This window comes from Ornatilinea apprima (assembly GCF_001306115.1).
Taxonomy (GTDB): Bacteria; Chloroflexota; Anaerolineae; order Anaerolineales; family Anaerolineaceae; genus Ornatilinea; species Ornatilinea apprima.
This window is the reverse complement of record NZ_LGCL01000025.1, coordinates 1-114,167: the sequence shown is the minus strand read 5'-3', so window position 1 is coordinate 114,167 and position 114,167 is coordinate 1. Positions and strand designations below refer to the sequence as shown.

The window sequence follows — 114,167 nt, the reverse complement described above, 5'->3', positions numbered from 1 at the left end:
CGGCGAGTTTTTTACCCTGTTGGGCCCCAGCGGGTGCGGCAAGACGACCACGTTGCGGATCATTGCCGGGTTTGAAACCCCGACCAGTGGGGACGTATTCATCAAGGGCAAGCAGATGAATGACTGCCCGCCGCATCACCGGCCGGTCAACACTGTTTTTCAGAATTACGCCCTGTTTCCGCATCTGAATGTGGCGCAGAATATTGCCTTTGGCCTGGAGATGAAACACACCAGCAAAGCGGAAATCGCTGAACGCACGCAGCGTGTGCTCAAGCTGGTGCAGCTGCCCGATTTGGGCGCGCGCAAGCCCAACCAGCTCTCAGGCGGGCAGCAGCAGCGCGTGGCGCTGGCGCGCGCGCTGGTGAACGAACCAGCGGTTCTGCTGCTGGATGAGCCGCTGGGCGCGCTGGATTTGAAGCTGCGCAAGGAAATGCAGATTGAGCTGAAACATTTACAGACCAAGCTGAACATAACCTTTATTTATGTAACACACGACCAGGAAGAAGCCCTGACCATGTCGGACCGCATCGCGGTGATGAATAATGGCCAGGTGCTGCAGGTCGATTCGCCGATCAATATCTACGAGCGCCCCACCAGCCGCTTTGTGGCCGAGTTTATTGGCAAAACCAACTTTCTCAGCGGCCGGGTGCTGGCGGGCAGCAGCCGGGAGACCAGTATGGTGCTGGCGGGCGAGACGGTTGACGTGCCCCTGCAAGAGAGCCAATGGATGGGCGGTGATTCAGTTACCCTGGCGGTGCGCCCGGAGAAGCTGCAGCTGCATCACGACGTTCCGGCGCCCAACGGCTACCGCAAAATTGCCCTGCACGGGCAGGTGCGCGAGGCGGTGTACGCCGGAACCGATACGCATTATGTGGTGGTGCTGCAATCGGGGGAAGAGGTTACTGTGCACATGCGCAATACCTTTAACCATAACCTGGGCGAATTTGCGCCTGGAGAAGCGGTGGTGGTTACCTGCCCAACCGAGGCGCTGCGCCCGCTGGCAGGATAAAAAAGAAAGGCCGGAGCCCTGCTGTGAAGAAGGTTCCGGCCTTTGTTATTCTGGGATCAATTGGCAACGGTGGCTGTCGCAGACTCCAGGAAGATCACCCCATCACCATCATCATAAGCGAGAATTTCGGCGTAGCGTCCCCAATCAACGGCAATGTCCAACTGCCGCTCGGCTTCATCTGGCGGGAACTCCAATTCCAGGGCGGCCTGAACCACATCCCATTTGATGCGCTGGCGGTCTGACGCTCGCAGCATGGTGAGCAGCCATTGGAAGAATGGAATGCGGCGAATGCGGGTGGCAAAAATCTCTTTGCGGGCCAAAATTCGCGCTTCGGCAAAGGTTTCACCCAGCGGGGTGAGTTCCACATCGCCTTTGGTTACTTTCGCAAAACCTAAAAGCTCTGCCGCGTCTGCCAGGCGCAGGATATAGTCTGAGTCCATGTTCGAGCCTTCCGCCAGGCGGAAAAGATCGGTCTTTTGTTCGGGAATGTCATTCAGCATTTCCAAGAAACCAGAAAGATCGCTGATGGCCATTTGCGGCAGGCGCCGGGTTGGGCCTGGCTCACCAGGCGCGCTGCCCAGTTCCAACGCGTCGGGCTGGGTTTGCCCGGCCAGCAACGCGTAAACCTGGTCGACAATGTGTTGAAATTCCGGCGATTTGCGCGCGCGCGGGTGAGCAAGGTCAATCTTTATATCGGCAATGATTCTGCCTGGATTCTTGTCCATGACGACAATGCGGTCCGACATCAACACCGCTTCTTCAATATTGTGGCTGACCATCAGAATAGCGAGGGTGGGAATGCTGCCGCTTAACCAAAGCTCCAACAGTTCGCCGCGCAGGGTCTCGGCGCTGAGAACATCCAGCGCGGAGAAGGGTTCATCCAGACAGAGCAGTTCCGGTTCCACTGCCATGGCGCGGGCAAAACCCACTTTCTGCCGCATGCCGCCGGAAAGTTCGCGCGGGAAGGCGTTTTCAAAACCGTCCAGACCGACCCTGTCCAGCAACTCCACTGAATGCTTCGTGCGCTGCTCGGAAGGAATTCCTTTCACTTTCAAGGCCAGCTCCACGTTTTCCTGAACATTTAACCAGGGAAACAGGGCAAAGGTTTGGAAGACAATCGATGCGTGAGGATTGACTCCTTGCAGCTGCATTCCACGGTAAAGCACCTGCCCCTCAGTAGGCTTTTGCAGGCCGGTAATGATTCTCAAGAGGGTACTTTTTCCACAACCAGAAGGACCCAACAAGGATACAAACACACCTTCCTGCAGGGTCAGGTTGATATTTTCGATCGCGGTGAATTTGCGCGTGCCAGATCCATAAATCTGGCTTACATTCTTGACTTCCAGGAGGAGTTTTTCGTTCTTCATGTTTACTCCATTCGATATTGATCTTCGGCGGTTTGATACAACGGCCGCCAGATGAAGCGGTTTAAGACGACAACAACCAGCACCATAAACAGCGTGGCAGCCAGCAATAGCGGGTAATTTCCAGTAGCGGTGGCCTGGGCTATCGTCGCGCCAATACCTTTGGCAGAGTAGGTGCTGCCGCTAAATTGGACGTATTCAGCAACAATACTGGCGTTCCACGCGCCACCGCTGGCAGTAATGGCGCCGGTGATGAGGTAAGGAAATAGAGAGGGCAGAATGAGGGTCGTCCAGCGCTTCCATCCGTTGAGGCCCATTAATTTGGCCGTGTATTTGAGGTCTTGCGGAATGGCGCTGGCCCCGGCAATGACATTGAACAACAGGTACCATTGGGTGCCCATCAGCATTAATCCGACGGCTGCAATGTTTAGGCCGCCGGGGAGGGTGAGCAAAAAAAGCAGCAGCATGGGGAACAGAGCTGTTGCTGGCACAGAGGCGGCAATTTGTACCACCGGCTGCAGCACGGTAGCCAGGCGTGGATTGGTTCCAATCGCCACTCCTACAGGGATGGTCCATAAAAGCGCCAGCAATAATGCGGCCAGCACGCGCAAAAAGGTTGCCAGAACGCCCAGCCCAATAGTTAGCCAGTCGGCGAGGCTGAGCATTTCCAAGAGCTCCACAGCGCGAAACGCGCCATAAGCGATCACGCCAATAAGGATCAGGCGCAGTAGAGAGACCAGAAAAGTCGGTTTTTTCTCTTCGCTGGAGCTGCCGGCGACAGGCAGCGGTTGTTTTTGCAGGCGCGTGTCGATGCGCTTGCGCAAAGGCTGCAAGATGTGTTTTGAGAGCTGTAAAGAAAACCACGAGGAGTGCAGCCATTCATAAAACCAGGATTGCGGCGGATTGTCGTTTTCGATCATTTCCACTTTGAACCGGTCTGACCAGGCCAGCAAGGGCCGCCACACAAATTGATCAAGGAGCACGATGATCAGCACCAACACGCCTAAACCCCAGCCAATGGCGCTGAGATCGCCCTGGTTGGCGGCTTCGTGCAGGTATGCCCCCAGCCCGGGAAGGCGGAAGTCGCGCTCGCCAACAGTGAATATCTCGGCAGCCATCAAGAAGAACCAGCCGCCAGCCCAACTCATCATACTGTTCCAAATAAGGCTGATCATGCCAAACGGCAGCTCCAGAGAAATGAACTGCATCCACGTGTTGAGGCGAAAAATGGTGCTGGCTTCTTTCAGCTCTTTGGGAATGGTGGTCAGCGATTGGTACCAGGCAAAGGTCATATTCCAGGCCTGGCTGGTAAAGATCAGCACCACCGCCGCCAATTCGCTGGCAATGCCTTCGGGTAAGATGGCGTTCAGGCTCAGTAGAACGACTGGTAAAAAGGATAAAATGGGAATGCTTTGTAAAATATCCAGAAGAGGGAGTAATACCTTTTCTGCGCGGCGGTGATAGGCGGCTGCCCGCCCATATAAAAGGGTAAACACCAGCGAAAGCAAGTATGCGGCAGCCATGCGCGCAACCGAGAAGAGCGCGTATACCGGTAAAACGCTGGGAGATAGGGAAATATTGGGCCCTTCAATCGACGCGGGGCTGTTAAGCGCAATCCAGGCGCCGATGGAGACCAGGGCAATCACCACCAGCAGAGCCAGCGCGTCTGCCGGGGTGAATGATTTTGTCCCGCTGGACTGGGTTTTGAAAATCCTGTCTTGAGGTCTAATCATGGGCGGGCATCCTTTCTGAGGTTAAAGAAAACACCTCACGCTGATCTCGCGTGAGGTGTAAGAATGCCGTTTAGCTAACAGCCTACATCACTCCCCGCTGGAGGTCAGCCATTCAATAATAAAACTTTCGTCCGACTACGTTGATATGGTTCCATTTTTTCTCTAATTATAAAGCACAATGAAAAAATCTTACTGGCAAATCAGCCGACTGTCAAGGAGGCTTTAAGTGATCGTTAAGCTGCGACATCTTCGCATTCAAATGATGTGTGAGAAAAGTGGTGGTAGAAGAAGTTGCCACAAAGCGTAGAATTGTCGATAATAGGGATGCAGGGGTACGCGATGAATTCTCAATCCACATCATCTACTTCTAGGCAACCGCCGCCGGTCGGTCTCTTTCTTTCGGGTCGGGAGGTGATCGCGCGGCTCTCGGCGCTGCGGCTGCTGGTAGGGCACCCCGGCATGCTGGCGATTCTGCGGCGGGCCGGGCTGACCGATTCACTGGCCGGGTTGCTGGTTAACAATTGGGAGAAGACGTTTCCATACGCGGCGTATCAGAAGATCATCGCGGCGGTGCGGGAGATCTACGGCGAGCGCGGCTATCGCGCCCTGGCCTACCGCGCCGGAAAGAACAGCTTCGCGGAGACGTTTGGCGGCCTGCCAGCGGTGAAAACGGCCAAAGAGCAGCTCGCGCAGATGGGTGATGAGCGTCTGCGTCTGCACCTGGCTATGCAGACCCTGGCGGAGGCTATGGAAGGTACCAGCATCCAACGGGTGGAGGTGAGCCTGCGTGGATTGAGCGCCAGCCTGCGAGTGGATTTTTGTTTTGAATGTTGGGACAGCCCGCTGACCCATGAGCCCATTTGTTACGGTTTGGTGGGCAGCGCGCGCGGGGCACTGGCTTACCTGTTGGGGAGGGATGATTATCTGGTGCGCGAGGTGCACTGCACGGCAGCCGGAGATGATTTCTGCGAGCTGGAGATAAAACCGCCGCCAGAGGCTATGCGCGGGCGAGGCCTGGGGCAGACGGGTTTCTTGACCCTGCCGCCAGACCTGCGCGCGGGTGTGGATGAAGACACCCAGGAACAATGAACCGGCCGGGGAAACCCGGCCGGATATGTTTTATTGCGGAATGGCTGCGAGCAGCGCGCTCACCTGCCCGGCGTCCAGTGCCGGGTCTGCCGCCAGTGCTTCCAGTTGGGCGCGCAGGGCGGGGCGCAGCTCTGTGATTTCTGCGGCGCGTTCCGCCAGCAGCCGGGCAGTGCTCCAATCGCCATCCTGGGCCAGAACGGCGATGAGCGGCAGATATTCGGAACGGTCGCGGGCGGTCAGTCCTTCTTCTACGGTCTGGCGGGCCTGGCTGGCGGCGAGGACGATGTTGCCCGTCTGGCGGGCAAGTTCAATCTGCTGGAAGGCGCCGCACCAGGCATCTTGCGGGGGGCGGCCAAAAACATGCGGCAGGCGCGCCGGTTGGGCAGGGGCGGTCTGGATCAGTTCCAGACGGGCGCTGGCGCTCAGGTCACTCAGCCAGTCGGGTGTGGCCGGTGAGGGAATATCGCCGGGACCCAACACGCGCAGACAGCCGTTGGGGTTTAAGTACACCACCAGATAGTCTTTGGGATCGCCCTCGAAGGTTAAGGTGCGATAGTTGTGCTCAAGGGGCTTGGATGGGTCGAGACCAACCCACAGGCTGTTCATGCGCACATTCAGGTCAAACATGCGGTAGAGCAGGGTGGTACCTTGCAGATCGGGGGCGTAGGCCCAGTTGATGGCGGGGGTGAGGGATGAGTCGCCGTAATAATCGAGACCAATATCATGGGTGAGCAGAATCGCGCCTGGTTCCAGGCCGGGGGCGCGGATGGTGAGCTGCTGCAGGTAAGAGCTGGCCTGCTGCCAGCGCTGGATATAGCTGCGCGCGTTGACGAAGTTGGTTACCAGCGCCGATGCAAAGAGCAGGGCGGCGGCGAACTTCCACACGCGCGGGCGGAAAAGGACTTCCAGCAGGGCCGCCAGAAAGATCGCCACTCCGGGCAAGAAGGAAAGCAGCGGGCGGTCCCAGGGGAATTCCAGCCAGATGGGGATATAGGTGAGCCAATAGGGCCAGCCGGCGGCAAACATGCCCAGCAGGCCGGTTAGCAGGGCTTCCCAGGGCAGGGAGTCCGGTTCGGAAGAAGCGGGGCGGGCGCGCTCTGCGCGGGCAAGCAGCCAGGCGGCAGCCGCGAAGCCGGTCAGGGCAACCGCGGCGCGCAGCATCAGCTCGGGCAGTCCCTGCTGGGTGCTGAGCGGCAGCGGCCAGGACTGAAAAGCGGCTTTCCACAGGCTTTCCACCACGCTCCAGGCGAGCATCACCAGGGTTTTGGGGGCGTCTGTGCGCAGGCCGTTCAAAAACTGCGGCTGGTAGAACTGGAAGGAATAGATGAAGACACGCCAGTATAGAAAACCGGCCAGCACGCCCAGGTAAGGCAGCCACAGCCAGGCAATTTTGCGCAGGCGCTGGCGCGGGTTGGGGACGCTCTCGCGCAGCACGAACCACAGCAGCAGCGGGCGTAGAATCTCCAGGCCGATGAAGTATTCAACGGAGAACAGGCTCAACGCGCTGACCGCCCCGGCGGCGTTCCACAGCCAGGCGCGCTTCTGTGCGCTGGCAGCCTGCAGCATCAGCCACAGCGAAAGGAAAAACAGACACAAGACGGTGAAATGGAGAATAAACTCCAGCGGCAGGGGCTGCTGTTTAAAGCCGGGATAAATGCACAGAATGGCCGCGGCGGCGAAAGCCAGGCGGCGCTGCCCGGGCCATATTCTGAGCAAAATTCGCCAGAAAAGGTAAGCAGCCAGCCAGCGCAGACCCAGCAGCAGCAGGTGATACCCCGCCACCCACTCGCCAAACAGGGGGGTGAAGAGCATATACACCCAGGCCGAGAAGGGCCGGTCGGCAGAGACAAAGGCCGGGTAGGCGCCCGCGCCGGCGGCATGGTACAGGTAGAGGTACGACCAATCATCGCCGTACAATCCGAGCCAGGGGATGTAGACGCCAAAATTAGCCAGCAGCAGGGCCAAAAAAAGAAGCGGTTGGGGGTTTTGTTTGATGAAGGTAACTTTTGAGGGCATATTTTCATCCAATTGAAATTGGAACCATTATATCAGGTCTGGCGGGCGCGCAGCACGCGGCAGCCGGCTGGCCGGTGAATACAGGTGAAACATGAAGAAAACAAGCAAACCAAAGAAACAGCAAGGCTCCATCTGGTTATGGGGCGGGGTCGTTTTGGCGCTGGGGTTGGCGGCCGCCTTCTTGTTTGGCAGCATGAATCAGAGCCCGTCCGCGGTTGTGGACGCGGCAGCCGGAGACCTGCCGCTGGAAGTCAGCGTGGCGCAGGCCGCCGACCTGCGCGAGCAAGGCGTGTTGATGCTGGATGTGCGCGAGCCGGAGGAATGGCGCGAGGCGCATATCCCCGGGGCAACACTGATTCCGCTGGGGCAACTGGCCGGGCGGGTGGATGAATTGCCCAAAGATCAGTCGATTGTGGTGGTTTGCCGCTCTGGCAACCGCAGCGCGGTGGGGCGCGATATTCTGCTGGAAGCCGGGTTTGAGCAGGTAACCAGCATGGCCGGCGGCATGAACGACTGGAAAGCGGCGGGCTACGAAACCGCCAGCGGCGACTGACGATCGTTTTCACATATGTGAATGTTTTGCAATTCTGTCCAAAAAAGACTGGAAATTGCGAAAAGATTTCTGTACAATACAGGTACACAGATGTACATAATCTGATGCGCTCTGGAGGTCTGGATGGCGAAAATTCAAGAGGTTCGAAACATTGAAGGCAAGTCGGCCAACGATTGTTACAACGCCGGCCTGAAGGCGTACCCGGCAGCTGGCTTCACGGTCTGGAAGGAACGCTCGCTGGCCTGGCTGCTGATGGCCAAAAAGAAGGATAAAGGCGTGGATGTAGACAGCAACCTTTCCGCGCGGCCCACCAGTCCGGCTCAGGTTACGTTAGGGCTCAGCTCTGACGCGCACAGTGAAGAAGAACTTTCTGCCATGGCAGAGCAAATTTTTGCAGCCCTCCAGCAGGCGCTGGGATAATATTAGAAATTATTGGCTTCTCTCCAACTTTATTGGTATCTGATCCATCGCTCCTAGCAGTAAAACACCCACTGAAAAGCCGCCCGGTTGGGCGGCTTTTCAGTTAACCCGCGCCTGGCTTGACAGGTAGAAACATCCCGATTATTATATGACTATAAAAATATTCTGGTCATAAGTACACAGGAGAAAACGTGCCCCGAGGATTCAGCGACGAAGAAAAGACCCGCATCCGCGCCCGCCTGTTGGAGAAGGGCCGCGGTTTGTTTGAGCAATACGGCCTGAAAAAAACCAATGTGGAAGATCTGACGCGCGCGGCGGGAATCTCCAAAGGGGCTTTTTACCACTTTTACGAGTCCAAAGAGGAACTGTTCTTTGAGATTCTGGACCGGGTGGAGGAAGAGTTTCACCAGAGGGTGTTTACCGCCGCGGTGGACGAAACCCTCCCGGCGCGTGAAGGCCTCATCCGTTTTTTGCGAACGGTGTTTGAGCAATTGGCACACTATCCGCTGCTGTACTCGGTGGGCAAGGATGAGTATGAGTCTCTGCTGCGCAAACTGCCGCGCGAGAAAGCCGAGGCGCACGTCCGCGGTGACGCGCTGGCCCTGGAGCAGGTGATGAGCCGCTTCCGGCAGACCGGCCGGCTACGCGAGATTGACCCGCAGTTGTTCGCCAACCTGGGCGTGTCGCTTTACCTGCTGTGGATGCACCGCGATGACATGGTCTTCAGCCGCTTTGAGGAAACCCTGGATGCCTGGATCGAGATGCTGGCCGGTTACCTGGTGCTTGACGATTAAACCGGGCGGCCTGAAGAAGAGAAAGGTGTTGGTTATGAAGTGAATACCCGGCGCTGACGCGCTTACCCAAGATTTTTTGTGTCGCCGGTTGCGGCGGCTTTTTTCTTGCCATTTGACGATACGGAGAACAACGACATGATTCGCGTTGAAAATTTGAGCTATTCTTATGCTTCCACCAACCATCCGGCGCTGGAGGGATTGTCTTTCACGGTGAAAGAAGGGGAGATTTTTGGGTTTTTAGGCCCCAGCGGAGCGGGGAAATCGACCACGCAAAAAGTGCTGATCGGTCTGCTGCGCGATTATCAGGGCAGCACGCAGGTGATGGGCCGCGAGTTGAGCGCCTGGGGGGCAGATTATTACGAGCAGATTGGGGTGTCTTTTGAGTTCCCCAATCACTTTCTCAAGTTGACGGCAGTGGAAAATCTGACCTACTTCAGCCGCCTGTACCAGACCGTGCGCTACACGCCGCGCGAGCTGCTGGCGCTGGTGGGCCTGGAGCCGGATGGAGAGCTGCTGGTTTCGCAGTATTCCAAGGGGATGAAGAACCGCCTGAGTGTGGCGCGCGCCCTGCTGCATAATCCGCGCATCCTCTTTCTGGATGAGCCAACCTCGGGGTTGGACCCGCTCAACGCGCGCGGGATTAAAGATTTAATCCTGGCGCAGAAATCGCAGGGGAAGACCATTTTTCTGACCACGCATGATATGACCATCGCGGATGAGCTGTGCGACCGGGTGGCGCTGATTGTGGACGGCCGGATCCGCATGGTTGGCGCGCCGCGCGACCTGAAACTGCAGCACGGCCGCGCCAGCGTGCGGGTGGGCTATGTGAATGGGGGCGGGCAGGCGCAGCGCGAGTTTGAGCTGGCGGGTTTGGCAGAGAACGAGGATTTTTTGAAGCTGCTGCGCAGCGAAAATGTGCAAACCCTGCACAGTCAGGAAGCCAGCCTGGAAGACGTGTTTATTGAAGTTACCGGTAGGAGGCTGCAATGAAACGCCTGCTGGCCACGCTGCGTGCGGACGTGATTCTGCAGTACCGCAACGGTTTTTATTACGCGGTTTTGTTTGTGGCTGCGCTGTGGGTGGGGCTGCTCAGCCAGGTGCGCGGGCTCGATTTTGGGGTGATTCTGCCCTTGATGGTGCTGATGAATTTGATACTGGGCACGTTTTATTTTATGGCGGCCATGCTGCTGCTGGAGAAAGGTGAAGGCACGCTGGAAGCGCAGGTGGTCTCTCCGCTGCGGGCGGGCGAATACCTGGGGTCGAAGGTCATTAGCCTGGCGGCGCTGTCGCTGGCTGAGAATCTGGCGATTGTCGTGGTGCTGCGCGGTCTGCGCTTTCATCCGCTGCCGCTGGTGCTGGGGTTGCTGCTGGCCGCGGCCATGTATACCCTGTTGGGTTTTCTTACCGCGGCGCGTTACGACTCAATTAACAGCTATTTCATCCCCAGCATTGGCTGGCTGCTGCTGCTCTGCCTGCCGGTTCTCCGCCCGCTGGGTATTTTCGATCACTGGCTGATGTATTTGCACCCGCTGCAGGCCCCGCTGACGTTGATGCAAGCGGCGTTGGAGCCGCTGGCGGCGTGGCAGTGGCTGTATGGGGCCGGGTACGCGCTGCTCTGGCTGGGGCTGGTTGTCTGGTGGAGCCGCAAAGCGTTTGTCCGCTTTGTGGTGATCAAAGAAGGAGTGAAGGCATGAACAGCGCGCAGATTTTTCGCACGTTTGGGCCGGTGGACGCGCGCATGGTGTGGCGCGATTCGCTGCTGCGCAGTTCCTTATTCTTGCCCGTGGTGATGGGCCTGGCGATGCGGGTGGTGGTCCCGCCTTTTGTGGAAACCATCAGCCGGTTGATCAGCTTTGACTTGCAGCCGTACGCTCCAATGACTCTGACCTATCTGATGCTGATGATGATGCCCAGTTTTGCCGGAATGCTGGTGGGTATGCTGTTGCTCGATCAGCGCGATGACCGCACTTTGACGGCGCTGCAGGTAACGCCCCTGTCGTTGAAAGGCTACCTGATGTACCGGCTGGCCGTCCCCACGCTGCTGGGGTTTGTGATGACCCTGATTGCCGTGCCGCTCTCTGGCCTGATGACCTTCTCGGTGAGCGCGCTGCTGGCGGCAGCGCTGCTGGCCGCTCCGCTGGCGCCAGTTTTCGCGCTGGTTTTCGCGGGGCTGGCGGCCAATAAAGTGCAAGGGCTGGCGGTGATGAAGACGGTGGGGGGAATTGTCGAATTGCCGATCATTGGCTTCTTTCTGCCGGAGCGATGGCAGCCGCTGTTTGGGGTGATTCCGACCTACTGGCCGGCCAAGGTGTTCACCCTGCTACAAAACGGAGAGGCAGGCGCCTGGCTGTACGCGCTGGTGGGTGTGGCTTACCAGATTTTGCTGATCTGGCTGCTGGCGCGGCGCTTTCATCATCAGATGACGCATTGATCCAGTGGCGCGGAGAGATTTTTTACTCTCCGCGCCGCTATTCGCTTTAATCTTACCCGCGAGTCTATAATCATAGAAGAAACGATCATGGCAGGAGGAACGCGATGGCATGGCTGCTGGCATTGTGCGGACTCAGCGCGGGATTGAACTGGTGGGCAGTAGACCGGCGGCAGCGCCGCTGGGTGCTGGTCACCAAACCGGCGATGATGTTGTTTTTAATTGCCTGGACGGGCGGGTTCGCGCTGGAGCGCGGTGTGGCGGGCGAGTTGGCCTGGCTGCTGGCCGGGTTGGGGTTGTCTCTGGCCGGGGATGTGCTGCTGATGGGCAATGGCCTGGGATTTTTTAAGGCGGGCCTGCTGGCTTTTTTGCTGGCGCATATCGCCTATATCGCTCATTTCTGGCCGTTGGTGCCGGCGATGGCCTGGCCGGCGGCACTGGTGCTGGTTGGGCTGCTGGCGGTATTCGGTTGGCGCTTTGGCGCGCGCGTGCACCGCGGCCTGCTGGAAACCGGGCGGCTGCGCCTGTTCCGCGCGGTGGCGGCCTACACGCTGGTGATTTCGGTGATGGTGCTGTCTGCGGCGCTGCGCTGGCTGGACGCGCAGTGGCCGCCGCTGGCAGCTGGCGGCGCGCTGCTGGGCGCGCTGTTGTTCTTCACCTCAGATGTGCTCAACGCGCGGCGGCGGTTTATTGCTCATTTCGCGCATGAAGAACTGTGGGTGATGAGCACGTATCACCTGGGGCAGATTCTGCTGGCGGTCTCGGCGGTGATCAAAATTTCTCAGGGCGGGGTTGGTTAACGTGGGTGATGCCCGCGAAGGATTTGATGTGTAGAATAGAGAAAAGAAATTTTCTAATCATGGAGGATAGGAGGCAATGATGGTTCCGATTCTGCTGGTTCTGGCCCTCATCATCGCGATTTTTGCGGTGATTTTCGCGCTGCAAAATACCGCAATGGTAACGGTTACTTTTCTGTTATGGACGTTTGAGCAGTCGCTGGCGCTGGTGTTGCTGCTTTCGCTGGCGGCAGGGGTGGTGGTGGGGTTGTTTACCCTGCTGCCGACCACCTTCCGCCAGAAATTCAGTCTCTCTAGCCAGCGCAAAAAGCTGGACGCGCTGGAAAAAACCCTGGCAGAAATGAAGGCCAAAGAAGAGGCGCGCCTGGCAGCCGAAGCGGAAAAGGCAAAGGCAGCCTCCCAGCCTTCCACGCTGCCTGCCGGCGCGGTTACCACCGCGAGCGGGAACGGCGGCCCGGCAGTGCCCCCGGCCGGGGTGTGAGGCCGTATGGCAGAAGAGGCGATATCCGAGGTCATCAACGCGGCGCTGTTGGAACGGCTGCGGCAGGCTTACCCCCTCAACTGGGATGGGACGCATGGGTTTTCGCATTGGCGGCGAGTGCGGGAGATTGGCCTGCGGCTGGCCGAAGAAACTCGCGCCAACCCGAAGGTGGTGGAACTTTTCGCCTTTACGCATGATATTCAGCGTTTGAATGACCATCGCGATCCGCAGCACGGGCCGCGCGCCAGCCAGTTTATTCGCGAGCATTTAGTGGAGATGCTGGATCTTAACTCACAGGAGGTGGCGCTGCTTTGCCAGGCCTGTGAGCAGCACACCCAGGGGCTGACCGAGGCCGACCCCACCGTACAGACCTGCTGGGACGCTGACCGCCTGGACTTAATGCGGGTGGGAATTTACCCCGACCCGAACCTGCTCTGTACAGCGGCGGCGCGCCAGCCAGAGATGATTGCGTGGGCGGTAAGCCTCAGTATGGAAAGCCAGGGGTATGGCGAAGGCTGCCCGGACAGGCGGCTGGAGAACTGAAACCGGGATGGAGAAAGAGAACAGCCAGGCGCACCGCCTGGCTGTTTTTGGGTTTGGGTATGTTCGATTACGGCAGGAAATTCCAGGGGTTGACGTAGCCGCCGTTGTAGCGGATTTCAAAGTGCAGGTGCGGACCGGAGGAATTGCCGGTGCTGCCTAACCCGCCAATCACGTCTCCCTGGTACACGCTTTGCGCGCAAGCCACTCCAACCGTGTTGAGGTGGGCGTACAGCGTCTGGAAGCCGTTACCATGATCGATGACCACCATATTGCCGTAGCCATAATCGTTCCAACCGGCGTAGACCACCACGCCCGCGTCCACGGCGTAGATGGCGTTGCCCAGGCTGCCGCCAAAGTCCAATGCGTTGTGATTGGTCTCGGGGCTGTATTCAAAGCCGCTCACTTCGTGACTGACGGTGGGGTAGATAAAGGTGCCGTTGCCCACCGCGCCGGTCATCACCTCGCCGCAGAAACCGGGACCGAGATGGCGGGCCACGGCCGGGTTGGTGCGCGAGATTTCGGGCGCGCTCCAAGAGATCAGCTCGCGCTCGCCGCCAGGCACAAACAGTTCGGTGCCGGGAGCAATGTTGGGGTTGGCATAATCGCCGATGGTTTCCATGGAAAGGCCGTTGCCAGGGTAGTTGATGATGTCTTCAGGGGTTACTTTGTAGTACTTGGCCACCCCATTCAGACCTTCGCCTTCCGTCCAGCGGTGCAGCACGCCGTCTTCGGGCATGATGTTGATTTCAATGCCGGGAGACAAGGCGTGGACGTTATCGCCAAGGATGTACAGGTTGCCCCAAAAGATCGTCTCTGGGCGCAGTCCGAACTTTTCGGCGATGCCAAAAACGGTGTCGCCTTGTTGAACCACATATTTGCGAATCTGGTCGCGTGGGGCTTGCGGCAGGTCGGTATGCAGCCGGATTTCGCGGCTCAAATCGGCATTGATCTGGCTTTCGGAAGGCAGATTATAGTAAGGAATCGGATACTCTTGCGCGGGGAGCGGAGTGGGCAAGGGGGCGCTTTCGATGGGACTGGCCGAAGCCGAGCGGTAGGTGTCAAAACCAATCACCCCGATAAGCAGCAGACTGGTTACTGCCAGTACGTTGAGAACGGTTTGCGTTACTTTTTCAATTTTCATAATCAGATGATTCACCGGCAGGCCGGTGAGGAATATGTGTTGGTCAATCAGCCGATTCGGCTTAATCTTTAACTGGATTTGCCGATATACCCAATGTGTCGAAAGTATACCAGATTTCTCAAGTCTGTGCCCGACGATCCCTATACGCCGGGCCGCATCGATTCCAAACAAAAAGGAGAATTAAAAAATGCCAATTATGAAGTGGATGGATGAGTATTCTGTTCAGGTGGCTGAGTTGGATCAGCAGCACCAGAAGCTGATCGAGCTGATCAATCTTTTGCACGATGAAATGCGCCAGGGAAAGGGACGCGAGAGCCTGGGTAGAATTCTGGATCAATTGATTGAGTATACCCGTGTCCACTTTACGACCGAAGAAGACTGGATGGCCAGGGCAGGTTACGCCGGGCTGGCTGCTCACCGCGAAGAGCACCGCGCGTTAACGCGTCAGGTGGAAGAGCTGCAAGACCAGCACCGCGCGGGCAGCCGCACATTAAGCCTGGAAGTGATGGTGTTTTTGAAAGACTGGTTGGTAAATCACATCCAGAAAACCGATCAAAAATATTCAGACGTGCTGAAGGAGTACCAGCGAAGGTAAGCAGGAGGGTGTGTTGGTGGAAAGGCAATCCGTAAAGACTGCTGTGTTTTCTGCAACTTTGTGACTCGCGTGAACAAATTCTAGCTTTTATGGGCTTTTTGTGCTAAATTCTAATTGACGCCAGAAAAAACGAGAAAAATCAATGGACACGCAACGGATTGAGTTATTAGCCCGAATCGCTGATCTTTACTATAACCAGAACCTGCGCCAGGAAGAAGTTGCCCGCCGCACCGGCTATTCGCGTTCAATGGTCTCGCGCTTGCTCACCGAGGCGCGCGAAGAGGGCGTGGTTGAGATCCGGGTGAATTTTCCGCTGGACCGCTGCGCTGACCTGGAGAAAGAACTGCGCGACCGCTTTCACCTGCAAGAAGCGCGGGTGCTGGCGCGCGGTTCTTTGAGTTATGAAGAAATGCTGCGGCAGGTGGGCGTTTTAGCCGCGCGCCTGGTAGAGAGTATGCTCAATGAAACGATCCACACGGTGGGCGTCTCGTGGGGAACGGCACTGTGGGAAACGGCCAACGCCATGCGCCCCACCGCTTACGCGGGGGTGCAGGTGGTGCAGGTGATTGGCGCTCTGGACGCGCCCAATGCCGAAATTGATGGGCCGGACCTGGCGCGCAAGTACGCGCGTCTGTTTGGCGGCCACTACCTCACCCTGCCGGTGCCGCTGGCGGTGCATAACCCCGAGGCGCGTGACGCGCTGCTGGCAGACGCGCGCGTGCGGCGCACATTGGATATGGCGAAAAACATGGATATGCTGCTGGCTGGGATGGGCTCGATGGAACCGGAAGCGTGCTCGATTTTGCGGGCGGGCTACCTGAGCCGCGAAGAGGTGTTAGGCCTGACGCAGTACGGGGTGGCCGGAGATGTGTGTGGGATTTTGTTTGACCGCTCAGGCAATTTGCTGGCCACCGACTTTGGCTTGCGGCGCGTGGGCCTTTCGGCTGAGGATATTATGCGCACGCCGATTAAGATTGGAATTGGGGGCGGCAAACCCAAGGCGCTGCCGCTGATGGGGGCCTGCCAGGCGGGGCTGATTAATGTTGCGGTGACAGATGAAGTGGCTGCCCTGGGCGCGCTGCGCGCAATGTCACAGGGCTAAAACAAAAGCGCGAGACGTTTGCGAATCGGGCGCGCCGGCCGGCGCGCCCTTAATATTTATTCAGACAATTCACGTATGTGAAAGTTGTTCACAAATGATGCAATTTAGATTAAATTATGCTAAAAATATTATGGACTGTGAACAAATGATTAAGAAGTAGACTCCAAATTTTCGATGTAACCGTCTTTACCGTGGAGTCATTCATCTTGCAGGAGGCAGAATGAAGTCTGACAAGAACGCCCCGTTGAAGTTGAGCGATTACCTGACCAAAGAGCAGGGTCTGGAATTGCTCAAGAAAATGCTGCTGACGCGAGCTTTCGAAGAAAACGCTGAAGAACAGTATGCCTTAGGAAAATTACATGGCACCATGCACCTGTCCATTGGGCAGGAGGCCATTGCCGCCGGTGTGGCCAGTGCCACAAAAAAAGGTGATTATCTGTTGAACACGCACCGTGGACACGGCCATTTTTTACAGTGGGGCGGTGACTTAAACGCCATGATGGCCGAGTTTATGGGCAAGGCCAACGGCATTTGCCGCGGGCGGGGTGGTTCCATGCACATCGCGGATGTTTCCATGAACAACCTGGGCGCGCAGGGAATTGTGGGCGGCAATATGCCCATTTCGGTAGGCGTTGGGTTGAGCATTCAACTGCGTGAAACCGACCAGGTGGTGGTGGCGCTGTTTGGCGATGGAGCGGCCAACGAAGGAGCGTTCCACGAATCTTTGAACCTGGCCGCGCTTTGGAAGCTGCCGGTGATTTATTTGTGTGAAAACAATCGCTACGCCATGTCCATGGCGTTTGACCGCGCGTTTACGATTGAAAAAATCTCAGACCGGGCCTGCGCCTACAATATCCCCGGCCACACGTTTGACGGCAACGATGTGCTGTCGGTGCACGCCGCGGTGAAAGAAGCCGCGCGCCGCGCGCGCGCCGGTGAAGGCCCCACGCTGCTGGAAGCAATTACCTACCGCTGGCGCGGCCATTCCAAGAGCGACCGCCAGGCCTATCGCACGCGCGATGAAGTAAAGGAATGGATGGAGAAGGATCCCATTCCGCGCTTTGCCAGTGTGCTGGGTGTGAGTGCGGAAGAACTGAAAGCGTTAGACCAGGAAGCCCGCGAGCGCATTCGCGCCGCGACAGAATACGCGGACAATAGCCCGGAACCCGACGTCAATACCATCATGGAGGGTGTGTATGCGTGAGATTACTTATGCCGAAGCCCTGCGCGAGGCCATGCGCCAGGCAATGCAAAAGGACCAGCGTGTCTTTTTGATGGGCGAAGATATTGGTGTGTACGGCGGCGCGTTTGGCGTGACTGCCGGTTTGGTGGAAGAATTTGGCGAGAAACGCGTGCGCGACACCCCCATTTCTGAGGCGGCCATTACCGGTGCTTGTGTGGGCGCGGCGCTGACCGGCATGCGGCCAATTGGTGAGATGCAGTTCAGCGATTTTGTGGTGCTGGCCATGGAGCAGTTGGTAATGCAGGCGGCCAAAATCCGCTTTATGTTTGGCGGTAAGGCCAGCGTGCCGATGATTATGCGCCTGGCCAGCGGTTCGGGCACGGGCGCGGCGGCGCAGCATTCGGAAAGCCTGGAGAACTGGTTTGTGCATACCCCCGGTCTGAAGGTGGTCATGCCTTCCACGCCGTACGACGCGAAAGGTTTGCTGCTGGCCGCGCTGGACGATGAGAACCCGGTGATTTTCATGGAGCATAAAGTGCTCTATCGCACGAAAGGGCCGGTGCCCGAAGAGATGTACCAGATTCCGCTGGGAAAATCTCATGTGGTGCGCGAGGGCAAGCACCTGACGGTAGTGGCGATGTCGATTATGGTCTCGCGCGCGCTGGAAGCGGCCGAGATTTTGGCCAAAGAGGGCATTGAGCTGGAAATTATCGATCCGCGGACGCTGAGTCCACTGGACGACGAGCCGATCATTCAGTCGGTGATGAAAACCGGCAAGGCGTTGGTGGTGCATGAAGCCGTTAAGACCGGCGGCTTTGGCGGCGAGGTGGTCTCACGCATTGTGGAAAGCAAGGCGTTTGGCTACCTGGACGCGCCGGTGCGCCGGCTGGCCGGACTGGATATTCCCATTCCGTATAACCGCACTCTTGAGCGCGCGGCGGTTCCGCAGGTGGAGAACATCGTCGCAGAAGCGCGCAAACTGGTGGAGTGGAAATACTAGGAGGCTGGCCGTGGCAAAAGAAGTGATCATGCCCAAATTCGGCTTTACCCAGGAAGACTCGCAAATTCTGGCCTGGTTGAAAAATGAAGGCGACCCGGTTGAAAAAGGCGATCCGATTGCCGAAGTATCCACCGACAAGGTCAGCATGGAAATTGAAGCCCCCGAAGATGGCATTCTCTCCGGCATTCTTTACCCGGTGGGGGCAGTGGTGCCGGTGACCCAGGTGGTCGCGTATATATTGCAACCGGGTGAGAACCTGCCCGCTGCAGCCAGCGCGCCCGTGGGGAAACCCGCGCCGGCAGCGGTGGTGCAAAAAGAAGAAAAACTGAGCGGCGCATCGCCGGTGGCGGCGCGCATGGCCAAAGAAGCAGGGGTAGACCTGAGCGGGGTGGAAGGCAGCGGCCCTGGCGGGCGCATCCTGAAACAGGATGTCGAATTCCTGTTAAGCCACCCGCAAGCGTCGGCTGGCAAAGTGAATGCCACACCCGCGGCGCGAAGCCTGGCGGCCCAGGCGAAGCTGGAATTGAACCAGGTGAGTGGCAGTGGTCCCGAAGGTCGCATTCAGGCAGCCGATGTGCGGCGCGCCAGCCAGGCGGGCCCCGCGGCGACTGCGCCAGCCGTTCCAGCGGCCGCACGGCGCACCATCCCCTTTACTGGTATGCGCCGGGCGATTGGGCTGAATTTGCAGGCCAGCTACCAGCAGATTCCGCATATTACCTTGCAGGTGGATGTGGATATGTCGGCCAGTGAGGCGCTGCGCGTCCAGGCCAACCAGATGCTGCCAGCCGGCAGCAAGGATAAGGTATCGCTCACGGCAGTCATCGCGCGCGCGGTGGTCTGGTCGCTGGCGCGCAACCCCATCCTGAACAGCCGCCTGGAAGAAGAGGAAATTGTGCTGCTGCCCGATGTGAACCTGGGTATTGCCGTGGCGTTGGATGAGGGTCTGCTGGTACCCGTGATTCAACAGGCGCAGGGGAAAGGCACCCTGCAACTGGCGGCCGAGCTGCGTGAGGTGACAGAACGAGCGCGAGGAGGCAAGCTGCGCCAGACCGATCTGCAAGACGGCACGTTCACTATTTCGAACCTGGGCATGTTTGGGATTGATCGGTTCGCGGCGATTATCAACCCGCCGCAGACTGCTATTCTGGCGGTTGGGCAGGTGCGCAAGCAGTTTGTGCCCGACGAGCATGGCCAGCCGGTTCTCCATTCTGTAATGACCGCGACACTCTCTGCCGATCACCGCGTGATTGATGGGGCAGACGCCGCGCGTTTTCTGGCCGATTTGCGCCAGGCACTTGAAAAACCAGAGGTAATGACATTATGAGTGAGACCATTGTACGTTTTTTGGAGCCGGAAGCCGTTGTTCTGGGACTGAAGGCAACCACAGCCCGTGAAGTAATTGATACCCTGGGCGGGAAGTTGATGCAAGCCGGGTATGTGCGGGAGAGCTTTGTGGAAGCCGCGCTGACGCGCGAGAACAGCCTGCCCACCGGTTTGCCGTTAGCTGGGGAGGTGAATGCGGCCATTCCGCACACAGATGTGGAACATGTGCTAAAACCGGGACTGGCATTAGCAACTTTAGCAGCCCCTGTGGTGTTTAAGAACATGATTAATCCTGAGGAAGATGTTCCGGTGAGCCTGGTTTTTGTGATGGCGCTGGACCAACCGAAGGCCCAGGTGGAAATGCTGCAAGAGATTGCCGGTCTTTTACAAAACGATGCGTTGGTGAGCCTTTTGATGCAGGCCAAGACCTACGAAGAAGTGAAGCAGGCGCTGTTGGGTTGAGTACCTGCGCTGGAGCGGCAGGCGTTTATTGGTTGACTTGAGACAAATAAAAATTAGAATTAAAGTAGCATTCAATTTCATTTGGGTTCGCGTTGGATCAAAAAACTAGACAAATCAGGAGAAAAGAAAAGCATGGCCGGAAAGAAACGAATTTTAGTATCTTGTGGAACCGCGATTGCCACATCGACCGTTGTCGCGAAGGCAATCGAAGAAGCGTTGAAATCGCGCGGGATCGCCGTGGATATTCGCCAGTGCAAAGCAGCAGAAGTTCCCAGCCTGGCGGATGGTATGGATCTCATTGTTACCACCACCCCGGTTCCTAATAATTTGGGCATTCCCGTGATTCAAACCCTGGCGTTTTTAACGGGTATTGGAAAGGAGGCGGTTATCGAAGATATTGTGAAAGCGTTGAAGGACTAAAGTCCAACAAAAAAACATTGAACTCGATTTTTTCTATATTCAGTTTTATTTAGGAGGAAGTCTAAATGGATGCCTTTCTTACCGCATTAAAAGGCGTAATTGACAGCCTTGGTGCGACCGTAATGCTGCCCGTGATCATCTTCATCATCGCTGTCGCAATGGGTGCAAAGGTCGGTAAAGCGTTCCGCGCTGGCGTTACCATTGGTATCGCCTTCATTGGTATCAACCTGGTGGTCGGCCTCATGTGGGGCAGCCTTTCGGAAGTTGGCCAGGCGATGGTGACCAACCTCAATATCCAGCGCGACGTTGTGGATGTGGGTTGGCCTTCGGCGGCTGCGATTGCTTTCGGTACCCGTGTTGGTCTGTGGGTTATCCCGATCGCGATTCTGGTGAATGTGGTGCTGCTGGCCCTGCGCCTCACCCGCACGCTGAACGTTGACATTTGGAACTTCTGGCACTTCGCTTTCGTGGGTTCGCTGGTTTCCATCGCCTCTGGCAGCCTGGCCCTGGGCCTGGTAGCTGCCGCGTTGGCTGCCGGACTGGCGCTGCTGCTGGCTGACTGGACGGCGAAAGCGGTTCAGAGCTTCTACAACCTGCCGGGCATCTCCATCCCGCACCTCACCACCGCCCCTGGCGTTCCGTTCGCGATTGTGACCAACTGGATCATTGATCGCATTCCTGGCTTGCGCGACATCGAAATTGATCCCGAAGGGATCCAGAAGCGCCTGGGCGTGATGGGCGAGCCCGTCATCCTTGGTTTGATCATCGGCCTTGTGCTGGGTCTGCTGGCCTTCTCGAACCTGGGCGATTTCCAGACCGTGTTGGTTAAAGTTCTCCAGACTGGTATGAACCTGGCCGCGGTTATGCTGCTGCTGCCCCGCATGGTCCAAATCCTGATGGAAGGCTTGATCCCGGTTTCGGAAGCTGCGCGCGAGTTCATGCAGAAACGCGCCAGCGGCCGCGAAATCTACATCGGCCTCGATTCCGCCATCCTGATTGGCCACCCGGCTGCCCTGTCCACCTCGCTGCTGCTGGTGCCGGTTGCCATTCTGTTGTCGATCATCCTGCCCGGTAACCGTGTGATCCTGTTCGCCGACCTGGCGATCATCCCCTTCGTTGTGGCGTTGTTCGCCCCGCTGATGCGCGGCAACATCTTCCGCATGGTTATCGCCGGTACGCTGGAATTGCTGGCTGGCTTCTATATCGCCACCGGCATGGCCCCGCTGTTCACCAGCGCCGCCACCGAAGCTGGCTTCGCTATGCCCGAGAACGCGCTGCAGATCACCTCGATCGGCGACGGCTTCCTGTGGCCGGCGTGGCTCTTCACCACCCTCGGTAAACTGGGCGTGATTGGCGTCGCGATTGCCGCGGTTTTGATTGTGGTCGCCTGGTTCTTCTACATGAAAAACCAGAAGGCCTGGGAAGTTATGGCCGGCGCTCCCCAAGAGTAATTCGCCGTTGTTTTGAAGTGTTTTGACCAGATGCTGGGGTGGGTGGTTGACCGCCCCAGCATCTCTTGAAAGAGAAAAGTATGATTGATACCATCGTTCGTTCCTTTTTAGGAAAATGGGGCAGCGCCGCGCTCGATTTTTATCTTGCCAATAGTGCCTGGATTAACCTGATTATTTTGTTTTACGCTCTGGCCCTGATCTGGTCGCAACGCACTTATAAACAAATTCTTACGCAAATTATCCTTGATCTGGTTAAAGACTTTGGTCCCGAAGTGGCAGATAAAAAGCCCGAGGCGTTGGCAAAAATCCTCAAGAAAAGAAAATTCAGCTGGGAATCGTTGGCAGCGTTAAACCGGTTCCCGCTGGTCGCGCCCCCGCGCAGTTATTGGTTTCACACCAAGAATGAGAAGAGCCTGCAAAGCCTGTTCTCGCCCGAAAAGCTGGCTAAGGCGGTTGCGGAACAACTACAATCAGCCAAAGGAAAATGAAAGGAGCGGCAATGTCGAGCATCCATCGTTTTAATGGTGAAGGAACTCAATTTGAATGGGAAGGCGTGCCGGTAAGAGATTACGGTGCTTCTGGTTTTGAAGGGGTGGTGAAGCACGTGTTGATCGGTGAAGATGACGGCGCGCCGAATTTTGTGGTGCGCTATTTTCAGGTTGCGCCCGGCAAAGCCAGCCGTTTGGAACAGCACCCACATGAGCATGGTGTGGTAATATTACAGGGTCGCGCTCGCGTTCAGATTAATGACGATTTTTATGAGCTGGGCGAAAAAGACGCGATTTTCATCTCTGGCAACGATTTGCACCAATTGACCGCGCTGGGGGATGAACCGCTGGGATTTATTTGTGTGATTCCGCGTAAAGACCGCTGAGAAGGCTCTCTGCGCGCGGTGAGTCTTTGAGGGATGAGAGGAACAGGAAAGATGCCGGAAATTACCTTAACGATTAATAATAAAGTGGGGCTGCACGCCCGACCAGCGTCGATTTTTGTGCGCGAAGCGTCAAAATTTAAGTCAACCATCAAGGTTCGCAACGGCGCGCGCGAAGCCAACGCCAAAAGCATTTTGAACGTGCTGACGTTAGGGGCAGATATGGGCAGCGTGATCACCATCAGCGCCGAGGGTGAGGATGCCGAGCAGGCCCTGCAGGCTTTACAGGCTTTGCACGCCAGCAATTTTGGCGAAGCCGAGTAATTCGTTAGTATTGTGATGTTAATGGTCAGGGTTTGCCCAACGCGCCCTGATCTTGCAGCGTGAGAATCAACGTAGTGTGTGGAAGCAATCCCCGCCCGCGATTCTGAGGCGGGGAAGTCGCTTTAAGGTGATTGTTCCCATGCCATTTGGCCGGCATGCCCGGCAGATGGGCGGGTAAATTTTTATTATTGGATGGTAAGGTTGTATGGAAGATGTACCTGTAATTAGTTTTGATCTGGATGGAACGCTGATCGACTCGGAAGAGCGCATCCATCCCAAAGATATCGCGTGGCTCAAGAACCCCCCGGAAGGCTGCCTGTTTCTGCCCACTACCGGCCGGCCGTTGTTCTCGGCCAGGCCGATATTCGAAAACAATGGGCTGGTCAACGGCCAGGCGCTGCCCTGGCCGCTGGTGATGAATAATGGCGCAGCCATTTACCAGGCGGGCGAAAACCTGCTGGAGTATTCTCCGTTTCCAGTTGACGTGCAGAACTGGCTGATTGATTATGCCCAGCAGCATCCGCGGCTTACATTTCTCTTCATGGATTTGAAAGGCTCGTACACGCTGTGGATGACGGATTACGCCGAGAAGTTAAGCGCCAAGCATGCAATGAACCTGCACGTGTTCGTGGATGACCCCCGAACGCATACTTTCAGCAAGGCTTTAATTCTGGCAAAAAATTGTGAGGAAGAAGTCCCTCCGTTTTTAGAAGCGGTTCGCGATTTTCCTCTGAATGTGGAATGCAGTATGCCCGGCTTTTATGAGGTGCTGCCTGTGCATGTGAGCAAAGGGGCGGGGCTGGTGCGGCTGCTGGAAAAGCTGGGCCGCGCGGGCGCGCCCGTGTATTCCGCGGGGGACGGTGAAAACGACCTTTCGACGTTTGGAGTGGCTACATTCCGCCTGGCGCCGCAAAACGCGCTGGAAGTCATTCGCCAGCAGGCAGACCTGGTGGTAGACCGCACGGTGGAAGGGGTGCTTACACCGCTGCTGCGGCAGGCCGGCGTGCTGGACCAATAAAAAAAAGAAAACCGCCAGGCTGTTGTTTGAAATGCCCGGCGGTTTTGATTCGAGGTGGAATTATCGCTCCAGGCTGTAACTGGCCAGGGCTTTCCAGAAGGCGGTGTTGGCGCTGCTGCCCCAGGCGTTGTTAAGCAGGGCAACATCCGCGAGGATGATGACTTCACCTTTTTCTCCGGCGGGCGTCAGACCGATCACCGCGCCGGATGGGCCGCCCGCCAGCACAGACCCGGACTGCATCTCAAAAACCATGCCATTGCTGCCGGCCATCTGCAGGCCGCTGACGCCCTCCAGCAGGGGATGGCCCTGGCTGGGGGAGACGCTGCCATCGGTGTGCGCCTCTCCGGTGAAGGTCACGCCAAAGCGCCCCGCCAGGTCATTCATCGCCAGGGCGTCTTCGTTGGGGGCCATGACGGTGTTACCGTATTTGAGCTGGTGGGCGCTGTTGGTGATCAGCAGCAGGCCGCCAGACTCCGCGTAGTCTTGCAGGGCTTGCAGGGATTCGGCGGAGAGAGTCGCGGCGGAGGGCGTGGCGTTGGTGTAGGCGTAATCCACGCAGGGCAGGGCGACCACCAGGCTGGCGCCTTGCAGGTCTTGCGCGGTAACCGCCTGTCCGTAGGGAATCAGGTCCACGTCCAGGCCGGCCAGCGAAAGCGCCATGCCCATCTCCAGAAAGGTGCCGGGGGTCATGTGGGCGGCTTCGGTGCAAGAGGCGACAAAGACGGCGCGCTGGCGGGCGGGAGGTGTAACGCGGTAGCTGGCCGGGTCTGGGCCGGGCCGCGTGACGGCAAGCAGCGCCACCTGCCCCATCTGCTGGAGCACATCGCGCATCTCCTGGGCGCGTTCGAGGGTGTCATACGGGCTGTGGATGGTACCAGCCACCCACACACCGCCCAGGCTTTCCATTTCTGGCGACATGTAAATGAGATTGAGGTTGGGGACGTTGTAGCCGCCAAAGCTGTTGTTGTCGGAATAGATGCTGTGTTCGTCTACAACTTTGAGGGGAATGCCCGCCTCCGCTCCCAGGCCGCTGAGGGCTTGCGGCCAGGGTATCTGCGGTTTGCCCAGCGCTGAGGCCGACCAGGTTACCAGATACAGATCGGCGGGCACGCCGTCCAGGGGGCGGGTGAGGTCGTCGATTTGCAGCATGGCGATGGTGCGGTCGAGCAGCTCCTGGTGCGTAGCGGTGAAATGGGCGGAGCCATACAGCCCCAGCTCTTCGCTGCCGAACCAGACTAACACCACGTCCACGGGCGGCTGGAGCGCGGCGGCGTTAAACACACGCGCCACCTCGAGCAGAACGGCAGACCCGCTGCCGTCGTCCATGGCACCGGGCGCGTTGGGGCTGTCGATGTGCGCGCCGAGAATGACGGCTTTGGACGCGTCTTGGCCGGGGATGCGGGCGATGAGGTTGCCAGAGGCGGCCGGGGCGGAGATGTCGGCGTCCCACACCAGGCGCGCGCCGTCCACAGCGGCCAGATCGTCCAGGCTGTGAATGCCGGCCGCGGACAGGTCTTCCAGGCGGGTGTAGAGGATGGGCGGGGTGTGCGGCGACTCGGCGGTGGTGAAGCCGCTGCCGTCGCCCGCAAACGCGCCGTTGCTTTCGCCAGGGCGGGTGGAATATTGGGTTACCATCACGATGCCGGCCGGGTCTTTGCTCAAGAGGCGCGCGCTGACCGCCGTTGCCCCCGAAACGCCCAAGCGGCCGCGGTCCAGCATGGCATACGGAACGAGGAAGATCTTTCCGCGCAGCTCCGCGGCGGGGGCGGCGTTGAGCGCTTCTTCGCTGGCGATGTACACGGCGGCATTTTCCACTTCAACAGGGTCGGGCTGGCTGTCGTTGAGGCGGCCATCAGAGTCAAAGCGCAGCGCCAGATTGGGGTCATCGCGGTGTCCGCGCAGGCCGTCGGCGGGGACCTCGACGATTTTGCCGCCGATGTCCAGGTACAGGCTGGATTCGCGCAGCTCAGCGCCGATCTGCACGTTGAAGGTCTGCCGTTCGGTGGTGAGTCCCATGGCCTGCAGGTTGGAAAAGGCTCGCAGGCGTTCTTCCATGTAGTCCAGCGCCTGGGCTTCACCGGAGGAAGCAGAGTTGCGCCAGCCCGAGAAAACTTCGATTTCCGTCAGGTCGCGAATGGTGGCAAGCATTTCATCCGCGGAGACGGTTTCCAGCAGGCTGCCGGATGGTGGTGCAGGCGGCTGAGGGGCGGGCGGCGGAGTGATGGGCGGTGCGGCGCAGCCGGCCAGCAAGGCAGCGGCCAGGCAGGCTTGAAAAAAGAAGGAAGTCTTTTTCATAGGGCATCCTTGGATTAAAGCCGGGAGACAGCCGTAACCAGACCAGCAGAGACCGGCTTGATCGCGGTAATTCTATTATGGGGTTTTTGGGGCGGTTTTCAATTGGCCGACAGGCTGGAAAAATCTCTACTGTTGTCCAGGTAGGCCATTTGCTGGGGATCATAAAAGGTCAGCCGGTCGCGGCCCGCGTTTTTGGACTGGTAAAGGGCCAGGTCGGCGGCGCGGACAACTTGTTGAGGGGTAAGCCCGTGGTTGGGGTAGAGTGCCGCTCCGGCTGAAACCGTGATGGTGCCCAGCTCGCGGTTGTGATGGTGAATGCGAATCTGGCGCAGATCGTTGATCATGTGTTCAACCCGTTTTTGCAGCGCGTTCTGTGAAATTTCCGGGAAGATCAGCAAAAACTCTTCTCCACCCAAGCGGCAGGCAACATCATCTTTGCGCAGATTGGTTTTGAAATAAGCGCCAATTTGTTTGAGAATCTCGTCGCCAACGTCGTGGCCGAACTGGTCGTTGTATTGTTTGAAATGGTCGATATCCAGAATGGCCACCCCAACATTGTGATTTTTGCGCTGCGCGCGGTTGATTTCGCGGTTGAGGGCGTCTGCCATGAAGCGGCGGTTATACAGGCCGGTCAATTCGTCCTGAATGGCCATGTTTTGCAATTCCATGTGCAAGTGCAGGTGCCCCAGGGCAATGGCAATCTGGTGAGAAATCGTTGTGGTCAGTCGGCGGAAGTCGGCAAGCTGGCTGTCGAGGCCGGGTTCTTGCCACCCGAACATGGGCTTCAGATGGCAGAGCTGCAGCAATCCCAGGGTCGTGTTGGATGTTCTGATCGGCATGCAAACGGAAGATTGGATTCGCCCAGGCAAGTCCTGAAAACAGTGCGTTTCATCCAGGGGGGAAAAGTGGAAGGTGGATTGGTTTTTCTGGAGAGCCGCGCAGGTGGCTTTGGGTGGGCATTTAATCGCCGGCAGCTGGCTTCCCCAATGCAACGCCGCGGTGAAGGTGTTTGTTTTTTCATCCAGCAGCCACAGGCGGCCTTCGAAGCCGGGGAACAGCTCCATCAGGCTGGACTGCAGGACGGGGTAGGCATCTTCGAGGGTAAGGCAGGAATGCAACTGCTGCACCATGCCGCCAATCAGTTCGATCTCGCGCGTGCGCTGCGACACGCGCAGTTCCAGATTTTGGTTGGCGAGCATGAGCTGCTGGCTTTTTTCTTCCAGCACGGTTTGCATTGCTTTCAGGCGCTGGTTGAGCTCTCTTTGAATCTCGGCGTTGGCCTGGGTGCGCTTGATGGACTGGTCGAGGATGCGGTTATAGGTGTACATCAGAATGACCATGAAACCGGTGGTGATCAGCAAACCCACCAGGGTGGAGATGGGTTTGGCGGGGGGAAGATGGTTATTGAGTGAAACCGTTTGTTCAAACCACAACAGGCCAATGGCCGAAAGCGTGCTTAAACCGCTAAAGATCAATCCGCCTTTGATGCCCAGAATGAGACCGGCGATAAGGGGAACGGCCATATACGCGCCCATATTGGGGCCAATCACGCCGCCAAAAAAGATGGAGCCGGTATTGACCATCACCAGCAGGATGGCGCAAAAAGCGTAGCTGGCGGATTCAAGGTAGCCTCTCTTGAGGAACTGCTTAATAACCAGGATAATGGGAAACCAGGCGGCCATGAAGCTGAGGCCGGGCCAGGGAGAGGGGTCAATGAAGATGACAGCCAGCGCCGAGGGTATTAAAATATGCATGATCCCGACCAGGATCACTTTGAGAAACTGCGCTTTTTGATTGCGCACTTCGCTGCCGAAATCGGGCAAGACGGTGCGCAAGGGTAGAGTCATCTTCATATACTTATCTTGCTAACTTTAATATTACCGAACACAAATATACATTAAATCATGATAATTATATCCAAAAACGTCCGTTTACTGGTTAAAAGAGAATAAGGATTGCATAAAAATTTTGTGAAATAATTCACAATTATCAACGCCACCTGTTCTTGTGGGCTATTTCATATGGAATGGAACTTTTTTGGCCGGATGGCGTCTGAAAAGAATGGTTACCATTGCACGCGCTGGCTTTCTATTTTAAAATCGAGGTCAGGCTGTGTGTAATGAATTTAGAAATGATGAGGTGAAAAGAATGAATAAGCTGCGCGCTTATCTGTTAATGGTCATCGCGGGGAGCATGCTGCTGGCCGGCTGCAATCTGCCCACCCGGAACCAGACGGAGACTCCTGCGGGCTCAGAGGCGGTGCAAACCGCGGCCGCGCTGACGGTGGCGGCTTATGCCACCCAGGTGGCGGGTACGCCGGTGGCAGCCACCCCCACGGTTGCTCCGGCTGCGACCCAGCAGCCCACCACGCCGCCCCCCACCCAGGCGCCCACGGTGCCGCCCTTGCCCACCAGCAAGCCGAGTGAAGTGGTCCCCTGCGACCGGGGTGACTTTGGCGCGGACGTAACCATTCCCGATGACACTGTGATGGACCCAGGCGAGAAGTTCACCAAGACCTGGCGGATCAAAAACACCGGAAGCTGCACCTGGAGCACCAGTTACGAAGCGGTGTTTGTGGATGGGAATGCCATGAACGCGCCAGTGTCGGTGAAACTGCCCAAGAGCGTGGCGCCCGGCGAAACGGTGGATATTTCAGTCGAGATGACTGCCCCGATGGAACCCAAAACATACCGTGGCAATTGGAAGCTGCGCAACGCCTCTTCGGCGGTGTTTGGATTGGGCAGCAAGGGCGACCAGACGTTTTATGTGCAGATTGTGGTCAAAAGCCCCGGTTTTGCGGTAACATCGGCAACGGCCAAGGTAGACAGCGCTAAATTTGAAGGCGCCTGCCCGCATACCTTCAAGCTCAGTGCGGACATTAAGGCCAGCGCGGCGGGAACGGTTACCTATTTCTGGGAGTTCAGCGATGGCTCCAAGTCGGATGTTGTTTCGCTCAAATTTGATGAAGCCGGAACCAAGGCTGTCTCTTTCGACAAAGAGTTTAACGCCAGTGGTACGTACAGCGGGAAGATTTATGTGGATAACCCCAATCACCAATACTTCCCGGCGGCGTCGTTTGAATTAGTTTGCCAATAATTTTCTAGAAAACCGCGCGCGGGACAATCTCTCGCGCGCCTTTTCGTTTAATCTGTAATGTTGTGATGCCTGGCGGTCGGTACATCCAAGAGCCGGCTTGACGTGCCTGATTACCGGACGTATAGTAAGGACTATGAACACATCCGCTGGAGAAGCTCTTACATTCCAAGAAGCCCGCCGCCAGTATGACCGGCTGCGCGCGGCTTATCTGGCCGAGAAAATCAGTGCTGCCGAGTTTCAAGCGGCAGCGGACCGCATTCTGGTGGTGGATGAGAACGGTCAGATGTGGCAGATTGGTGTTTCCAGCGGCAAGTGGTACCGTTATGACACCGGCCAGTGGGTGGAAGCCGCGCCGGAAGCCCTGCCGCCGCGCCCGCCGGAGACGCTGGACGAGGAGCAGCTCAAGCAGCAGCCGCCCGCCCCAGAAATGCTGGCCGATTTGGCGCTGGCGCGCCCAACCTTCAAGTTCCGCAAGGTCTATTTATGGATCCTGGTTCCGCTGGCGCTGCTGGTGGGGTTCGCCTGCTGGCTGCTGGCGTTAGGCGCGGCCGGGACGGCTGGCATGGTGGCGTACATCTGGCGCGACGCCCCGACGGTTACCTTTACCCCCACCAACACGATTACACCTTCGGTGTCGCCCACGCCCACGCGCACTCACACACCCACACGCCTGCCCAGTCTTACGGCGACCATTACCCTCACCCCCACGCAAACAAAAACCCCGCGCCCCACGCCGCTCCCTTCACAAGAACCCACCACCGCCCCCAATCTGATGCTGCGCGCCCCAGAAGGCCCCTGGCTTTTGATGAAGACTTCCCGCGGGCTGTACGTGCTGGCCCCCGACGGCACCGAATTGACACTGATCACGGATGAGACGATCATATCTCCCGATTCGATCCAAAGCGCCATCGCGCCGAAGGGCGGGCGCATCGCGTATATCACCGAGGATGAAGATTCGCGGGTGTATGGGCTGACTTTGCATATTGTGCGCCTGCCAGACCTTGTAGAAGAGCAGAGCATCGCTTTGATTGCAAGGGAAGCAGAAGGCAATACCAGCCGGCGCAGCTCCGAAGCGGTGCGCGCGATCAGCGAACAGAACAGCCTGGCCTGGTCGCCAGACGGCAAGAGCCTGGCCTTTATCGCCTTGATGGACGCGCCATCCGCGGATGTGTACGTCTACTCGCTGGAGACCGGCGAAACCACGCGCATCTCTGAAGACACGAACCAAGAGTTTAACCCGCAGTGGTCGCCGGACGGCAGCCATGTGGTGTACTTCACCGCTTCGGCGTTTGGCGATGGCGAGTCGCTGACCATGCGCGGTGCGTATGCCGCCCCGCCGTTTGAAAACAGCGGGCGGGTAACACTGTACAGCGCGGCGACCCAAGGGGAAGAATTAGCCGGGTGGGCCGCGCCGCGCGAGGCGCTGTTCTACAGCCGCGACCCCGACTGCGGTGGGTACAATTTGCGGCGCATTAACGTGGAAACCGCGCTCTCGACCAGCCTGACGGGCGGTTGTTTTAATGACATCGCCGTGGATCCCGGCAGCGGCAATGTGATGCTGACCGTGGATGAAGATTTGAAAGAGGACTGTTCATGTGCCTCTCAGCCGCTCAACGCGGGCATGTATTTTATTCCGGGCAGCATGGGCCTGCCGCGCAGCCTGTCTACGGAAGAGACGGTGGGCGTGTATTGGCAGCCTGAAGCGCGTCTGTTTTACGTTACCACCTACGACGATGAGCTGCTGGCGATTACCCCCGAGCAGGTCAGCTTTGACATTCCCGCCAGTGTGGCCGGGATGCTGCCGGAGATCTCGCCGGTAAGCGGGGTATGGGCCTGGTCTTCTTCGGAGGCGGGTTCGCAAGCGGGGATTTGGGTGGGCACGCGCTCAAGCACACCGCGCCAGATCTTTGACCGCCCGGCCAGCTTCCCGCGCTGGGGCGCGCAGGGACGGCGTCTGCTGTTTACCAGCGGTCTTTCGCTGTACGTGGCCGATGAGCCTGAGTTTGTGCCCTTCCCGCTGACAACCCTCCCCGGAACCCTGTTAGAGGCAGCCTGGGTTGTAAAATGAAATCGCCGCGTCACTGGTGGTTGGTGGGCCTGGCGGTCAGCCTGATGCTGCTGGTGGTTGTGGCGCTGGCGCTGGCAGTAGCGATAATTCTGGGAATCAACCTGGTGTGGTGGCTGCCAGAACTGAGGGGATCTGCCGCGCTCACGCAGACCGTTCCGTCGGCGGTGACGGCTACCCGAGAACCCGGTTCGCCTACGGCCACGCAGCCCGCTCGTCCAACCCTTATGCCTTCCTTGACCAGCACAGTCCTCCCCGCCACCCGCACACCCACGCCCGTTCCCACAGCCGGGCAGGCAGAGCCTTCCACGCTGGGAACGCCCAACCCGTGGCAGTTGATCTTTGAAGCGCGGTTTTCGGACGCGGCGAGCCTGGTGGGGGGCTGGGAGGGCATAATGGCAGCCGCGAACCAAAGTGAATTTTTGCTGTACCGCAGCCGGCCGGCCCTGCGCCTTGTGTTTCAGGAGCCGGTTTTGGTGCTGAGCGAAAATATCTACACGGAAGACGCGCCAGACCGGCCGGATGTGCAGTTGGAAACCAGCCTGGCCCTGGAAGACAACGCGGCCGCCCAGGTGGAACTGCGCTGCCGGGTGAGCGGAGACGCTGAAGGGTACGCGCTGAGCCTGACGCGCCAGGAATGGCGTCTGGTGCGGCTGGGTCCGCAAGAAGAGACGGTGCTTGGCCGGGGTGAACCCGCGGAGGGCTTTGCCGCGGGCGGCTGGGGAACTTTCCGGCTGGGCTGCGCCGGAACCACATTGTTTGTGTGGGATGACCGCGGCTTGATCGCCGAAGTAGAGGATGATACTTATTCCGATGGCGCCAGTTTGCTGGCCTTTCTGCCGCAGGAGCAGGCGGCGCGCAGCCAGGTGTTGATTGCCTGGCAGCGGGTGTTTATTCGCTGATTAAAACGGCCTGGCTATTCTCCGGCAGGATGGAATGTTTGATGCCCGGCTGGGAGAACCAACGCAGGAGGTTTTTATGAGAAGGAAGATGAATCTCTGGCTTGTACTGGTTATGCTGCTGGCGGCGGGCTGCACGCTGCCCGGCGCGGGCGCAACCCCTTCCGCGGCCCCGTCCGCGCTGCCGACGAGCGCCCCCCCAACGCCAACGCCGCTGCCCGCGCCGCCCTTGCCGACCGCGGCGCCAACCGAAGCAGCCTCACCAGCGCCAACTCTTGCGCCGAAAAACCCGAGCGTGATCACTCTTCAGAATGCCGCTAGTCTCACCCAAACGGCCCTGGTGGAGGCGGCTTCACCGTACCGGTTGGCCTGGTCGGCAGACTCGGCGCGCCTGGGGGTCTTGACCCTTTCCGGGTTGGAACTGCTGGACGGAAAAACGCTGCAAACGCTGGCCAACGTGCAAATTCAAGACCCGTATTTTCTGCTCAGTTTTTCGCCGCAGGCCAATTTGATGGCCGTTACAGCGGATATGCTGACGATTGAACTGCGCGATGTTTACAGCGGTGAAGTGCTGAAAACAATCGAACGGGCTACCCCGGCCTATTTTACCGAATTTTCACCGGATGGCACCAGGCTGGCGGTGGGGTCTACCGACCAATTCGCGGTGGAAATGTGGAGCGTGGATACGGCTGTGTTGGAGAAAACCCTGAGCGGGTTCACAACCGCCGCGCCGGTCTACGCGGCGACCTTTTCGGCCGATGGCAAGTTCCTCATCTGGTACGCGCGCGCCAGCGTGCAGGTGATGCATATCGCCAGCGGGCAGTTAGGGCCGGCGCTTTCGCACGAAGACTTTGTGAGCGGCCTGGCCCTGGCCCCGGATGACCGCCTGCTGGCAGCCGGTGTGGCGGCGCAAATTGGCGAGGATTACACACCCATCATCCAGCTCTGGGATTCCAACGCGGGGCAGGCGGTGGGGCGGCTGGTTTCATCCCAGGGCGTGCCGGTGAGCCTTTCGTTTTCGCCGGATGGCAGCCTTTTAGCCGCGGGCGCGGCCAGAGAAGTGGTGTTGTGGGATGTGCAAAACCAGCGCGAGGTAACCCGTCTGCGCGGATTCAATGACGCCCTGAACGCAGTTGTGTTCTCACCCGATGGCAAAACCCTGGCAACTTCCGCCTCGGACGGAACGGTACGCCTGTGGCAGGTGCTGGAGTAGCAGCGGGAATCATTAAAAATGAGGGGGCGGGCGCAGCCTGTTTAAGATATGATTAGATTATGCGAAAAGACGAGTTTCCTTTCCTGGTCGATTGGGCCGCCGCTTCCATCCGCTGGCTGCTATTGATGGGGGTTGTTTCCACCCTCACGCTGGCGGGGCAGTTGAGTTTGTTTGAACTGCTGGTGATCATTCTGGCAGTGGCCTGGAACACCTTCATCACCGTCATCTCGATCTTGAACCGGCGGCTGGCGTTTCACCGGGTGATCAATGTGGCTGTGGATGTGCTGGTGAGCCTGATGTTTTTTGGGCTGGGGGGCGGCATTTCGGGCAATCTGGTGTGGTCGGGCTTGCTGGCGCTGTTTTCTGCCGGGCTTTATTTTGAATGGCGCGGCGCGTTGATTGTGGGGGTGATCATTTCGCTGCTGGAAAGCGGCTGGGTTTATCTATCGGAACACAATTTGGCTTTGTTATCCACCGGTCTGCTGGCGGCTTCCAATCTCGCGGCAGCGGGTGTGGTGGGCTTTTTGTGCGTGCAGCTGGTGAAGCTGCTGCGCAAGAACTATTTTGGCCAGGTGCGCGAGCGAAAAAACGCTGAAAAGCTGGCCAAACGCGGCGAGCGCTCGCGCCTGCAGAATATTTATTCGATGATTGAGGCCATCAGCGCCACCCTGAACTACCAGGAGGTGGTGGAAAGCGTGGTGGATTTAAGCGTGAAGGTCTTGAAGGACGAGGGCGATCTGGCCGACCAACTGGTGTGCGCCGTTCTGTTTTTCAATCAGGATGACCGCCTGACGGTGGGCGCTTCGCGGCGGCTGCCCCCACGCGACCAGAAAGCGGCCCTGCCCGCCAAGGAAGGCGCGCTGGCCCATGCGCTGAGCAGCGGAGAGCCACAGCATCTGGACAACCCCTCGGCGGACGCGGAATTGGATTATTTTGTGGCCCTGCACGAGTGCCGCAGCGCGCTGCTGCTGCCCCTGCTGCGCGGCTTGAATGCCTATGGGGTGATGCTGTTTGCTCACCCCGAAGCGGATTATTTCGACGAGGACAAACAGGAACTGCTGGAGATGATCAGTCACCAGGCGGTGGTGGCGATTCAGAACGCGCGCTTGTTTCAAGACGTGCAAGAAGAGAAAGAACGGATAGTTGAATCGCAGGAGGAGGCGCGCAAGAAACTGGCGCGCGACCTGCACGACGGTCCCACCCAAACCGTGGCGGCAATCGCGATGCGCGTGAATGTGGTGCGAAAAATGATGGAACTCAACACGGGCGACCCGGATGCGGAACTGGAAAAGATTGAAGAACTGGCGCGGCGCAGCACGCAGGAAATTCGCCACATGCTCTTTACCCTGCGCCCGCTCACCCTGGAAGCGGAAGGGCTGTTGAAGGGCCTGGAAACGATGGCCGAGAAGATGAAAGCCACCTACGATCAGAATGTGTTTTTGGACATCGACGAAAGCCTGCTGCCCGGCCTGGACGCGACCCGCCAGACCACCATTTTTTATCTGGTTGAAGAAGCGGTGAACAACGCCCGCAAGCATGCCCGCGCCGAAAAAATTCTGGTTCGGCTGCGCGCTCACGCCAGCGACAGGGAGATTGCCTCGCTGGAGGTGATGGACAATGGAGTGGGCTTTGACTTGAAAGAAGTCAACCAGTCGTATGAAAACCGGGGCAGCCTGGGAATGATCAACCTGCGCGAGCGCACCGACTTAATCAATGGACTGCTGACGATTGACTCGGTGCAGGGGAAAGGCACGCGTGTGCGCGTGCTGGTACCGATGACGGAGGCAGCCGCCGAGCGCTTGCAGCGCGGGATCACCGCTTAAAACCAATTCGACTTCATCGCAGCCGTCGTTTCGGTGCCAGGGGGAACAGAGGTTTTGCTTCTGTCTCTCCGAAATGCAACGCTGGAAGTCTGATGGATACTTATCAATCAGGACTTTGCAGCCCATGCCGCTTTCCAATGGAATCTATTACGCCTGTTCTCATTCCGGCCCAACTGGCCTGCCGCCGCTGATTTTCATCCACGGGGCGGGCAGCGATCACCTGTGCTGGCCGGCGCAGCTGCGCCGCCTGCGCGGCTGGACGGTGCTGGCCGTTGATTTGCCCGGACACGGCCGTTCGGAGGGGGCGGCTGTTCAATCCGTAGAAGGTTACGCGGCCAGCCTGCTGGCATTTCTGGATGGTTTGCAGTTGTACCAGGTGGTGCTGGTGGGTCATTCGATGGGTGGTGCGGTGGCGCAGCATCTGGCGCGCTGCTGCCCTGAGCGTGTGGCTGGGCTGGCGCTGCTTTCGTGTGGCAGCAACTTAAAAGGGGCGAATGACCTGGCAGAGCTGCTATGCAACCCGGTTACCCGCGCGGGCGGGTTGCACAAGCTGGAAGATTTACTCTTTGCGCGCGGCGCGGAGGCGGCTCTGGTGAACCGCACCATGCAGTCGCTGCGCGCGGCGCGGCCGGGGGTGATCTTTGCGGATTGGCTGGCCTGCGCGCATTTTGAATCTTCTGGCTGGTTGGGGCAGATCAGCGTGCCAACCTGGGTGGCGGTGGGGGCGCAAGACCGCCTGACCCCGCTGGGGGCGTCCATTTACCTGACCAACCAGATCCCGCACGCGCAGCTGCGGGTGGTGGAACGTGCCGGTCATATGTTGATGCTGGAACAGCCGCAGAAGACGGCTGAAGGGCTGATCGCCTGGCTGGAGGGGTTGAATTTGGGCCTGGCGCAAACGTAGGGATCAGGGGGCAAAGAGAACGTATTCACGCAAGAAGCGTTCAACACGCTGGAACAGGTCCGCGCGGGTTTCCGCTTTGCGGAATCCGTGGCCCTCGCCCGCGTAGACTTGAAATTCCACAGGCGCACCGCCAGAGCGGACTGCCTGCACCAGTTCCTGAGTGTATTGGAGGGGAACCACCGGGTCTTGATCGCCCTGGAATACGGCCAGCGGCCGGCGAATGCGCGCAGCGTGAAAAACAGGCGACCACTGGCGGTAGCGCCCGGCGGCTTCGGGGAGCGCGCCCAGCAGCCAGTCGTTGTAGCGCAGCTCAAATTTGTGAACGTCAAAGGCCGAGGCAAACAGGTTGCTCACCGGGTAAGAACAAATGCCGGCGCAAAACAGCTCTGTATGGTGGATCAGGGCGTTCAGGACGGCAAATCCTCCCGAACTACTGCCGGCGATCACCAGGCGGGTCTCGTCTGCCAGGCGGTTATCTATCAGCGCTTTGGCGGCTCCGACGGCGTCTTGCACATCCACTTCACCCCAGCGGCCTTGCTGGGCGTCCAGATAGGCACGGCCAAATCCGGTGCTGCCGCGAAAATTCACTTCCAGAAAGCCAAATCCGCGCGATGTGTACCAGGCGCGCTCGCCCGAAAAGCTGACGTTGGCGCAGGCGCTGGGGCCGCCGTGCATGTGGACGATGGCCGGGGGGCGCTGACTGCCGCAGGTGTAACGGGCGTTGTTGGGTGGGTAGTAATTGGCATACACGCTTTCGCCCTCTGGAGAAGACCAGGAGAGCGGCAGAACGGTTGGGTAATCGGCTTCGGTGAGCATTTCGGGGTCGCTGCGCGCAATAACGTTCATGTTCTGCCCGTCCCAGCGCACAATCCGCTCGGGGTGGGCGGGCGAAGAAGCGCGGAAGGCCGCCTGGGGCGCGCGGGGCGAAACGCTGATCTGGCTGAGCCAGGTATAGGGGCTGGTGTTGATCTGGCGCGATTCGCCGCTTTGCAGATCCACCTGCCAGAGTGAGGCAAATCCAGCCGAATTGCGCAGGTAGAAAATACTGCGGCTGTCGGCGCTCCAGCCGTAGAAGCGCAGGCCCTGCACCCAGGCGGGGGTGGAAAGCAGCAGGCCTTCCTCCTCCAGCAGCACCTGTTCGTCTCCGTTTTCCAAATCGTGCAAAACCAGGGTTTCCCAGTTGCCGCTTTGGGTTATGTAGCTCAGCCAGCGTCCGTCGGGAGAAAAGGCCGGCTGCGAGACCGGCTGGTTGGGGCCGCCCGCCGGGTACGAAAGCCCGAACAGACGCGGCGACTCTCCGTTAGAGAGGCGCGCCAGCGCAAGGCGCGAGCCGGTCCAGGGCATATTGGGAAAGTCCCATTCCACCCAGGCCAGCCAGTCGCCGCCGGGGTGGAAGGCGGGCTGCATGTAGAAATCGGCCCCTTCCGCCAGCTTTTGAGGCCACCGTTGGCCATGAAGATCCACGTAGGCCAGGCAGTCACGGCTGCCGTCAGAGAAAACGTATACCACCCACTCGCCGTTGGGCGAGAGCACCGGCGCGGCGACACTACCATAAGCGGGGGTGATAGGGTGGGGCACCTGGGCCGACAGCGAGCGGTGGTAAAGGCGGCCGTCTTTTCCGGCAAAAATGACCTGACCGGAGCCAACATAGAAATCACCGCCGCCATACAAGACGCGCCCCGCCACAGAGGGGGCTGTGGTTAAGGCGCGGGGGGCATCGCCGCGGGTTTGGGCCACCAGAATGGTGTGCCCAGAGCGGCTTTCGCTCCATACCAGGGTTTCGCCGTCCGAATCCCACTGCACATCATCAAAACGAACCTGCTGGGCGAGCATTTGCGCCGAGATGGGGCTGGGCCACAAGCCAAAAGACATTTCTTGTTTGTCTGTGGTGGAAGACATGGAAAACCTCCGCATAAAGGAGCGGGAAAGGAATCAGGAAAGGTAGGGTTCTACCTTTTCGACCAGTTTTTCGCGGTTCTGCAGACCGGTGAAGCGTTCCACTTCCTGCCCATCGACAATCAACACCATGGTGGGCACGCTCATCACTTGGAACTGCATGGTCAGGTTGGTGCTTTCATCCACGTCAACTTTGAAAAATTGACATTGGTCAGACCAGGTTTTGGATAGTTCAACCAGGATGGGTTCCTGGCGCTTGCAGGGCGCGCACCAGACCGCGCCAAATTCGATTAAGGCGGGTTGCGCAGATTGGAGGACGGTTTTTTCAAAGGTGGAGTCGTTCAGTGAAAGAAGTTCGCTCATTCCATTTCCTATCAATATGATGGTGACAAGGCCTAAACAGGCAAGAAAAAAGCTCTATCCTGGTTTGAGGCAAACCAGTCTAAAGCTGATGGCTGACCCAGGCGGCTGGCAGCCAGACGATACCCCGCGGGCAGCGGAAGTTATTTTTTGTCTTTCTTTTCTTTTTTGTCTTTTTGCTTGGTGGGGCGGTAAAGTTCCACAAGATCGGCTTCCGTATCCTGGCTCACTTCCGACCAGTTATTCACCGGCAGTTGCAGATGAGCGACGCAGCTGGTGGGCATGGAGATCACCTTTTCGGTGAGCAGTTGGGCAAGCGCTTCAAGACCGGGGTTGTGGGCGATGACCAGGGCGGTTTCGACTTCGTTGGGAATCAGGTTGATTTCTTTCAGCAACTGCTCGATTTCAGCCAGGTATAACGTCTCGCGGATGAGAATTTGGCCGTCGTCCAGCTTGAGTTCGTCCGCGACCAGACTGGCGGTTTTCGTAGATCGCTTGGCGTTGGAAGCCAAAACCAACTGGGGGATGAGCTTTTGTGCTTTCAATAACGCGCCCATTTCTGGAGCATCGTGGCGACCGCGTTTATTTAATGGCCGGTCAATGTCTTCCATGTCGTGGTCTTTCCAACTTGATTTAGCGTGGCGCATTAAGAGTAAAGTTTTCATTTTTCGCAAACTCCAGAGTTCGATCTATGCATTTCGTGCAAGATTTTATTCACCGCTCGAAAATTGAGTATAACACAATTTGAAAGGCCCTTTTTTTGATCGTAAAATCCTTAACAATTTTATAAAAACTATTTTCCGGTGGTTTTGAAATGATTGGTGAGCGTGTAAACGATGTAGTTCTCCCACAATGACATCACATGCGAGGGGTTGTAGTCGTGCGAGCAGAAGGTCTGGATGATCATGCGGCCTTCCATGCAAGTTGCCAGAACGCCATACTGCGATTTCTCCCGCGGATATATACCGGCGACCAGTTGGGCGTCGCCGCCGGTGCTCAAGCGCAGCAGATCACCGGCATCAAACGTCCAGTACAGGTACGAGACGTTGGAGAGAGACATACCGGAATTTGGTTCGGTCAAGATGGGGCTGCTGGGGTCGAGCCAATAGATGGAGTAATCGAGGGGATCAGAAAAGATGTCTCGATACCAATCTTTGTGGTATTCCACACCGCATTGGCTGAGCATGGGCTGGATATCGGAATAGTGCTGATTCATGTACCACATCTCAATAATCACGGCTGCACCGTTATTGACGTGGTCTTGCATGTATTCCCAAAATTCTCCCTGCACCGCGTCGTGATCTTCGGCCGCGACGATGATCAGGTCCCATTGGGTGGTGCTTAAGAGCTGATCTTTGAATTTACCCAGGGCGTCGCCCACTTCCACCACTTTGCCGCCGGAAAAACGCATACGATTGATCACGTCATGCACAATCGGTTTGCGGTCAAAGTTGCCACGCATGTCTTCAAATACCAGCACATTGGCTGAGCGGATTTTCTCTTTGATCTGCTCGTCGGTCAGTTCTGCAGCGGCGGCTGGCTGGGGATCCGCGGCGGTGGGGGCAGGCGGCTCTGTGGCAGCCGGTTGGGGCGTGAAGGTGGGGTAGGGGGTGTATGTGGGTTGTTCGGGCGGGGTTGTGGGGGCGGGCGGCTGAGTGGGCAGCACCTGAACAACCGCGTTGGCGGTAGCCTGCGCAGATTCTTCGGCCAGCATGGTGGATTGGATGCTGAGCGCGACTTGCGTTTCGTTTAATGTCGCCGCGGGGGTGCTTGCGCTGCCAGGCATGTTGCAGGCCAGCATGATCACCAATAACGCAGCGAGGACCACTTTAAGCGAGGAATGGTTTAGTCTCTGCATTGCTTCTTCTCCTATAAAAAAGGGGGTAAGACCAGCAAGAGCGATTCTAAGAAACGTGGCGGGGAAAGGTTCATTCGCAGATAAAACGTATTGAATTAAGTATATTGTATATGAAAATTGCGCAAAATTAAGCGCTTAATTCAGCGCTTTGCGGCGCTGATGTATAATTTAATCAAGCAGGAAATTTAATGGCTGGCTCGGCCCAACCCAAGGCGATTCAAGCTCCCGTTAACGTTTTGGCGCGCTTTGATTGGACGGAAAAAGCCTGTGTTGGATGAATTTCCGGCAGGAGGTTCCTTAATGTCCACTTCATCTGATACCCGGCCGTCGCCGATTGCCGGCGTGTGGTACAGCGGCGACCCCGGTACTCTGGCGTTCGAGATTGACCAGTATATTGAAGACGCGCATTTGCCCGAATTGGAGGGGGAAGTGATCGCGGTCATCTCCCCTCACGCGGGTTACCGATACTCCGGGCGAACGGCGGGTTACGCGTTCCGGGCGGTGCGCGGGCTGGCTCCGCGAATTGTGGCGGTCGTCTCACCTTATCACAACTATCACACTGCCGCGCTGCTCACCAGCGCCCACCAGGCTTACAAAACTCCGCTGGGAGAAGTTCCAGTAGACCAGGAGAGCCTGAAACAGTTCCTTCAACTGCTGCAAGCGCGGGGAATGACTTCGGTGAAGGCGCTTTATCAAGACCGCGAGCATTCGCTGGAGATTGAGCTGCCTTTCTTGCAGCGGGCGTTGGCGCAGCCGTTCAGTCTGCTGCCGGTGATGCTGCGCAGCCGCACGGCTGCCCAGGTGGAGCTGGTTGGCAAGGCGCTGGCAGACGTGCTGCGTGGGAAACCGGCGTTGATGGTCGCCAGCACCGATCTTTCGCACTTTTACCCTGAAGACACGGCCAATGCTCTGGACCATGAAATTATGCACCAGATGGAATTGTTCTCGCCGCAAGGCGTGCTGGAAATTGAAGAACAGGGGCGCGGTTTCGCCTGCGGTGGGGCAGCGGTGGCAGCCGTTTTGTGGGCGGCCCGCGAATTGGGCGCCACACAGGTGCGGGTGGTTCATCACAGCACTTCGGGTGATGAAACTCAAGACACAACCTCGGTGGTCGGTTACGGCGCGGCAGTGGTATTAAAACAGGTCCAATGAATTCATTGCTGCCACTCATCCTCATCCTTGTCTGCATGGTTTTCAGCGGTGTCCTGGCCAGGATCGACGCCGCCCTGTCCGCTTTTCCGGTGCTGCGCCTGGAAGGGGCAAGCGAGCGAAAAGCCTGGCTGGAAGACGCGAAAGCGCGCGGCCGCGCGCGGGCGGCGGCTCAGAGCGGCATGACGCTGTTGGGGTTGGGCAGCGGGGCGGCAGCCTGGATCTGGGCGCAAGCGGTCTTTTGGCCGTGGTGGTCGGCCGCCAGCGAGGGGGCGGGCCTGCCAGCCGTAATGCGAGCGGCGGGGATTGTGCTGTTTTGCGGATGCTTCGGGTGGCTGTATCTGTTCGCGGCGGTGGAAGGGCCGCGCCGCTTTTCACCGGGGTCGCTGGAAAAGTTCACCCTGGCGGCTGTTCCGCTGATGCGAGTGCTGGCAGGCGTGGCGGGGCGTTCCTACCCGGCTCGGGCCAGCGGTGATTTGCTGCCAGCGCGAGAGACTCCCTCGGATGTGGAATTTCCGGCAGCCGCGAGCGTTTCAGCAATGAATGACCAGCCCAGTGCCCCAGAAGAGATGATGCTCTCCGCGGTGAGAGACTTTAGCAACCTGGTGGTGCGGCAGGTGAGTGTGCCGCGCACAGAGGTGGTTTCGATTGAGGCCGGCAAACCCGCCGAAGAACTGATCCGCCTGTGCATTGACAATGGCCTCACCAAAATCCCGGTTTATGAGAGTGACCTGGACCATATTATTGGCATTGTGCATTTGCGCGATCTGGTGTTGGAGCTGGAAAGCGGCAGTCTGGAGGGCAAGCTGGCGCGCGAGCTGGCCCGCGAGGCGCTGTTTGTGCCAGAGACGATTGCGGTAACCGATCTGCTGCGCCAGTTTAGAGATAAGCGCGTGCATATCGCCATTGTGCTGGATGAATTCGGCGGCACCGCCGGGCTGGTTACGCTGGAGGATTTGCTGGAAGAGATTATTGGCGATGTTCAGGACGAATTTGAGGATGAGGATGTGGACATCGTTCTGCTGGAAAACGGCAGCGCGCTGATTGACGGCATGACGTTTATTGAAGACGTGAATGACTTCTTCAAGATATCACTATACGATCCGGATTATGATACGATTGCAGGGTATATTTTAGGAAAGCTGGGACGAATCGCGCAGGAGGGAGATATCGTGATTGACCGCGAACAACACGTTCAACTGCGGGTGGAAAAGATGGACCGCCGCCGAATTGCTCAAATATGCCTGAAGCGTTTATGAATCCAACTTACGTCCAGGTCGCCGTGAATATTCCCCAGGTGTCGGGGGTGTTTGATTACCACGTCCCCGAAGATCTGGGCGGAGAGATTGTCCCCGGCTGCCTGGTGGTGGTTCCTTTTGGCAGCCGTCAGGTGCAGGGTGTGGTGCTGCGCCAGGTAGACCAACCCCAGGTGGCCGATACCCGCCCGGTCAACGCGTTGATCGATTTTGAGCCGGTTCTTACACCGATTCAACTGCGCTTTGCCCAATGGCTGGCCGAGCGGACGCTGTCGCCGCTCTCAACCTGCATTGATCTAATGGTGCCGCCGGGGTTGAGCCAGCAAGCGGACATGCTGTACCACCTCAATGACGCGCAGCTTTCTGACCCGGCGAGGTTAAACGACGTGCAAAAACGGACGATTGCGCTGCTGCAAGAACGCGGTGATTTGCGCGGCCGCCAACTGGAAGCGGCTTTTCCGCGGCGCAACTGGAAGCCGGCCGTGCAGGCTCTGGTGCGGATGGGAGTGCTGATGACCCGCCCGGTGCTGCTTCCGCCGCAGGTGCAGCCGAAAATGGCGCGCAATGTTCAACTAGCCATCCCAGCAGACCAGGTGGGCCAGCAAGACGCCCTCTTGGGGCGCGCGGGCAGCCAGGCGTTTGAGCGCCGCCAGCGAGCGCTGAGGACGCTGGCCGATGAACCCGGTGTGGTGGATGTAACCTGGGTGTATGCCGCCAGCGGATCTTCTCTGGCCGATCTGAAGTATCTGGCGGAGCGCGGCCTGGTGCGCCTGGGGGAAAGCGAAGTCATTCGCGACCCGCTGCGCAACCTGACCTGGGCCCCTGCTGAGGCTCCACCGCTGACTCTGGCCCAGCAAAAAGTGTGGGAAGAAATTCACCGGGCGGTTCACACGTCGGCACAGGGCAAAGCCAGCCCACCGTTTCTGCTGCACGGGGTAACCGGCTCGGGCAAGACAGAGATGTATTTGCTGGCGGTGGAAGAGACGCTGCGGCAGGGCCGCCAGGCGATTGTGCTGGTGCCAGAGATTTCTCTTACCCCGCAAACCGTTCGCCGCTTTCAGGCACGCTTCCCGGGGAAAGTGGGGTTGATCCACTCGCGGCTGTCGCAGGGCGAGCGGTATGACACCTGGCGGCGGGCGCGCGCAGGGTTGCTGCAGGTGATTGTGGGCCCGCGCAGCGCGCTGTTTTCTCCGCTGCCGAATGTGGGCCTGATTGTGGTGGATGAGTGCCACGATGAGTCGTATTACCAGGCGGAAAGCGCGCCGCATTATAACGCGGTGGCCGCCGCGGTGGCCATGGCGCGTGAGGCGGGCGCGGTGGTGATGCTGGGCACGGCTACCCCCGACGTGAGCCTGATGTATGGGTTTCAACTGGCCAAGTGGAAGGTTTTGCATCTGCCCGACCGGATTCTGGCCCACCGCGAGGCGGTGCGGGCGCAAATGAACCAGTTTGGGCTGCAAGAGCCAGTTATGGACGGCTCGGAAGCCACGGCCAGCCTGCCGCTGCCGCCGGTGAAGATTGTGGATATGCGCCTGGAATTGAAAATGGGCAACCGCTCCATCTTCTCCCGCGAGCTGACCAGCGCGCTGGAAGAAACCCTGGCGGCGAAACAGCAGGCGATTCTGTTTTTGAACCGGCGCGGCTCGGCGAGCTATGTGTTCTGCCGCGACTGCGGGGCGGTTCTGCGCTGCCCGCGCTGCGATCTGCCGCTCACGTATCACCGCGGCGAAGATATGCTGATCTGCCACACCTGCGGCTACCGGCGCAAAATGCCCAACAAATGCCCGATGTGTGCCAGCGAGCATATCCGCCAGTATGGGATGGGCACCGAGAAGGTAGAGCAGCTGCTGAAGGAGCGCTTCCCTCATGCCCAGGTGCTGCGTTATGACGCTGAAACCACGGCGGGCAAGAACGCGCACGACCTGTTACTGAATTTGTTTGCCAATCACCAGGCCGATATTTTAATTGGCACGCAAATGCTGACCAAAGGGCTGGACTTGCCCCTGGTTACCCTGGTGGGGGTGATTTTGGCCGATGTGGGACTGAATTTCCCCGATTACCGCGCCGCCGAGCGCACCTTTCAACTACTCACCCAGGTGGCCGGGCGGGCCGGACGCAGCCCGCTGGGCGGCAGGGTGGTTCTACAAACCTTTCAGCCCAAGCACTATGCCATTCTCACCGCGGCCAGGCACGATTATCAGGCGTTTTATGCTGAGGAGCTGGCCCAGCGGCGGCGCCTGCGCCAGCCGCCATTTACGCGCTTTGTGCGCCTGCTGTACCGCGATCTCAAGGCGGCGGCAGCCGAAGAATCCGCGCAAGAGATGGCGCGCCAACTGCGCGGGTGGATCGCCGCGGGGAACTATAAGCAAACCGATCTGATCGGACCGGTTCCTTGTTACTTCAACCGCCTGAACGGTTATTACCGCTGGCAGATTATTGTACGCGGCCCCGACCCGGCCGGTCTGCTGCGCGGAAGGTCGCTGGGGGATTGGGTTGTGGAAGTGGACCCGCCCAATACCCTTTAGGTTTTTCAGATGAGCGGTTTGCCCCACCCCAAGCCCTCCCCAAAATGCTGAAAAGCGCATTTCAGGGAGGGATGTTTGTGTTCGGTGGGTTTCGGGGCTGCGGACTTGTGGAAATGCCAATATCCTTTTGCCCCTTCACCCACCCTACCAGCTGCTTTACCAGCGGTGGTGCACCTGGGCGCGGATATATTGGTCGTATATGGCGCGGATGGTTTGCATGGTTTCGGCGGGCAGTTCGGGCAGGTCCGCGGCGGCGGCGTTTTGCTCCACCTGGGAGGGGCGCTTCGCGCCGGGAATCGCGCAGGTTACGGCTTGATCCATCAAAATCCAACGCAGCGCGAATTGAGCCATGCTGGCGCCCTGTGGCACCAGCGGACGCAGCGCTTCCACGGCGGCCAGCCCGGTCTCATAATCCACGCCAGAGAAGGTCTCGCCGCGGTCAAAGGATTCTCCATGGCGGTTGTAATTGCGGTGGTCACTGCTTTCGAAGCTGGACTGGGGCGTGAATTTGCCGGTCAACAGGCCAGAGGCCAGCGGCACGCGCGCCAGAATGGCCACCTGGCGGCGCTGCGCTTCGCGGAAGAATAATTCAGCGGGGCGCTGACGGAATATGTTATAGATGATCTGCACGCTCTGCACCTGGGGGTATTCAATGGCTTTGAGCGCCTCTTCCACTTTTTCCACACTCACGCCGTAGTATTGAATTTTCCCCTGGCGCACCAGGTCGTCAAGCACCTCAAAAACTTCGGGGGTGTAATACACTTCGGTGGGCGGGCAGTGCAGCTGAACCAGCTCCAGGCAGTCTGTATTCAAGTTCTTCAGGCTGCGCTCCACAAAGGCGGTCAGGTTCTGGCGGTTGTAACCGCTTGCGACATGCGGGTTGAGGCGGCGGCCGGCTTTGGTGATGATGTGAAACGGCTCGGAGCGCTCTTTGCGCAGGCGCGCCATTAATCGCTCGCTGCGGCCATCGCCGTAGACATCGGCGGTGTCAAAGAGGTTGATTCCCTGATCAAGGGCGCTGTGAAGGGTGGCCAGAGACTCTTCATCGCTGACCGAGCCCCAGTCTCCACCGATGGCCCAAGCCCCAAAGCTGATGGTTGAAACCTGCCAACCAGTCCGTCCAAAGGTGCGGTATTGCATAAGGATCCTCCTGCATTTGGTCTTTTTCTATAGTGTAACATGCTGCCTTGAAATAAAAAAACAGGGCTGCTGCCAGCCCTGTTGGTTATGAGAAGTGGTTGTTTACGGCAGAACGTGCCAGGGGTTGATGAACGCGCCCATCTGGCGGATCTCAAAGTGCAGGTGAGGCCCGGTGGAATTGCCGGTGCTGCCCGCGTAGCCAATGATGTTGCCTGCCACCACATTCTGCCCGCAACTAACCGCGATGCTATCGAGGTGGGCGTACAGGGTGTGGAAACCGTTGCCGTGGTCGATCATCACCATGTTGCCGTAACCGCCGCCAATGGGGGCCGCGTAAACCACCACGCCACTGTCGGAGGCGTAAATGGGCGCGCCGGTTCCCGCGGCAATATCCAGGCCGAGATGGCCAGACCAGAAGTCGTTGCCAGAAAGGTAGTGGTTGTCGGCCGGCCAGATGAAATATCCTGAGCCTACCAGTCCGCCGCTCACGTCGCATGCGCCGGGGATGGATTTGCTCGCGCCCGCGCCTGACTTCCAAACGGTGGGCACCAGCCACTGCTGATTCTCACGCCAGCCGCCTGGGATCATTACATAGGTGCCGGGTTCGATGGTGTGTTCTTCGGCGGTCAGGTCCAGTCCGTTGCCGGGGTAGGACAAAATATCCCGCACGCTGGCTTTGTAGGTTTCAGCCACTTTTTCAAGGGTGTCGCCTTCTTTCCACTTGTAATAGATGCCATCGGTAGGCGGGATGGTTAAAACCTGGTCAATCGACAGCATGTTAGGGTTGTCGTTGAGCAGGTCATAGTTGGCCCATAACACAGTTTCGGGCTTGAGTTTATAGGATGTGGCAATGCCAAACACAGAATCACCCGAACTGACCGTGTAGGTATCGGGTGTGTTGCGGAAAGAGCTGGGAATCACCGTGTTGGTGGAGGCACTGCGCGTGATAGCCTTCTCTCCTGCCAGGGGAATGAACTCTGGCAGGGAGGCTTGCGCGCTGGTGTCTTCTGGTAAGACTTCTTCGATGTCCTGCGGAATGTCTGGAGCGGCGCTGGCAGAAATGAGCGCTGAAGGCAGCCGCTGCAGCAGCAGGAAGAGCATGAACGCGACCAATAAGACAGTAATGCCCCAGGAGAGGGGGATGATCCAGCTCGAAAACCCTTGTTTGGGCGCGCTGGAGGTCTTATTCATTTGGGTAGCTATTTTCATAATCCCCAATATACTACGAATCGGCCAGAGTCTCAAGGAATTCCATATTGGTCTTGGTTTTGGCCAATCGCTGCAGAATGGCCTCGGCGGCCACTGCCTGATCCATACCAGCCCCTTGTGGGGGAGTGGCGATCATCTGCAGGTACATGCGCCGCATGAGCCAGACGCGCTGCAGCACATCGGGGCCGAGCAGCAGCTCTTCGCGGCGGGTGGAAGATTTTTCGATGTCGATGGCGGGGAAAATGCGGCGTTCCTGCAGGCGGCGGGAGAGGTGCATTTCCATGTTGCCGGTGCCTTTGAACTCTTCATAGACGACGTCATCCAGGCGTGAGCCGGTATCTACCAGAGCGGTGGCGATGATGGTGAGGGAACCGCCTTCTTCAATGTTGCGCGCCGCGCCAAAGAAGCGTTTGGGCGGGTAAAGCGCCGAAGGGTCCATACCGCCGGACAGTGTGCGACCGGAGGGGTTGACCACCAGGTTATAGGCGCGCGCCAGACGGGTAAGCGAGTCCATCAGAATGACCACATGGCGGCCAATTTCCACCAGGCGCTTGGCGCGTTCGAGGGTCATTTCGGCCGAACGAACATGGGCGTTGACCGGCTCGTCAAAAGTGGAGGCAACCACTTCGGCTTCCACCGAACGGTCCATGTCGGTTACTTCTTCCGGGCGCTCGCCGATCAGTGAGATGATCATGTGTACGTCGGGGTAGTTGGTCGAAATCGCGTTGGCGATCTCTTTCATGATGGTCGTTTTACCGGCTTTTGGGGGGGAAACGATCATACCGCGCTGGCCGCGGCCAATGGGGGCAATGAGATTGATCAGCCGGTTGGAAAGGGCGCCGTGATCCACTTCCAGGTCGTAGCGCTGTTCCGGGAAAATGGGCGTCAGGCTTTCAAAGGTGGGCCGGCGGCGGGACTCTTCGGGGTTCTGCCCGTTGATCGTCTCCACCTTGACCAGGCCGTAGTGTCGCTCGGTATCGCGCGGTGGGCGGACATGGCCAATGACCAGGTCGCCGTTGCGCAGGCTGTGGCGGCGAAGTTGGGCTTGCGAGACGTACACATCTTCGTTGCTCACCTGATAGTTCGCGCGCAGGAACCCGATGCCTTCGTTCATAATTTCCAAAATGCCGCCGCGCACTTCAAGGCCTTCGCGGGCCGCCTCTGCCTGGCGGATTTTCACCAACAACATCTCTTTTTTTAATCGTCGCGCGTTGGGCACGTCCATCGTAGACGCGATATTGCGCAGCTCCTCCAGGGGGGCTTTTTCCAGTTCTAATATTTCCATGTTTTGGATCTCGTGAATATTTAAATTTTCGTGGGGGGTAAAATTACCCGGCCTATGTGTTTCAGGCTCAGGTATTGGGTCTTTATCTGTTTTTGTGGTCTTCGGAATTCTTAACACCTGCTTTGGTCGATATTTGCAGGTGGCTTACTATTAGCACAAGCAAGAAAGACTGACTTGGTAGCCGAATTATAGCATGCAAAAACGTTTCTCGCAAGCAAGCCTAAAAGTTTTCGTCTTTATCTGATTTGATTATACATCATCTTCTTCTTTCACAAACCCTTTTTCTCGGTTAAAATAGGGAGAAGAATCGCCGCAAGGGGGGGCAAAACGCGGGTAGTTTCTCACAACTTTGTGGTGAGGGAGCAGGCGAATGGACTATCTATGGTCTCCATGGCGGATGGATTACATTAAGAGTGATAAAACCCCACATCAATGCGTGTTTTGCGAAGCCTTAAAGCAGAACAACGATGAGGAAATGTTGATTCTGACACGAGCTGAACATTCCTTTATCATTCTCAACCGCTACCCTTATAACAACGGGCATTTGATGGTTGTGCCATACGCCCATAAAGCCACGTTGAATGAGCTGGATGCTGAAACGCGCGCTGAAATGATGGAATTGCTTTCCAAAGTGGAAAGCATGTTGAAAATGGAGTACCGCCCAGAGGGGATAAACATGGGAGTCAACATTGGGGCGGCTGCCGGTGCGGGCGTGGCAGACCATATTCACTTTCATGTGGTGCCGCGCTGGAATGGAGACGTGAATTTCATGGGTGCGGTGGCTTTAACCCGTGTGCTGCCCGAAGATTTGTGGCAAACCTACCAGCGCATGAAAAAGGCCTGGGAGGTTATCGAAGCTGGCGGCCATTAGGGGCTGGTAAAGTGGCCAGGTGAAAACTGTCTGTCTGCCCGGTGACTGGTTCACCGGGTTGCTTTTTAATCAAAGAAAGAACATTACCGCTTATCTGAAAAGAAAGCACCATTCACACTAGAGGTAAGACGATTGACAGCTTTTCAATATACTCATTTTCAACTGGATTTTCTGCCCGCGATCGCCGAGCTGCAGCACCAACGCGCTGACGCGGGTTTAGCGGACGTCGGTTTTTTGCTTTCACCGGGGTTTGAGGAGGGCAGAAACATCTGCGTGGCGTTTGACCAAGCCGGGAAACTGGCCGGGTACGCGTCGATCTTGCCACATTCATTATCGGCTCAATGGGGCGGGGCGCAGGTGCTGCGTTTCGATCTGGCTGCCCGTAAGGGTTTGGATCAGGAGCAAGCCTTGAAGGACGGCTTTCTGGATTGGGCGCGCAGCCGAGCGGGTGAGTTATGCCCAGCGGACGGCACCCCACAGCCGGTGCTGATGGCTCGGCTGGACGCCGGCAACCTCGCGGCGGTTGACTATTTATCTGCGCGCGGTTTTGCTTACATGGAAAGTGAATATACCCTGTGCCGAGATCTGGGGGTGTGGGTTGTGGATTACGCGCCCCCCGCGGGTATTGAGGTGCGCGCCTGGCGCATGCCATCGCAAGCTGATAAGGAAACCTATCTTGCGGCTTACCAACAGGTGTTTGCCGGGAGTACGTTCTGCATGGACGACCTGGAGAATTTCTGCCGTTCGGAAATGTGGATGGCGGGAACGACTTTCTCGGCTTTTGCGGGTGAGCAGCTGGTGGGCAGTGTGATGGCTTGTTATGACCCCAATTTGAAACGCAACGCGGAACGGGTTGGGTTGATTGAACATGTGTTTGTGCTGGATGGGGAACGCGGGCGCGGGATTGGCAGCGCGATGCTGGGGCAGGCGCTGTTGTACCTGAAGCAGCGCGGTCTGCGCCGCGCCCAGGTGGACCTGACGGCCAGCTCGCCGGAGGCTGTATGCTTTTTTGAGTCGGCTGGTTTTGAATTGGAGCGGGAAGAAGTTTTTTTGTGCCTGCAGGTTAAGTAAAGCGTAATCGAAAGAATGAAAAAGAGCTGCTGATCGTTCGCGTCAGCAGCTCTTTATTCTTGTGTCAAGCGGGATGTCAGGATTTTAGCAGCTCTTCCATAATGGCGCGGGCAAGCTGCGGGTTGGCTTTACCGCGCATGCTGCGCATCACCTGGCCGACAAACCAGCCGATAAGAGTCTCTTTACCGGCTTTATACGATTCTACTTCACCCGGATTGGCAGCCACAATCTCGGCGCAGGCTTTGCGAATTTCGCTGTCATCGCTGACCTGCCCCAGCCCTTCTTCTTTGACCAGGTCCGCCGGAGATTTACCGGTCTCTTCGACTTTGGTGATCAGTTTTTTGCCGGTATTCAGGTTGATGGTGCGCGCGTCAACCAGTTTGAGGATTTCGGCCAGGAAAGCGGGCTGCAAACGGGTCTGTTCGGCGCTGATGCCGCGGTCATTCAGCATGCGCAGCACATCATTCATCAGGATATTGGAAACCTTCTTGGGGTCGCCGCCGTAGGCTTTGACGGCGCTTTCAAAATATTCTGACAGGCTGCGCTCGCTGGTGAGCACTTCGGCGTCGTATTCGGGCAGTTGGTATTCGGCGATAAAACGCTGGCGGCGCTGGAGGGGCAGCTCAGGGAAGCTTGCCAGAATGCGCTGCTTCCAGGCCTCGTCCAGGTAGATGGGCAGCAGGTCGGGCTCGCGGAAGTAGCGATAATCGGCTTCGGTCTCTTTGCTGCGCATCACAGTCAATCGTTTTTTGGCGTCGTCCCAATCGAGGGTCCAGGGTTTGATGGTGCCACCGGCTTCCACCTCGCGGATCTGGCGCTCCACTTCTTTGAGGATGGCTTCGCGCACCGCGTCAATGGAGTTGACGTTCTTGATTTCGGTTTTCGTGTTGAGGTGGGTGGCGCATTTGGGGCGAATGGACACGTTGGCGTCACAGCGCAGGTGGCCTTTTTCCATGTCCGCTTCGGAGACGCCCAGCCAGCGCAGCAATTGGCGCAGGCGGGTAAGGTATTGGGCGGCCTCATCGGCGGAGCGCAGGTCGGGTTTGGTGACCATTTCCACCAGGGGAACACCGCAGCGGTTAAAGTCGATCAGCCGCCGGCCATGCTCGTTTTTGGTTTTACCGGCGTCTTCTTCCAGATGCAGCTTTTCAATCCCCACGCGGCGGGTGGAGCCGTCAGGCATGGGCAGATCGAGGTAGCCGCCTTTGGCGATGGGCTGGTCATACTGCGAAATCTGGTAGCCTTTGGGCAGGTCGGGGTAGAAATAGTTTTTGCGATCGAAGAAAGAGACGGGCTGAGGCTGGGCATTCATGGCGGTGGCCAGCAGCACGGCTTTTTCCACGGCAGTTTTATTCATCACCGGCAGTACACCCGGCTGCCCGGTACACACCGGGCAAATATTGGTGTTGGGGGCGTCTTCCCAGGAATCGGCTTTGCAGGCGCAAAAGATTTTGGTTTGCGTGTTGAGTTGAATGTGGGTTTCTAGCCCGATCACGACTTCATATTCCGTCATAAGTCTGCATCTCTCCTGGTATGGATGAGTGAATGTTTCCTTCCGTCTGGAGCGACCCGCTGAAAGGTGAGCTCCAATATTGCCTTGAGACCGGTCAGGCGCGCAGCACCTGCGGTCTGGCTTTGCGCCATTCGTCCGCGGCGGTGGCTTGCTCAAAGGCGCGGCCGGCGCGCAGCAGGGCGGCTTCGCTGAAGTCGGGGCCGAGCAGTTGAATACCCACCGGCAGCCCTTCGCCATCCAGCCCGGCGGGAATGGAGATACCCGGCACGCCGGCATGGTTGGCCGGCACAGTGAGCTGGTCGGCGTACTGCATCAGCACTGAGTCGCCGTAGACATCACCGATGGGGAAAGCGGTGGTTGGTGTGGTGGGGGTGAGCAGGGCGTCCAGGCGGTACGCGCCGTGGGGGTCAAAGGCCTGGTCGTAGTCGCGGCGGATGAGGGTGCGCACGCGCAGGGCGCGGTTGTAGTACTGCTCGCTGTATTGGGCGGCTGAGACGTACATCCCCATCAGGATGCGCAGCTTGGGCTGCGGGCCAAACCCTTCGGCGCGCGACTGGCGGTAGAGTTCGGATAGTTCGTTGGTGGCGGCGGCGGTGCGGTGCCCATATTTGACGCCGTCGTAGCGGTGCAGGTTCGAGGCAGCCTCCACGCGGCTGATGACGAAGTAGGCCGGGATACCGTAGCGCGTATTCGGCATGGGCACGTCTTCCACAATTTCTGCGCCCAGGTTGGCGTAGAGCTGAGCGGCGCGCAGGGTGGCGGCTTCAATTTCGGGGGGCAGGGGGCGGGCTTCATATTCGCCGGTTTCGGCGTCAATGAAGGCGATTTTCATGTAATCAGGAGAAAGGCCTATCCGCATGCCTTTGACGCCCTTCTCCAGGGCGGCCAGGTAATCTTCCACCGGAACGGCGGCCGTGGTGGCGTCTCGCGCGTCGACACCGGCGATGGTTTGCAGCATCATGGCCGCGTCGCGGGTGTCGCGCGCCACCGGGCCGGGGCAGTCCAGCGAGGATCCAAAAGCGATCAGCCCGTAGCGCGAGACGCGCCCATAAGTGGGCTTGAGGCCGACCACGCCGCAGAAGGCGGCGGGCTGGCGGATGGAGCCGGCGGTGTCGGTGCCGAGAGAAAGGGGCGCTTCGCCGGCGGCTACCGAGGCGGTGCTGCCGCCCGAACTGCCGCCCGGCACGCGGCTGGTGTTCCACGGGTTGCGCGGATGGGGTTGAAAGGCGGATGACTCGTTGGACGAGCCGTAGGTAAATTCATCCAGGTTGACCTTGCCCAGCATGAGCGCGCCGGCGGCCTGCATGCGCTCGACTGCCGTGGCGGTGTAGGGGGCGGTGTAATTGGCCAGAATGCGCGAGGCGGCCGTGGAGGGGGTGCCTTCGACACAGAAGATGTCTTTCACGGTGAAGGGCACGCCAGCCAGGGGGCCAGGGTCTTCTCCGGCGGCCAGTTTGCGGTCTACTTCGGCGGCCTGGGCCAGGGCGCGCCCGGCGGTGAGGGTGATGAAAGCGTGCACGCGCTGGCGGTCTTCGTCGCTCAGGTCGGCGCTATCCAGACTACCAGGGCGGCCGTCGACCGCTTCCACGCGCTTCAGGTGCGCCTGAACAATTTCCACGGCGGAGGTTTGGCCCTGCCGCAGCAGTTGGGTCAATTCGTAAGCAGATCGGTCACAAAGTTCCATGTTGGTTAATCCAGCTTTTTGTGGGGAATTTCAGGGACAATAATGTAGCCGTCTTCAAACTGCGGCGCTTGAGCGATGATGCGCTCTACCGCAGGTGAGGGCTGCCACTGGTCTTCACGCAGGGGTTGGCGCAGCTCTGCCGGGTAAGGCACGCCGTGTGAGGTGATTTGCAGGCCGGTATCCAGCGGAATGGATTCCAGCTCGTGAATGGCAGCCAGTTGCAGATTCAACTGCTGGCGCAGGTATTCGGATTCCTGGGCGTCTAAGCGCAGGGCGGCCAGCTCAACCAGCCGCTCAAATACTTCAGGAGAAATTTCATTTTTCATGCGTGGAACTCCTGGATTGAATTGATCTATGCTGGATTTTAACACAAACTGGCGCGGGTGGCTTGCCCCGCGCCAGATCGATTCGACCAGCAATCCCTATTGAACACGGAAGGAGAAGGTCATGGTGTAAAAGGTTTTTCCGTCTTCGTCCACCAGTTTCCAAGCCAGGGAATAGCTGCCTTTTTCGTTGGGAGCAGCCATATCCACAATAAAATCGTAGCGCTCACCGGGGCTCACATCTTCCCGCAGCGCATACTCGTCGTATTTATGGATCTCTTGACCGCTGGAATAGCGGAAGGTATAGTCATCTTTATCCCAGGTGTTGGTGCCGTTGTTTTCCACCTTCCAGACCATGTCAAATTCCTGGCCAGGTGAAAGCACCGCGCCATCGGGAGGGTTTTGCGAGATCAGCCGCGCCTGGTTGGGACCGGGTGTGGGCGTCGATGTAGCCAGCGGTGTAGGGGTCGGCGAAGGCGTCCAGGTAGCAACGGTGAAGCGTGTGGCGGTAGGCAATGGAGTAGAAGAGGGCGCCAGAGTGGGCATGATTAACGCGCTAACCGTGGCCGTCCAGGTTGGGGGCAGGCTGCGTTGCGTGGGTGTGGCGGAGGGCAGCTCGATGGTGGGCGGCAGCTCGGGCGGCGGAAACGGATTCAACGCGCTGCTGGGGTTAATCAGAATCTGGGCAAAAACCAGCACCAGACCAATTAATGCCAGCAGGCCAACAACGGATAGAATATCCCAAATGGAGACTTTCATCGGGCCTCCTTTCTCCCCTGAATGGATTCAGAATGATTGCGTGTATACGAAGTAACTGCTCTTTGTTGAGTATATACGAGATTAAACAACGGAGCAAGACGCGCAAGGCTCTGCAACTCTAACTTAACAACTTCGTAAATAGATATGAAACATTTGAGGCGTTTACAGGTTGACATACTGCTATCATAGAAAAAAGGATGTACTGACAATGCAGATCTTTCAATGGTTTGATCAGCGAAAAAAAGAGCTATTCAAGAAAAAGCCGCAAAATGTCGCCCTGGTGTTAAGCGGTGGCGCGACGCGCGGCGCGGCGCATATTGGCGTGCTGCAAGTTTTAGAGCGGGAAGGAATTACCCCCACCATTGTTGCAGGCAACAGCGCCGGTTCGATTGTGGGCGCGGCTTACGCGGCCGGGGTGCCGGCGGATGAGATGAGCGAAATTTTTCACCGTCTGGACTGGGGGATGCTGGCGCGCCCGGCGCGTTGGGGGGCGGGCGGGTTGTTCACCAGCCGGCCCATGGAAGTGTTTATTGAGCAAAAGATCGGGCAGATCACCTTTGAAGAGCTGCCGCGCAAGCTGGCGGTGGTGGCCTGCGATATTGTGACCGGAGAGCGGGTGGTGTTGAACGAAGGTTCGGTGGCACGCGCGGTGCGCGCCAGTTCGGCGGTGCCGGGCTTGTTCAAGCCGGTGGAGATTGGCGACCGGTTGCTGGTGGACGGCGGCGTGGTGGAGAATTTTCCGGTTTCGCTGGCGCTGGAGATGGGCGCGGATTATATCATCGGAGTGAATGTGACCATCACCGATCACTACGGAGCGCGGCCCAGCAACTTCATCCAGACCTTGATCGCGGCCAACAGCATTCGCGGCCGTATGATTTTGCCGGAACGGGAAAAGATCAATTGCCTGATCGAGCCGGATTTGCGGGCGTTTTCTGCGTGGGATTTTGAACATTCGCGCGAAATGGAAATTGCCGGGCGCATTGCCGCCGAGAAGGCTTTGCCTCAACTATGCAGTGATTTAGGATTGTAAAAAAGTAACAACAACACAAGCAGGGCGCCCTCAGACGCCCTGCTCGCTTTTATGGGTGACCGGATCATTGAACCCGTGTCGGAGATGAGCCCATGAAAGCCAGAATAACCAGAACCTGCTTACTCCCCCTGCTTATTTTTTGCCAAAGAACAGATCGTACAGGTAACCACCCACGGGGGCAGCCACCATGGGAATGAGCACTGGCGGCAGCAGCCAGTAGATGCCGTCAAACAGACCTTTGGTTCCGGCGAGCAAACCGAAGAGGCGCGGACCAAGATCGCGGGCGGGGTTGATGGAATATCCGCTTGGGCCGCCGAGACAGAGACCAATCACCAAAACGATACCGCCAACGATGAAGGGTCCCAGATTGCTGATGGAAGCGTTGCGGGAATCGCCTACGGCCAGCACACCCCACATCAGGATGACGGTGCCGAAGAACTCAGCCACGCAGGCGGTGAGCAGGGAATAGCTGCCCAGCGCTCCGCTGCTGTCTCCACCCCAGAAGGTGTTGCCAAAAACGGAACCCGGCCCGGTAGACCAGACATTGGGCATGCCGGCAGCAATGAGGCCGTCGCGGTAGACCAGATAGACCGCCACAGCGCCCAGAAACGCGCCGATGAACTCGGCCAGGATGATGGGCAGCAGTTTTGACCAGGGGGTCTGGCCGCGAACGGCCATCGCGAAGGTAACCGCGGGGTTGTTATCGGCGCCGGCGATGACCCCGGCCGCGATAACCGCGAAGGCCCAGCCGAGGGTGATGGTATTCCAGTTGTAGGCAGAGCCGGCCAGGCGTGGGGCCAGGCCAACGTTGGCAACAACACCGTCGCCCAGAATGATTAAAACAAATGTGCTTACGACGACTGCGATGAATTCTTTGGGTTTCATCTCGTCAAATCTCTCCTTTCAACGTGTGGTGAATTAGACCTTTGCAACCGTGCGCGCTACGAAGACTGGCAGAATAAAATGGATGGAATCCTGGCTCACAAAATCCTGTACTGAAAAATTGGTGGGGCTCATCTGGGTCACCTGGGTTTGCTCAAGCTTGTGAGCAGTATTGGATATTTGTATAATAGGCGTATCGCCTTGGAGGCTGTCCGGGAAAAGTCTGATTTTTGTCTAATTTTTCTTTTGCAGTCGATCCCATCTGTTTTTTGTAGAAAAGCGAGCGGCCTGTGTTTAGAGTGGGGAGTACCAACGATCATTTGGGAATCGACCCCGTCTGCGTCCGGCAGGCGCTGCGCGACTGGGCGTCGCTGAAATTATTGGGGGAAAATCCGGCGGCGAAAACAGAACTGGTTTCTCAACATCAGGAAAAATGCGGATATTCCGATACCTGCGCCGGCCGGGGACTGGCGCTGCGTGAGGTGCTGCAAGAGGCGTTGGTGACGCTGCAACCTGAGCCTGCCGCGCCGGTTCTGGAAGACAAGCGCTGGCGGCCGTATCTGATTCTATCCGAGCAGTTTCAAAAAGGACGCAGCCCCGATTGGTTGTGCGAGCAGTTTCATATTTCCCGCGCCACCTATTACCTGGAGCAGCAGCGCGCCCTGGAAATGCTGACCGGTGTGTTGCAAAGCCGGCAGGAGAAAGCTGCCGCGGAGCAGGCACAAAGGAGGCCGGCTTTGTGGGACTTCCGCCCGGCGAGCCGCGCGCAGGTGTTTATGGTCCCGTCGCGAGCGGCTCAACCGCTGTTGGGGCGCGAGGAGCTGATTGATACATTAAAACGCAGCCTTTTTGACCGCCGCGCGGCCAGGGCGGCTGCCCTGCACGGCCTGCCGGGTTCGGGCAAGACGTCTCTGGCGGTGGAACTGGCGTATGACCCGGCGGTGCGTAAGGAGTTTGCAGACGGTGTTTTGTGGGCCGGGTTAGGGCAGCACCCCAACTTGACGGCGCTGATGGGCGCCTGGGCTGCCGAGCTGGGTATCCCGGCGGATACGGCGGCCAGCCGCAGTGGTTTGGAAGAGCGCGCCGCGATGATCCGCGCCGCGATTGGGCTGCGGCGGTTCTTGATTGTGATTGATGATGCCTGGCAGATCGACGCGGCGCTGGGGTTAAAGGCGGGCGGCCCCAACTGCGCTTACCTGCTGACCACGCGGCACGCCAGCCTGGCGGTGGAATTTGCCGGGACGCGCGCGTTCCGGATTGAGGAGCTTGGCCGGGAAGACGGAATGGCGTTGTTGAAGTGGTTTGCCCCCGCAGCCTTTGCGGCCAATCCACAGGCGGCTGAGGACCTGGTCGTCTCAGTGGGGGCTTTGCCGCTGGCATTGGTGCTGATGGGTTCTTACCTGCAGGTGCAGAGCGCCCACGACCAGCCGCGGCGCATTCAACAGGCATTGGAGTTTCTGCGCCAGCAACAGGCATATTATCAGCTGCAGCGTTCTCAATCTCCGCTGGAAGCGCACCCCGGCCTGCCGCTGGGGGAGCCGGAATCGCTGCATGCGGTGATTGGGCTGAGCGAGGCGGCCCTGCCGCCCGGCGCGCAGCAGGTTTTCTACGGGCTGGCGCTGTTTCCCTCCAAGCCAAACACCTTCAGCGAGCAGGCCGCTCTGGCGGTGTGCGCCTGCTCTACCGCGGACCTGGACGCGCTGGTGGACAGCGGGCTGTTGGAGCCGGTTCTGGATGACCGCTACCGCATGCACCAGGCGATTTCTGATTACGCGCGGCAGAAAGCCCCGGGCGCCGAAGCGGTAAAGCGCATGGTGGAGTATTATCTCGCCTGGGCCTCCGCGGCGCCCAATTCTCTGGCGAAGTTAGACCTGGAGATTTCCAACATTGCCGAAAGCTGCCGCCTGGCCTTTCAGCAGGGTATTCACGCGGAAGCCATTCGCCTGGTGACGGTGTTCTTTGCGTTTCTGGAAGTGCGCGGTTTGTATGACCTGGCCGGCAGTCTGCTGGAGGACGCGCTGTCAGCGGCTGGCAACCGCGATGATTTGGAAACGCAGGCCGACATACTGTTAAAAATGGGCGATATTGAAGTGCGGCGCGGGCAGTTTTGCAGCGCTTCGAGCCATCTTGAACAGGCGGTGAGCATTTCGCATGAGAAAGGCCTGCGCGAGATGGAGGCCAGGGGGTTATTCCACCTGGGGATGGCCAAGTTGTATGCCGGTGAGATTTCGTTGGGGTTTGCGGTGCTCAACCAGGCACTGGCACTGGCGCGGCAGGTGGAGGATGCATTGCTGCAGTGTTTTGATTTGAACGGTCTGGGGTTTGCCTGCCAGGAAACCGCTCAATTTGGCGCGGCCCGCGCCTATTTGAAGGAAGCGCTGGATCTGGCGCGGGATGAACATTTGCCGCGCGGTTTGGGCTGGGCTCATCAAAACCGCTGCATGCTGGAGATTCAAAGCGGGCAGTACGAGCTGGCGCGCGACGACAGCCGCGCCTGCGTGCAGGTATACCAGGCAATTGGCGACCGGCGGGGAACGGCCTGGCAGATGTACCATGAAGGACGAATTGACCGGCATTGGGGTGATTATGACAGCGCCGCCCTGCGCTTTGAGACGGCCTTGCGCCAGTTGGAGGAATTGGGTGATGGCATGGGCGAGGGGTTCTGCCTGCACAATTTGGGGCTGCTGAAGGCTGAACGCGGAGAATGGCTTTCTGCCTGGGAGGACTACCGCAACGCGCAGCGCATTTTTGAATCGATTGGCTGCCAAAGTGGAATTGCCCAGTGCCTGCACAGCCTGGCCCTTTTGCAGCGAAAAAGCGGCAGCCCGCGCGCGGCGATTCCGCTGCTGGAAAGAGCCATGGAAATGCGCGAGCAAATTTCTTTCCGGCGCGGGGTGGGTGTGTCGCTGGGGATATACGCCCTCTGCCTGTACGAAAGCGGGCAGTTGATCCCGGCGTTTGAATGCGCCGAGCGGGCAGTGGCGCTGTTCCGCCGCTTAGAAATTCCCGCCAACCTTGCCAGCGCCCTGGTCTATTGGGGGCGCATGCAAATGGAACACGGCAATCCGGTTGAGGCCGCGTCGGTATTCAAAGAGGCTTTACAGGTGCGTCTTGAAATTCACCAGCCCCACCTGCTGCTGGAGCCGCAGGTCGGGCTGGCGGCCAGCGCTCTGCTACAGGGGCGGCGGGAACTGGCCTGGCAGGCGTGCGAGGATGCCTGGCTGACCTTTAACAAGCTGCAAGCAGGCGGTTTGCAGGTAATGGACCATCCTGGCTGGGTGTGCTTGCATTTGGGAAAAACAATGAGGGCATTGGGCTTTGCGGAACGCGCGCAGGCGGTGTGGCAGTGGGGCAAGAAAGCGATTCGCGAACAGGCCGAGCGACTGCCGCCAGACGCAGACGCCGCTACCTACCTGAAGAAAAATGTGGAAAACCGGGTGCTGCTGGCGCTGTGAGCGGGAAGCCTATTCGGCCTGCCAGAAGCCCAGGTGCGGTTGAATGGCTTCTTCTTCGAGCAGGGGACCCAGCACTTTCACCGGACGCGCGCCGCGGGCGAAGACCTCGCGGCAGGGCAGGGCCAGCCCGCCGCCGCTCAGATCGTAGAGGGCCTCTTCAGAGCAGGCATAAACCACGCGCGGGATTCCCGCCCAATAGATCGCGCCGCTGCACATGGGGCAGGGTTCGGTGCTGGTGTAGAGCGTGGCCTGAGCGAGCACGTCCGGGGGGATCTGCTGCTGCGCCAGGCGCACCAGGTTGAGTTCGGCATGCTGGGTTACGTCCGCGCCGGTGATGACGGTGTTCTCCGCGCGCGCGAGGATGTCTCCGTTTAGCGCCAGCAGCGCGCCGAAGGGGTGGTTGCCGTGCGCGCGGGCCGCGGCCGCCAGGGCAATGGCTTCGCGCAGGCAGGTCAGGTCTTGAGGGGTGAGGGGCATGGCCTAAACAATCTCCAAAGACTTAAACACATAGCCGGAATCCTGGTAGGACTGATACAGTTCGGTTTTGGAGTCGGGGGTGAGGTTTTGGATCACCAGACGCAGCATAAAGCCGCCGTCGGGGGTGGTGATGTTGTACGAGAGCAGAATGTTGCCGCCCACTTTGGATACCAGCCCGGCCAGCTTGGCCAGCACGCCGGGTTTGTGGCTGCGTTTGTCGGCCAGCAGGTTGATGGTGGTCCAACCCAGCGAATCGCGGTTGATATCGGTCTGACAGAGCTTGTTGTCCACATCCTCCATGCGAATGGCACCAGAACCAACCGAGGTGTACAGGTCTTCCAGGCTGGCGCAGCCCAGCAGGGCGAGCAAGTTATCCACTTTTTCGGGCGCCAGCGACTGCACGTCGGCCAGGTCAAAAATGCCGTGATCGGCCAGAACCGGCTTGAGAATCTCGCGGCCGTGTTCCGCTGATTTGCGCAGGGCTTCGGTGGCCAGAATGATGCGCAGCAGGCGCGCGGTGGAGAGGTTGGCAAAGTTCAGCCATTCGGGGCTGGGTTTGAGGCGCGGCCCAGAGGTGATGACCTCGACCACGTCGCCGGGCTTGACTTTATCGGAGAGCATGGCCAGGTTGTTGTTGACTTCCACGGCGCTGATCTTGTCCAGCAGGAATTCCTGTTGAATGGACGCCACCGCGTCGAGGACGGACGAGCCTTCTTCCACAAAGCGCGCCCCGCCGGTGGGCGTGAGAATTTCCACCGGGCGGTAGCGGCTGATATCTTTGCCGTTGCGCAGGGCGTAGACAACGCCCCAGGTGTTCTCGCCTTCCATTTCTTCGGTGGCGATGGCAAATTCAATCGCGCCCAGGTCTGGCAGGTAAGCGGTGATTTGCAGGGCCTGGTAGCCGTTTTGCGGGCAGGCGATGTAATCATCGAAGCGGCTGTGGTCGAGATAGGGGCCGAAAAAGCGATTGACCTCGGCCATGAGCAGGTAACAGTCTTCCACGTTGTTGCTGGAGACCACCATGCGAAAACTGACCAGGTCGTTCAGATCGGCAAAAGAGTTCATGCTGGTTTTGCGCCCGCGCGCCATGCGGCGCAGTTTCTGCCAGGCCTGCCAATAGCCATTGACGGATAACTGGACGTTGCCTTCCACTCCGCTGCGTTCCATAATTTTGGCAAGCTGGTCGATCATGGTGTTGAGAAATTCCAGGTCGAGGCGCAGGTCTGAGTCGATGGCTTCGCGCACAAATTTGTAGGCGTCGCAATAGGCGTGGGGGAAGGCCATGTCTTCTATCCAGCGCCGCCAGCGGTAGCAGTTGAGAATGCCGGCCAGCTTGCCGTAGGCGCGGATGGCTTCGGTGGCTTTTTCAATTCGTTTGCCTTCGGGCATGTGCTCGAGGGTGAGCAGATTATGGCTTTTGTCGGCTAGTTTGACGAGAAAGACGCCGGGATCGCGGAACATGGCGATTTTGCGCAGGGTTTCAATCTCGCGCGAGCGGCCATCCCGCGGGCGGCTGAGTTTGGTTACGCCGTCAACGATGTAGGCCACCTGCTCGCCCAGCATGCCGGGGAATCGGGCGCGGATCTGGTCGAGGCTCTCGCCGGTGTCTTCCACGGCGTCATGCAGCAGGGCGGCTATCGTCCAGGCCTCGTTTTGGACGAGGTTATCAATGAAACCCGCCACCCACACGCAGTGCGTGTCGAAATAAGGTTCGCCGCTCATGCGCTTCTGATCGCCGTGCAGCTCTTTTCCCCAGCGGTAGGCGTCGGCGATGGCTTCGGTGCGCGGGATAAACTCTCCGGGGTTGAATTCATCTGCCAGGGCAGGGCGGACCGCTTCGATCCGCGTAACCGTTACCATATAATGAACCTCCTGCGGTTTGGGAACCCACTTCAATACCAGTATTGTTGAAAATATACTCTATTGTACCTAAAATCAGGCGGTTAACAACCAACATTTAATCTGGGCTAATCTACGTCCCACGGAAGAAGCCGACTGGTGGCGTAAACCTGCCCCAAAGGCAGTGCGCCGCCGGAGATTTGGATATACAATGAAAACAAGGTTTGGCGAAGATGGATGACGATTATTTTGACCAACCGCCTTCCGGTGAGACTTCTGCCTCCACCTCTCCCACCCAGCAAGCGGAATTTAACCTGAATGGCGCGCAAATAAAAGTGGAGTTGAAAGCTCCGCCCGGTACGCGGCTGGATGTGCGCATGCACGCGCACCTGCCAGGACGCATTCTGCCGGGGTACCGGCGGGTAACCATCGGACCAGCTTCTCCCTTTTCGGCGCGCCTGGAGATGATTTGGAACCGCCTCAACCGCCCGCGGACGGCCGTCTTGGCGGCGCTGCTGGTGTATCTGCTGGTACGGCTGGTGGGCCTGGCCGATTTCCCGATTTACTTCTTCAGCGATGAGGCTGCCCAGACGGTGCTGGCAGCCGATTTTTTACGCGACGGCCTGCGCAATTGGGATGGCGACCTGCTGCCCACGTTTTTCCCGAATCCCGATAAATACAGCCTGGGCGTCTCGGTTTATCTGCAGGTGCTGCCGTATCTGATGTTTGGCAAGTCGGTGTGGGTAACGCGCGGGGTATGCGCGCTGGTTTCGCTGCTGGCCGGGCTGGCGGTGGGCGGCGTGCTGCGTAAAGCGTTTGAGATGGAAATTCCCTGGGCGGGCATTCTGATTCTTTCGGCGACCCCGGCCTGGTTTTTGCATTCTCGCACGGCGTTTGAGACGGCGCTGGGGGTGAGTTTCTTTGCCGGTTTTCTCTACTTCTACCTGGCGTACCGTAAAGGAGAGCCGCAGCCGGCTTTGCTGCTGGCGGTGCTGATGGCCGGCCTGGCCTTTTACACCTACCCGCCGCTGCGCGTGGTGCTGGCGGTGTGCGCTGTGCTGCTGGCAGCCAGCGACTGGCGCTATCACTGGCAGCAGCGCCGCGAGGTGCTGAAGGCGCTGGGCCTGGCGGTGCTGGTTGCGCTGCCGTATTTGCGCTTCAACCTGCAGCATCCCGGCGAGGCGCAGGCGCACCTCTCGCTGTTGGGGTCGTATTGGGCCAGCCGCGACCTTTCGCTGGGGGCCAAACTGGGTTTGTATTTGCGGGAATATATGAAAGGGCTTGACCCGCGCTTCTGGTACCTGCCTGAAGAAACCGGCGTGCAGGTGCGGCATGTGATGAAAGGCTACGGCCATCTGATCCGCGCGGCGCTGCCCTTGACGCTGTTGGGGCTGGGCGCCTGCCTGGGGCAGCCGCGCAAGCCCGAATCGCGGGCGGTGCTGGTGGCTGTGCTGGCCGCACCGGCCGGGGCGGCAGTGGCTTCGATGGGGGTTACGCGCGCGCTGGTGATGGTTGTCCCGGCGGCGCTGCTGACCGCGCTGGGCCTGGACCTGGCGGTGAAGTGGATTGCCGTGCGGCTGCCCGACCTGGCGCGCGGGTGGGTGAAACCGGTCCTCTTCGCGCTGCTGGCCGGTGCTAATTTTTGGATGCTGCGCGACGCGCTGGTGAACGGCCCGCTGTGGTTCAGCGATTACGGTCTCTCTGGCATGCAGTATGGCGCCCGCCCGTTGTTTGCCGAGCTGCAAAACCTGCACGAGCAGTCTCCGCAAATGGAGCTGGTGGTAACGCCCAACTGGACCAATGGAGCGGATATGGTGGCGCGCTTTTTCTTTGAGGACCCTTTTCCGCTGCAAATGGCCAGTGTGGATTCCTGGCTGCACGAATACCGCGGGTTGGATGATGAAATGCTGTTTGTGATGATCCCGGAAGAATATCAGCGGGCGCGGGAATCGGGCAAGTTTAAGACGCTGGCCGTGGAGCGCACCCTGCCGCTGCCGAATGGCGAGCCGGGTTTCTATTTCGCGCGCCTGGAGTACGCGGACAATATTGAGCAACTGCTGGCCGAGGAAGTTCAGGAGCGCAAGAGACTGATTCAAGACGAGGTGCGCGTTCAGGGCCAGTTGGTGTGGGTTACTCATTCACGGCTGGACATGGGCAGCATCCAGGATATGTTTGACCAGGATGGCGCGACCGTGGCGCGCTCGGAAGAGGCCAACCCGCTGCGGATTGTGCTGGATTTTCCGCAGGAACGTTCTGTTGAACAAATTACGTTGAAGGTGGGCAGCACCCAGACCGAGATCCGCTTGCGGGTTTTGGATGCGGATGGCAAGGTGCTGCTAAACCGGGCGCAAACCGCCGCGGAAGACATTCAGCCGCGCGAAGTGAGGATTGATTTTGGGCGCGCGCTGACGGCCGCGCGCCTGGAAATCAGCGTGGCCAATGCCAACGAAGGCGAGCCATCGCACGTGCACATCTGGGAAGTGGCATTACAATAAGGGCTATGATTTTTCAACGCAACGGCGGACAACGCAACCCCAAACGCTCCATTGAACTGCTGGTATTAATCAGCGGGTTGTTCTTGCTCTCCTTGATGGGGACGCTGCGCTTGCAGCAGGCGGTGGAGAACCGGCAGTACCTGCAAACGTTCAGCGGACTGCCCCCGGCGGCGTATTTCGCGGCGAGCGGATTTCTGGTGGGGTTGGCCGGTCTGGCCTGCGGGTTGGGGTTGTGGCTGCGCCGGCGTTGGGCCGCGCGATTGACGCGCGCGGTGGTGGTGCTGGTGACGGCCGGTTACTGGCTGGAGCGGCTGCTGTTTGGCGCTTCGGCGGCAGGCCGCGCCGACTGGCCGTTCACGGCCCTGGCGAGCCTGTTTCTGGTTGGGTATAGTTTGCTGGTGCTGGCCAGCCCGCGCCAGGCGGCGTATTTCAAAGAGTAACAACAAAACCAGGCAATCGTACCTATCTATTCGCCGCGCGCTTCAGGTACAATAGTTTCATACCGTCAGGCGGGGGTAAACGACCCCGCCGCAAGCAAGGAGCATGGAATGAACAACCAGGAAATTGAGGTTAAATTTTTCGTCAGAGACCTTTCGGAAATTGCCCAGCGCATCACCGAAATGGGCGGCCGGCTGGTGCATTCGCGCATGTATGAAGTTAATCTGCGCTATGAGAAGGGTGACCGCGAGCTGTACAAACGCATGGAAGTGCTGCGCCTGCGCAAAGATTTTGCCTCGCGTCTCACCTTCAAAGGCCCGTACCAGGAAGACCCTTCGGTCAGCCGGCGGGTGGAAATTGAGTTTGAGGTGAGTAACTTCGACAACGCCAAAAAATTCCTGGAAGCCTTGGGCTATCACCTGGACGTGATGTACGAAAAGAACCGCACCACGTACGCCATTCGCAATGTGCTGGTGGTGCTGGATGAGATGCCGTACGGGAGCTTTTTGGAGATTGAAGGGCCGGACGCCGAATCGATCCAGCAGGTGGCGCGAGACCTGAACTTAAAGTGGGAAGCGCGCTGCACCGAAAGCTACATTATGTTGTTTGACCGGTTGGTGGCCAAGAAGGGCCTGACTGCCAAACACTTGAGCTTTGAAGAGTTTGAGGGGTTAAGCTTTGTGGCGGAAGATTTTGACCTGGAATTTGCCGATTAGCTTGATTTGAAGGACAGAAGAAAAGCAGGCCCGCGCGGGCCTGCTTTTTTGATTCTTATTTCTGCTCGTCTGGCGGTTACTTTTTGCCCAGCGAGGCCATATAAATCACAAACAGTTCTTCGCCGTCCAGACCGAGGAGGGCGTTTACCTGATCGTCGTCATAGGCGGCAATGGGGCACAGACCGCAGTCGATGGTCTCGGCGGCGGTGCACAGATTCTGGCAGACATGCCCGGCGTCGAGGTGCAGGTAGCGGTAACCGCGCTCGTTGTAGCGCCAGACCATGCGCTCGCGCACGGCGACCCAGAGAAAGGTAACCGCGCTGTAAGCGATTTTAGACTGCTTGAGGCTGGCTTCCGACAGGCTGGCGGGCAGGTCTGCCGGGGCGGGCAGGCGCGCCAGAGTGTGATCAAGGGCCAGGTAGCGGTACAGACCGGGCTGAAGGTCCTCTACGCGGTTGATGAGCAGGTAGGTTTCAAAGGCGTGGCGCGCCCCGGCGGAAGGCACCACGCGGAAGGTGTGCGCGTTCTCTTTGACGCTTTTGACGCCCTGGGTGGCCCATAAAAGGTAGGCCAATTCATCGAGACTGAGAGACTGCTCGCTGTATTTGCGCAGGGTTTTGCGCTGGCCGAGGGCCTGGCGCACGTCCATGGCGGGGGTGGCGATCTGGTCTATGGCGGGCAGGGCGATGATCTCCAGCGCGTTTTCGCAGGGGAGCTGCAAAGCGGGCTGAGGCGCGCCCTGTTCCTGTAAGGAGGGGCCCATATTTTGGTAGCGCGTGCGGCGCATGAATTCTTTTCCAGTTGAGTCGGTCATAAGAAATCCTTTCCAAGCGTATGAACAGGGTTTATTGTACCCGATGTAAGCCGATTCTTGTTTGGCTGGTCTTCAAACAGGTATAATCGAAACGATGATGACTTCCCTGCTCCCCTTCATTGCCCAACAACCCTTGTTCTCAGGGCTGAGCGAAGCGGCCATGGACAGCCTGGCGCGCTCTGCCCTGCAGCGTGAGTACAGCGCGGAACAGATTGTGCAGGTGGAAGGCGACCCCTGCCGCTGGGTGGCGTTTGTGCAAAGCGGCGCGGCGCGCGTCTACCGGCTGACGCTCTCCGGCCGCGAGCAGGTGCTGTCCAATGTGGGGCCGGGCATGCACTTCAACAGCGTGCCAGCGTTAGAAGAAAACGGCCGCCTGCGCGCTTCGGTGCGCGCCCTGACACCGCTGACCCTGCTGCTGATCCCGGTGGAAGACTACCGCCGCCTGCTGCAAGCGCACCCCGACCTGGCAATGGCGGTGCTGCGCGACTTCGCCCGGCGGCTGGACCATCTCACCAACCTGGTGGAAGACCTGTCGCTGCGCTCGGTGCGAGGGCGGCTGGCGCGCTTTTTGCTGGAACAGGCCGACAGCGGCGAGGTCTCTGCGCAGTGGACGCAGGATGAGATCGCGGCGCACCTGGGCACCGTGCGGGACGTGATTGGGCGCGCGCTGCGCGGCTTTATGGACGCCGGATTGGTGCGGCGCGAGGGGGCGAAACTGCTGCTGCTCGACCGCGCCCGGTTGGAAGAAGAAGCACAAAGCTGACAAATCAGACTTAAGTCGTATCCTTTGCGCTGCCGGATGCGGTATGCTGAGTACAGAAACAATCTGGAAAGGCAAGAAACATGCGCAAGTCCCCATCTCCCCATCCTGAAATTGATTTATCCCGCTGCACGGGGTGCGGCGCCTGTATTCAGGTTTGCCCGGAGCAAGCGATTGGCAAGATCGGTTCGCTGCCGCGGATAATGAAGCCTGAACTTTGCACGCTGTGCGCGCTGTGCGAAGAGGTTTGCCCTATGGGCGTGATCAGCGTGCCGTTTGTGATTGGCTGGGCTGAGGCCATGTAGCTGCCTTTCCGTCTAGTCTATTTTTCTTTTGGAGGCGAAAATGAGTGAATATATCAATAACGTAACCCGGCGCAAAGAGCTGTTGAAGGACATTCTGAAAGGTCTGCACCAGGGGCTGCCGGTGGAAGTGGTGCGGCAGCGCTTTGCCGAACTGGTGAAGATCGCTGATTCTGGTGAAATTGCCGAAGTGGAACAAATGTTAATCTCAGAAGGGCTGCCGGTGGAAGAAGTGCAGCGCCTGTGCGACCTGCATGTGGCGGTGGTGCGCGACGCGCTTGACCAGCAGCAGTCTCCCGATACGGTACCGGGGCATCCGGTGTTCACCTTCCGTGCGGAAAACCAGGTGGCTGACCGGCTGCTGCGCGCGCTGCGCAAAACAGTGGAAGAATACGCCGCCGACCCGGCAGAAAGCCGCCGCAAAGCGGTGGAGGCGGCTCTGGCTCAGGTGCGTGAATTTGAAAAGCATTACCTGCGCAAAGAGAACCTGCTCTTTTCGCTGTTGGAACGCTATGGGTTCACCGGACCGTCGCAGGTGATGTGGGGCATTCACGACCAGATCCGCGCTGACTGGAAGAAGATGACCACATTGATCGAGCAGGGTGCGGTGGCCAACAGCCCCGAACTGGCGCAGTTGATGATGGAAACTTTTGAAGCGTTTGAAACGCCGATGAAAGAGATGTTCTACAAAGAAGAGAAGATTCTCTTCCCGGCGGCGTTGGAACGATTGAAAGAAGAAGAATGGGCGGCGATTCGCAACCAGGAGGGTGAGCTGGGGTATTTCTTTGTGCAGCCGGGCACGCAGTGGAAGCCCGCCTATCAGATTATTTTGGAAGAAGAAACCCGCGCCGCGCAGGCCAAAGCGGCCGTTCCCAGCGCGCCTGCGGCTGCTGCGCCAGCCGGTTTGATCGGCCTGGATACGGGCTTGTTGAGCGCAGAGCAGATCAATCTGCTGTTGACCAACCTGCCGGTGGACGTAACCTTTGTTGACGAGAAGGACGAGGTGCGCTTCTTCTCGCAGACCAAGGAACGCATTTTTGAGCGCCAGGCAGCGATCATTGGGCGCAAGGTGCAGTTCTGCCACCCGCCCAAGAGCTTGGACGCGGTGCAGCGCATTCTGGACGATTTCCGCGCCGGCAAGCGCGATGTGGCCGAGTTCTGGATTCAGATGATGGGCAAGTTCATCCACATCCGCTACTACGCCATGCGCGACGCTCAGGGTGTATATAAAGGCACGCTGGAGGTGTCGCAGGATGTAACCGGCATCCGCGCGCTGGAAGGCGAGCGCCGCCTGCTGGATGATTAAGCGGGCTTGATCGAAAATCAGCCGCCTTCAACGCGCCGTTATTCGCATGGGCGCGTTGAAGGCAGTTTTGATATTTGAGTAAGGAAGGTTGGATGGGGGAAGTTTATCGCCGGACGCGACCCAGCAGGCGTCCGGGGATCTCACGCAGCAGGGCCAATTCGCGCGGTTTGAGGATCAGCAGCACCAGCAGGTAGGCCGCGCCGCCGCAGACTACGCCGCCCAGAGTGGTGATAAGCGCGGGCAGGGCTTGCGTCCAGTGCAGCCAGGCGAGCAGGGCGGCGCTCATGACCGCGGCGCCAGCCAGCGACTGGAAAACTGCCTGCCCGATCTCGCGCCCACCAATACCGTTCAGGCGGCGGCGCATCAATACCAGCAAGCCCACGGCTTCGAGGGCAGTGGCTAATGAATTGGCAAGCGCCAGCCCGCCGTGCGGCATCCAGCCCCAGGCGCGGAACAGAGCGCTGAAGGCCAGACTGAAGGCCAGATTGAGGCTCATGGCCGCGATGCCAATCAATACCGGGGTTTTGGTATCGTGCAGGGCGTAGAAGGCGCGGGCGGTGATCTCGACCAGCGAGTGCCCCACCAGCCCCACGGTGTACCACAGCAGCGCCCACGAGACGAACTGCAGCGAGGTCTCATCAAATTCGTTGCGCATGTACACCAGGCGCACCAGCGGCTCGCGCAGCAGAATCAGCCCAAAGGTGGCTGGAACCGCCAGCAGCAGCACGCTGCGCAGGGTGGCGGCCAGCGAGCCGCGCATTTCGTCCAGTTTGTGGAGGGCAACCTGCGCCGAGAAGGTGGGCAGAGCGGCGATGGCGATGGCCTGGGCGATGGCCGCTTCTGGCATGATCATCAGCGGGAAGGCCAGGCTCAGGCCGGAGAGGGACCCCTGCGGCTGCGATGAAGACAGAATGGTGTTGAGCAAAAAGTTGAGCTGCACCACGGCCACGCCCAGCAGACGCGGACCCATCAGGCGCGCCACTTCGCGGACTTCATTGATGTGCAGGCCAAAGGTGAAGTGATAGCGGCGCGCGGGCAGGCGGGTAAGCATGGGAAGCTGAATGAGGAAATGCAAGGCCGAGCCGATCACCGCGCCCCAGGCCAGACCGAAGATGCCCATGCGCGGAGCCAGCACCAGGGTGCCGAAAATCCAGCCGAAGGAATACATGGAAGGGGCCAGCGCGGGCAGCAAGAAAGACTGGTGGGCGTTTAAGATGCCCATACACAGCCCGCTGACGCCAAAAATAGCGGCCGAAGGAAGCTGCACGCGCAGCAACTGCACGGTGAGAGCCTGCTTTTCGGCGTCGAAGCCGGGGGCCAGGATATAGCGGACCAGGGCGGGGGCGAACACCGCTGAAACCAGGCTGACCGCGACGAGAATGGCCAGCACCAGGTTGAGCACGGCCGAAGCCAGTTCCCAGGCTTTTTCGCGCTGCTGGTGCGCCAGCAGGCCGGTGAAGGTGGGAATGAAAGCCGAGGCCAGCGCTCCGCCGGCCACCAGGTTGAAGATGATCTCGGAGAAGCGGTTGGCGGCGAAAAAGGCTTCGCTTTCAGCGCCGGTGCCAAACGTGCTGCCAACCAGGCTTTTGGCCACCAACCCGACCACCTGACTTAGAACGATGGCGAACATCACCGTGCCGGCGGCGCGGGCGATCTGGCGATTGGCAGATGCGGGCGGATTGGATTCGGGGGAGTTCATGCGCTCGATTATATCATTGTGCCGGGTGGGGCGTATAATTGCCAGAGGCGGGCTGCGCGTGTGAAGGGTCTGCTCGCCTTTACAAATGAAAAATGATTCTGGTATAGTATAGAGACATTGGGGAAATGACTCCCGACCGGGAGAAAACGCAGAGGAGTACAGCTATTGGAAAACCAGGAACCACAAAGCCAGCCCATTATGGAACAGGTGATGGAATTGTTTTACCAGGGGCGGCGCGTGGACGCTCAACAACTGCTTGCGCGCCACCTGATCAACGCTCCCCAGGATGCTGAGGCGTGGTTCACCATGTCGAAGCTGGTGGATGACGAAGACCGCCGCAAGCAGTGCCTGGAGCGGGCGCTGGCGCTGCAGCCTGATCACGCTGAAGCGCAGTGGGCGCTGACCAAAATGAAGCCCGATCAGCGGCCGGATGAAGATCCGCACCAGGCACTGGAAAATGCCTTGCGCAATGAGGGCGCATTCAGTGCCAGCGCGCCGGTTTCTATGATCGAAGAGGAAACTCAGGCGGCGCTGCCCGCAGAGGCGGGCGCCGCTGTGCCACAAGACGCACGGCGGCCCACCGTGGAGGCGTGGGTCTACCCGCCGGTCAAGGCGGGCACGTTTGTGCTGCTGGGCGCGGGACTGCTGCTGAGCCTGGGCATGGCGGTGGCGGGTGGTTTCTTATTCTTCCAGCAGATGCAAAGCGGGTTGGCGCCAGGCGCGCTTTCTGTGCTGGCTTTACCGGGCGGGCTGCTGCTGGCCGGTTTGCTGCTCAGCGTCGCGGCGCTGATTGCTCTCACCCGGCGCGGCGCCAAAGCGGCTGTGTTTGGCCGCCTTAACCGCAGCGGAAAGATCGCCAGCGGGCAGATTGCCGACCGCTGGACCGAATGGGAAATGGAAGATGTGAGCGATGTGTATATGGTGTCTTACCTCTTTGAGCTGCAGCGCCGCGACGGCGGGAAAGACGCCTTTTGGGCAAAGCAGCAGGTCTCGAAAAAATTATGGGACCGCCTGCCCCCGCGCACGCCGGTGAAAATCCGCTATTTAGGCGATAACCCGAATGTTTCGCGGCTGGAAATGCACTACAAGTTATAAGTGCTGGTCAGAATCAGCTTTTCCCCACCGCTGGTGGGGATTTTTTTACTCTGTTTTGAAGCTCAGACCTTCTCGGCTGGTTTGCAGAAATAAATTTGACTGGCTATACTAGAATTGGAAGTGAGGGATGACACATGTTACCCATTCGCGACACAATTCGCAGCCGTTCTTTTCCCCTGGTAACCTGGATGTTGATTGCCCTGAACGCCCTGGTGTTCTTTTTGGAATTGGGGATGGGGCCGGCAGAGCTGGACGCGCTGATCAGCGGATTTGGGCTGGTCCCGGCGAGACTATCCGTTTTTAACCCATTCACCTGGCTGCCGCTGCTGACCCATATGTTCTTGCATGGGGGCTGGGTGCATTTTCTTGGCAATGTCTGGACGCTGGCAATTTTTGGCGATAACGTGGAAGACCGGCTGGGTTCCGGACGGTTTTTGCTGTTTTACCTGATCGGTGGTGTGGCGGCCGGATTGATCCAGTCCTGGTCAACGCCCAACAGTCTGATCCCGTCGATTGGCGCCAGCGGCGCGATCGCGGCAGTGATGGGCGCTTACTTCTTTTATTATCCGCGCGCGCGGGTGATTACCCTGGTGCCGTTGTTCGTTTTACCCTGGTTTGTCGAAATCCCGGCGCTGATCTACCTGGGATTCTGGTTTGTATCGCAGTTGTTTTCCGGTCTGCTGAGCCTGGCCGCGGCGCAGGGAATGCAGATGGGCGGCATCGCGTGGTGGGCGCATATTGGCGGCTTTTTATTCGGCCTGCTGTTGGCCGGGCCGTTGCAGGCGCGTCAGAAAAAGCCTGCCTGGTATCAGGACGAATACTATCCCTGGTAAGGGTGCGGTGGTATGGAGGATCGATGGAATTATTGAATCTGCTGTGGATATTTTTGGCGATTTCCTCGGTGATCCCGGTCATCCGCCAGAAGATGCTGGAAGCGTCGCGGGTGCGCATGTTGCGCGCGCTGGAAGAAAAACGCGGTTCGCGGGTGATCACCCTGATTCATCGCCAGGAAAGCATGTCTTTTTTGGGGTTTCCCATGGCGCGCTACATTGATATTGAAGATTCAGAACAGGTGCTGCGGGCGATTAAATTGACGGACCCCAATTTGCCGATTGATGTGCTGCTGCACACGCCCGGCGGGCTGGTGCTGGCCGCGGAACAGATCGCGCGCGCTCTGGCGCGCCACCCGGCGCGGGTGGCGGTGTTTGTGCCGCATTATGCCATGTCGGGTGGCACGATGATTGCCCTTGCGGCGGACGAGATCATCATGGATGAAAACGCGGTGCTGGGTCCCACCGATCCGCAAATTGGGAACTACCCGGCGGCATCGATCTTGCGGGCGGTGGAGCAGAAATCTTGCGATAAGGTGGATGACCAAACGCTGATTCTGGCTGATATTGCCGGCAAGGCGGTGAATCAAGTGAAGGAGACGATCCGCAACCTGGCCTGCGTGCAGTACTCGGCGGAAAAGGCGGAAGAGCTGGCGGAAAAATTTGCCTCTGGCTGCTGGACGCACGATTACCCGATCAGCGTGGAGGAAGCCAAAGAATTGGGCTTGAAGGTCAGCACGGATGTGCCACCCGAAGTGTATCAGATCATGAATCTCTATCCGCAGTCGCGGGTGCGCAGGCCGTCGGTCGATTATATTCCCGTTCCCTATTCCACGCCGCCGGCCATTCCGGGTGGGGCCGAGCGCCGCGCGCGCGAATAAGCGCCTGAGAAGGCGATAAGGTTGTTTCAGTTGAGGAGGAAAAAATGATGCAGGAAAACCTGGTCAATATTAACCTGGCCTCACGCGAAGCGTTAATCGCGGTGCCAGGGATTGGTCCGGCGCTGGCAGACCGGATTATTGAGCGGCGGCCGTTTGAATCGCTGGAGGGCCTGACAGACGTGAAAGGCATCAGCCTCAACACCCTGGAGGGGTTGCGCCCGTACCTGACGCTGCAAGAGACCGCTTCCCCCCTGGCAGTGGAAGAGGCCGCGCAGACCTCTGAGCCGGAAGAAGTACTGGAGGCGCAGGTGATGGAATTAAGCGAATTGGATGAGGCGGTGTCGCTGGCAGATGCCGCGCCCCCGGCGGCGGACGAGCCATCGCCTGAGCCGCGGAAAGAAAAATCCGTTGATGAACCGGTAGAAGAACCGCTGCCGCCTTTTGAAGTGAAAGTTGAAGAACCGGTTGAGAAGCAATCCCCGACGCCAGCGGCACCGGCCGCCAAACCAGCCAAGCAAGCCGCTCCGCGGCCTGCCTCAGCCAATGGGGAGCCGGTGAGCCGCAGCGAGATGCTGCTCTACGGGGCGGGGTTTGCCGTGATCAGCGTATTTCTGGCGGTGATTCTGGCGCTGGGTATTCTGGCGGTGGTCAACGCTTCTTTGAATTATCCCACCGAAGCACAGTTTATCGCCATGCAGCGCGATTTTGAGAAGCTTTCCAGCCAGACCACCGTTTTGCAGCAGGATGTTGCCAGCCTGCGCACGCGCATGGACAACCTTGAGGCGCTCAGCGGCCGGGTGAGCAACCTGGAAACGCAAAGCGCGGAGATGCAGGCCGCGCTCGCGGAGACAGGCGCACAGGTGGAGCAGATTGCTGAGCAGGTGGGGCAGTTGGACGAGCGCACCGGAAAATTGGAGAAGGACGTGCTGACCTTCAACCGTTTTCTGGATGGGCTGCGCAGCCTGTTGAGCGAGCTGGTTGTAGAACCGGTATCTCAGTAAGCGGGAGGGTATGATGGACGAAACACCCGAACGAAAACCGTCGTTTGGCGCGACCGCGGGCTCGGTGTTTATGGCGTTTGTGCGCGTGGTTGTGGTGCTGCTGGCCATGCTGATTTTGCTGCTGGCGGCCTATTTTGGCGTGGTCTACCTTTATCAGCAGGTGATTGAGCCGATCCAGAACAGCGAGCTGCGCATGGATGAAATGGAAAACCGCCTGCAAACCCAGCGACAGCAGATCGATGAGCGCCTGTCACAGTTCAATGACCGCCTGACCGCCCTGGAAAGCCAATCGGACCTGCACGCGGAAGATATGGATCAACTGCGCGTGGATTTGGAAGCGCTGCAAGCGGCAGTCACCGACCAGGCGTTGGAAGTGCGGCGACTGAATCAGATCGAGTCGGCGGTCAGCTACCTGGCAACCCAGGTGATGGAACAGCGTTTGGAACGATTCACCGCCACGCCCACCCCCACGCCATACGGCTGGAAAGGCGCGGGTGAGCAAGTGAATCTGGAAGCGCTGCGCAGCGATGTTGAAGTATTGAAGGCCCTGCTGCTGATTGACCGGGCGCGCAGCGATCTGCTGCAAGACCAGCCCGAAGAGGCCGAAAACCATATTCGCGCGGCGCAATCGCTGCTGGCGGCGCTGGCCGAGCGGGAGCCTGCAGACGCGCGCTTGCGGGTCATCCCCGGTGTAACGCGCCGCCTGGATCTGGCATTGGAAGATGTGGCCACGTCGCCCATTCTCAGCGCGGAGGATTTGCTGACGGCCTGGCGCGTGCTGGAAGATGAATTTATAATCACAAAAGAGATAGGTAAAGAGATTGAAGATGAGACAGGGGTTGGCCCGGAGGCTGCGCCAGATTGGGGGCCAACGTACACGCCGATCCCAACCTTTACCACCACTCCAACTCTTCCTCCAATGGTTACCCCTACCGCTTACATGACCCCCACCCCCCGTTAACAGGAGCCCGCATGGAAAATAAAGAGATGCCTTCTGAAAATGAATTGCCTGCCGAAGGAGACGCTTCGCTCTCCGGCCAGGTTGAACCCGCCGCCGAAGCGGTTGAAGCCTTTGAAACCATTGAAACCGTGGAAACTGCGCAAGCCAGCGCAACCTCTGAATCTGTGGTGGAAGAGCCGCGGTTCACACCCCCGCCGGTAACCGAAGTGGGCACCCAGCCGTCGGTTTTGGAGCGCTTCTCGCACTGGCTGTTGGACAAGGAGACGAGCCGCGGGCGCTTTATGCGCTCAGCGCTGCGCTGGACGGCGGTTGCTCTGGCCGCGTTTGTGGTGGGGCTGATTGTGTTTTACTTCTGGCAGTACCGCCCGCTGCAGGCGCGCCTGCAGGATACCCAGACACAACTGGAAGCCGCGCAAGCCGAGGCGGTTAGCCTGCAAGGCGATTTGGATGACGCCAACGCTGCCAATGAAGACCTGAGCGCTGCCAACACCGCGCTGGAAGAAGATGTGCGGATTGCCACGGCGCGCGTTCTGATTGCACAGATCCAGAGCAAAGCGCTCAATGCGCGCCTGCAGTTAAATATTCGCCAGGGCGCAGCGGCGCAAAAGTCGCTGAAAGAGGCGAAAGATTTGCTAACCGACCTGGACGAGGTCTTAGGTGAGGACTCCGCGCAGGTGCTGGAGCAAATGGAAACGCGCCTGGCCGCGGCAACTTCTTCGCTGATTTCAGACCCCACGGTGGCGATTAAAGACCTGGAAACGTTTGATACTCTGCTGGCCCAGCAAGAGAAAATCTTGAGCAAGTAAGCTCACCAACCATCAAAACCAACACTTCCCCCCGGCGGCCTGACCGCGGGGGAAGCGTTTTTTACCGGCCGCAGAGGTGCTACGCAAATTCGATTTGGGCTTCAAAAGGGAGTAAAATAGGCCATATGCAGGATGAGAAAGAGGCAAAGGAAAGTTTATGACGAACGTTGTTGAAAAATTCTTGCGGTATGTCAAAATTGATACCCAGTCTTTAATGGATCAACCCACCTTCCCCAGCACGCAGAAACAATTTGACCTGGCGAACCTGGTGGTTGCCGAGTTGAAGCAAATGGGCCTGGAGGAAGTTACCCTGGATGAGAATGGTTATGTGATGGCCACCCTGCCGGCGACCACGGACCGCCCGCTGCCCACGATTGGCCTGATCGCTCACATGGATACCAGCCAGGATTTCAGCGGCGCCAATGTGAAGCCGCAATTTGTGGAAAAATATGATGGTGGTGATATTGTCTTAAACGCCGCAGAAAATATCGTGCTTTCTCCGGCTGAGTTCCCGGAGCTGCTGGATTATGTTGGGCAGGAGTTAATCACCACCGACGGCACCACCCTGTTGGGCGCGGACGATAAAGCCGGTGTGGCGGAGATTTTGACCGCTGTGGAATACCTGGCGCAGCACCCCGAAATGGAGCACGGCAAAATTCGAGTAGGCATTACCCCGGACGAGGAAATTGGACACGGCGCGGACCGCTTCGATGTGCAAAAGTTTGCGGCGGATTTTGCTTACACGGTGGACGGCGGCGAGATTGGCGCGCTGGAGTATGAGAATTTTAACGCCGCCATGGCGCGCGTAACCATTCAAGGCCGCGGCGTGCACCCCGGCTCGGCCAAGAACAAGATGATCAACGCCGCTCTGGTGGGCATTGAGCTGAACGAAATGCTGCCGGTCAACATGCGCCCGGAATACGCTGAAGGCTATGAAGGCTTCTTCCACCTGTGGCGCTTCACCGCCGACGTGGACCACGCTGAGATGATTTACCTGATCCGCGATCACAACCGTGATTTATATGAAGAGAAGAAGCACCTGCTCAAATCGGCGGCGCAATATCTGAATGAGAAATACCCGGCCGGCACCGTGGATCTGGTGATCCAAGACCAGTACTTCAACATGAAAGAAAAGATTGCGCCGGTGATGCACATCATTGAGACTGCCAAACAGGCCATGCGCGAGGTGGGCATTGAGCCGCATGAGGTTCCGATTCGCGGCGGCACGGACGGCGCACGGCTTTCGTTTATGGGCCTGCCATGCCCCAACCTGTTCACCGGCGGGCATAACTTCCACGGACGATACGAGTTTATCCCCACCCATTCCATGCAGAAGGCGGTGGAAGTGATTTTGAAGATTGTTGAGCTGTACGCCCGGCCCGCGGCGTAACGCAACAAACGGAGATGAAAATAAAAAAGAGCGCCGCGCGGCGCTCTTTTTGCTGCTGTTGAATCAGATTTAGGGGTTGAGCCAGTAGCTCATTTCGTCGATCTGGACGGTAAACTTCTCTGTTTTTTGAGGGTTGATCACCAGCCCAAAATTTCCGGCAACAAACTGCCCATCTCGCGCTTCACCAAGCTTGAAGCCGTTGACATAAACGGTGATCAGGTCGTCTTTAACCAGCACGCCCAGGCGGTTGGTGGCGTTGTCGCCGATGTTAATCGCGCCTTCGGCGCTGCCTTTGGGTTTTTGCCAGGCGATGAGACTGGTATATTTGCCCGAGGTGCCGTCTTTGCCGTCCCACTTCCACAGTCGGAATTCACCTTCGCAGGAGATTTCGTAGATGTAACCGCGGTCGGCCTCGCTGAGCACCGGCACGCGGAAGATAATGCCGTAGGCGTCGCGCCCGTCGCAGGCGGTGGTTTTATAGGTGGCTTCCACATACATATTGGTGGCGGTCTGGGTGTTGGCCAAAATCCAGCCGGTGGGGCCATCGGTTTCGATTTCGGCTTTGCCGATCAGGTTCATGTGGCCGTCTTTAAATTCGTTGCTGGCAAATTCCGAGCTACCCACCGGCCAGTTCCACTTGGTGTTGTTATCCATCGAATCTGTGGAAGAGGGGCTGCCCAGCACGCTGCGCGGATCGGTGGAAGGCGGGGTGGAGGTGGGTGGCAGGGTGGGGGTGATGGTGGGTGTCTCTGTGGGGACGGGTGTTTCGGTGGGAGCCGGTGTTTCGGTCGGCATGGCGGTAGCAGTAGGCGGCAGCGTTGGCTCCACCTGCAGGGTGGCCGTGGCCATTTCGATGGGTTGGATATCCAACCCAGGGGTGAGCGATAGAGCCAGCACAGGGTCGATTGTGGAGGTGGGCTGGGCCGTTAGAATCTGCGCGACGCGGGTGGCCATTTGAGCGTCGGTTTCTTGAGCGGGCTTCGGCGCGCAGGCTGAGAGCAGCAGGACCAGGGCAAGCATCCATAACAGGCTTTTTTTCGTCATATCTTCCTCCTTAAAGGGAAGTGGTATGTTCACTCCAAATGCAAGGCTTTCACGACCGAAAAAGGCCGGTGATTCAATCCGTGCAAAAGACGTGCCAGATTGGCAAAAGGTTTCCCCAATTTCGCGGTTCAGTCCGCTTTATAGCCGATCATGCGCAAAAAGTTCTTGCGCCAGGCGATGTCTTCTTCGGTTTCGATGCCGGTGGGCTTGTTGCCGTCGATCACGCCCAGAATGCCGCGCCCGCCGCCTTCTTCGGCGACCAGCACGCGGGTGGCGTTGGCTGTGGCGCAGAAAATGCCGCACACTTCGGGCACCATTTTAATCGCGTTGAGGACGTTGATCGGGTAGAAGCCGTCTCCCAGGAAGATGATAAAGCTGTGCCCCGCGCCAATGGCGGCGGCATTTTTCTGCGCCAGGGCGATGAGCGCCTCATCGTTGCCAGACCAGCGGACGAGGCATTTGGTGGAGGCTTCGCAGAAGGCCAACCCGAAGCGAATGCCTGGCACGCTGCTGACCAGGGCTTCGTGCAAGTCTTCCACGGTTTTAATGAAGTGAGATTGGCCCAAGATAAAGTTGGTCTCTTCGGGTTTTTCAATGAGAACGGTTTCCAACTGCATGGTGTTTCTCCTTAAGGATCCAAGGTTTACAGGCTGATTTAATTATATGCAATTTGGTGAACTGCGGCAGGCGGGCGGCTGTGGGCGCGCTCAGGCCGGGTTGATCAGCGTCCAACTGCCGTTGGACTCCTGGTTGGGATTATAGAGCGAATCGTCGCTGAAGATATATTCGCCCAACGGGTTAGACCACACCTGCTGGTAGCCGGAAGGCAGCTCCACCGTCCGGCCGGCGTTGGGGTCAAAATATTCATCCGTGCCGCGAATGGCCTGCGTGTAGTCCTGGTGAACCTGGTCCACGCGCGCCTGGTTGGCGTGCCACGAGTCCCACATTTGCTCCTGGTGGTGCTGGCGGTCCCAGTAACTTTGCCACTGCATTTCGTTCATTTGGGAAAGCTGCCTGCCAATGCGCAAGGCGGCCTGACCGAAGTTGCGAATCTGCTGGACGACGCCGTTGGTCATTTGCTGGCTGATCTGCTGGACGGCGGCGATGAACTGCGGGTTGGGCTGGTAGGAATCCAGGACGCGGTCAAAAATGGGATGCAGCAGCTCAAAATCGGCTGCCCGCACGCGCCAGGCGATCAGGCCGTCGGTGTACCAGAAGAGGCTTTCCACCGAACCGAACAGTCCCCCGGCGATCACGCGCATATAGACGATGTTGGCCAGCAGTTCTTCGCGCAGGGTGAGGCCATTTTCCTGGTATTCGATTTGCACGCGGGCCGCGTCTACTGAGAACTGCTGCTGCGGGGTGGAAGGGGTCAGACGCGATTGGGTTTTTTGCGCCAGGCGCGGGTCTGGTTGAGCGCTTAAAACGCGCATGCCCGGCTTGCTGCGCTGGCGCGGAATGAGGTTCTGCTGCAGAAAATCGGCGGCGGAAAGGGGTGGGCGAAATTCAGACTGGTAAAAGTCGCCGCCGAGGGGGATTTGCATCTGGAACATGGGGTTGGTCGACCAGCCAAAATACTGGTTCGGAAAACATTCCATTTGCTCGATGCCGCCGGGGTTGAAAATTCTAAAGCCCAGCAGGGCCGGCGCGGAAGCTTTGTTTTGCCAGGTGATACCGCCTTCGAACTGCCAGCCGGGCGGCAGCGAAATAGTGAAGGCGTCCAACTGCGTGCGTGGCTCCACATAGGTGAGCGGCACCAGCGTCAGCGACTGCGGGTCCGCCGGGCGCGCGGGAGCGGGGCGCGGTGGGGCGGTTCTGGCGTGCTTAAAAATCAACCTGGCGCCGCAGTATTGGCAGACGATCTCTTCGGCGAATTCGGGGAGAGGCGCGCCGCAGCGCGGGCAGTCCAGGCTGATGTAGGCTTGGGGATCGGTTTCGGGCATGGCAACCTCGCGGGGGACAGGAACTTGAATTAATGATGACACTTTTTGGCGCGCTTGTCCAGATGAAAATGGGGCCAGCCGGGGCGGCGTTCTTTGAACCTGGGACGGGCGCTCAGCCGGTTCGGTGGTAGAATTGTGAGCCGCGCTCTAAAGAATTTGACGGAGCAGCCGATATTGATATTGGCGCAGGGTGGAAGTACGCGCCTCAAATCATCGAACAGTGAGAGAAGAATATGATCTTTGACCTGCCCCGAAAATGGAACCTTGCGGTTATTCAATCCACGCCCCTCCCTGGGCTGATATTGGCTGCGCTTTTCTTTGTTGCTCTGCTGGCTGTCATCTGGTCCGGCGGTGTGGCGCTCTCCGCTGAAGATGCGGCGGTGAATGATTTTCCCGTTCAGCCCGTGGATGATTGGCTGAGATCGGTTCAGGCAGGGGATGCCGGGAGCGCGTACGCCGGGTTGAGCACTCACCTGCAGTCGAGTTTTGAATCACCGGCTTCTTTCGCCGCGTACCTGAACGAGTTGGGCCTGTCTCCCCAAGGGTGGATGGTGCAATCGCCGCAAGCGCGGGAAGACCGAGTGGTTGTCTCCGCGAAAATTGCCCAGCAAGACGGCCAGCTTCGCAACTTGGGATTGATCTATGTTCGTGAAGGCGGCGCCTGGAAGATTGATCTGATCACCTTTGAGCAGTAAGCCCGATAGACGGAAAAACAACAAATCCCTCGCCCGTGAAAAGGCGAGGGATTTGTTGTTATATGGTTGTTTGAACGGATTTACAGCAGCAGGAGCAGCAGGAGCAGCGGCAGTGCCAGGACGAGCAGCACCAGCAGCACCGCGCCCAGCGCCAGCCCCAACACGCCGACCACCAGGCCAATGACTCCGCCAATCAGGCCGAAAACCAGCCCTATGACCCCACCGATGATGCCCAGAATAAATTTAATCAAACCCATGGTAGACCTCTTTCTTGTGATTCACCGCAGAAACGCTCCACGGTGATGTTGTTTTTTCTTATTCATTCCTATTTACGCAAAAATCCTGGGTGGGTTGCATAAAAAAAACCGGCGCACAATTTGCGCCGGTTTATGTGGCTGAAGTAAGGTTTACAGATTAATGTTCTGGCGGTCTTTGACCCCAAACAAGGAGGGCGGCACGATGACGAAGAGCAGGTTCATCAGAATGCCCACAATCGCGGCAAAGACGATTGCCGGAATACCGTCCGGGAAAAGGACGGGCACATTGAGAGGGAAGATGCCGTTGGGCAGGCCCAGATTGCCGCCGATACCCAGGATGAGAATGGTGGCGCCCACCGCCAGCTGGCGCGGCTCAAACAGGTTGACCTTTTCGGATTGGATGAGGGCCACGCCCTGCATGCCGATGACGCCGAACAGGTAGATGGAGAGGCCGCCGGTTACGGCCGTGGGGATGGTGTTGACCACCGCGGCCAGTTTGCCCAGAAAGCCGAGCAGGATGGCGATCACGCCAGCGGTCATCAGCACCGGAACGGAGTAGTTGCGGGTGATGGCCATGAGGCTGTTGTTCTCGCCGTAGTTGGTTCCGGCGCAGCCGCCGAGGAACCCGACGACCATGTCGTCCACGCCGTCGGCGACCAGGTTAAGGCCGATCAGTTTCTTGATCTGAAGCGGTTCGCGGCCCATTTCAGCGGCCAGGGCGTCAATGTAAAGGCTCATCTGGTAGAGATGCGCGGTGCTTTCGGGGATGGTGGCGATGGCGATGAGAGCGATACTGAAGACGATGCCCCAGGCCTGGGGATTCTCAAAGGCCGGCAGGGTAATGGCGGGCATGCGCACCCAATCGGCGCTGGAAATCGTGCCAAAATCAATGGCGCCTGTGGCGGCGGAAACACCGTAGCCTACCAGCGCGCCCAGCAGGATGGGCAGCATTCCCAGCAGGCCTTTGCCCTGCAGATAAACGGAAAACACCACGGTGGCTACCAGGGTGATGAAGGCGATTAACCAATTGGTCGAAGCGTTGCCCAGGGCAACCCCTGCCAGGGCAATGCCGATCACCACCGCCATAGAGCCGGTAACAATGGGAGGCAGAACTTTATCGAGGGCCTCTTTGCCAGCTTTCATAATCAGCAAACCGACCAGAATGTTCAACACACCCGTCGCCATAATGCCCACCTGCACGATGCGCACGCCTTCGGCGCAGTACACGGTGTTGGGGTCGGCAAAACAGCCGCCGCCGTACAGGTTCATGGCGGTAACGACCACGGTGATGTAGCTGAAGCTGGAACCATAGTACATGGGAATTTTGCGCTGGCTGACCAGCAAGGCAATGATGGTACCCAGGCCGGAAGCCAGCAGCGTAACGCCGACATCGAACTTGGTCAGGATAGCCACCAGGATGGTGGCCGGGAACATGGTGAGCACCTGCTGAAGACCAAGGCTGATCATGGCGCCCATGGGGGGCACGTCTTGCGGCATGTAGCCAAACACTTCTTTCTTCGATCCGTTCGCGGTCATTCGAGAACCTCCTTCTCAGTCGACATGAAATTTTGAAAAAAGCCGAAAAAAAAGGGATGATCAGATGATCATCCCTTGGAACGATAAAACCGGAAACGTGGGGGGAAGAAAACAAACAACACTTTCTCCTCCGATTCCATCTGGAAGAGCGGCGGACCGTTTTAACCGGCACAGGGGGATACCAAAATTGTCTAGACAATTTATTTCCGGCCAAAAAATTTTACCGGATAAATCTGTCTTTTTTTGAGATGGAAGGGCTGAAGAGACAAAATTGGTTGTCATTGCTCACCAGAGGGCGTTTGGCTGGCCCAGAATAAAATATCTGCTCAAGTATACGGAATTGAGCTAAAAAAGCAACCCCCGAATCTTAAAAAATGGCGATTGAATCTTAAAAAATCATTCGCCCGGCCAGTTGGGCTGCTTCTGCGCCCGGCAATTTGCCAGGCAGACGCACCCTTGAGTACAATGAGGGTATGCGAGACACTTCTTTGCCGGACTGGTTCATGAAGCGCAGCCTGCCGTTGGCGCTGCTGGCCTATCTGATTTTGTACGTTCTGTGGCTGGCGCGCGGGCGCATGTCCTCACCGGAGCGGGAATGGGTGGGCGGAGCGGCCATTGTGGCGGCGGCTTTGCTGGCCGGCGCGCTGGCGTTCTATTTGAACCGGCGTCTGGCCGACCGCCGCGCGCGCCGGGCATGGCTGTGGCTGGCGATTGGCTTGTTGGTGTGGGTGCTGGCCGACCTGGCGCGCCTGTTCTCGGCGATATGGGATTGGCATGAGCCAGCGGCAGGGCAGGCCTATAACGCTTTGTACCTGCTGGGCGCGCTGCCGTTGTGGATTGGTCTGGTGCTTTACCCGCGCAAGCCGCGCGCCAATGCCGGGGCGCTGGCGATGCTGATCGATGCCACCATCATTGCCGCCAGCAGTATTTCTTTAATCTGGATTCTGATGGTGCAGCCGTTTCTACTGCATCCTCCGAACACCCGTTTGCCTTTCGCCTCGCTTTTTCCCTTTGTGGATATGGCGGGCATTTTACTGGTGTTGATTCTGTTCTTGTTCTCGAATGTTGATCATTTGAGCCTGGCGTTTGGCTGGCTCAGCTTGGGGCTATGCGCCTCGATGGCCAGCAATCTGGCTTACGCCGGTTTGATCTTCCCCGGCCTGGCGCGGGGCGGCGGGCTGGCCGACTTGGGATGGGTGTTGGGCGATGTATTGTTCGCGGCTGCTGCCTGGGCAGACCTGAACCCCGCCTGGAGTGAAAAACTCAACCGTCAGGCGTGGGTTTCGCGTTGGCGGGGACTATTTCAATCCATTTTGCCGCTGCTCTCCATGTTTCTGATGGGCGGGTATACGCTGCTGCTGTGGACCTTCAACGGGCGGGTGAACGACCTGGGCTTGTACATCACCGTGGTGTCGGGCATGGGGTTGGCGGTGCGCCAGGGCATCTATGCCGGGGAAGTGGAAATGCAGAAGTTTGCCAACCTGGTCAACAGTATTGCCGAACCGGCTTTTGTGTGCGACCAGCACGGCAGGCTGCGCCTGGTGAACCCGGCCTTGATGGAAGCGGCCGGGGCGTCCTCGGCGGCGGAGCTGTTGGGGCGGCCGCTGGCGGCCTTTTTGCGTCCGGCAGAGGGGATTGCGGCGGCGGTGGCGCAAGGGCTGCAAACGGGCTGGTCTGGCGAGTTGGAACTGCTCCAGCCGAAGGAGCGCTCAATACCGATTTACCTGACCTTACGTCCGCTGAAACCAGGCCAGGCGGTGGCGGGGACAGCGCACGATTTGAGCGAGCAAAAAGCCCGTCAGGCGGAGCTGCAGCAGGCTAATGAGCAGATCGCCCAAGACCGGGCGGCGCTGGCGCGCCTGAATGAAAACCTGGAACAGGCGGTGGAAGAAAAAACCAAGGACCTCACGCTGGCATACCGCCAGTTGGAAGACCAAAACCGCGCGCTGCAAGAGCTGGACCGCTTGAAATCGGATTTTGTTTCGATGGTTTCACACGAGCTGCGCGCTCCGCTGACCAATATCAACAGCGGCATTGAGCTGTCGTTGATGGCGAAGGGCGGTCTGCCGGGCAACACTCAGCGCAACCTGGAGCTGGTGCAGGCTGAGATCAAACGCCTGACCAATTTTATTGAGACGATTCTGGACCTTTCCGCGCTGGATGCCGGCCGCCTGCCGCTCTACCCCGCGCCGCTCTCGCTGGAGCGGGTGGTGGAGGTGCTGCGCCAGCAGATGACCCACCTGGAAGGGGCGCAGCGTGTGGTGTGGAAGCTGCCCGACCCCGTGCCGGATTTCATCGCGGATGACCGCGCGCTGGTGAGCATTCTGTTTCACCTGCTGGATAATGCGTTAAAATACGCGCCAGAGGGTGAAATTACAGTTTCCGCCGGGCAAGACGCGGCAGGGGCGCGGGGCTGGGTTGAGGTGGCAGACCGCGGCCCGGGCTTCTCAGAAGAAGACCAGCAGCATCTGTTTGACCGCTTTTACCGCACCCACCGTGGCGACGCGCAAACGGTTTACGGGCATGGTCTGGGGCTGTATATTGTGCGGCGGCTGCTGGAAGCGATGGAAGGCGAAATCCGAGTTCAAAACCGCCCCGGCGGCGGCGCTTCCATTCTTTTTTACCTGCCTTTATTGACGGATCAGGGAGACGGGCATGTGTCCGAAAGTTCTCGTAGTGGATGATGATCGCACCCTGCTGCGCTTCATGGAAGAATATATGCGCGCGTTGAAATTTGATGTGATCAGCGCGGGCGGGGGGGCTGAAGCCATCCGGCTGGCGTACAGTCACCAGCCGGACCTGGTAGTGATGGACGTAATGATGCCAGGCATGGACGGCTGGGAAACTACACGCCGGCTGCGCGAGATGTCGGATGTGCCCATTATTCTGCTGACGGCCAAATCGTCGGAAGAGGACAAACTGCGCGGCTTTGAGCTGGGCATTGACGATTATGTAACCAAGCCCTTCAGTTTTGCCGAACTCTCCGCGCGCATTCAGGCGGTGCTGAACCGTGCCCGGCATAAACCGGCTGAACGGCGCAACCTGATTCCGCTGGGCGCGCGCCTGCTGGACCTGGATCGCTGTGAAGTGCGCGATGGTGAATCGGTGATTCTGCTGACGCCCAACGAGTTTCGCCTGCTGGAAGTGCTGGCCAAGAGCGGCGGCCGGCCGGTTTCGGAGCAGGAATTAATCCGCCAGGTGTGGGGGGGCGATTCGCAAATGGATTCAGCGGCTGTGCGGCGCTACGTCTGGCTGCTGCGCAAAAAGCTGGAAACGGACCCGGCCAACCCCAAGCTGATTATGACCGTGCGCGGTTTTGGGTACCGCCTGGAACTGGGCGCCAGCGGCACCGAAAAGTAGAGACAGAACAACATGACCCGCAAAGGAGCCAGGCATGGAATGGAAGAAAGGTGATTTTTGCGTGAGCTGCGATCCCGCGCGGCTGTCGCTGGATGTGATTTTTGAATATCTATCGCAGCGCTCGTATTGGGGGCAGGGCCGTCCGCGCGAACTGGTGGAGAAAAGCATCCAAAATTCGTTGTGCTTTGGGCTGTATCTCGGCGACGAGCAAATTGGCTTCGCGCGGACGGTCACCGATTATGCCACCATGTTCTGGCTGGCCGACGTGTTTGTGCTGGAAGACTACCGCGGGCAGGGGTTGGGGGTGTGGCTGGTGGAGTGCGTGGTGAATCATCCCGATCTGCAGGGGCTGCGCGGCATTCTGGCAACGCGAGACGCGCACGGTCTGTACCAGAAAGTTGGGTTTGAAGCGCTGGAGAATCCACGCTCGGTGATGCGCATGCCGAAAAAATAAGTCAGGCTTGTACATGCGCGCAGGGAAGGAAAGGGTTCCGCCGCGATGGGGTATAATCGGCGGTGGTTTTCATCTCGACTGAAGGACGTATTTGGATGATTTTTGAACTGCATACGGTTTTCCCGCAGGGGTTGGCGGAAGAATGGAATGATCTGCTGGACCGTTCGATTACGAAGGTCCCTTTTTTGCGCTATGAGTACCTGAGCGGCTGGTGGGATACGCGTGGGGGCGGCGAATGGCCGCGGGCGGAGCTGCGCCTGGTCACCGCGCGGCAAGACGGCCGCCTGGCGGGGGCGGCGGCATTGATGCAAGCGCGACACAAAGGCCAGCCCGCGCTGATGCTGGTGGGCAGCATTGAAATCTCCGATTATTTGGACCTGGTGGTGGAAGAGAAAAACCTGCCCGCCTTCGCGGAAGGCTTGCTGGCATTTTTGCGCAGTCCGGCCTTCCCTGGCGGTTGGGAGCGGTTGAGCCTGTATAACATTCCAGACGACTCGCCCAGCCTGGCGGCGCTGCAAGCCGCCGCGCGAAGCACCGGCGCGGTGATTTCCGCCGAAGCGGTGTCGCCCTGCCCATATATCACCCTGCCGGGCGATTGGGAAAGCTACCTGACCGGAATTGATAAAAAGCAGCGTCACGAGATTCGCCGCAAAATTCGCCGGGCCGAAAGCGCCGAGCAGCCGGTGAAGCTGTACGTCAGCAGCGCGCCCGAGCGGATTGAGCAAGATATTGAAGACTGCATGCGCCTGATGGCGATGGACGCGGAAAAAGAACGCTTTTTAAGCCCGGCGATGCGCGTTCAGTTTAAGAACTGTCTGAACAGGGCTTTTGAAGGCGGCTATTTGCAACTGGCGTTTCTGGAAGTGGGGGGCGAAAAAGCGGCCGTGTATGCCAATTTTTTGTTTAACCGGCGCGTGCTGGTCTACAACTCAGGGATGGATACCGCCTTCTCCGAGGTGTCGCCGGGCTGGGTGCTGCTGGGCTATCTGTTGCAGGGCGCGATTGAGCAGGGCATGCAGGAGTTCGATTTTATGCGCGGCAACGAAGATTACAAGTACCGCTTTGGGGCGGTAGACCGCCATGTGCTGCGCGTGGATCTTCAGTTCACCTGAGACGGCGCGGCAGGCAGCGGCTCTACCACTTGGGACACGACGGTGAGGTTGTGAACCCATTTACGCGAGCGGAAGCGGCGGTAGCCGAAAAAGGCTTTCACCAACTCTTCAGAAATGACCATCAGGTACACCCAATAGACTTCCAGGTGCAGCACGAGCCCGCCCAGCACGGCCATTGGCACACCGATGCCCCAGATGGCGCTCATTTCCAGCAGCAGGGTGAAGCGCGTGTCTCCGCCGCTGCGTAAAATTCCCACAATTAACATCAAATTGAAGACCTTGATCCACATGATGAATGAGAAGATCAAGAGGATGTTGCGCACATAGTCGGCGGCCGTAGGCGAGATGTTGTAGAAATTCAATATCCAGCGGGAGCTCAGGCTGGTGAGCTGCCCGAACACCAGCGCGCCCGCGATCCCAATCAGAATATACCGCTTGCCGTAGGTAAAGGCTTTTTCTTGTTCTCCGGCGCCAATGGTGTTGCCAATGATAATCGCCCCGGCGTTGGCCAGGCCAAAGAAGACCACAAACGCCATTTCTTCGATGGTGGTAGTGATGTTGATGGCAGCGATGGACTCAGTGCCGATGCGCGCGTAGACGATGTTGTAGGTGGTCACGGCAAACGACCAGGCCATTTCATTGAGCACGGCCGGCATGGCGGTGGAAAGGGTTTGGGTGAGAAAAGGCAGGTTGAAGGAAAAGAGCTCTTTCGGCGAGGCGGCGATGGCAGTGCGTTTGAGGTAGGTAAGTGAGAGCATGCCCGCCGCTTCCACCAGGCGGGCGAACAGCATGCCCACCGCCGCGCCTCTCACGCCCAGGGCGGGCAGCCCCAGGTGACCAAAAATCAGCAGGTAGCTCACCAGAACGCTGAGCAGCAGCGAAATGGCGCTGACGAACATGGGCAGGCGCACCTGGCCGGTGCTGCGGTGCATGAACGCAAAGGCCATGCTAAGGGCGTAAGGAACGTAGCTGAAGGCGGCAATGCGCAGATATTGAACCCCCTCGCGGATGACTTCGGGGTCTTTGGTGTAGATGCTCAAAATCGGGTGGGGCAGCAACACCGCCGCCAGCGTGAAGATGCCAGCCGCGATCATCCCCAGGGTAAGGCAGATGCCCAATACGCGCCGGACGTTGGGAAGGTCATTCGCGCCCCAGAACTGTGCGGCAAAGATGGCGTATCCGCTGCTCAGGCCAAAAATGAGCAGGCTGACCAGGAAAAAGATCTGATTGCCCAACCCCAGAGCGGCGATGGAAACTTCTCCCAACTGGCCGACCATCATTACTCCCACCAGGCTGATGGAGGAGGAGATGAAATACTGCACGGTGATGGGCAGGGCCAGTTGGAACAGCGTTTTATAGAATTTTGGGTCGTTGAAGAGATTCTTGAACATCAATCACACGCCAAGGGGAAAACGAGTCTGCTTTGCATGCGGCGCGCGGGGTCGCCACGCGCCATCGGGCAGCGAGTTTCATTCTACTCGCTCCGAGTGCGGCTGGCAAGCGCCAGCGGAGAATCGGCTCAGGCTGCCAGGTGCGAGAAATCTCTTGAAAATGGACTGGTTTGATGGACGGGGAATCGCTACAATAGGTATAACAACCGGGAACCCGTCTCTGGATGGAGGACTATGAAGGAGGGAAGATGAGAATCAGACGCGTCGCACGTTTGTCTGGAATGGTTGTACTCTTGCTGGTAATGCTGGCCTGCGCTACAACGCCAACGCCCACGGTTGACCCCGGTCTGGAACAGACCGCGGTGGCGCTGGGGGTGATGGCCACGCAAAATGCCAAAAACCAGGCCACGCTGCAGGCCGCCAGCCTGCCGACGGCCGCGCCGACGGTCGATACGCTGGCTACCGAGCAGGCGGCTGCCCAGCTCCAGGCGGCCACCGCGGCCGCCCAGCAAGCCCAGGCGCAGACCGAAGCCGCCGCGCAGGCGGCAGAACCGACCACCCAGCCGCCAACCGAAGCCCCGCCACCACCCGACCCGGCTGAAGCGCGCGCGGCAGAGATGGATAGTATCATCCAGCAGATGAAATCTAAGAATTGGTTTAAGGCCAGCGAGTGGGAATACCATGACGCGGGCAGCTTTGAGCAAACCTGGTACGACACGAAAACCTTTGACCGCTGGGGCACCGGCATTGACGGCGGGAACGTGGTGATCTACGGCGAGGCAAGCTGGCGTTTTGTTGGCACGGCGAAGGAGGGTGAGCAATCGGGCTGCGGGTTTGCCTATGGCGAGGGCGATCTGGATCACTGGCATGCGTCCTTTCTGACGATGGATGGGGTGGTGCATACCTATCGGCAGCGCGGCGGTGAATTTATCGAAATGAAAGGTGGCAATTATTACGGCAAGATGACCGACCCCACTCAGATCGTGGTGGTGGTGGAAGATAAAATGTTGAGCGTGTTTATCAACGGTGTGGAAGCGGTGCGCTTCCGCGACCCTTACCTTCAGTCAGGTGAGGTGAGTTTCTCGGTGAAAACGGGCAGTACCCGTGGATTTACCTGCACCATTGAGAACGCGGCGGTGTGGGAATTGCGCTGACGCTCTTTTTTGTCTGGTCAGTGAAGCCGGGTGAGTGCTCCCCGGCTTTTTTTATTCAAAGTAAGCACACGCGGACTTCACAACTTCTTCATACCCGCCGGGTATATTAAGGTCAATCAAACATCTTATTGTTGATCTCAGGAGGATAACATGAAAAAATGGATTGGAATTGCTTTGGCTGCCAGCCTGTTCCTGGCTGGTTTTGCAGTCGTCTCACCGGTGTACGCGCAGTCCGGCTCAACCGAAACGGGCATGCCCGGTGGTCCGTGGGGCGGGCCGGGGCGCGGTCCGGGCGGAATGGGCCAGCCCGAAGACGCTCCCGAATGGGGCCTGATGGAAGACTATCTGCTGCAGTACCTGGCCGATACCTATGGCCTGGATGTTGAAGCCGCCAAAGCCCGCATCGATGAAGGCGATATGCTCTCCGAAATTCTGCTGGACGCGGGTGTGGAAGATGTGCCTCAGGCCATGATGGACGCGCGCGAGTATGCCTTTGAGCAGATGGAAGCGGAAGGGTACGGCCCGGCGTGGTCGGATGATGAAGACGGGCTGTTTGGCCGGATGATGGACGGCATGCGTGGGCGCTTTGCAGGTCTCACTGACGAAGACCGCGGCAACTTCCCGCGCGGCAATTGGGAAGATGGTGAGCAGCCGTACTACAACTATGATGAAGAAAACTGCCCCATGTGGGACGCGGATGACATCCCGCAGGCGGAACGACAGGGCCGCGGCGGACGCCGCTAAAATTTGAGCCAACAAGAACGCCCCTCTCGCTGAGGGGCGTTTTTGATTCTGGAAACTGCCTTAACCCACCCCTTGACTCTCCTCTTACCGGAGGTTGTATACTACCATCATCAATGAAGGCCTTCAAATATTATTCAAACGGGTAAGACGATGATCAAGATTGGCGACTTTTCCAACCTGGCGCATGTTACCGTCAAAACGCTGCACCATTACGATCAGATTGGGCTGCTCAAACCCGCGCATATTGACCGCTTCACGGGCTACCGCTATTACACACTGGAACAACTTACGCGGCTGAACCGCATTTTGGCGCTGAAAGATTTGGGGTTCTCTTTGGACGAGGTGCGTCAGATGCTGGGTGAAGACCTGGATGTGGCCGAACTGCGCGGCATGCTGCGCTTGAAGCAAGCTGAGCTGAAGCGCCATCTGGAAAGCGAACAGGCCCGCCTGGCGCGTATCGAGAACCGCTTGCGCGAGATCGAGCGTGCCGGACGCCTGCCGGCCAGCGAAGTGGTGCTGAAACCGGTAGGGGGTGTGTCTGCGCTGGCAGGCTGCCTGGTGGCGGCGAATGAGGGTGAAGTGCCTTGCGCGCGCCTGAGCCTGCGCGAGACGATCCGCAGCTTTGCCGCGGCCAGCGGTCTGCGCCTGAGCGGCAGCTGGTTTGCCCTGCAAGACAGTCTGGAATATGTTGACCGGAATAAGGAGATCAAGCTGGCTGGGGTGCTGCTGGGCGACGTGCCGAAAGGCATGGTTTTGCCCAACGGGCCGGTCGAGGTTTGGCAACTGCCGCCGGTAGCGTGCATGGCCAGCGTGGTGCACTCGGAGGGGTATGAAAGCATCTCATCCGCTTATACCACCCTGTACCAGTGGACGCAGGGTAACGGCTACCGCCCGGTTGGGCCGTGCCGCGAGGTGTACCTGTATGAGTCGCCCGACGACGCGCCGCAAAACCACCTCCCCGATTATTTTGAGGTACAGTGCCCGGTCGAGCGGCCGGCTTACCCGGCTCAATGGATTTCGAGCGAGATTCACAAAGAGGAAAAAATGGAACCCGAATTTGCAACCAAACCCGCGTTTGATGTGATTGGTCTCAAATACTTTGGTAAGAATGAGAAGAATGAAATTGCCCAGATGTGGGACGTGTTCAACCGCCGCGCCGCTGAGATTCCCAATGCAGACTTCCGCGAGTGCTATGGCGTTTGCGGCATGGCGACCGAGGGTGGCTTTGAATATGTGGCCTGCACCAGGGTGACGGCTGGAACGCAGCCGCCCGCGGGAATGGTCGCCCGCCACGTGCCGGAGAATACTTACGCCGTTTTCCCCCATTACGGCAAGCTGGACGGGCTGAGCCAGACCTATGATTACATTTACCATACCTGGCTGCCTCAGTCGGCGTATGAGTTGGCAGGAGATTATGATATGGAAATGTACAATGATGAATTCAAGTTTGGGCGTGACGAGTCGGTGATGTATATTCTGCTGCCGGTCAAGAAGAAGTAATCTTAGCAGTCAGTGTGGTGATGGGTGTCGCAAGGCCGGCGGATCAGCGCTGGCCTTGCTGGTTAAGGTGGGCGGTCCGCGCCGCCGCATTATTTGTGGACAGCCCATCAGAAGACGGTGGGTTGCGGGCGGGAGTGGGGTGATTTTGTCGCCAAGAAAATTGTCCGCCGCAACACCACCCTACAGGGGAATCTCGTTTTTGGGTAGGGGCAGGCGGCCAATTTGCGGATTACCAAGCAGAAGACGGTGGGTTGCGGGTGAAGATGGTCATCTTTTGACTCAAAGCGGGTTGTCCGCCCTCCACGCCACCCTACAGGGGAATCTCGTTCTTGGGTAAGGGCGGATGGCCATCCGCCCGGAAATTAGCACTGCGCCGACATTGGGAAGACGATGGGTTGCGGGCGGAAGCGGGTGGTTCTGCCGTCAAGAAAATTGTCCGCCCGCAACACCACCCTACAGCGGAATCTCGTTCTTGGGTAGGGGCGGATGGCCATCTGCCCGGAAATTGGCGCTGCGCCGACATTGGGAAGACGGTGGGTTGCGGGCGGAAGCGGGTGGTTCTGCCGTCAAGAAAATTGTCCGCCCGCAACACCACCCTACAGGGGAATCTCGTTCTTGGGTAGGGGCGGATGGCCATCTGCCCGGAAATTGGCACTGCGCCGACATTGGGAAGACGGTGGGTTGCGGGCGGAGACGGTCATCTTTCGACTCAAAGCGGGTTGTCCGCCCTCCACGCCACCCTACAGCGGGATGGCCGCGCAGCGCGCCCCAATGGGTGCAACCCGGAGCGGGCAGCGGGGTTATTTTTTAGCGGGTACGAAAGGGGGTACAATAGAAAATCATTTTGACACAAAGAAGGTTGCTATGATCCAAACCGTATGGACTGAAGTTGTGGAAGTGCAAACTCACGAAACTGATCTGCTGCAGCGCTGGCGTCCCTCGGGGCTTTTTCGCGCCATTCAAACCGCCGGGCAGCATCACGCCAGTCATTTGGGCTACGATTACCGCGAAATGCTGCTGCAAAACCAGTCGTGGGTGCTGGCGCGGGTGCGGGTGGAGTTTGAACGCTTTCCGCAGGCGGGCGAGAAGATCACCATTCAAACCTGGCCGAAATGTATTCAGCAAAAGCTCTTTTTTGTGCGCGATTTTTGGATCACCGACGCGTCCGACCAGCTTGTGGCGCGCGCCTCATCCGCTTTCGTTTTAATCGACACGCAGGCGCGCCGCATTTTGCCGCCGCGCGCCTTGGGCGGGGATTTACCGAGCCTGCCCGAAAAGGCGGCCATTTCATCTCCTCTGGAGAAAATTGTCGAGGTGGGCCAGCCCAGCCAGGCGCTGGTGCGCACGGCCGGTTACAGCGTGGTGGATTTGATGGGGCATGTGAACAACGCCGTGTATGTGGATTGGGTGTGCGACGCGCTGCCTTCCAGTTATTTTCAGGAACGGCACCTGGCCGCGGTGCAGGTGAATTACAACAAAGAAGTGCGCCCGGCCGAAAGCGTGTCGATTCAAGTGGGGCAACTGGATGGGCAAATGAGCCTCAAAGGGGTCAATCAAACCACGGGTGAAATCGCGTTTGAAGCCCAGGTGGAATGGCGCTAGCGGCCTTGTTTTCAATAATCGATGAAGAACCTTCAGCCGGTGTTTACGCCGGCTTTCGGTTTAAGTTATCGTGGATGATCTCCATCACCACCCGGTTGGTTTCGAGCATACCGGGGTTATTGAGCTTACCCAGGTTGTCGAAGGTCTCCAGGAGGTTGTAGCCGAGGATGCCGTTGCCGTCGGGAATGTACGCGCCCTGCATGGCGAGGTGGGCGAACTGCACCGCGGCGCTGGCGGCGGTGCTGACCTTCCAGGCGCAAGATTCTTTAGCGCCGTCACAGAGCATGCCCGCGAAGGTGCCGATCAGCGACTGCATGGCCTGCTGCATGGTTTCAAAGCCGCCGCCCATTAAATAGACGCAGCCTGCTGCGATGCCGGCCGCCGGGGCAACCGCGCAGCCGCAAAAAGTGGTCAGGCGTGAGGTGCTGTGCTTGACGTAAATGGTGATCATGACGGTGATGGCCAATGCCCGCGCGGTTTGGGCCTGGCTGGCGCCAAGCGCCTGCGCGGCGGAGTACATGCCCAGTAAGGCGGTAATGCCGTGGTTTCCGCTGCCGGTTAGGGCGGCAACCGGCACTGGCAGACCGAGCATGCGCGCCTCGCTGGCGGCGGCGGTCTGCGCCTGTGCCTGGCACGCGGCGTTGAGAATGGCATCCGCCGGGCGGGGATGGTGGTGCAAGCGCGGCCCAAAGCTGGTGCCGGGGTTGGTCAGGCCGGTTTGCGCTGCCGCTTCATTGATGCGGGCCTGATCTATCAGGAAGGCAAAGGCCTGGTCGTCTTGCGCGATGATAAATTCAACCATTTCGCGCGGGCAGATGCCCTGAAAGGCAAAATGGTTGCCTTCCGCTGCGGTTGGCGGGTCGATAAGGAGCGGGCTGCCATCCAGTCGGATTTCTGAAAAGTGACTGTGCTCGCCGGCAATTTCCACCAGGGCGGTGTGGCCGGCGCGCTGCGCCGTGAGGCGAATAAAAACGGGCAGGCCGTCATTGACAATGTGGGTCTCAAAGCTGTGGGCGCGCAGATATTGTTGGGCGGCTTCTTCGGCAGAGGGGTTGGCGCGTTGCAGGATGGCCAATCCATCCTGGCTGCCCTGAAGAATGAAGCCCAGCGCCAGGGCGGCGTCCAGCCCGCGCAGGCGGGTGTTGGGAACGCACACATTGGCGGCGTTTTTATAGAGATAACTGCTGGCTTCCACCTGAACGCGGTCGGGGTTTCCTTCAAGCAGCTCGCTGGCGCGAGCGGCCGCCAGGGCGGCACAGCCAATTTCAGTACAGCCAATGGAGAGTTCAATTTCGGCCTGCATGGCCGCGATCAGGTTGTTCAGTTCCATCGAAAACAATCCTTTGCTGTGATAATATATCAGTAATATATTACTTTTTTGGCGGCAAGTCAACCAAAAAATGAAAAGACCGCCCGCTGCTGCGCGCGAAACGGCCGGGCCGCCCCTCAATATCGTGTACAATTGCTGTATGGCCATCAACGCGACACAAAAAGACAGAAAATCGCTCTCACTGCAAGCTTATGAACGGCTGCGCGCGGATATTTTGACCTGCAGCATTCTTCCGGGCGAGCAGATTGCCCAGGCGTCGCTGGCGGAAAAATATCAGTTAGGCACCACGCCGGTGCGCGAGGCACTGCAGCGCCTGGCGCAAGAAGGCCTGGTGCGCGCCATTCCGCGCTTTGGGTATGAGGTCTCGCCGATTACCCTGGCAGACGTGGAAGAGATGTATGAACTGCGGGCGGTGATTGAGCCAGACGCGGCCCGGCTGGCGGCGCAGCGCGCTACGCGGCAGCAGTTGGATGCCATTTTGGCCAGCGCAGATTTTTCTTACACGTACGGAGACCACCCCAGCTACACCCGTTTTTTGGGACTGAACACGGCGTTTCACAGCACAATCGCCTCGGCCAGCGGCAACCGCCGCCTGGCGGAACTGGTGGCAAGCGTGCTGGATGAGCTGCTGCGCGTGTTTCACCTGGGGTTGGATTTGAAAGACAGCGCGGATGAAATGCGCTCGCAGCACCTGGAGCTGGCAGAGGCCTGCGCGGCGCGCGATGCGCAGCGGGCGGCGGAACTGGCCCTGGCTGAAATTGAGTCTTCCCGCGCGCGGGTGATGGCGGCCCTGCAGCAGCAGTTTTCCACACGCGGCGAACTGTCTCCGGTTGAGCGGCGTTGAGAAATTCCTTCAAGGCAGGGCGCAAGCCCCAAGCGCTAATGCAGGTGTGAGTGCGTTAAATCATCCGGGCGCGCGGAGGACGCGCGCCCGGTTTGTGGGGCAAAATCCGATTATTCTTCAACCAGACCGTTGAGCAATTCTGAATAGTAGGGTTTGGGGCGGGAGCTCAGTGCGCAGTGGGTGATGAACGCGCTGGCCGGGGCGGGCATTTCGCCGCCGCTCACTTCCACGGCCTGATCATCCAGCAGGTTGACATAAAACCCATCGGGCAGGCTGACGGCTACGCGGCCACTTTCGGCGGCGGTGTTAAACACACCGTAGAGCGAATGCTCGCCGTTGTACCACACCGCCTGGACCATGTCTTCCGCTATCGTCCAAACCAGTTCGCCTTCCACTTGGGCGCGGTCTTTCTTCAGCCGTGCCAGGCGGGTGAGGAAGTCTTGCAGCTCGTAGCTGCCCCATTCAACCTTGTCAATATCAAATAGGGAGGGGGTATGCTCCGCGGCTGATTCCTGGCCCGCATAGATGAGGAAGCTGCCTTTATTGAAGGCCTGCAGCGCGGTCCAGGCCAGAGCTTGTTGGCGGCTGGGGGCGAAACGCATAATGCGCGGCTGGTCGTGGTTTTCGGCGCAGCGCATTTTCACAAAATTGGCGGGGTAAATGCAGTCTTGAAAGCGCACCAAATCCAGGTAGCGCACCACGGGCACCTGGCCTTTGACAGCGGCCTGGAAGACCGGCCAGATGTCGTAGTCGTAGGTCATGTCAAAGGCGCGGTACAGCTCGCTGTCGGAGATGGCTGAAAGCTGGTTGGCGCGGCGCTCGGCAACCCATCCGGCGTGCACTGATTCCGCAAGCCAAATGACGGATGGTTTGACTTTGGCCACGCGCTTGCGCGCTTTGCTCCAGAAGCTGGCGGGCAGCAGTGAAGCCACATCGCAGCGGAAGCCGTCCACGCCAAACAAGGCCCATTCCTGCAAGGTCTGGTGTAGATATTGGGTGAGGGCTTTTTGAGGGTGCTTGAGGTCAATCACGTCTGACCATTCGGGCACGGTGGTAACTGGCGTGCCATGCTCGTCCTGGTGGAAGAATTCGGGGTGTTCGCTAACCAGAACCGAGTCGTGAGCGGTGTGGTTGTAGACCACGTCAATCATCACCAGCAGACCCAGGTCGTGGGCTTTATTGATGAGGCGCTTGAAGTCTTCACGCGTGCCGTATTCGGGGTTGACGGCGCGGTAATCGGCGATGGAGTAGGGGCAGCCCAGGTCGCCTTTCTTATTCAGCTTGCCAATGGGGTGGATGGGCATGAACCAGACGATATCCACTCCCATCGCTTGAATTCGTTCCAGGTCCGCTTCCACGTCGGCGAAGGTGCCGTTGGGGCCGTGATTGCGAACATAGACTTCGTAGATCACCAGATTTCGGTCATTATTGGGGGTATCTTTTGCCATTTTATCTCCACAATTGAAATGCTATTCAGCCAGCACTTGAGCCAGTGCTTCGGTGTAAAAGGAAATTTGCCCGGCGGCCTCTTCGAGCGCAATGGGGTTGAGGCCGGGCGCGCCCAGCAGGGTGCTTTCCAGGCCGGCGACGGCGCTGAAAATGTGAGCCAGCAAGCGCTGGGCCTCGGTGGGGCGGGCATTGTGCGCGGTCAGGGTCTTTTGCAGCTGAATCGTGTGCTGGCGCAGGTGAGCGTCGAGGCGCACCAGACGGAATTCGAGGGGAAAGGCTTCTTCCTCCCAATCAAAGGTGGGTAGCGTCAGCTGCGCGTCGCTCAGCCCGGCCAGCGATTCGATCCCATGATAATGGATATCCGAGTAGAGCGCCAGGATGCTGTCGAGGCTGAGGGCGAAGGCTTGCTGGTGCTGTGGTTCAACCTGGGCGCGGCTGGTCTCTAAAATTTCTTGCACCTGATTGAGAGAGGGATCCTGGCCGTGGTGATGAATCTGAAGATTGGCGCGGATGGCCTCAAAGAAGGAAAACTCGGCGTTGATCAGGTGACGCAGGGTTTGGCGCGGGGTCCACTCGCCGGCGGACGGCTGCAGGTCGAGCAGGCGCGGGCTGCCCGGCAGCAGAACCGCCTGCAGCGCCCAGTAGGCCTGGTGATGGTTGGCGAGCAGGTCTTGCGCGGCGGTCAGCGCGGGGCCGGCGGCGCGGCGTTGGGCGGCCAGGCGCGCCTGCAGGGCGCGAATCTCTTCGTACACGCGAAAGAAGATGAAGCGCGCGCCTTCGTTGTAGCCTTTCCATGCCCACGGACGGTCCAGATCGGAATCCAGCAGGTTTTGCGCCAGCAGAGAGAACGATTCGATGGTTTGCGCCAGATCGGATTCGGTCAGAATTAACAAGGTTTCCTCCAGGATTGCTGCCTGAATTAAGCATAATATGAAATGGAAAAAAATGGCAAGACAGGATGATCCCCGCCTCCCCATCCGGCCAGTGCGATTCCTGCCCGGTAGCCGGATGCGGCATCTGTTACCGCGCGATACACTTACATTGGAGTTTAATTGAAGCGCGTGCGAAGGAATACTTTTAACATCATTGCCGCGATGAAGAAAAATCAGGAACTTTCTTCCATTTCACATCGTCTGTGGATGGAAAGGAGTAATTAAAAATTATGAAGAAGACTGTTCTCCCTCTTTTTATCATTGGACTGGCTGTTCTGATGGCGGCCTGTTTTCCGCAGTTACCCGTACCCGATACCGGCGACGGGCTGGTAGAAACCGCTGCGGCACAAACGGTGGATGTGATGTTCACCCAGGCGGCGTTTAAGACTTTGGTGGCGCAGGTAACTCAGATGTCGGCTGTGACGGCTACTCCGTTCCCTACCGCCACGCTGGCGCCTACGCAAACTCCGTTCCCGCCTACCTCTACCCCTGTCCCAACACAGGTGCCGCCGACCCCCACCAATACCCCGGTGCCTTGCGACTGGGCCAAGTTTGAAGCCGATGTTACCGTTCCGGATGGCAGCAAATATGAGCGGGGCGTTTCCTTCACCAAGACCTGGCGGCTGCGCAATATTGGCAGCTGCGCCTGGACGACTGATTACGACCTGGTATTTGATACCGGCCACGCGATGAACGGCCCGGTGGCGGTGGCTTTGCCCAAGCGAGTTAATCCGGGCGAGACGGTTGATATCTCGGTTACGCTGGTGGCGCCGGATGGCGAAGGTGAATATACCGGCAACTGGAAGCTGCGCAACGCGTCGAACGCGGTGTTTGGTCTGGGTCCCAATGCCAACAAGCCCTTCTGGGTAAAAATTGAGGTGGAGCGAAGTGATCGCGAATGGGATAAGGATAAGACACTGGACTTTGCCAAGTATTATTGTGACGCTTCCTGGAAGTCGTCCAAAGGCAGTGTTGCTTGCCCCAGCGCGAGCGAGAGCTTTAAGAATGGTTCTGTTTCCCGTTCTTCGGCTCCCAAACTGGAAGGCGGGTACCAAGATGACGAACCGGCGATTATTATGATCCCCAGCGAAGGCGACGACGGTATGATCCAGGGCAAGTTCCCGGCCTTCAAAGTTAAAGACGGTGATCGTTTCACCGCGCTGACGGGCTGCTTGGATAACAGCGATGACTGCGACGTAACCTTCAAACTGGAATACATCGCTGACGGCGGCTCAGTTCAAAATTTGAAGAGCTGGACGGAAAAGTCGGATGGCGAGCGCACCAGCATCAATGTGGATTTGAGCAGCCTGAAGGATAAAGCTGTGCAGTTGATCCTGGTGGTGGATAATAACAACGATTCGGATGACGACCGCGCGTTTTGGCTGGCTCCGGTGATCAAGCGCTAGCAGATCATTTACCTTCCGCCCATTTCAAGAACGGGATGGGCGGAAGAATTTTTGGCTTTTGCCTTAATTTTGCATTTTATTGGGTTTGTATCTATACTTTAACATTGAAGTGAGTCTTTCAGGAGGACAACCATATGAAACGCTTCTTGACTCTACAACACACTGGCTGGAAATTCAGCGTTCAATTATTGACCGCGCTGATGTTGCTGGTGGTTTTGGTCATTCCTTCCATTCACACGGTGAATGCGGGCGCCATTCCCACCTTTGACGTGATCAGCATTGTAACGGACGAAAAGGTTACGATTAAAACCTACAACTTCCCGGCGAACCGCGAGTTCACCGCGCGCATGGGCGAGTACGGCACACTAGGCGTGGGTGGGATTGAAGTCGGAAAAGTTAGCTCCGGCTCGGGCGGCAGCTTTGAGGCCACATTCAACATACCCAGCGAGCTGCGCGGCCGCTACCGCATCGCCATTCGCCTGGAGAGCGGCATTTACTACAGCTATAACTTCTTCATCAATGATAAGAACGGGACCGACCCGTACCAATCGAGCACAACCAAAACGCCCACCGCTACCCCGTCCAAAACCGCGACCCCCGGCCCCAGCCCCACGCCGGGCAGCTCCAGTGGATACACCGGTTACCCCACCACCACGGTGTTAAAAGTGGTGGAGGATGAATCGGTTACGCTGAAGACCTTCAACTTCCCCAAGAACACCGATTTTGTGGTGCGGATTGGAGAATATGGAACCAAGGGTGTCAACGGCACGCAGGTAGCCTCCTTTAACTCGGCGAACAACGTGTCATTTGAAGCAACCTATAACATTCCCGCAGGTCTGAAAGACCGAGACCGGCTTTCGATCCGGATCGAGTCGACCAGCGGCTACTATTACGCCTATGATTGGTTCTACAACAAGACAACCAGCAGCCCCTATGCCGGGTCTGATTATGGCACGGGCGGGCCGGTCAGCACCAGCACGAGCGGTACTTCGGGTATTCCGACAACAACGGTACTCAAAGTGGTGAAAAATGATTCGGTAACCTTGAAGACCTTCAACTTCCCCAAGAATACTGACTTTGTGGTACGGGTTGGTGAATACGGCACCAAGGGCGTCAACGGGGTGCAAGTGGCCACGCTCAAAACCAGCGACAGCTCCTCGTTTGAGGTAACGTATGACATCCCCGACAGCTTGAAAGACCGCGACCGCCTCTCCATCCGGATTGAGTCGACCAGCGGCTACTACTACGCGTATGACTGGTTTTACAATGAAACCACCAGTTCCCCCTACCACGGAGAAGAGTATGGCACCGGCGGACCGGTGGCGACATCGACTCCCGGCTCTTCATCCAGCTATTCAGGCATTCCGACCTTCGATATTGTCAGCGTGGATAAAAATGAATCGGTGAAGATCAAAACTCACAACTTTCCCAAGGATATGGACTTCACCGTACGCATGGGCGCCTTTGGAACGGCGGGCGTTGGCGGCACGGTTGTTACCACGATCAATTCGGGAGACGGCGGCAGCTTTGAAGCCACCTATGATATCCCAGATAATCTGAAAGACAGCAGCACAATTGCCATTCGCCTGGAAAGTTCTTCGGGATATTACGCGTACAACTGGTTCTCTAACAGCAATTAGTTCGACATTTTTACGGCGCACTTCTTGAAAAGCAGACGGTTTCCGAATCCGGTTTCGGAAACCGTCTGTCTTGTTTTTGGGTTGGATCGCGCTATGGAAGCTGGCCGTGATAGAGCTGGTTGCCGAACGCGATAATTATCAGGCGGTTATTGGTTACCGCCAGCGCGGTGGGCGGTGTGGAGGGCAGGGGTTCTTCAGTAGCAGAGCGCGGGCTGAGCTGGCGCTGCAAATTCAACTGGAGGCTGAACTGATTGATGGTCGGCCCGACAGTATCCAGAATGTAAAGGGAGGGGACGGGCGGTTGTGAGGTGAAGATGCGCGAGAAGCTGGCCCCCGGAAAAGTAAGATTGGACGTTTCGCGGCCGCTGCGCGTGTCGGCGTAGGGAGCCGGGTCTATGCAGCGCGTCTGGTCGTCTTTGGAGGAGCGCAGGGTGCAGACGGTGGTGGTATTGTCGGCATGCAGCAGGTAGAGATCACCGTTGTTGAAGGCAATGTCCTTAACATCATCCAGGCGCGGCACCTGCAAGTTGAAGAACATGCGCGGTTCGTTGTTCGAGTGTGAAGGCGCTACTTCTTCTTCTTTTTCAGATTCTGTTGCGCCTTCAGGCTGGTCTTCCTCTTCAGGTTTGCGATAGAAGGGATCGATGATATAGACGGCGTTATTGCTGGCGTCTAAGACGTAGAGCATGCCGTAATCACTACTGGTAATCCGGGAAACTCGGCCCCAGTCTCCGGTGGAAGGCGGAAGGAAGGCCTGCTCCACAGGTTTATCGGTGAGGCCACAGTACATGTAATGGCCGGTTTCATTAACCGCGATCACCGTCGGTAAAGATAGGATTCCTTCCAGTCTGGTGAGCGGCGCAAAATCGACCAGCTTGCCGATCAGCGGATTGGTGGCACAGTCGAAGTTCGGGTCCAGTTTGTAACCTTCGCCGGTCATAAACATGCGATAAACACGACCTTCATTGCTGTCGAACAGGTACAGCTCGGTGGTGGTTGGCACAATCCGGGTGATGTTGACGCCTTCCGCCAGTCCGCTGAGAAGGGTGGGCTGCATATCCAGGCGGATGATGCCCTGCAAATCATCCAGGGCTATTTCGGCCTGGCGGCGCAGATCAATTGAGGTTTCGGTGCGGCCAAATTCTTCCGATTTTTCCACCCAGTACAGAACTTGCTGCCAGTTGCTGATTTTTAAGGCCGGGTCGCTTTGGACGATGGCATCGTTGATAAAGCGCTGGGCTTGCTGCAGGTAGGCATCGCGCTGGTTGGCGCGGCCGCTGCGGAAGTAGATGGTGGTGGCCAGGGCCGTTACCATAAGCGGCACCAGCACGGCAATCAGCACCAGGGAGCGAACTGGCAGGGCAGAGGTATTCTCTTCGCTGCCCGGCAGGGTGCGCAGCAGTGTGCGGTTCACAGCTGCCGACAGGCGCTGCCACGTGCCGCGCCAACTATTGAGCAGGCCGCGCAGTTCTTTACGGGTGGCATTGCGGCGCTGGCGCCTCGCATTCTTTTGCGCCACATCCATTTGCGGGGTGCGGTGGGCCGGTTGGGGCGCGACATCGCTTGCCGAGCGTGCCGGGGCAGGTTTGGGCGCTGCCGGGCGCGGCAGGGGGCGGGGGGGCGCTGCTGGACGCGCGGGCGCAGGTTCGGGCGGGGCTTCCACAACCGCTGGCTGGGGCGCGGGCGCTTCGACCGCTTGAGCAGGAGAAGGCACTTCTTGCGCGGCCAGTTTTTCACCAAGGCCGGCAGAAATGAAGGGAATGCGCGGTTTTTGCAGCAGGGCTTCGCCTTTGCCCGGCGAGAACTGGATCAGCGCGGCCTGAAGCTGGCCGCTGGCCTGGCTGAGCAGGCGGCGGCGCAATTGATCCAACGGGATGGACAGCCCGCCGGCCAGCCCGGAGGTCTGCCAGTCTTGTGGGGGGGCAGCGGAAAGCAGCAGCAGGTCATTCGGCTGGACCTCTTCGCGGAAATAGGCCAGTTTCACGCTGCGCGCCAGTCCCAATCCCCGCCCGGCGTTTTGAGTATCGTGGAAAGCGGTAAGTCCTTTTTGCGCCAGCAGATAGGTGTAAGTAGGCCCGGCATGGGCGATATAGAGCTGGTCGCGGCGCAGCACCACCAGGTTAAAAATGCCGGTTACGCGCTGGTTCTCGTCGCTGGTTTTGAGGTTGCGCTTGATGAGCAGAGCGTTGAGCTGGTCTACGACCGCGTGCATGCCGGATGTAACCGATCCGGGAGCCTGAAAATACACATCCGCCAGGCGTTCCAGAATCTGGTTGAGATTATCGGGGGGCTGTACCTGGCTGCCGGTGAGGGTGAGCAGCATGATGAGCATGTCTTTGGATCGGCTGCGCTGCGCGCGGCGCGGGGCGGCTGCCACCCAAAGCCCAGGGAGTTCGGCGATTTCCATGCCGTTGGAAAGATGCAGAGGTAGATAATTTAAATCAAACACGGTGTTTCATTCCTGCCCATTTCTCGAACGGATTTACCATGAATTGATTATACATCCTAACGGTTTGAGACGGAAAACAATTCTCCGCGGCGCATTGGTCTATGGCTGCCTGGTGGATGCAGGGCAAACTCATTCTTCCACCAATGACAAACTTTTCAATTACCCGTCTTTATGGTAATCTATATCCATTAGGGGAACCCCGTGGATGGGGCTGAATCACCGCCTGATGGGAGTGGCTGCATTGAAGTCTGGAAAAAAGCGTTTCCCCATTTTTGAGATTGTCTTACTGGTCCTTGTATTTTCGCTTCATTTTCCCATTTTATTTTCATCACCAGATGCCGTTCTTCATTATATTTCCGAAGACGAGTCGTTCTATGCGTTTCAGATCGCGCGCAACCTGGTTGAAGGGCACGGCCTGACCTTTGATCGGGTGAACCCAACCAATTCCATTGCGCCGCTCTGGCTGGTGGTGCTTTCGCCGTTTTTCTTGCTGGCGAGATTCGACTTATTTCTGCCACTGCGCATGCTGGTGATCCTCTCAGCGCTGCTGAACGCGGGAGCTGCCATTCTGCTTTACCGGCTGATGCGGCGCATGTTGAGCGATTCGATTTCCATGCTGGCGGCGGCTGCCTGGGCCTTGCTGCCGAATATTCTCAAGGTGACGGTGCAAAGCGGTATGGAAAGCAGCCTGAACGCCTTTTTGCTGGCGGGGTTTCTTCTGCTGGCGGTGAAAGCGGCCGAAAAAAGCTGCGACCAACTCACCACCCGCGAGGTGCTGAGATTGGGCGGCGCGGCAGCGGCACTTCTCTTAACCCGTTACGACAACCTGATTCTGGTTCTGGTTTTTGGCGTGTGGCTGGTGTTTCGCGGCAGCCGCATGCGCTATATGGTGCTGGTAGACGCCATGCTGATTTTTATCAGCGTTTTTGGCAGCTTCCTGTTGCGGTTTGATCTGAATACTTTTTACCAGTTCACCCGTCCGGCGCAGTGGGTGCTATCGCTTTCGCTGCTGATCAAGCCGGTGGTGATGTATTTCTCGGGGATGTACTTTCCACCGCGCACCTGGCCGCGCTGGAAAACATTGGGTTTAACTTACGGCGGGATGTCGTTTGCTTCGCTGCTGATCGCCGGGCTGCTGGAACTGGCTGAGCGGCTGGGCTGGCTGCCGGGCTTTCCGCGCACCGTTTTGGTGCTGGATTGGTTGATTAGCCTGACTTTGCTGGGCGGTCTGCGGTTTACCCTGCGTCTGATGGCGCGACTGCGCGGTTTTAAGCCAGACGGCGTTGAGCCAACCCTGCGCCTGCAGCACCAGTGGAAGACCTGGCTGCGGGTCTGGTTGGCATTTTTAGCCCCTGGCGCGGCCGCTCTGGGGGCTGTGCTGGTGTGGAACTGGGTTAACTTCCAGCGCGTACTGCCGTTGAATTTGCTGGTTAAGCGCTGGTGGACCGGCCACGTAACGGTTTATGGGCGGCCACCGGAAATCTTTGTGGAAGCAATCGGGTTGTCCGCCACTCCGGGTGAGCCGTGGTCATTCATCCTGACGCCGATGCTCGACCGGCTGTCGCGCATGGTAACGACAGTCTTGCGGGTGGATGACCTGGAGCTGTATCAGTTGATGGTGGTTTTATTCGCGGTGGGTTTTCTGGCGATGGCTTACCAGTTGGCGCGGGTGGGGCGCAACCGTGGTTTTCTCACCATCATCGACCGCGGATTGGCTTTTCTGCCGCTGATGACCGCCTGTTTCATGACGATTGGCTACTATAAACTGGTTGGCTATGTGGAAATGCGCCCCTGGTATTGGATACCAGAAATGATGCTGACCCTTCTGGCGATGGCTTTCCTGACCCATCGGCTGATAGAGCTGGCGGTAGAGAAAGCCGTGCCGAAAGCCCTGGTCGAGATTTTGGGGAGTGTGGTCGCGGTTTCGCTGCTGGTGGCGGGCATCAGCGAACAGATGGAGCTTTTCTCGCGCAAGTCTTTTCCCGACAATCCACTGCTGGCACTGGAATCGCTGGAAGCTGAAACGCAGCAGGGTGACTTGATTGCCTGTGTGGAGGCGGGTAAGCTGGCGTATCTATCGACGGACCGTTTGATCATCAACCTGGATGGAACAGTTAGCAGTTACAAGTATTTTGATCTGATGAAGGCGCAGCGCTCGAATGAGTTCTTCGAGCATATCGGCCTGGACTATGTGTATGGGGACCGGGTGGCGATCACCTTGAGCGAGCCATACCAGTATATGTTTGAAGATCACCTCGAAAAGCAGGAAGATATCGCCGGGCAGACTCTCTTCCGCTATCTTCCGTGAGCTGGAAGATAACCATGCGGTTTTCGATTCAATCAAAAAGCCAGGGAACGCGCTTTTATCAGCCCGTTCCCTGGCTTTTCTTTTCATATCAATGGCTGGCTAAATCATCCCGCTGACCAACGCCAGCAGTAAGCCGCCGGCGATCACGCTGCCCAACTGTCCGGCGGTGTTTGATCCCATCGCGTGCATGAGAATGAAGTTGTCGTAGTCTTCTTCCTGGGCCATTTGCGCCGAGAGACGCCCGGCCATGGGGAAGGCGGAGATGCCGCACGCCCCGATGAGGGGGTTGATCTTGCCGCCGGTGACGAAGCACATCAGCTTACCAAACATCACGCCCGCGGCGGTATCGAGGACGAAGGCCAGCAAGCCCAGGGCCAGCACGGCCAGGGTTTGCAGGTTGAGAAAGCTCTGGGCGGTCATAGTGGCGCCAATCGACAGACCGAGGAAGAGAGTGGCGATGTTGATGATTTCGTTTTCGGCGGCTTTGCGCAGGCGTTCCACCACGCCGCTTTCGCGCAGCAGGTTGCCCAGCATGAGCGTGGCGATCAGCGGGGCGGCGTCGGGGGCGATGAGGCTGATGATGACGGTAACGATGATGGGGAAGAGAACGACGGCGGTGTTGGAAACCGGCCGCGCGCTGTAGTCCATGCGGATAAGACGCTCTTTGCGTGTGGTGAGCAGGCGCATAACCGGCGGCTGGATGATGGGCACCAGGCTCATGTAGGAATAGGCGGCCACTGCGATGGGCCCCAGCATCTCGGGGGCCAGTTTGGAGGCGACAAAGATGGCGGTGGGGCCGTCGATGGCGCCAATGACGCCGATGGAGGCGGCCTGGTTGAGCGGAAAGCCCAGCAGAGTGGCCAGAATCAGCGTGCCGTAAATGCCAAACTGCCCGGCAGCACCCAGCAACACCATGTGGGGCATGGCCAGCAGCGGGCGGAAGTCGATCATCGCGCCCACGCCGATAAAGATCAGCAGGGGAAACAGTTCGGTGGCAATGCCTGCGTCGTAGATCACTTTGAAGACGCCGTGAGAGGTGTCCATGCCCAGGTTGGCCAGAATGCAGCCAAACCCAATGGGCAGAAGCAGAACAGGCTCGTACTCTTTGATCACCGCCAGGCCGATCAGAACAAAGCCGATGGCAATCATTACGGCGTTTCCCCAATAAAAGGCGGTGAATCCGCGGGTTATCTCAGACAGCAAGTCGGAAAAATTCATCAATGGGTAGGCTCCCTTAATCGCTGAAATCCATCAGCGCGTGCCCATGCTGGACCGTTTGCCCTGGTTGAACGTGGATCGCGGCAATCACACCATCGCGGCTGGCGCGGATGGCATTTTTCATCTTCATCGCTTCCAGCGTGCACAGCTCCTGGCCGGCGCGCACGCTTTCGCCCACTTTGACATGCACGGCCAGAATGACGCCCGGAATAGGCGCTTTGACCGAATTGCTGCTGGCGGTGGGAATGGCCGCGGAGACCGGGCTGGCCGGTGAACCAACCACCAGCTGCGGCACGGGCGGGGTGTAGGCCGGTTCGCAGGTTTCCTGCTCTTCTTCCGGCCAGATTTCAAAGGTCTGGCCTTCTACCGTAGCCCGAATGGGGCGCTCTTCCAGGTTTTCGATTTCAACATCAAAGAACTGCTCATCGATTTTGACACGCATTTTCATCGCACACGTCCTCGTGGTTTGCGGGTAAACAGGCTGGAGCGCTGGTTGAGATGGCTGGCGCGCATAAGGGTTTGCCAGGCGCTGGCCTGTTCTTTGGGCGCGGGCAGCACCCGGATGGGTTTATGATCCGATTTGGCGTCTTGCAGCGCCAGGGCGGTGGCTACGGCGGCCGCGGCGGCGCGCTGTCTGGTTTGCAGGTTCGCGTCGGGCAGAGATGGGGCTGCGCCGCCGGTCTCCAGTTCATTTTCGCGGGGAGCGATTTCGGCTTTAACCCGCCGCACAGTAACCTGTACCAGCAGCTCCATCAATCCCCACAGCACCAGAATGGCGATAAACACCAATCCCATTCCGATGGCGGTGATTTTCAGTGAGTCCATAAGTTGAGGAAGCATTTCCGGCTCCTTGGCGCGTTACAGCGGAATGTTGCCGTGCTTGCGCGGCAGCGAGCTGACGGATTTATCGCGCAGCGAGACCAGCGCCTGGATGACGCGCGCGCGGGTTTCACGCGGCTCGATCACATCGTCAATATAGCCGGCGCTGGCGGCCGCGTAGGGGTTGAGGAATTTTTTGCGATACTCTTCGGTGATGCGCGCACGCTCGGCAGCCGGGTCGGCGGCTTCATCGATCTGCTTGCGGTAGAGGATATTGGCCGCGCCTTCGGGTCCCATGACGGCGATTTCGGCGCTGGGCCAGGCGAAGTTCACATCGGAGCCCATGTATTTACTGCTCATCACCACATACGCGCCGCCGTAGGCCTTGCGGGTGATGACACACACTTTGGGCACGCTGGCCTCAGCGTAGGCGAACAGAATCTTGGCGCCATGGCGGATGATGCCGCGATGCTCCTGGTCAACGCCGGGCAAAAAGCCGGGCGAATCGAGGAAGGTGATGATGGGCAGGTTGAAACAGTCGCAAAAGCGCACAAAGCGGGCAATTTTATCGGCAGCGTCAATGTCGATGACGCCGGCCAGAACGCTGGGTTCCTGCGAGACAATGCCAACCGGCATGCCGCCCATGCGGGCCAGTCCGACGATGGCGTTGCGCGCGAAACCGGCCTGGGTCTCGATGAACGAGCCGCAGTCCACGATGCGCTCGATGGCCTCGTGCATGCTGTAGGGAGAACCTGGGTCCATGGGAACGAGGCTGTTGAGTTCGTCGTCCATGCGGTTGGGGTCGTCGGTTTCTTCGGCGTTGAAGGGCGGGTTTTCCACATTGTTGGCGGGCAGGTAGCCGATGACCGTGCGGCACAGGGCCAGAGCGTCTTGCTCGGAGGCGGCCACCAGATGAGCGGTTCCGCTGACGGAAAGGTGCACCTGCGCGCCGCCCAGGCTTTCAAAATCCACCACCTCACCGGTGACGGATTTAATCACCTGCGGGCCGGTGAGGAACATATACGACTGCTGGTCAACCATGATGACCAGATCGGTTACGGCTGGCGAATAAGCCGCGCCGCCGGCGCAGGGGCCCATGATCAGACTGATTTGGGGAACGACGCCCGAATACTGCGCGTTGCGTTTGAAGATCTCGGCGTAACCGCCCAGGCTGTGCACGCCTTCTTGAATTCGCGCCCCGCCTGAGTCGATCAGGCCAATGATGGGGCTGCCGGTGGCGGCGGCCATGTCCATCACCCGGCAGATTTTACGGCTTTGCATTTCTCCCAACGCGCCGCCGATGACGGTGAAATCCTGAGCGTAGACGAAAACAGTGCGCCCATTAATACGCCCGCTGCCGGTTACAACGCCGTCGCCAAGAAATCGCTCATCACTTACCCCCAGCTCGTCCGTCTGCTGGGTTACAAACGGCTCAAGCTCAAAAAAAGAGTCTGGATCAAGAAGCAAGTCAATGCGCTCGCGGGCGACCAGTTTGCCCTTCTCATGCTGTTTGGCGATGCGTTTTTCGCCGCCGCCCAGCCTGGCTTTCTCTCGCATGGCTCGCAGTTCAATGATGCGGGGATCTTCTTCTGGCATAGATTTCCTCTTCTTTTCTATTTTTTGCCGCGCGGTGATCCGTGACGCCGGGATAATACACGCATTCAAATTGTACCGTCCATGTGGTCTACCCGGTTCTGTCATACGAACCCTTTTTGGCTGATATTCTTCCTGAAAACTGCACAGCCAAGACCGGCCAGCCTGTAGAGGGTGCGCGGTTGATGTGGAGTTCTATGTCCCATTATAATGGAATCAAACCTGACGGAAAAATGAAGGCGGGCTTTCCCCGCGCATAGAATGGGAGGGATTGCGTATGGATTACAGGAATATGGGCAGAACCGGACTGAAGGTTTCTCCGTTATGTATGGGCTCGATGCAGTTCGGCTGGACGGCGGACGAAGACACTTCTTTTTCCATTTTGAACGCCGCTTTTCGCGCCGGGATTAACTTCATCGACACGGCCAATGTCTATTCGCGCTGGGTGCCGGGCAATCCGGGTGGCGTGTCGGAGGAAATCATTGGCAATTGGATGAAGAAGTTCAAAATTCCACGCGGCAAGCTGGTGATTGCCACCAAAGTGCGCGGGCCGATGGGTGATGGGCCGAATGATCAGGGACTTTCACGCGGGCACATTCTGCGTGAGGTGGAGGAATCGTTGCGGCGCTTACAGACCGATTACATTGATCTGTACCAGACGCATTATTTTGACGAGCAAACCCCCATTGAAGAGACCCTCTCCACACTGGACGACCTGGTGCGACAAGGCAAAGTGCGCTATGTGGGCTGCTCCAATTACCCGGTGTGGCGCCTGGTGCAGTCATTCTGGACCGCTGACCGCCTGCGCCTGGGCAGGTACGATACGCTGCAGCCGCATTACAATCTGGTGCACCGCCAGGAATTTGAGCTGGAGCTGGAAGAAGTGTGCCTGAACTTTGGCCTGGGAGTGATTCCTTACAGCCCGCTGGCTGGCGGCTTTTTAACCGGCAAGTACCGCCCAAACCAGACAGATGTGGACAGCGCGCGCGCTGGCGGGGCGGCGCGTTACTTCACCGAGCGTAATTGGGCGCTGCTGGATAAAATGGAAGCGATGGGCGTTGAGCTGGGCGGGCGCAGCATCTCTCAGGTGGCGCTGGCCTGGCTGCTCACGCGGCCTTCGGTTACCAGCCCGATCATTGGTCCGCGCACGCTGGAGCAGCTGGAAGACAATCTGGGCGCGCTGGCCTTTGAGCTGCCGCCTGGCATGGTGGAGGAATTGGACCAGGCCAGTGAGTGGAGAAACCAGGCCTGATCGAAAGCTGATGCAACCTTCTACGGGCTTGCAGAATTGTTGGGCGGGCGTAGGTTTTATTATGGTTTAATTCAAATGAAAGCAAAACCAAACCGCATGGAAGCGAATATTGGTTAAAGGAAATTAACGGCTATGCTTTCAGGAGAACGATTTTATGAAGAAGAAATACTGGTTTGTCTGGAGTTTGCTGCTGGTTTCTCTGCTGTTCTCTACGGCCGCCGCGCCCATGCCGGCCAGCGGCGTGGGAGAAGGACCGGCTGGAGAACCGCAGCAAGACCCGCCGCCTACCCACCCCACCGGCGGCAGCAGCCCCTCAGCGATTAATCCCCTCACCGGTTTGCCGGTAGAAAATCCCCAAAATCTGGATGTGCCGCCGGCGCTGGTTTCGGTGACCAACTGGCCGCCCAACGCGCGCCCGCAGGCGGGGCTGTCCTTCAGCCCGATGGTGTTTGAGCTGTATATCGGCGAGGGCATGAGCCGTTTTCTGGCCATGTTCTACGGCGATTTTCCCACCACGATAACCAAAGAAGAAGGCAATTCGCCGGTTGGGCCGGGCAGCAGCAGCCCCACTGTTCAGGGCGCGGAAGCCGCTGTTGGGCCAATCCGTTCGGGACGTTTGCCGTATGAAAGCCTGCGCAGCATTTACAACGGTTTTCTGGTGATGGCCTCGGCTTACAAAGGCGTGGCCGCCAACCTGAGTCAGCATACCAACGTGTTCGGCAGCGACAATGACGACATCAACAGCGCGCTCATTCCGGTGAACCAGCTGGAGACGATTGCTCAAAGCACGCAAAGGCAGCTGGGTGACGCGGCCTTGAGCGGCATGGTGTTTGACGCGAAAGCCCCCGCGGGCGGCGTGAAGCTGGACCGGCTGTGGTTCATTTACAATGCCATGGATATGATTTTGTGGCAGTACGACCCGGCGATAGAATCCTTCCGCCGCTACCAGGACCAGGCCGATGGCAAGACTTTCAACCAGTTTACGGACCGCTTGAACGGCGAAAGCCTGACCTATGAGAATATCATCCTGCTGTATGCCAACCACCACGGCTGCACCGAAACGGCGTTTGACATTGACCTGATGTACATCAACCGCGCCCCCGCCCTGTTACTGCGGGATGGAAAGGCCTACAAAATTTTCTGGACGACGGCCAACGGAGAATATGAGAAGACCACCGGCAAGCTGCGGCCGATCCGCTTTGTGGATGCTAACGGCGATCCGTTCCCGCTGAAACCGGGGCAGACCTGGGTGTATCTGCTGCCAACCGGCACGCAGGCCTGGGAAGCGCCGAACAAGGAAGAAATTCCGGTCAACACGCCGCAGTGGGTGGCCCCCAACGCGCAGGCTTTGCTGTATAACCTGCTGAACAATAAAGAAGCGGGCAGCGGCAACTGGGTAACGCGCTACTATGCTTCAATGATCACCTACGATAAAGCGGTCTGCGACAAAATCACCGGTAAGTAAAGAAGAATATTCATCTGTTTGGGTTTCTCCCCAAGCCCAAATCTGTTTGAGATTTGGGGCTGTCCAAAAAGTAGAGGACAGCCCCTTTACATTTTTAAAAAGCAATGATTCAATAAAGGAATGAGAAGAAAACAAGCCCACCCCGTGTTTAAGCCCTATGTAATGAACCAGGTAGCGCTGCT

General features: G+C 58.4%; 101 protein-coding genes (1 of these 101 running past the window's edge). 64 read left to right on the top strand and 37 right to left on the bottom strand.

What is annotated here, in order from left to right:
- Positions 1-1,009: the 3' portion of an ABC transporter ATP-binding protein gene (locus tag ADN00_RS11550; RefSeq protein ID WP_075063145.1), read on the top strand. 110 nt of this gene lie to the left of the window's left edge; 1,009 of the gene's 1,119 nt are visible here — the last part of the coding sequence; its start codon lies off the left edge, out of view; it ends in the stop codon at positions 1,007-1,009.
- A 56-nt stretch (positions 1,010-1,065) separates the two neighbouring features.
- Here ADN00_RS11550 and ADN00_RS11545 read toward each other — a convergent pair whose 3' ends face one another.
- A complete protein-coding gene (locus ADN00_RS11545; protein WP_075063144.1) occupies positions 1,066-2,376 on the bottom strand; it encodes an ABC transporter ATP-binding protein in 1,311 nt (436 codons plus the stop codon).
- 2 nt (positions 2,377-2,378) lie between these two features.
- Positions 2,379-4,106 (bottom strand): ABC transporter permease, encoded by a 1,728-nt coding sequence (locus tag ADN00_RS11540; RefSeq protein ID WP_075063143.1) that lies wholly within the window; start codon positions 4,104-4,106, stop codon positions 2,379-2,381.
- Positions 4,107-4,445: 339 nt separating this feature from the next.
- Between ADN00_RS11540 and ADN00_RS11535 the strand changes: the two genes are divergently transcribed.
- Entirely contained in the window at positions 4,446-5,195 is a 750-nt protein-coding gene (locus ADN00_RS11535) for a V4R domain-containing protein (RefSeq protein WP_160317518.1), read from the top strand.
- A gap of 30 nt (positions 5,196-5,225) precedes the next feature.
- On the opposite strand, the gene ADN00_RS11530 is transcribed toward ADN00_RS11535, so the two are convergent.
- Positions 5,226-7,211, bottom strand: coding sequence for a hypothetical protein (locus ADN00_RS11530; protein ID WP_075063141.1), 1,986 nt, complete (start codon positions 7,209-7,211; stop codon positions 5,226-5,228).
- A 91-nt stretch (positions 7,212-7,302) separates the two neighbouring features.
- Between ADN00_RS11530 and ADN00_RS11525 the strand changes: the two genes are divergently transcribed.
- From ADN00_RS11525 to ADN00_RS20150, 9 genes are all read left to right on the top strand, one after another.
- Entirely contained in the window at positions 7,303-7,764 is a 462-nt protein-coding gene (locus ADN00_RS11525; RefSeq protein ID WP_236691508.1) for a rhodanese-like domain-containing protein, read from the top strand.
- Between the two features lie 123 nt (positions 7,765-7,887).
- Positions 7,888-8,184: a hypothetical protein gene (locus ADN00_RS11520; protein WP_075063140.1), complete on the top strand. Its 297-nt coding sequence runs from the start codon at positions 7,888-7,890 to the stop codon at positions 8,182-8,184.
- Between the two features lie 191 nt (positions 8,185-8,375).
- On the top strand, positions 8,376-8,978 hold the full coding sequence (locus ADN00_RS11515; protein WP_075063139.1) for a TetR/AcrR family transcriptional regulator: 603 nt from the start codon (positions 8,376-8,378) through the stop codon (positions 8,976-8,978).
- A gap of 135 nt (positions 8,979-9,113) precedes the next feature.
- Positions 9,114-9,968, top strand: a complete 855-nt coding sequence (locus tag ADN00_RS11510) for an ABC transporter ATP-binding protein (protein ID WP_075063138.1) — start codon at positions 9,114-9,116, stop codon at positions 9,966-9,968.
- Entirely contained in the window at positions 9,965-10,672 is a 708-nt protein-coding gene (locus ADN00_RS11505) for a fluoroquinolone export ABC transporter permease subunit (RefSeq protein ID WP_075063137.1), read from the top strand. Before ADN00_RS11510 ends, ADN00_RS11505 begins: the two co-directional genes overlap by 4 nt.
- A complete protein-coding gene (locus ADN00_RS11500) occupies positions 10,669-11,409 on the top strand; it encodes a hypothetical protein (RefSeq protein ID WP_075063136.1) in 741 nt (246 codons plus the stop codon). The genes ADN00_RS11505 and ADN00_RS11500 overlap by 4 nt, the downstream gene beginning before the upstream one ends.
- A gap of 104 nt (positions 11,410-11,513) precedes the next feature.
- A complete protein-coding gene (locus ADN00_RS11495) occupies positions 11,514-12,206 on the top strand; it encodes a lysoplasmalogenase (protein WP_075063135.1) in 693 nt (230 codons plus the stop codon).
- A 76-nt stretch (positions 12,207-12,282) separates the two neighbouring features.
- The gene (locus ADN00_RS11490; protein WP_082390087.1) at positions 12,283-12,684 is read left to right on the top strand and encodes a LapA family protein; all 402 of its coding nucleotides are present in this window, start codon (positions 12,283-12,285) and stop codon (positions 12,682-12,684) included.
- Between the two features lie 6 nt (positions 12,685-12,690).
- On the top strand, positions 12,691-13,227 hold the full coding sequence (locus ADN00_RS20150) for an HD domain-containing protein (protein WP_075063133.1): 537 nt from the start codon (positions 12,691-12,693) through the stop codon (positions 13,225-13,227).
- Between the two features lie 67 nt (positions 13,228-13,294).
- On the opposite strand, the gene ADN00_RS11480 is transcribed toward ADN00_RS20150, so the two are convergent.
- Positions 13,295-14,368 carry a M23 family metallopeptidase gene (locus ADN00_RS11480; protein ID WP_075063132.1) on the bottom strand — a complete coding sequence of 358 codons (1,074 nt, stop codon included), beginning with the start codon at positions 14,366-14,368 and terminating at the stop codon, positions 13,295-13,297.
- Between the two features lie 187 nt (positions 14,369-14,555).
- Here ADN00_RS11480 and ADN00_RS11475 point away from each other — a divergent pair, with 187 nt between their 5' ends.
- From ADN00_RS11475 to ADN00_RS11420, 12 genes are all read left to right on the top strand, one after another.
- Positions 14,556-14,963, top strand: coding sequence for a bacteriohemerythrin (locus ADN00_RS11475; protein ID WP_075063131.1), 408 nt, complete (start codon positions 14,556-14,558; stop codon positions 14,961-14,963).
- Positions 14,964-15,105: 142 nt separating this feature from the next.
- Positions 15,106-16,065, top strand: coding sequence for a sugar-binding transcriptional regulator (locus tag ADN00_RS11470; RefSeq protein WP_075063130.1), 960 nt, complete (start codon positions 15,106-15,108; stop codon positions 16,063-16,065).
- Between the two features lie 220 nt (positions 16,066-16,285).
- A complete protein-coding gene (locus tag ADN00_RS11465) occupies positions 16,286-17,269 on the top strand; it encodes a thiamine pyrophosphate-dependent dehydrogenase E1 component subunit alpha (protein ID WP_075063129.1) in 984 nt (327 codons plus the stop codon).
- Positions 17,262-18,248: an alpha-ketoacid dehydrogenase subunit beta gene (locus ADN00_RS11460; RefSeq protein WP_075063128.1), complete on the top strand. Its 987-nt coding sequence runs from the start codon at positions 17,262-17,264 to the stop codon at positions 18,246-18,248. Before ADN00_RS11465 ends, ADN00_RS11460 begins: the two co-directional genes overlap by 8 nt.
- Before the next feature lie 10 nt (positions 18,249-18,258).
- A complete protein-coding gene (locus tag ADN00_RS11455) occupies positions 18,259-19,572 on the top strand; it encodes a 2-oxo acid dehydrogenase subunit E2 (RefSeq protein ID WP_075063127.1) in 1,314 nt (437 codons plus the stop codon).
- On the top strand, positions 19,569-20,033 hold the full coding sequence (locus ADN00_RS11450) for a PTS sugar transporter subunit IIA (RefSeq protein WP_075063126.1): 465 nt from the start codon (positions 19,569-19,571) through the stop codon (positions 20,031-20,033). The genes ADN00_RS11455 and ADN00_RS11450 overlap by 4 nt, the downstream gene beginning before the upstream one ends.
- 132 nt (positions 20,034-20,165) lie before the next feature.
- Complete coding sequence (locus tag ADN00_RS11445) at positions 20,166-20,453, top strand: PTS sugar transporter subunit IIB (protein ID WP_075063125.1); 288 nt, start codon at positions 20,166-20,168, stop codon at positions 20,451-20,453.
- A gap of 65 nt (positions 20,454-20,518) precedes the next feature.
- Positions 20,519-21,904 carry a PTS galactitol transporter subunit IIC gene (locus ADN00_RS11440; protein WP_075063124.1) on the top strand — a complete coding sequence of 462 codons (1,386 nt, stop codon included), beginning with the start codon at positions 20,519-20,521 and terminating at the stop codon, positions 21,902-21,904.
- Between the two features lie 80 nt (positions 21,905-21,984).
- Complete coding sequence (locus ADN00_RS11435; RefSeq protein WP_075063123.1) at positions 21,985-22,392, top strand: hypothetical protein; 408 nt, start codon at positions 21,985-21,987, stop codon at positions 22,390-22,392.
- Between the two features lie 11 nt (positions 22,393-22,403).
- Positions 22,404-22,778 carry a cupin domain-containing protein gene (locus ADN00_RS11430; protein ID WP_075063122.1) on the top strand — a complete coding sequence of 125 codons (375 nt, stop codon included), beginning with the start codon at positions 22,404-22,406 and terminating at the stop codon, positions 22,776-22,778.
- Between the two features lie 51 nt (positions 22,779-22,829).
- Entirely contained in the window at positions 22,830-23,099 is a 270-nt protein-coding gene (locus ADN00_RS11425; protein ID WP_075063121.1) for an HPr family phosphocarrier protein, read from the top strand.
- Positions 23,100-23,304: 205 nt separating this feature from the next.
- Positions 23,305-24,117, top strand: coding sequence for an HAD-IIB family hydrolase (locus tag ADN00_RS11420; RefSeq protein WP_075063120.1), 813 nt, complete (start codon positions 23,305-23,307; stop codon positions 24,115-24,117).
- Positions 24,118-24,177: 60 nt separating this feature from the next.
- Here the strand turns inward: ADN00_RS11420 and ADN00_RS11415 are convergent, their stop codons facing one another.
- Positions 24,178-26,412 (bottom strand): M28 family peptidase, encoded by a 2,235-nt coding sequence (locus ADN00_RS11415; protein WP_075063119.1) that lies wholly within the window; start codon positions 26,410-26,412, stop codon positions 24,178-24,180.
- Positions 26,413-26,510: 98 nt separating this feature from the next.
- Positions 26,511-28,265 carry a sensor domain-containing diguanylate cyclase gene (locus ADN00_RS11410; protein ID WP_075063118.1) on the bottom strand — a complete coding sequence of 585 codons (1,755 nt, stop codon included), beginning with the start codon at positions 28,263-28,265 and terminating at the stop codon, positions 26,511-26,513.
- A gap of 295 nt (positions 28,266-28,560) precedes the next feature.
- On the opposite strand from ADN00_RS11410, the gene ADN00_RS11405 reads away from it, so the two are divergent.
- The 6 genes from ADN00_RS11405 to ADN00_RS11380 all read left to right on the top strand — a co-directional run bounded on the left by ADN00_RS11405 (position 28,561) and on the right by ADN00_RS11380 (position 36,412).
- Positions 28,561-29,508: an NBR1-Ig-like domain-containing protein gene (locus ADN00_RS11405; RefSeq protein WP_075063117.1), complete on the top strand. Its 948-nt coding sequence runs from the start codon at positions 28,561-28,563 to the stop codon at positions 29,506-29,508.
- Between the two features lie 133 nt (positions 29,509-29,641).
- A complete protein-coding gene (locus tag ADN00_RS11400) occupies positions 29,642-31,576 on the top strand; it encodes a TolB family protein (protein ID WP_075063116.1) in 1,935 nt (644 codons plus the stop codon).
- On the top strand, positions 31,573-32,475 hold the full coding sequence (locus tag ADN00_RS11395) for a hypothetical protein (RefSeq protein WP_075063115.1): 903 nt from the start codon (positions 31,573-31,575) through the stop codon (positions 32,473-32,475). The genes ADN00_RS11400 and ADN00_RS11395 overlap by 4 nt, the downstream gene beginning before the upstream one ends.
- An 88-nt stretch (positions 32,476-32,563) precedes the next feature.
- On the top strand, positions 32,564-33,685 hold the full coding sequence (locus ADN00_RS11390) for a WD40 repeat domain-containing protein (RefSeq protein ID WP_075063114.1): 1,122 nt from the start codon (positions 32,564-32,566) through the stop codon (positions 33,683-33,685).
- Between the two features lie 59 nt (positions 33,686-33,744).
- A complete protein-coding gene (locus ADN00_RS11385; RefSeq protein ID WP_075063113.1) occupies positions 33,745-35,508 on the top strand; it encodes a GAF domain-containing sensor histidine kinase in 1,764 nt (587 codons plus the stop codon).
- 124 nt (positions 35,509-35,632) lie between these two features.
- Positions 35,633-36,412 carry an alpha/beta fold hydrolase gene (locus ADN00_RS11380; protein WP_075063112.1) on the top strand — a complete coding sequence of 260 codons (780 nt, stop codon included), beginning with the start codon at positions 35,633-35,635 and terminating at the stop codon, positions 36,410-36,412.
- 3 nt (positions 36,413-36,415) lie between these two features.
- Here the strand turns inward: ADN00_RS11380 and ADN00_RS11375 are convergent, their stop codons facing one another.
- From ADN00_RS11375 to ADN00_RS19800, 4 genes are all read right to left on the bottom strand, one after another.
- The gene (locus tag ADN00_RS11375; RefSeq protein WP_075063111.1) at positions 36,416-38,311 is read right to left on the bottom strand and encodes a S9 family peptidase; all 1,896 of its coding nucleotides are present in this window, start codon (positions 38,309-38,311) and stop codon (positions 36,416-36,418) included.
- A 33-nt stretch (positions 38,312-38,344) separates the two neighbouring features.
- On the bottom strand, positions 38,345-38,671 hold the full coding sequence (locus ADN00_RS11370; RefSeq protein WP_075063110.1) for a thioredoxin family protein: 327 nt from the start codon (positions 38,669-38,671) through the stop codon (positions 38,345-38,347).
- Positions 38,672-38,811: 140 nt separating this feature from the next.
- Complete coding sequence (locus ADN00_RS11365; protein ID WP_075063109.1) at positions 38,812-39,333, bottom strand: SixA phosphatase family protein; 522 nt, start codon at positions 39,331-39,333, stop codon at positions 38,812-38,814.
- A 128-nt stretch (positions 39,334-39,461) separates the two neighbouring features.
- Complete coding sequence (locus ADN00_RS19800) at positions 39,462-40,526, bottom strand: hypothetical protein (RefSeq protein ID WP_075063108.1); 1,065 nt, start codon at positions 40,524-40,526, stop codon at positions 39,462-39,464.
- Between the two features lie 300 nt (positions 40,527-40,826).
- On the opposite strand from ADN00_RS19800, the gene amrB reads away from it, so the two are divergent.
- From amrB to priA, 3 genes are read left to right on the top strand one after another with little or no spacing between them, the layout of a single operon-like run.
- Entirely contained in the window at positions 40,827-41,678 is an 852-nt protein-coding gene (gene amrB, locus ADN00_RS11355; protein WP_075063107.1) for an AmmeMemoRadiSam system protein B, read from the top strand.
- A complete protein-coding gene (locus tag ADN00_RS11350; RefSeq protein ID WP_075063106.1) occupies positions 41,675-42,934 on the top strand; it encodes a hemolysin family protein in 1,260 nt (419 codons plus the stop codon). The genes amrB and ADN00_RS11350 overlap by 4 nt, the downstream gene beginning before the upstream one ends.
- Positions 42,931-45,456 (top strand): replication restart helicase PriA, encoded by a 2,526-nt coding sequence (gene priA, locus ADN00_RS11345; protein WP_075063167.1) that lies wholly within the window; start codon positions 42,931-42,933, stop codon positions 45,454-45,456. The genes ADN00_RS11350 and priA overlap by 4 nt, the downstream gene beginning before the upstream one ends.
- A 156-nt stretch (positions 45,457-45,612) precedes the next feature.
- Here the strand turns inward: priA and ADN00_RS11340 are convergent, their stop codons facing one another.
- The 3 genes from ADN00_RS11340 to rho form a co-directional block, all read right to left on the bottom strand.
- The gene (locus ADN00_RS11340) at positions 45,613-46,596 is read right to left on the bottom strand and encodes an aldo/keto reductase (protein ID WP_075063105.1); all 984 of its coding nucleotides are present in this window, start codon (positions 46,594-46,596) and stop codon (positions 45,613-45,615) included.
- Between the two features lie 102 nt (positions 46,597-46,698).
- Complete coding sequence (locus tag ADN00_RS11335) at positions 46,699-47,787, bottom strand: M23 family metallopeptidase (protein ID WP_075063104.1); 1,089 nt, start codon at positions 47,785-47,787, stop codon at positions 46,699-46,701.
- A gap of 31 nt (positions 47,788-47,818) precedes the next feature.
- Positions 47,819-49,090, bottom strand: coding sequence for a transcription termination factor Rho (gene rho / locus ADN00_RS11330; protein WP_075063103.1), 1,272 nt, complete (start codon positions 49,088-49,090; stop codon positions 47,819-47,821).
- 370 nt (positions 49,091-49,460) lie between these two features.
- Here rho and ADN00_RS11325 point away from each other — a divergent pair, with 370 nt between their 5' ends.
- Positions 49,461-49,961: an HIT family protein gene (locus ADN00_RS11325; protein WP_075063102.1), complete on the top strand. Its 501-nt coding sequence runs from the start codon at positions 49,461-49,463 to the stop codon at positions 49,959-49,961.
- A gap of 132 nt (positions 49,962-50,093) precedes the next feature.
- Positions 50,094-51,032 (top strand): GNAT family N-acetyltransferase, encoded by a 939-nt coding sequence (locus ADN00_RS11320; protein ID WP_075063101.1) that lies wholly within the window; start codon positions 50,094-50,096, stop codon positions 51,030-51,032.
- Between the two features lie 76 nt (positions 51,033-51,108).
- Here the strand turns inward: ADN00_RS11320 and gatB are convergent, their stop codons facing one another.
- The 4 genes from gatB to ADN00_RS11300 all read right to left on the bottom strand — a co-directional run bounded on the left by gatB (position 51,109) and on the right by ADN00_RS11300 (position 55,311).
- On the bottom strand, positions 51,109-52,545 hold the full coding sequence (gene gatB, locus ADN00_RS11315) for an Asp-tRNA(Asn)/Glu-tRNA(Gln) amidotransferase subunit GatB (RefSeq protein WP_075063100.1): 1,437 nt from the start codon (positions 52,543-52,545) through the stop codon (positions 51,109-51,111).
- A 94-nt stretch (positions 52,546-52,639) separates the two neighbouring features.
- The gene (gene gatA, locus ADN00_RS11310; RefSeq protein WP_075063099.1) at positions 52,640-54,229 is read right to left on the bottom strand and encodes an Asp-tRNA(Asn)/Glu-tRNA(Gln) amidotransferase subunit GatA; all 1,590 of its coding nucleotides are present in this window, start codon (positions 54,227-54,229) and stop codon (positions 52,640-52,642) included.
- A gap of 5 nt (positions 54,230-54,234) precedes the next feature.
- Complete coding sequence (locus tag ADN00_RS11305) at positions 54,235-54,555, bottom strand: Asp-tRNA(Asn)/Glu-tRNA(Gln) amidotransferase subunit GatC (protein WP_075063098.1); 321 nt, start codon at positions 54,553-54,555, stop codon at positions 54,235-54,237.
- Positions 54,556-54,651: 96 nt separating this feature from the next.
- On the bottom strand, positions 54,652-55,311 hold the full coding sequence (locus ADN00_RS11300; protein ID WP_075063097.1) for an NBR1-Ig-like domain-containing protein: 660 nt from the start codon (positions 55,309-55,311) through the stop codon (positions 54,652-54,654).
- A gap of 208 nt (positions 55,312-55,519) precedes the next feature.
- Between ADN00_RS11300 and ADN00_RS11295 the strand changes: the two genes are divergently transcribed.
- Positions 55,520-56,341 carry a patatin-like phospholipase family protein gene (locus ADN00_RS11295; protein ID WP_075063096.1) on the top strand — a complete coding sequence of 274 codons (822 nt, stop codon included), beginning with the start codon at positions 55,520-55,522 and terminating at the stop codon, positions 56,339-56,341.
- 132 nt (positions 56,342-56,473) lie between these two features.
- Here ADN00_RS11295 and ADN00_RS11290 read toward each other — a convergent pair whose 3' ends face one another.
- Positions 56,474-57,226, bottom strand: a complete 753-nt coding sequence (locus ADN00_RS11290; RefSeq protein ID WP_075063095.1) for an MIP/aquaporin family protein — start codon at positions 57,224-57,226, stop codon at positions 56,474-56,476.
- A gap of 317 nt (positions 57,227-57,543) precedes the next feature.
- On the opposite strand from ADN00_RS11290, the gene ADN00_RS11285 reads away from it, so the two are divergent.
- Positions 57,544-60,678, top strand: coding sequence for a tetratricopeptide repeat protein (locus ADN00_RS11285; RefSeq protein WP_075063094.1), 3,135 nt, complete (start codon positions 57,544-57,546; stop codon positions 60,676-60,678).
- 9 nt (positions 60,679-60,687) lie between these two features.
- Here the strand turns inward: ADN00_RS11285 and ADN00_RS11280 are convergent, their stop codons facing one another.
- Both ADN00_RS11280 and ADN00_RS11275 read right to left on the bottom strand, forming a co-directional pair.
- The gene (locus ADN00_RS11280; RefSeq protein ID WP_075063093.1) at positions 60,688-61,155 is read right to left on the bottom strand and encodes a nucleoside deaminase; all 468 of its coding nucleotides are present in this window, start codon (positions 61,153-61,155) and stop codon (positions 60,688-60,690) included.
- Positions 61,156-61,158: 3 nt separating this feature from the next.
- A complete protein-coding gene (locus ADN00_RS11275) occupies positions 61,159-63,015 on the bottom strand; it encodes an HD domain-containing protein (protein WP_075063092.1) in 1,857 nt (618 codons plus the stop codon).
- A gap of 212 nt (positions 63,016-63,227) precedes the next feature.
- Here ADN00_RS11275 and ADN00_RS11270 point away from each other — a divergent pair, with 212 nt between their 5' ends.
- From ADN00_RS11270 to cyaB, 3 genes are all read left to right on the top strand, one after another.
- Complete coding sequence (locus tag ADN00_RS11270; RefSeq protein ID WP_075063091.1) at positions 63,228-65,489, top strand: glycosyltransferase family 39 protein; 2,262 nt, start codon at positions 63,228-63,230, stop codon at positions 65,487-65,489.
- Positions 65,490-65,494: 5 nt separating this feature from the next.
- Positions 65,495-65,929, top strand: a complete 435-nt coding sequence (locus tag ADN00_RS11265) for a hypothetical protein (RefSeq protein ID WP_075063090.1) — start codon at positions 65,495-65,497, stop codon at positions 65,927-65,929.
- A 108-nt stretch (positions 65,930-66,037) separates the two neighbouring features.
- The gene (cyaB, locus tag ADN00_RS11260) at positions 66,038-66,643 is read left to right on the top strand and encodes a class IV adenylate cyclase (protein ID WP_075063089.1); all 606 of its coding nucleotides are present in this window, start codon (positions 66,038-66,040) and stop codon (positions 66,641-66,643) included.
- Between the two features lie 76 nt (positions 66,644-66,719).
- Here the strand turns inward: cyaB and ADN00_RS11255 are convergent, their stop codons facing one another.
- Positions 66,720-67,457: a SagB/ThcOx family dehydrogenase gene (locus tag ADN00_RS11255; protein WP_075063088.1), complete on the bottom strand. Its 738-nt coding sequence runs from the start codon at positions 67,455-67,457 to the stop codon at positions 66,720-66,722.
- 97 nt (positions 67,458-67,554) lie between these two features.
- On the opposite strand from ADN00_RS11255, the gene ADN00_RS11250 reads away from it, so the two are divergent.
- The 3 genes from ADN00_RS11250 to ADN00_RS11240 all read left to right on the top strand — a co-directional run bounded on the left by ADN00_RS11250 (position 67,555) and on the right by ADN00_RS11240 (position 69,825).
- On the top strand, positions 67,555-68,220 hold the full coding sequence (locus tag ADN00_RS11250; protein ID WP_075063087.1) for a Crp/Fnr family transcriptional regulator: 666 nt from the start codon (positions 67,555-67,557) through the stop codon (positions 68,218-68,220).
- An 80-nt stretch (positions 68,221-68,300) separates the two neighbouring features.
- On the top strand, positions 68,301-68,522 hold the full coding sequence (locus ADN00_RS11245; RefSeq protein ID WP_075063086.1) for an ATP-binding protein: 222 nt from the start codon (positions 68,301-68,303) through the stop codon (positions 68,520-68,522).
- A 40-nt stretch (positions 68,523-68,562) separates the two neighbouring features.
- Positions 68,563-69,825 (top strand): DUF438 domain-containing protein, encoded by a 1,263-nt coding sequence (locus ADN00_RS11240; RefSeq protein WP_075063085.1) that lies wholly within the window; start codon positions 68,563-68,565, stop codon positions 69,823-69,825.
- A 103-nt stretch (positions 69,826-69,928) separates the two neighbouring features.
- On the opposite strand, the gene murJ is transcribed toward ADN00_RS11240, so the two are convergent.
- Entirely contained in the window at positions 69,929-71,524 is a 1,596-nt protein-coding gene (gene murJ / locus ADN00_RS11235; RefSeq protein ID WP_075063084.1) for a murein biosynthesis integral membrane protein MurJ, read from the bottom strand.
- A 165-nt stretch (positions 71,525-71,689) separates the two neighbouring features.
- On the opposite strand from murJ, the gene ADN00_RS11230 reads away from it, so the two are divergent.
- The 7 genes from ADN00_RS11230 to pepT all read left to right on the top strand — a co-directional run bounded on the left by ADN00_RS11230 (position 71,690) and on the right by pepT (position 78,488).
- Positions 71,690-72,619, top strand: coding sequence for a hypothetical protein (locus ADN00_RS11230; RefSeq protein ID WP_075063083.1), 930 nt, complete (start codon positions 71,690-71,692; stop codon positions 72,617-72,619).
- Positions 72,620-72,753: 134 nt separating this feature from the next.
- Positions 72,754-73,452, top strand: a complete 699-nt coding sequence (locus tag ADN00_RS11225; RefSeq protein ID WP_075063082.1) for a rhomboid family intramembrane serine protease — start codon at positions 72,754-72,756, stop codon at positions 73,450-73,452.
- A 23-nt stretch (positions 73,453-73,475) separates the two neighbouring features.
- On the top strand, positions 73,476-74,330 hold the full coding sequence (locus ADN00_RS11220; protein WP_075063081.1) for an SDH family Clp fold serine proteinase: 855 nt from the start codon (positions 73,476-73,478) through the stop codon (positions 74,328-74,330).
- Between the two features lie 44 nt (positions 74,331-74,374).
- A complete protein-coding gene (locus ADN00_RS20145) occupies positions 74,375-75,331 on the top strand; it encodes a ComEA family DNA-binding protein (protein WP_075063080.1) in 957 nt (318 codons plus the stop codon).
- A 13-nt stretch (positions 75,332-75,344) separates the two neighbouring features.
- A complete protein-coding gene (locus ADN00_RS11210; RefSeq protein ID WP_075063079.1) occupies positions 75,345-76,292 on the top strand; it encodes a hypothetical protein in 948 nt (315 codons plus the stop codon).
- Positions 76,293-76,303: 11 nt separating this feature from the next.
- Entirely contained in the window at positions 76,304-77,098 is a 795-nt protein-coding gene (locus tag ADN00_RS11205; RefSeq protein ID WP_075063078.1) for a hypothetical protein, read from the top strand.
- Positions 77,099-77,255: 157 nt separating this feature from the next.
- On the top strand, positions 77,256-78,488 hold the full coding sequence (gene pepT, locus ADN00_RS11200) for a peptidase T (RefSeq protein WP_075063077.1): 1,233 nt from the start codon (positions 77,256-77,258) through the stop codon (positions 78,486-78,488).
- Positions 78,489-78,557: 69 nt separating this feature from the next.
- Here pepT and ADN00_RS11195 read toward each other — a convergent pair whose 3' ends face one another.
- The 3 genes from ADN00_RS11195 to ADN00_RS11185 all read right to left on the bottom strand — a co-directional run bounded on the left by ADN00_RS11195 (position 78,558) and on the right by ADN00_RS11185 (position 81,475).
- Positions 78,558-79,532, bottom strand: a complete 975-nt coding sequence (locus tag ADN00_RS11195; protein ID WP_075063076.1) for a family 16 glycoside hydrolase — start codon at positions 79,530-79,532, stop codon at positions 78,558-78,560.
- A gap of 128 nt (positions 79,533-79,660) precedes the next feature.
- On the bottom strand, positions 79,661-80,149 hold the full coding sequence (locus ADN00_RS11190) for an adenosine-specific kinase (protein ID WP_075063075.1): 489 nt from the start codon (positions 80,147-80,149) through the stop codon (positions 79,661-79,663).
- A 90-nt stretch (positions 80,150-80,239) separates the two neighbouring features.
- Complete coding sequence (locus ADN00_RS11185; RefSeq protein WP_075063074.1) at positions 80,240-81,475, bottom strand: zinc ribbon domain-containing protein; 1,236 nt, start codon at positions 81,473-81,475, stop codon at positions 80,240-80,242.
- A 233-nt stretch (positions 81,476-81,708) separates the two neighbouring features.
- Here ADN00_RS11185 and ADN00_RS11180 point away from each other — a divergent pair, with 233 nt between their 5' ends.
- Positions 81,709-82,170 (top strand): hypothetical protein, encoded by a 462-nt coding sequence (locus tag ADN00_RS11180; protein ID WP_075063073.1) that lies wholly within the window; start codon positions 81,709-81,711, stop codon positions 82,168-82,170.
- Between the two features lie 80 nt (positions 82,171-82,250).
- Here the strand turns inward: ADN00_RS11180 and ADN00_RS20010 are convergent, their stop codons facing one another.
- Positions 82,251-82,427, bottom strand: a complete 177-nt coding sequence (locus ADN00_RS20010; RefSeq protein ID WP_160317517.1) for a hypothetical protein — start codon at positions 82,425-82,427, stop codon at positions 82,251-82,253.
- 150 nt (positions 82,428-82,577) lie between these two features.
- Positions 82,578-83,963, bottom strand: coding sequence for a uracil-xanthine permease family protein (locus ADN00_RS11175; RefSeq protein ID WP_075063072.1), 1,386 nt, complete (start codon positions 83,961-83,963; stop codon positions 82,578-82,580).
- A 473-nt stretch (positions 83,964-84,436) separates the two neighbouring features.
- On the opposite strand from ADN00_RS11175, the gene ADN00_RS11170 reads away from it, so the two are divergent.
- From ADN00_RS11170 to ADN00_RS11155, 4 genes are all read left to right on the top strand, one after another.
- Positions 84,437-86,647: a sensor histidine kinase gene (locus tag ADN00_RS11170; protein WP_082390077.1), complete on the top strand. Its 2,211-nt coding sequence runs from the start codon at positions 84,437-84,439 to the stop codon at positions 86,645-86,647.
- Positions 86,619-87,323: a response regulator transcription factor gene (locus tag ADN00_RS11165; RefSeq protein WP_075063070.1), complete on the top strand. Its 705-nt coding sequence runs from the start codon at positions 86,619-86,621 to the stop codon at positions 87,321-87,323. The genes ADN00_RS11170 and ADN00_RS11165 overlap by 29 nt, the downstream gene beginning before the upstream one ends.
- 34 nt (positions 87,324-87,357) lie before the next feature.
- On the top strand, positions 87,358-87,777 hold the full coding sequence (locus ADN00_RS11160) for a GNAT family N-acetyltransferase (protein ID WP_075063069.1): 420 nt from the start codon (positions 87,358-87,360) through the stop codon (positions 87,775-87,777).
- A gap of 95 nt (positions 87,778-87,872) precedes the next feature.
- Positions 87,873-88,889, top strand: a complete 1,017-nt coding sequence (locus ADN00_RS11155) for a GNAT family N-acetyltransferase (RefSeq protein WP_075063068.1) — start codon at positions 87,873-87,875, stop codon at positions 88,887-88,889.
- Here ADN00_RS11155 and ADN00_RS11150 read toward each other — a convergent pair.
- Positions 88,877-90,280, bottom strand: coding sequence for an MATE family efflux transporter (locus tag ADN00_RS11150; RefSeq protein WP_075063067.1), 1,404 nt, complete (start codon positions 90,278-90,280; stop codon positions 88,877-88,879). The two genes, ADN00_RS11155 and ADN00_RS11150, sit on opposite strands and share 13 nt — an antisense overlap.
- A gap of 248 nt (positions 90,281-90,528) precedes the next feature.
- Between ADN00_RS11150 and ADN00_RS11145 the strand changes: the two genes are divergently transcribed.
- The 4 genes from ADN00_RS11145 (at position 90,529) to ADN00_RS11130 (ending at position 95,280) form a co-directional block, all read left to right on the top strand.
- Positions 90,529-91,434 (top strand): hypothetical protein, encoded by a 906-nt coding sequence (locus tag ADN00_RS11145; protein ID WP_152966334.1) that lies wholly within the window; start codon positions 90,529-90,531, stop codon positions 91,432-91,434.
- Between the two features lie 150 nt (positions 91,435-91,584).
- Positions 91,585-92,178 carry a hypothetical protein gene (locus tag ADN00_RS11140; protein ID WP_075063065.1) on the top strand — a complete coding sequence of 198 codons (594 nt, stop codon included), beginning with the start codon at positions 91,585-91,587 and terminating at the stop codon, positions 92,176-92,178.
- A 150-nt stretch (positions 92,179-92,328) separates the two neighbouring features.
- The gene (locus tag ADN00_RS11135; protein ID WP_075063064.1) at positions 92,329-93,678 is read left to right on the top strand and encodes a GyrI-like domain-containing protein; all 1,350 of its coding nucleotides are present in this window, start codon (positions 92,329-92,331) and stop codon (positions 93,676-93,678) included.
- Positions 93,679-94,542: 864 nt separating this feature from the next.
- Entirely contained in the window at positions 94,543-95,280 is a 738-nt protein-coding gene (locus ADN00_RS11130; protein WP_075063063.1) for an acyl-[acyl-carrier-protein] thioesterase, read from the top strand.
- 43 nt (positions 95,281-95,323) lie between these two features.
- On the opposite strand, the gene ADN00_RS11125 is transcribed toward ADN00_RS11130, so the two are convergent.
- Positions 95,324-96,610 carry an L-serine ammonia-lyase, iron-sulfur-dependent, subunit alpha gene (locus ADN00_RS11125; protein WP_075063062.1) on the bottom strand — a complete coding sequence of 429 codons (1,287 nt, stop codon included), beginning with the start codon at positions 96,608-96,610 and terminating at the stop codon, positions 95,324-95,326.
- 70 nt (positions 96,611-96,680) lie between these two features.
- Here ADN00_RS11125 and ADN00_RS19790 point away from each other — a divergent pair, with 70 nt between their 5' ends.
- Complete coding sequence (locus tag ADN00_RS19790; RefSeq protein ID WP_152966333.1) at positions 96,681-97,454, top strand: GntR family transcriptional regulator; 774 nt, start codon at positions 96,681-96,683, stop codon at positions 97,452-97,454.
- Positions 97,455-97,564: 110 nt separating this feature from the next.
- Here the strand turns inward: ADN00_RS19790 and ADN00_RS11115 are convergent, their stop codons facing one another.
- Positions 97,565-98,902, bottom strand: a complete 1,338-nt coding sequence (locus tag ADN00_RS11115; protein ID WP_075063061.1) for an alpha-amylase family glycosyl hydrolase — start codon at positions 98,900-98,902, stop codon at positions 97,565-97,567.
- Positions 98,903-98,923: 21 nt separating this feature from the next.
- A complete protein-coding gene (locus tag ADN00_RS11110; protein ID WP_075063060.1) occupies positions 98,924-99,796 on the bottom strand; it encodes a DinB family protein in 873 nt (290 codons plus the stop codon).
- A gap of 269 nt (positions 99,797-100,065) precedes the next feature.
- Here ADN00_RS11110 and ADN00_RS11105 point away from each other — a divergent pair, with 269 nt between their 5' ends.
- Together ADN00_RS11105 and ADN00_RS11100 are read left to right on the top strand one after the other, a co-directional pair.
- Positions 100,066-101,241 carry an NBR1-Ig-like domain-containing protein gene (locus ADN00_RS11105; RefSeq protein ID WP_075063059.1) on the top strand — a complete coding sequence of 392 codons (1,176 nt, stop codon included), beginning with the start codon at positions 100,066-100,068 and terminating at the stop codon, positions 101,239-101,241.
- 134 nt (positions 101,242-101,375) lie between these two features.
- The gene (locus ADN00_RS11100; protein ID WP_075063058.1) at positions 101,376-102,881 is read left to right on the top strand and encodes a hypothetical protein; all 1,506 of its coding nucleotides are present in this window, start codon (positions 101,376-101,378) and stop codon (positions 102,879-102,881) included.
- Positions 102,882-102,972: 91 nt separating this feature from the next.
- Here ADN00_RS11100 and ADN00_RS11095 read toward each other — a convergent pair whose 3' ends face one another.
- A complete protein-coding gene (locus ADN00_RS11095) occupies positions 102,973-105,330 on the bottom strand; it encodes a PP2C family serine/threonine-protein phosphatase (RefSeq protein ID WP_075063057.1) in 2,358 nt (785 codons plus the stop codon).
- A 205-nt stretch (positions 105,331-105,535) separates the two neighbouring features.
- Here ADN00_RS11095 and ADN00_RS11090 point away from each other — a divergent pair, with 205 nt between their 5' ends.
- Positions 105,536-107,638, top strand: a complete 2,103-nt coding sequence (locus ADN00_RS11090) for a hypothetical protein (RefSeq protein WP_075063056.1) — start codon at positions 105,536-105,538, stop codon at positions 107,636-107,638.
- A gap of 99 nt (positions 107,639-107,737) precedes the next feature.
- On the opposite strand, the gene ADN00_RS11085 is transcribed toward ADN00_RS11090, so the two are convergent.
- The 4 genes from ADN00_RS11085 to ADN00_RS11070 are packed head-to-tail and all read right to left on the bottom strand — an operon-like array spanning position 107,738 to position 111,271.
- Positions 107,738-108,856, bottom strand: coding sequence for a sodium ion-translocating decarboxylase subunit beta (locus ADN00_RS11085; protein ID WP_075063055.1), 1,119 nt, complete (start codon positions 108,854-108,856; stop codon positions 107,738-107,740).
- 16 nt (positions 108,857-108,872) lie between these two features.
- Complete coding sequence (locus ADN00_RS11080; protein WP_075063054.1) at positions 108,873-109,304, bottom strand: biotin/lipoyl-containing protein; 432 nt, start codon at positions 109,302-109,304, stop codon at positions 108,873-108,875.
- Positions 109,301-109,696 carry an OadG family protein gene (locus ADN00_RS11075; protein ID WP_082390073.1) on the bottom strand — a complete coding sequence of 132 codons (396 nt, stop codon included), beginning with the start codon at positions 109,694-109,696 and terminating at the stop codon, positions 109,301-109,303. Before ADN00_RS11075 ends, ADN00_RS11080 begins: the two co-directional genes overlap by 4 nt.
- 18 nt (positions 109,697-109,714) lie before the next feature.
- The gene (locus ADN00_RS11070; protein ID WP_075063052.1) at positions 109,715-111,271 is read right to left on the bottom strand and encodes an acyl-CoA carboxylase subunit beta; all 1,557 of its coding nucleotides are present in this window, start codon (positions 111,269-111,271) and stop codon (positions 109,715-109,717) included.
- 274 nt (positions 111,272-111,545) lie between these two features.
- On the opposite strand from ADN00_RS11070, the gene ADN00_RS11065 reads away from it, so the two are divergent.
- Both ADN00_RS11065 and ADN00_RS11060 read left to right on the top strand, forming a co-directional pair.
- Positions 111,546-112,520 (top strand): aldo/keto reductase, encoded by a 975-nt coding sequence (locus ADN00_RS11065; protein ID WP_075063051.1) that lies wholly within the window; start codon positions 111,546-111,548, stop codon positions 112,518-112,520.
- A 154-nt stretch (positions 112,521-112,674) separates the two neighbouring features.
- On the top strand, positions 112,675-113,985 hold the full coding sequence (locus ADN00_RS11060) for a DUF3048 domain-containing protein (RefSeq protein WP_075063050.1): 1,311 nt from the start codon (positions 112,675-112,677) through the stop codon (positions 113,983-113,985).
- Here the strand turns inward: ADN00_RS11060 and ADN00_RS20300 are convergent.
- On the bottom strand, positions 113,935-114,167 hold a 233-nt coding region (locus ADN00_RS20300; protein WP_236691507.1), incomplete at its 5' end, for a hypothetical protein. The two genes, ADN00_RS11060 and ADN00_RS20300, sit on opposite strands and share 51 nt — an antisense overlap.

Excerpts from the sequence above, each read along its gene's own strand:
- ADN00_RS11545 (WP_075063144.1), bottom strand. The coding sequence starts at position 2,376 with ATGAAGAACGAAAAACTCCTCCTGGAAGTCAAGAATGTAAGCCAGATT.
- ADN00_RS11540 (WP_075063143.1), bottom strand. The coding sequence starts at position 4,106 with ATGATTAGACCTCAAGACAGGATTTTCAAAACCCAGTCCAGCGGGACA.
- ADN00_RS11535 (WP_160317518.1), top strand. The coding sequence starts at position 4,446 with ATGAATTCTCAATCCACATCATCTACTTCTAGGCAACCGCCGCCGGTC.
- ADN00_RS11530 (WP_075063141.1), bottom strand. The coding sequence starts at position 7,211 with ATGCCCTCAAAAGTTACCTTCATCAAACAAAACCCCCAACCGCTTCTT.
- ADN00_RS11525 (WP_236691508.1), top strand. The coding sequence starts at position 7,303 with ATGAAGAAAACAAGCAAACCAAAGAAACAGCAAGGCTCCATCTGGTTA.
- ADN00_RS11520 (WP_075063140.1), top strand. The coding sequence starts at position 7,888 with ATGGCGAAAATTCAAGAGGTTCGAAACATTGAAGGCAAGTCGGCCAAC.
- ADN00_RS11510 (WP_075063138.1), top strand. The coding sequence starts at position 9,114 with ATGATTCGCGTTGAAAATTTGAGCTATTCTTATGCTTCCACCAACCAT.
- ADN00_RS11505 (WP_075063137.1), top strand. The coding sequence starts at position 9,965 with ATGAAACGCCTGCTGGCCACGCTGCGTGCGGACGTGATTCTGCAGTAC.
- ADN00_RS11500 (WP_075063136.1), top strand. The coding sequence starts at position 10,669 with ATGAACAGCGCGCAGATTTTTCGCACGTTTGGGCCGGTGGACGCGCGC.
- ADN00_RS11495 (WP_075063135.1), top strand. The coding sequence starts at position 11,514 with ATGGCATGGCTGCTGGCATTGTGCGGACTCAGCGCGGGATTGAACTGG.
- ADN00_RS11490 (WP_082390087.1), top strand. The coding sequence starts at position 12,283 with ATGATGGTTCCGATTCTGCTGGTTCTGGCCCTCATCATCGCGATTTTT.
- ADN00_RS20150 (WP_075063133.1), top strand. The coding sequence starts at position 12,691 with ATGGCAGAAGAGGCGATATCCGAGGTCATCAACGCGGCGCTGTTGGAA.
- ADN00_RS11480 (WP_075063132.1), bottom strand. The coding sequence starts at position 14,368 with ATGAAAATTGAAAAAGTAACGCAAACCGTTCTCAACGTACTGGCAGTA.
- ADN00_RS11475 (WP_075063131.1), top strand. The coding sequence starts at position 14,556 with ATGCCAATTATGAAGTGGATGGATGAGTATTCTGTTCAGGTGGCTGAG.
- ADN00_RS11470 (WP_075063130.1), top strand. The coding sequence starts at position 15,106 with ATGGACACGCAACGGATTGAGTTATTAGCCCGAATCGCTGATCTTTAC.
- ADN00_RS11465 (WP_075063129.1), top strand. The coding sequence starts at position 16,286 with ATGAAGTCTGACAAGAACGCCCCGTTGAAGTTGAGCGATTACCTGACC.
- ADN00_RS11460 (WP_075063128.1), top strand. The coding sequence starts at position 17,262 with ATGCGTGAGATTACTTATGCCGAAGCCCTGCGCGAGGCCATGCGCCAG.
- ADN00_RS11450 (WP_075063126.1), top strand. The coding sequence starts at position 19,569 with ATGAGTGAGACCATTGTACGTTTTTTGGAGCCGGAAGCCGTTGTTCTG.
- ADN00_RS11445 (WP_075063125.1), top strand. The coding sequence starts at position 20,166 with ATGGCCGGAAAGAAACGAATTTTAGTATCTTGTGGAACCGCGATTGCC.
- ADN00_RS11440 (WP_075063124.1), top strand. The coding sequence starts at position 20,519 with ATGGATGCCTTTCTTACCGCATTAAAAGGCGTAATTGACAGCCTTGGT.
- ADN00_RS11435 (WP_075063123.1), top strand. The coding sequence starts at position 21,985 with ATGATTGATACCATCGTTCGTTCCTTTTTAGGAAAATGGGGCAGCGCC.
- ADN00_RS11430 (WP_075063122.1), top strand. The coding sequence starts at position 22,404 with ATGTCGAGCATCCATCGTTTTAATGGTGAAGGAACTCAATTTGAATGG.
- ADN00_RS11425 (WP_075063121.1), top strand. The coding sequence starts at position 22,830 with ATGCCGGAAATTACCTTAACGATTAATAATAAAGTGGGGCTGCACGCC.
- ADN00_RS11420 (WP_075063120.1), top strand. The coding sequence starts at position 23,305 with ATGGAAGATGTACCTGTAATTAGTTTTGATCTGGATGGAACGCTGATC.
- ADN00_RS11415 (WP_075063119.1), bottom strand. The coding sequence starts at position 26,412 with ATGAAAAAGACTTCCTTCTTTTTTCAAGCCTGCCTGGCCGCTGCCTTG.
- ADN00_RS11410 (WP_075063118.1), bottom strand. The coding sequence starts at position 28,265 with ATGAAGATGACTCTACCCTTGCGCACCGTCTTGCCCGATTTCGGCAGC.
- ADN00_RS11405 (WP_075063117.1), top strand. The coding sequence starts at position 28,561 with ATGAATAAGCTGCGCGCTTATCTGTTAATGGTCATCGCGGGGAGCATG.
- ADN00_RS11400 (WP_075063116.1), top strand. The coding sequence starts at position 29,642 with ATGAACACATCCGCTGGAGAAGCTCTTACATTCCAAGAAGCCCGCCGC.
- ADN00_RS11395 (WP_075063115.1), top strand. The coding sequence starts at position 31,573 with ATGAAATCGCCGCGTCACTGGTGGTTGGTGGGCCTGGCGGTCAGCCTG.
- ADN00_RS11390 (WP_075063114.1), top strand. The coding sequence starts at position 32,564 with ATGAATCTCTGGCTTGTACTGGTTATGCTGCTGGCGGCGGGCTGCACG.
- ADN00_RS11385 (WP_075063113.1), top strand. The coding sequence starts at position 33,745 with ATGCGAAAAGACGAGTTTCCTTTCCTGGTCGATTGGGCCGCCGCTTCC.
- ADN00_RS11380 (WP_075063112.1), top strand. The coding sequence starts at position 35,633 with ATGCCGCTTTCCAATGGAATCTATTACGCCTGTTCTCATTCCGGCCCA.
- ADN00_RS11375 (WP_075063111.1), bottom strand. The coding sequence starts at position 38,311 with ATGTCTTCCACCACAGACAAACAAGAAATGTCTTTTGGCTTGTGGCCC.
- ADN00_RS11370 (WP_075063110.1), bottom strand. The coding sequence starts at position 38,671 with ATGAGCGAACTTCTTTCACTGAACGACTCCACCTTTGAAAAAACCGTC.
- ADN00_RS11365 (WP_075063109.1), bottom strand. The coding sequence starts at position 39,333 with ATGAAAACTTTACTCTTAATGCGCCACGCTAAATCAAGTTGGAAAGAC.
- ADN00_RS19800 (WP_075063108.1), bottom strand. The coding sequence starts at position 40,526 with ATGCAGAGACTAAACCATTCCTCGCTTAAAGTGGTCCTCGCTGCGTTA.
- amrB (WP_075063107.1), top strand. The coding sequence starts at position 40,827 with ATGTCCACTTCATCTGATACCCGGCCGTCGCCGATTGCCGGCGTGTGG.
- ADN00_RS11350 (WP_075063106.1), top strand. The coding sequence starts at position 41,675 with ATGAATTCATTGCTGCCACTCATCCTCATCCTTGTCTGCATGGTTTTC.
- priA (WP_075063167.1), top strand. The coding sequence starts at position 42,931 with ATGAATCCAACTTACGTCCAGGTCGCCGTGAATATTCCCCAGGTGTCG.
- ADN00_RS11340 (WP_075063105.1), bottom strand. The coding sequence starts at position 46,596 with ATGCAATACCGCACCTTTGGACGGACTGGTTGGCAGGTTTCAACCATC.
- ADN00_RS11335 (WP_075063104.1), bottom strand. The coding sequence starts at position 47,787 with ATGAATAAGACCTCCAGCGCGCCCAAACAAGGGTTTTCGAGCTGGATC.
- rho (WP_075063103.1), bottom strand. The coding sequence starts at position 49,090 with ATGGAAATATTAGAACTGGAAAAAGCCCCCCTGGAGGAGCTGCGCAAT.
- ADN00_RS11325 (WP_075063102.1), top strand. The coding sequence starts at position 49,461 with ATGGACTATCTATGGTCTCCATGGCGGATGGATTACATTAAGAGTGAT.
- gatB (WP_075063100.1), bottom strand. The coding sequence starts at position 52,545 with ATGACGGAATATGAAGTCGTGATCGGGCTAGAAACCCACATTCAACTC.
- gatA (WP_075063099.1), bottom strand. The coding sequence starts at position 54,229 with ATGGAACTTTGTGACCGATCTGCTTACGAATTGACCCAACTGCTGCGG.
- ADN00_RS11305 (WP_075063098.1), bottom strand. The coding sequence starts at position 54,555 with ATGAAAAATGAAATTTCTCCTGAAGTATTTGAGCGGCTGGTTGAGCTG.
- ADN00_RS11300 (WP_075063097.1), bottom strand. The coding sequence starts at position 55,311 with ATGAAAGTCTCCATTTGGGATATTCTATCCGTTGTTGGCCTGCTGGCA.
- ADN00_RS11295 (WP_075063096.1), top strand. The coding sequence starts at position 55,520 with ATGCAGATCTTTCAATGGTTTGATCAGCGAAAAAAAGAGCTATTCAAG.
- ADN00_RS11290 (WP_075063095.1), bottom strand. The coding sequence starts at position 57,226 with ATGAAACCCAAAGAATTCATCGCAGTCGTCGTAAGCACATTTGTTTTA.
- ADN00_RS11280 (WP_075063093.1), bottom strand. The coding sequence starts at position 61,155 with ATGCCCCTCACCCCTCAAGACCTGACCTGCCTGCGCGAAGCCATTGCC.
- ADN00_RS11275 (WP_075063092.1), bottom strand. The coding sequence starts at position 63,015 with ATGGTAACGGTTACGCGGATCGAAGCGGTCCGCCCTGCCCTGGCAGAT.
- ADN00_RS11270 (WP_075063091.1), top strand. The coding sequence starts at position 63,228 with ATGGATGACGATTATTTTGACCAACCGCCTTCCGGTGAGACTTCTGCC.
- ADN00_RS11265 (WP_075063090.1), top strand. The coding sequence starts at position 65,495 with ATGATTTTTCAACGCAACGGCGGACAACGCAACCCCAAACGCTCCATT.
- cyaB (WP_075063089.1), top strand. The coding sequence starts at position 66,038 with ATGAACAACCAGGAAATTGAGGTTAAATTTTTCGTCAGAGACCTTTCG.
- ADN00_RS11255 (WP_075063088.1), bottom strand. The coding sequence starts at position 67,457 with ATGACCGACTCAACTGGAAAAGAATTCATGCGCCGCACGCGCTACCAA.
- ADN00_RS11250 (WP_075063087.1), top strand. The coding sequence starts at position 67,555 with ATGACTTCCCTGCTCCCCTTCATTGCCCAACAACCCTTGTTCTCAGGG.
- ADN00_RS11245 (WP_075063086.1), top strand. The coding sequence starts at position 68,301 with ATGCGCAAGTCCCCATCTCCCCATCCTGAAATTGATTTATCCCGCTGC.
- ADN00_RS11240 (WP_075063085.1), top strand. The coding sequence starts at position 68,563 with ATGAGTGAATATATCAATAACGTAACCCGGCGCAAAGAGCTGTTGAAG.
- murJ (WP_075063084.1), bottom strand. The coding sequence starts at position 71,524 with ATGAACTCCCCCGAATCCAATCCGCCCGCATCTGCCAATCGCCAGATC.
- ADN00_RS11225 (WP_075063082.1), top strand. The coding sequence starts at position 72,754 with ATGTTACCCATTCGCGACACAATTCGCAGCCGTTCTTTTCCCCTGGTA.
- ADN00_RS11220 (WP_075063081.1), top strand. The coding sequence starts at position 73,476 with ATGGAATTATTGAATCTGCTGTGGATATTTTTGGCGATTTCCTCGGTG.
- ADN00_RS20145 (WP_075063080.1), top strand. The coding sequence starts at position 74,375 with ATGATGCAGGAAAACCTGGTCAATATTAACCTGGCCTCACGCGAAGCG.
- ADN00_RS11210 (WP_075063079.1), top strand. The coding sequence starts at position 75,345 with ATGGACGAAACACCCGAACGAAAACCGTCGTTTGGCGCGACCGCGGGC.
- ADN00_RS11205 (WP_075063078.1), top strand. The coding sequence starts at position 76,304 with ATGGAAAATAAAGAGATGCCTTCTGAAAATGAATTGCCTGCCGAAGGA.
- pepT (WP_075063077.1), top strand. The coding sequence starts at position 77,256 with ATGACGAACGTTGTTGAAAAATTCTTGCGGTATGTCAAAATTGATACC.
- ADN00_RS11195 (WP_075063076.1), bottom strand. The coding sequence starts at position 79,532 with ATGACGAAAAAAAGCCTGTTATGGATGCTTGCCCTGGTCCTGCTGCTC.
- ADN00_RS11190 (WP_075063075.1), bottom strand. The coding sequence starts at position 80,149 with ATGCAGTTGGAAACCGTTCTCATTGAAAAACCCGAAGAGACCAACTTT.
- ADN00_RS11185 (WP_075063074.1), bottom strand. The coding sequence starts at position 81,475 with ATGCCCGAAACCGATCCCCAAGCCTACATCAGCCTGGACTGCCCGCGC.
- ADN00_RS11180 (WP_075063073.1), top strand. The coding sequence starts at position 81,709 with ATGATCTTTGACCTGCCCCGAAAATGGAACCTTGCGGTTATTCAATCC.
- ADN00_RS20010 (WP_160317517.1), bottom strand. The coding sequence starts at position 82,427 with ATGGGTTTGATTAAATTTATTCTGGGCATCATCGGTGGGGTCATAGGG.
- ADN00_RS11175 (WP_075063072.1), bottom strand. The coding sequence starts at position 83,963 with ATGACCGCGAACGGATCGAAGAAAGAAGTGTTTGGCTACATGCCGCAA.
- ADN00_RS11170 (WP_082390077.1), top strand. The coding sequence starts at position 84,437 with ATGCGAGACACTTCTTTGCCGGACTGGTTCATGAAGCGCAGCCTGCCG.
- ADN00_RS11165 (WP_075063070.1), top strand. The coding sequence starts at position 86,619 with ATGTGTCCGAAAGTTCTCGTAGTGGATGATGATCGCACCCTGCTGCGC.
- ADN00_RS11160 (WP_075063069.1), top strand. The coding sequence starts at position 87,358 with ATGGAATGGAAGAAAGGTGATTTTTGCGTGAGCTGCGATCCCGCGCGG.
- ADN00_RS11155 (WP_075063068.1), top strand. The coding sequence starts at position 87,873 with ATGATTTTTGAACTGCATACGGTTTTCCCGCAGGGGTTGGCGGAAGAA.
- ADN00_RS11150 (WP_075063067.1), bottom strand. The coding sequence starts at position 90,280 with ATGTTCAAGAATCTCTTCAACGACCCAAAATTCTATAAAACGCTGTTC.
- ADN00_RS11145 (WP_152966334.1), top strand. The coding sequence starts at position 90,529 with ATGAGAATCAGACGCGTCGCACGTTTGTCTGGAATGGTTGTACTCTTG.
- ADN00_RS11140 (WP_075063065.1), top strand. The coding sequence starts at position 91,585 with ATGAAAAAATGGATTGGAATTGCTTTGGCTGCCAGCCTGTTCCTGGCT.
- ADN00_RS11135 (WP_075063064.1), top strand. The coding sequence starts at position 92,329 with ATGATCAAGATTGGCGACTTTTCCAACCTGGCGCATGTTACCGTCAAA.
- ADN00_RS11130 (WP_075063063.1), top strand. The coding sequence starts at position 94,543 with ATGATCCAAACCGTATGGACTGAAGTTGTGGAAGTGCAAACTCACGAA.
- ADN00_RS11125 (WP_075063062.1), bottom strand. The coding sequence starts at position 96,610 with ATGGAACTGAACAACCTGATCGCGGCCATGCAGGCCGAAATTGAACTC.
- ADN00_RS19790 (WP_152966333.1), top strand. The coding sequence starts at position 96,681 with ATGAAAAGACCGCCCGCTGCTGCGCGCGAAACGGCCGGGCCGCCCCTC.
- ADN00_RS11115 (WP_075063061.1), bottom strand. The coding sequence starts at position 98,902 with ATGGCAAAAGATACCCCCAATAATGACCGAAATCTGGTGATCTACGAA.
- ADN00_RS11105 (WP_075063059.1), top strand. The coding sequence starts at position 100,066 with ATGAAGAAGACTGTTCTCCCTCTTTTTATCATTGGACTGGCTGTTCTG.
- ADN00_RS11100 (WP_075063058.1), top strand. The coding sequence starts at position 101,376 with ATGAAACGCTTCTTGACTCTACAACACACTGGCTGGAAATTCAGCGTT.
- ADN00_RS11090 (WP_075063056.1), top strand. The coding sequence starts at position 105,536 with ATGGGGCTGAATCACCGCCTGATGGGAGTGGCTGCATTGAAGTCTGGA.
- ADN00_RS11085 (WP_075063055.1), bottom strand. The coding sequence starts at position 108,856 with ATGAATTTTTCCGACTTGCTGTCTGAGATAACCCGCGGATTCACCGCC.
- ADN00_RS11080 (WP_075063054.1), bottom strand. The coding sequence starts at position 109,304 with ATGAAAATGCGTGTCAAAATCGATGAGCAGTTCTTTGATGTTGAAATC.
- ADN00_RS11075 (WP_082390073.1), bottom strand. The coding sequence starts at position 109,696 with ATGCTTCCTCAACTTATGGACTCACTGAAAATCACCGCCATCGGAATG.
- ADN00_RS11070 (WP_075063052.1), bottom strand. The coding sequence starts at position 111,271 with ATGCCAGAAGAAGATCCCCGCATCATTGAACTGCGAGCCATGCGAGAG.
- ADN00_RS11065 (WP_075063051.1), top strand. The coding sequence starts at position 111,546 with ATGGATTACAGGAATATGGGCAGAACCGGACTGAAGGTTTCTCCGTTA.
- ADN00_RS11060 (WP_075063050.1), top strand. The coding sequence starts at position 112,675 with ATGAAGAAGAAATACTGGTTTGTCTGGAGTTTGCTGCTGGTTTCTCTG.